127 protein-coding genes and 1 tRNA gene (1 of these 128 cut by a window edge) are annotated in these 106468 nt (G+C 62.1%); 34 read left to right on the top strand and 94 right to left on the bottom strand.

Going from position 1 to position 106468, the window contains the following annotated elements; all coding sequences use genetic code 11:
* On the bottom strand, window positions 1-729 hold a 729-nt coding region (locus AB7F41_RS00005; RefSeq protein WP_428406410.1), incomplete at its 3' end, for a ferredoxin reductase.
* Window positions 730-1081: 352 nt separating this feature from the next.
* Here AB7F41_RS00005 and AB7F41_RS00010 point away from each other — a divergent pair.
* Window positions 1082-2737: a SagB/ThcOx family dehydrogenase gene (locus tag AB7F41_RS00010; protein WP_428385622.1), complete on the top strand. Its 1656-nt coding sequence runs from the start codon at window positions 1082-1084 to the stop codon at window positions 2735-2737.
* Window positions 2738-2884: 147 nt separating this feature from the next.
* Here the strand turns inward: AB7F41_RS00010 and AB7F41_RS00015 are convergent, their stop codons facing one another.
* Genes AB7F41_RS00015 through AB7F41_RS00025 form a run of 3 tightly spaced genes read right to left on the bottom strand, consistent with a single transcriptional unit; the run spans window position 2885 to window position 3788 of the window.
* On the bottom strand, window positions 2885-3334 hold the full coding sequence (locus AB7F41_RS00015; RefSeq protein ID WP_428385621.1) for a hypothetical protein: 450 nt from the start codon (window positions 3332-3334) through the stop codon (window positions 2885-2887).
* Window positions 3331-3549 carry a type II toxin-antitoxin system HicB family antitoxin gene (locus AB7F41_RS00020; RefSeq protein WP_428385619.1) on the bottom strand — a complete coding sequence of 73 codons (219 nt, stop codon included), beginning with the start codon at window positions 3547-3549 and terminating at the stop codon, window positions 3331-3333. Before AB7F41_RS00020 ends, AB7F41_RS00015 begins: the two co-directional genes overlap by 4 nt.
* Complete coding sequence (locus AB7F41_RS00025) at window positions 3546-3788, bottom strand: hypothetical protein (protein WP_428385617.1); 243 nt, start codon at window positions 3786-3788, stop codon at window positions 3546-3548. The genes AB7F41_RS00020 and AB7F41_RS00025 overlap by 4 nt, the downstream gene beginning before the upstream one ends.
* A gap of 81 nt (window positions 3789-3869) precedes the next feature.
* Between AB7F41_RS00025 and AB7F41_RS00030 the strand changes: the two genes are divergently transcribed.
* From AB7F41_RS00030 to AB7F41_RS00045, 4 genes are all read left to right on the top strand, one after another.
* Window positions 3870-4202, top strand: a complete 333-nt coding sequence (locus AB7F41_RS00030; protein WP_428385616.1) for a Rieske 2Fe-2S domain-containing protein — start codon at window positions 3870-3872, stop codon at window positions 4200-4202.
* Between the two features lie 58 nt (window positions 4203-4260).
* Window positions 4261-4575, top strand: a complete 315-nt coding sequence (locus AB7F41_RS00035; RefSeq protein WP_428385614.1) for a hypothetical protein — start codon at window positions 4261-4263, stop codon at window positions 4573-4575.
* Window positions 4576-4655: 80 nt separating this feature from the next.
* Entirely contained in the window at window positions 4656-5525 is an 870-nt protein-coding gene (locus AB7F41_RS00040; protein WP_428385613.1) for a xanthine dehydrogenase, read from the top strand.
* A gap of 10 nt (window positions 5526-5535) precedes the next feature.
* On the top strand, window positions 5536-5961 hold the full coding sequence (locus AB7F41_RS00045; RefSeq protein ID WP_428385612.1) for a group II truncated hemoglobin: 426 nt from the start codon (window positions 5536-5538) through the stop codon (window positions 5959-5961).
* A 104-nt stretch (window positions 5962-6065) separates the two neighbouring features.
* Here AB7F41_RS00045 and AB7F41_RS00050 read toward each other — a convergent pair whose 3' ends face one another.
* The 11 genes from AB7F41_RS00050 to nifH (AB7F41_RS00100) all read right to left on the bottom strand — a co-directional run bounded on the left by AB7F41_RS00050 (window position 6066) and on the right by nifH (AB7F41_RS00100) (window position 14914).
* Window positions 6066-6683, bottom strand: coding sequence for a glutathione S-transferase family protein (locus AB7F41_RS00050; protein WP_428385609.1), 618 nt, complete (start codon window positions 6681-6683; stop codon window positions 6066-6068).
* 42 nt (window positions 6684-6725) lie between these two features.
* Window positions 6726-7022 (bottom strand): ferredoxin family protein, encoded by a 297-nt coding sequence (locus tag AB7F41_RS00055; RefSeq protein ID WP_428385607.1) that lies wholly within the window; start codon window positions 7020-7022, stop codon window positions 6726-6728.
* Between the two features lie 34 nt (window positions 7023-7056).
* Window positions 7057-8364, bottom strand: coding sequence for an FAD-dependent oxidoreductase (locus tag AB7F41_RS00060; protein ID WP_428385605.1), 1308 nt, complete (start codon window positions 8362-8364; stop codon window positions 7057-7059).
* Between the two features lie 12 nt (window positions 8365-8376).
* Window positions 8377-9480 carry an electron transfer flavoprotein subunit alpha/FixB family protein gene (locus tag AB7F41_RS00065; protein ID WP_428385603.1) on the bottom strand — a complete coding sequence of 368 codons (1104 nt, stop codon included), beginning with the start codon at window positions 9478-9480 and terminating at the stop codon, window positions 8377-8379.
* A 21-nt stretch (window positions 9481-9501) separates the two neighbouring features.
* The gene (locus tag AB7F41_RS00070) at window positions 9502-10344 is read right to left on the bottom strand and encodes an electron transfer flavoprotein subunit beta/FixA family protein (RefSeq protein ID WP_428385601.1); all 843 of its coding nucleotides are present in this window, start codon (window positions 10342-10344) and stop codon (window positions 9502-9504) included.
* 28 nt (window positions 10345-10372) lie between these two features.
* Window positions 10373-10699, bottom strand: a complete 327-nt coding sequence (gene nifW / locus AB7F41_RS00075; RefSeq protein ID WP_428385600.1) for a nitrogenase stabilizing/protective protein NifW — start codon at window positions 10697-10699, stop codon at window positions 10373-10375.
* An 11-nt stretch (window positions 10700-10710) separates the two neighbouring features.
* A complete protein-coding gene (gene cysE / locus AB7F41_RS00080; RefSeq protein ID WP_428385598.1) occupies window positions 10711-11487 on the bottom strand; it encodes a serine O-acetyltransferase in 777 nt (258 codons plus the stop codon).
* A 27-nt stretch (window positions 11488-11514) separates the two neighbouring features.
* Window positions 11515-12711 carry a homocitrate synthase gene (gene nifV, locus AB7F41_RS00085; RefSeq protein WP_428385596.1) on the bottom strand — a complete coding sequence of 399 codons (1197 nt, stop codon included), beginning with the start codon at window positions 12709-12711 and terminating at the stop codon, window positions 11515-11517.
* Between the two features lie 82 nt (window positions 12712-12793).
* Window positions 12794-13114 carry a HesB/IscA family protein gene (locus tag AB7F41_RS00090; RefSeq protein WP_428385594.1) on the bottom strand — a complete coding sequence of 107 codons (321 nt, stop codon included), beginning with the start codon at window positions 13112-13114 and terminating at the stop codon, window positions 12794-12796.
* A gap of 137 nt (window positions 13115-13251) precedes the next feature.
* Window positions 13252-13959, bottom strand: coding sequence for a nitrogen fixation protein NifQ (locus tag AB7F41_RS00095; protein ID WP_428385631.1), 708 nt, complete (start codon window positions 13957-13959; stop codon window positions 13252-13254).
* A 70-nt stretch (window positions 13960-14029) separates the two neighbouring features.
* Window positions 14030-14914, bottom strand: a complete 885-nt coding sequence (gene nifH / locus AB7F41_RS00100; protein WP_428406399.1) for a nitrogenase iron protein — start codon at window positions 14912-14914, stop codon at window positions 14030-14032.
* 386 nt (window positions 14915-15300) lie between these two features.
* Here nifH (AB7F41_RS00100) and AB7F41_RS00105 point away from each other — a divergent pair, with 386 nt between their 5' ends.
* The 3 genes from AB7F41_RS00105 to AB7F41_RS00115 all read left to right on the top strand — a co-directional run bounded on the left by AB7F41_RS00105 (window position 15301) and on the right by AB7F41_RS00115 (window position 16699).
* Window positions 15301-15732: a response regulator gene (locus AB7F41_RS00105; RefSeq protein WP_428385016.1), complete on the top strand. Its 432-nt coding sequence runs from the start codon at window positions 15301-15303 to the stop codon at window positions 15730-15732.
* 77 nt (window positions 15733-15809) lie between these two features.
* Window positions 15810-16262 (top strand): ankyrin repeat domain-containing protein, encoded by a 453-nt coding sequence (locus AB7F41_RS00110; RefSeq protein WP_428385018.1) that lies wholly within the window; start codon window positions 15810-15812, stop codon window positions 16260-16262.
* Complete coding sequence (locus tag AB7F41_RS00115) at window positions 16259-16699, top strand: SufE family protein (RefSeq protein WP_428385020.1); 441 nt, start codon at window positions 16259-16261, stop codon at window positions 16697-16699. Before AB7F41_RS00110 ends, AB7F41_RS00115 begins: the two co-directional genes overlap by 4 nt.
* 14 nt (window positions 16700-16713) lie before the next feature.
* Here the strand turns inward: AB7F41_RS00115 and AB7F41_RS00120 are convergent, their stop codons facing one another.
* Complete coding sequence (locus AB7F41_RS00120) at window positions 16714-17064, bottom strand: (2Fe-2S) ferredoxin domain-containing protein (protein WP_428385022.1); 351 nt, start codon at window positions 17062-17064, stop codon at window positions 16714-16716.
* 224 nt (window positions 17065-17288) lie between these two features.
* On the opposite strand from AB7F41_RS00120, the gene AB7F41_RS00125 reads away from it, so the two are divergent.
* On the top strand, window positions 17289-17657 hold the full coding sequence (locus AB7F41_RS00125) for an SUF system Fe-S cluster assembly protein (RefSeq protein ID WP_428385023.1): 369 nt from the start codon (window positions 17289-17291) through the stop codon (window positions 17655-17657).
* A 161-nt stretch (window positions 17658-17818) separates the two neighbouring features.
* Window positions 17819-18532, top strand: a complete 714-nt coding sequence (locus AB7F41_RS00130; RefSeq protein WP_428385025.1) for a dienelactone hydrolase family protein — start codon at window positions 17819-17821, stop codon at window positions 18530-18532.
* A gap of 254 nt (window positions 18533-18786) precedes the next feature.
* On the opposite strand, the gene AB7F41_RS00135 is transcribed toward AB7F41_RS00130, so the two are convergent.
* Window positions 18787-19215: a Rieske (2Fe-2S) protein gene (locus tag AB7F41_RS00135; protein ID WP_428385027.1), complete on the bottom strand. Its 429-nt coding sequence runs from the start codon at window positions 19213-19215 to the stop codon at window positions 18787-18789.
* 158 nt (window positions 19216-19373) lie between these two features.
* Here AB7F41_RS00135 and AB7F41_RS00140 point away from each other — a divergent pair, with 158 nt between their 5' ends.
* Window positions 19374-19697 carry a hypothetical protein gene (locus AB7F41_RS00140; RefSeq protein ID WP_428385029.1) on the top strand — a complete coding sequence of 108 codons (324 nt, stop codon included), beginning with the start codon at window positions 19374-19376 and terminating at the stop codon, window positions 19695-19697.
* Between the two features lie 66 nt (window positions 19698-19763).
* Here AB7F41_RS00140 and AB7F41_RS00145 read toward each other — a convergent pair whose 3' ends face one another.
* On the bottom strand, window positions 19764-20246 hold the full coding sequence (locus tag AB7F41_RS00145) for a hypothetical protein (RefSeq protein ID WP_428385031.1): 483 nt from the start codon (window positions 20244-20246) through the stop codon (window positions 19764-19766).
* A gap of 150 nt (window positions 20247-20396) precedes the next feature.
* Between AB7F41_RS00145 and AB7F41_RS00150 the strand changes: the two genes are divergently transcribed.
* The gene (locus tag AB7F41_RS00150) at window positions 20397-20639 is read left to right on the top strand and encodes a hypothetical protein (protein ID WP_428385033.1); all 243 of its coding nucleotides are present in this window, start codon (window positions 20397-20399) and stop codon (window positions 20637-20639) included.
* 24 nt (window positions 20640-20663) lie between these two features.
* Window positions 20664-20930 (top strand): hypothetical protein, encoded by a 267-nt coding sequence (locus AB7F41_RS00155; RefSeq protein ID WP_428385035.1) that lies wholly within the window; start codon window positions 20664-20666, stop codon window positions 20928-20930.
* 31 nt (window positions 20931-20961) lie between these two features.
* Here the strand turns inward: AB7F41_RS00155 and AB7F41_RS00160 are convergent, their stop codons facing one another.
* Both AB7F41_RS00160 and AB7F41_RS00165 read right to left on the bottom strand, forming a co-directional pair.
* Window positions 20962-21129 carry a hypothetical protein gene (locus AB7F41_RS00160; RefSeq protein ID WP_428385037.1) on the bottom strand — a complete coding sequence of 56 codons (168 nt, stop codon included), beginning with the start codon at window positions 21127-21129 and terminating at the stop codon, window positions 20962-20964.
* A gap of 35 nt (window positions 21130-21164) precedes the next feature.
* Window positions 21165-21605, bottom strand: a complete 441-nt coding sequence (locus AB7F41_RS00165; RefSeq protein ID WP_428385082.1) for a Rieske (2Fe-2S) protein — start codon at window positions 21603-21605, stop codon at window positions 21165-21167.
* A gap of 211 nt (window positions 21606-21816) precedes the next feature.
* Between AB7F41_RS00165 and AB7F41_RS00170 the strand changes: the two genes are divergently transcribed.
* Entirely contained in the window at window positions 21817-22092 is a 276-nt protein-coding gene (locus AB7F41_RS00170) for an aldehyde dehydrogenase (protein ID WP_428385084.1), read from the top strand.
* Between the two features lie 67 nt (window positions 22093-22159).
* Here AB7F41_RS00170 and AB7F41_RS00175 read toward each other — a convergent pair whose 3' ends face one another.
* The 12 genes from AB7F41_RS00175 to AB7F41_RS00230 all read right to left on the bottom strand — a co-directional run bounded on the left by AB7F41_RS00175 (window position 22160) and on the right by AB7F41_RS00230 (window position 28566).
* On the bottom strand, window positions 22160-22390 hold the full coding sequence (locus tag AB7F41_RS00175) for a hypothetical protein (protein WP_428385038.1): 231 nt from the start codon (window positions 22388-22390) through the stop codon (window positions 22160-22162).
* A 14-nt stretch (window positions 22391-22404) separates the two neighbouring features.
* Window positions 22405-22713, bottom strand: a complete 309-nt coding sequence (locus tag AB7F41_RS00180) for a 2Fe-2S iron-sulfur cluster-binding protein (RefSeq protein ID WP_428385040.1) — start codon at window positions 22711-22713, stop codon at window positions 22405-22407.
* 29 nt (window positions 22714-22742) lie between these two features.
* Window positions 22743-23954, bottom strand: coding sequence for a DegT/DnrJ/EryC1/StrS family aminotransferase (locus tag AB7F41_RS00185; RefSeq protein WP_428385041.1), 1212 nt, complete (start codon window positions 23952-23954; stop codon window positions 22743-22745).
* Window positions 23951-24214, bottom strand: coding sequence for a hypothetical protein (locus AB7F41_RS00190; protein WP_428385043.1), 264 nt, complete (start codon window positions 24212-24214; stop codon window positions 23951-23953). Before AB7F41_RS00190 ends, AB7F41_RS00185 begins: the two co-directional genes overlap by 4 nt.
* A gap of 25 nt (window positions 24215-24239) precedes the next feature.
* Entirely contained in the window at window positions 24240-24599 is a 360-nt protein-coding gene (locus AB7F41_RS00195) for a hypothetical protein (protein WP_428385045.1), read from the bottom strand.
* Window positions 24600-24616: 17 nt separating this feature from the next.
* The gene (locus AB7F41_RS00200; RefSeq protein ID WP_428385046.1) at window positions 24617-24856 is read right to left on the bottom strand and encodes a nitrogen fixation protein NifZ; all 240 of its coding nucleotides are present in this window, start codon (window positions 24854-24856) and stop codon (window positions 24617-24619) included.
* Window positions 24857-24867: 11 nt separating this feature from the next.
* Window positions 24868-25170: a nitrogen fixation protein NifZ gene (locus tag AB7F41_RS00205; RefSeq protein ID WP_428385048.1), complete on the bottom strand. Its 303-nt coding sequence runs from the start codon at window positions 25168-25170 to the stop codon at window positions 24868-24870.
* 384 nt (window positions 25171-25554) lie between these two features.
* Window positions 25555-26418 (bottom strand): SIR2 family NAD-dependent protein deacylase, encoded by an 864-nt coding sequence (locus AB7F41_RS00210; RefSeq protein ID WP_428385050.1) that lies wholly within the window; start codon window positions 26416-26418, stop codon window positions 25555-25557.
* A 5-nt stretch (window positions 26419-26423) separates the two neighbouring features.
* A complete protein-coding gene (gene nifT / locus AB7F41_RS00215; protein ID WP_428385052.1) occupies window positions 26424-26642 on the bottom strand; it encodes a putative nitrogen fixation protein NifT in 219 nt (72 codons plus the stop codon).
* A 37-nt stretch (window positions 26643-26679) separates the two neighbouring features.
* Window positions 26680-27867 (bottom strand): cysteine desulfurase NifS, encoded by a 1188-nt coding sequence (gene nifS, locus AB7F41_RS00220; RefSeq protein WP_428385053.1) that lies wholly within the window; start codon window positions 27865-27867, stop codon window positions 26680-26682.
* A gap of 14 nt (window positions 27868-27881) precedes the next feature.
* Window positions 27882-28181, bottom strand: coding sequence for a NifU family protein (locus tag AB7F41_RS00225; RefSeq protein WP_428385055.1), 300 nt, complete (start codon window positions 28179-28181; stop codon window positions 27882-27884).
* Window positions 28182-28245: 64 nt separating this feature from the next.
* Window positions 28246-28566 carry an iron-sulfur cluster assembly accessory protein gene (locus AB7F41_RS00230; RefSeq protein WP_428385056.1) on the bottom strand — a complete coding sequence of 107 codons (321 nt, stop codon included), beginning with the start codon at window positions 28564-28566 and terminating at the stop codon, window positions 28246-28248.
* A gap of 268 nt (window positions 28567-28834) precedes the next feature.
* Here AB7F41_RS00230 and AB7F41_RS00235 point away from each other — a divergent pair, with 268 nt between their 5' ends.
* Window positions 28835-29425, top strand: coding sequence for a hypothetical protein (locus AB7F41_RS00235; protein ID WP_428385058.1), 591 nt, complete (start codon window positions 28835-28837; stop codon window positions 29423-29425).
* A gap of 222 nt (window positions 29426-29647) precedes the next feature.
* On the opposite strand, the gene AB7F41_RS00240 is transcribed toward AB7F41_RS00235, so the two are convergent.
* Entirely contained in the window at window positions 29648-30103 is a 456-nt protein-coding gene (locus tag AB7F41_RS00240) for a Rieske (2Fe-2S) protein (RefSeq protein WP_428385059.1), read from the bottom strand.
* Complete coding sequence (locus AB7F41_RS00245; protein ID WP_428385061.1) at window positions 30100-31707, bottom strand: flavin monoamine oxidase family protein; 1608 nt, start codon at window positions 31705-31707, stop codon at window positions 30100-30102. The genes AB7F41_RS00240 and AB7F41_RS00245 overlap by 4 nt, the downstream gene beginning before the upstream one ends.
* 144 nt (window positions 31708-31851) lie before the next feature.
* Between AB7F41_RS00245 and AB7F41_RS00250 the strand changes: the two genes are divergently transcribed.
* From AB7F41_RS00250 to AB7F41_RS00265, 4 genes are read left to right on the top strand one after another with little or no spacing between them, the layout of a single operon-like run.
* Window positions 31852-32307: a hypothetical protein gene (locus tag AB7F41_RS00250; RefSeq protein ID WP_428385063.1), complete on the top strand. Its 456-nt coding sequence runs from the start codon at window positions 31852-31854 to the stop codon at window positions 32305-32307.
* Between the two features lie 49 nt (window positions 32308-32356).
* Window positions 32357-33214 carry a sulfurtransferase gene (locus AB7F41_RS00255; RefSeq protein ID WP_428385086.1) on the top strand — a complete coding sequence of 286 codons (858 nt, stop codon included), beginning with the start codon at window positions 32357-32359 and terminating at the stop codon, window positions 33212-33214.
* Between the two features lie 14 nt (window positions 33215-33228).
* Entirely contained in the window at window positions 33229-33483 is a 255-nt protein-coding gene (locus AB7F41_RS00260) for a hypothetical protein (protein ID WP_428385065.1), read from the top strand.
* 2 nt (window positions 33484-33485) lie between these two features.
* Window positions 33486-33800 carry a hypothetical protein gene (locus tag AB7F41_RS00265; RefSeq protein WP_428385066.1) on the top strand — a complete coding sequence of 105 codons (315 nt, stop codon included), beginning with the start codon at window positions 33486-33488 and terminating at the stop codon, window positions 33798-33800.
* 66 nt (window positions 33801-33866) lie between these two features.
* Here the strand turns inward: AB7F41_RS00265 and fdxB are convergent, their stop codons facing one another.
* From fdxB to AB7F41_RS00370, 21 genes are all read right to left on the bottom strand, one after another.
* Window positions 33867-34166 (bottom strand): ferredoxin III, nif-specific, encoded by a 300-nt coding sequence (gene fdxB / locus AB7F41_RS00270; protein WP_428385068.1) that lies wholly within the window; start codon window positions 34164-34166, stop codon window positions 33867-33869.
* 23 nt (window positions 34167-34189) lie between these two features.
* On the bottom strand, window positions 34190-34390 hold the full coding sequence (locus AB7F41_RS00275; protein WP_428385070.1) for a CCE_0567 family metalloprotein: 201 nt from the start codon (window positions 34388-34390) through the stop codon (window positions 34190-34192).
* 8 nt (window positions 34391-34398) lie between these two features.
* Window positions 34399-34869, bottom strand: a complete 471-nt coding sequence (locus AB7F41_RS00280) for a NifX-associated nitrogen fixation protein (RefSeq protein WP_428385072.1) — start codon at window positions 34867-34869, stop codon at window positions 34399-34401.
* 9 nt (window positions 34870-34878) lie between these two features.
* Window positions 34879-35274, bottom strand: a complete 396-nt coding sequence (gene nifX / locus AB7F41_RS00285; protein ID WP_428385073.1) for a nitrogen fixation protein NifX — start codon at window positions 35272-35274, stop codon at window positions 34879-34881.
* A 19-nt stretch (window positions 35275-35293) separates the two neighbouring features.
* Entirely contained in the window at window positions 35294-36670 is a 1377-nt protein-coding gene (nifN, locus tag AB7F41_RS00290) for a nitrogenase iron-molybdenum cofactor biosynthesis protein NifN (RefSeq protein WP_428385074.1), read from the bottom strand.
* A gap of 4 nt (window positions 36671-36674) precedes the next feature.
* Window positions 36675-38345, bottom strand: coding sequence for a nitrogenase iron-molybdenum cofactor biosynthesis protein NifE (gene nifE, locus AB7F41_RS00295; RefSeq protein WP_428385076.1), 1671 nt, complete (start codon window positions 38343-38345; stop codon window positions 36675-36677).
* Between the two features lie 81 nt (window positions 38346-38426).
* Window positions 38427-39986 carry a nitrogenase molybdenum-iron protein subunit beta gene (nifK, locus tag AB7F41_RS00300; protein WP_428385078.1) on the bottom strand — a complete coding sequence of 520 codons (1560 nt, stop codon included), beginning with the start codon at window positions 39984-39986 and terminating at the stop codon, window positions 38427-38429.
* Between the two features lie 64 nt (window positions 39987-40050).
* Window positions 40051-41553: a nitrogenase molybdenum-iron protein alpha chain gene (nifD, locus tag AB7F41_RS00305; RefSeq protein WP_428385079.1), complete on the bottom strand. Its 1503-nt coding sequence runs from the start codon at window positions 41551-41553 to the stop codon at window positions 40051-40053.
* 76 nt (window positions 41554-41629) lie between these two features.
* A complete protein-coding gene (gene nifH, locus AB7F41_RS00310; protein ID WP_428406399.1) occupies window positions 41630-42514 on the bottom strand; it encodes a nitrogenase iron protein in 885 nt (294 codons plus the stop codon).
* Between the two features lie 709 nt (window positions 42515-43223).
* Complete coding sequence (locus AB7F41_RS00315) at window positions 43224-43979, bottom strand: 4Fe4S-binding leucine-rich repeat protein (RefSeq protein ID WP_428385933.1); 756 nt, start codon at window positions 43977-43979, stop codon at window positions 43224-43226.
* Complete coding sequence (locus AB7F41_RS00320; RefSeq protein WP_428385929.1) at window positions 43969-44502, bottom strand: tetratricopeptide repeat protein; 534 nt, start codon at window positions 44500-44502, stop codon at window positions 43969-43971. The genes AB7F41_RS00315 and AB7F41_RS00320 overlap by 11 nt, the downstream gene beginning before the upstream one ends.
* A gap of 11 nt (window positions 44503-44513) precedes the next feature.
* Complete coding sequence (locus AB7F41_RS00325) at window positions 44514-44852, bottom strand: HesB/IscA family protein (protein ID WP_428385927.1); 339 nt, start codon at window positions 44850-44852, stop codon at window positions 44514-44516.
* A gap of 11 nt (window positions 44853-44863) precedes the next feature.
* On the bottom strand, window positions 44864-45088 hold the full coding sequence (locus tag AB7F41_RS00330; RefSeq protein ID WP_014892097.1) for a 4Fe-4S binding protein: 225 nt from the start codon (window positions 45086-45088) through the stop codon (window positions 44864-44866).
* Window positions 45089-45124: 36 nt separating this feature from the next.
* The gene (gene nifB / locus AB7F41_RS00335; protein ID WP_428385931.1) at window positions 45125-46636 is read right to left on the bottom strand and encodes a nitrogenase cofactor biosynthesis protein NifB; all 1512 of its coding nucleotides are present in this window, start codon (window positions 46634-46636) and stop codon (window positions 45125-45127) included.
* 665 nt (window positions 46637-47301) lie between these two features.
* A complete protein-coding gene (gene sufD / locus AB7F41_RS00340) occupies window positions 47302-48621 on the bottom strand; it encodes a Fe-S cluster assembly protein SufD (RefSeq protein WP_428385924.1) in 1320 nt (439 codons plus the stop codon).
* Between the two features lie 3 nt (window positions 48622-48624).
* Complete coding sequence (gene sufC, locus AB7F41_RS00345) at window positions 48625-49383, bottom strand: Fe-S cluster assembly ATPase SufC (RefSeq protein WP_428385922.1); 759 nt, start codon at window positions 49381-49383, stop codon at window positions 48625-48627.
* 26 nt (window positions 49384-49409) lie between these two features.
* Window positions 49410-50897: a Fe-S cluster assembly protein SufB gene (sufB, locus tag AB7F41_RS00350; protein ID WP_428385920.1), complete on the bottom strand. Its 1488-nt coding sequence runs from the start codon at window positions 50895-50897 to the stop codon at window positions 49410-49412.
* A 12-nt stretch (window positions 50898-50909) separates the two neighbouring features.
* Window positions 50910-51647 carry a 4Fe4S-binding leucine-rich repeat protein gene (locus AB7F41_RS00355; protein WP_428406400.1) on the bottom strand — a complete coding sequence of 246 codons (738 nt, stop codon included), beginning with the start codon at window positions 51645-51647 and terminating at the stop codon, window positions 50910-50912.
* A gap of 35 nt (window positions 51648-51682) precedes the next feature.
* Window positions 51683-51877 (bottom strand): 4Fe-4S binding protein, encoded by a 195-nt coding sequence (locus AB7F41_RS00360; RefSeq protein ID WP_123174894.1) that lies wholly within the window; start codon window positions 51875-51877, stop codon window positions 51683-51685.
* 264 nt (window positions 51878-52141) lie between these two features.
* Entirely contained in the window at window positions 52142-53926 is a 1785-nt protein-coding gene (gene nifA, locus AB7F41_RS00365) for a nif-specific transcriptional activator NifA (protein WP_428406401.1), read from the bottom strand.
* Between the two features lie 248 nt (window positions 53927-54174).
* Window positions 54175-54657, bottom strand: a complete 483-nt coding sequence (locus AB7F41_RS00370; RefSeq protein WP_428384266.1) for a hypothetical protein — start codon at window positions 54655-54657, stop codon at window positions 54175-54177.
* A gap of 452 nt (window positions 54658-55109) precedes the next feature.
* On the opposite strand from AB7F41_RS00370, the gene AB7F41_RS00375 reads away from it, so the two are divergent.
* The gene (locus AB7F41_RS00375; protein ID WP_428384264.1) at window positions 55110-55412 is read left to right on the top strand and encodes a hypothetical protein; all 303 of its coding nucleotides are present in this window, start codon (window positions 55110-55112) and stop codon (window positions 55410-55412) included.
* Between the two features lie 220 nt (window positions 55413-55632).
* Window positions 55633-55887, top strand: a complete 255-nt coding sequence (locus tag AB7F41_RS00380) for a hypothetical protein (RefSeq protein WP_428384273.1) — start codon at window positions 55633-55635, stop codon at window positions 55885-55887.
* 143 nt (window positions 55888-56030) lie between these two features.
* On the opposite strand, the gene AB7F41_RS00385 is transcribed toward AB7F41_RS00380, so the two are convergent.
* From AB7F41_RS00385 to AB7F41_RS00400, 4 genes are all read right to left on the bottom strand, one after another.
* Window positions 56031-56681, bottom strand: a complete 651-nt coding sequence (locus AB7F41_RS00385; protein ID WP_428384262.1) for a hypothetical protein — start codon at window positions 56679-56681, stop codon at window positions 56031-56033.
* Window positions 56682-56853: 172 nt separating this feature from the next.
* Window positions 56854-57957: an aminotransferase class III-fold pyridoxal phosphate-dependent enzyme gene (locus tag AB7F41_RS00390; protein ID WP_428384260.1), complete on the bottom strand. Its 1104-nt coding sequence runs from the start codon at window positions 57955-57957 to the stop codon at window positions 56854-56856.
* Window positions 57958-58080: 123 nt separating this feature from the next.
* Complete coding sequence (locus AB7F41_RS00395) at window positions 58081-58272, bottom strand: hypothetical protein (protein ID WP_428384258.1); 192 nt, start codon at window positions 58270-58272, stop codon at window positions 58081-58083.
* A gap of 126 nt (window positions 58273-58398) precedes the next feature.
* A complete protein-coding gene (locus AB7F41_RS00400; protein WP_428384256.1) occupies window positions 58399-58869 on the bottom strand; it encodes an SRPBCC family protein in 471 nt (156 codons plus the stop codon).
* A 170-nt stretch (window positions 58870-59039) separates the two neighbouring features.
* On the opposite strand from AB7F41_RS00400, the gene AB7F41_RS00405 reads away from it, so the two are divergent.
* Window positions 59040-59513 carry a J domain-containing protein gene (locus AB7F41_RS00405; RefSeq protein ID WP_428384254.1) on the top strand — a complete coding sequence of 158 codons (474 nt, stop codon included), beginning with the start codon at window positions 59040-59042 and terminating at the stop codon, window positions 59511-59513.
* A gap of 370 nt (window positions 59514-59883) precedes the next feature.
* Complete coding sequence (locus AB7F41_RS00410) at window positions 59884-60081, top strand: CsbD family protein (RefSeq protein ID WP_428384252.1); 198 nt, start codon at window positions 59884-59886, stop codon at window positions 60079-60081.
* A 611-nt stretch (window positions 60082-60692) separates the two neighbouring features.
* On the opposite strand, the gene AB7F41_RS00415 is transcribed toward AB7F41_RS00410, so the two are convergent.
* The 7 genes from AB7F41_RS00415 to AB7F41_RS00445 form a co-directional block, all read right to left on the bottom strand.
* Window positions 60693-60905: a NepR family anti-sigma factor gene (locus tag AB7F41_RS00415; RefSeq protein ID WP_428384250.1), complete on the bottom strand. Its 213-nt coding sequence runs from the start codon at window positions 60903-60905 to the stop codon at window positions 60693-60695.
* 180 nt (window positions 60906-61085) lie between these two features.
* The gene (locus tag AB7F41_RS00420; RefSeq protein WP_428384248.1) at window positions 61086-61874 is read right to left on the bottom strand and encodes an energy transducer TonB; all 789 of its coding nucleotides are present in this window, start codon (window positions 61872-61874) and stop codon (window positions 61086-61088) included.
* On the bottom strand, window positions 61871-62296 hold the full coding sequence (exbD, locus tag AB7F41_RS00425; protein ID WP_428384246.1) for a TonB system transport protein ExbD: 426 nt from the start codon (window positions 62294-62296) through the stop codon (window positions 61871-61873). Before exbD ends, AB7F41_RS00420 begins: the two co-directional genes overlap by 4 nt.
* Window positions 62297-62299: 3 nt before the next feature.
* Window positions 62300-63106 carry a tonB-system energizer ExbB gene (gene exbB, locus AB7F41_RS00430; RefSeq protein WP_428384244.1) on the bottom strand — a complete coding sequence of 269 codons (807 nt, stop codon included), beginning with the start codon at window positions 63104-63106 and terminating at the stop codon, window positions 62300-62302.
* Entirely contained in the window at window positions 63103-63786 is a 684-nt protein-coding gene (locus tag AB7F41_RS00435; protein ID WP_428384242.1) for a Fe2+-dependent dioxygenase, read from the bottom strand. The genes exbB and AB7F41_RS00435 overlap by 4 nt, the downstream gene beginning before the upstream one ends.
* 5 nt (window positions 63787-63791) lie before the next feature.
* Complete coding sequence (locus tag AB7F41_RS00440; protein ID WP_428384240.1) at window positions 63792-64475, bottom strand: Fe2+-dependent dioxygenase; 684 nt, start codon at window positions 64473-64475, stop codon at window positions 63792-63794.
* Between the two features lie 11 nt (window positions 64476-64486).
* A complete protein-coding gene (locus tag AB7F41_RS00445) occupies window positions 64487-67012 on the bottom strand; it encodes a TonB-dependent receptor (RefSeq protein WP_428384238.1) in 2526 nt (841 codons plus the stop codon).
* A 529-nt stretch (window positions 67013-67541) separates the two neighbouring features.
* Between AB7F41_RS00445 and AB7F41_RS00450 the strand changes: the two genes are divergently transcribed.
* Window positions 67542-67970, top strand: a complete 429-nt coding sequence (locus AB7F41_RS00450) for a response regulator (protein WP_428384236.1) — start codon at window positions 67542-67544, stop codon at window positions 67968-67970.
* Between the two features lie 27 nt (window positions 67971-67997).
* The gene (locus AB7F41_RS00455) at window positions 67998-68423 is read left to right on the top strand and encodes a group III truncated hemoglobin (RefSeq protein ID WP_428384234.1); all 426 of its coding nucleotides are present in this window, start codon (window positions 67998-68000) and stop codon (window positions 68421-68423) included.
* Between the two features lie 23 nt (window positions 68424-68446).
* On the opposite strand, the gene AB7F41_RS00460 is transcribed toward AB7F41_RS00455, so the two are convergent.
* Window positions 68447-68653, bottom strand: coding sequence for a TOBE domain-containing protein (locus AB7F41_RS00460; RefSeq protein WP_428384232.1), 207 nt, complete (start codon window positions 68651-68653; stop codon window positions 68447-68449).
* An 829-nt stretch (window positions 68654-69482) separates the two neighbouring features.
* On the opposite strand from AB7F41_RS00460, the gene nifA (AB7F41_RS00465) reads away from it, so the two are divergent.
* The gene (gene nifA / locus AB7F41_RS00465) at window positions 69483-71225 is read left to right on the top strand and encodes a nif-specific transcriptional activator NifA (protein WP_428384230.1); all 1743 of its coding nucleotides are present in this window, start codon (window positions 69483-69485) and stop codon (window positions 71223-71225) included.
* A gap of 99 nt (window positions 71226-71324) precedes the next feature.
* Here nifA (AB7F41_RS00465) and AB7F41_RS00470 read toward each other — a convergent pair whose 3' ends face one another.
* From AB7F41_RS00470 to AB7F41_RS00485, 4 genes are all read right to left on the bottom strand, one after another.
* Complete coding sequence (locus tag AB7F41_RS00470) at window positions 71325-71780, bottom strand: hypothetical protein (RefSeq protein ID WP_428384228.1); 456 nt, start codon at window positions 71778-71780, stop codon at window positions 71325-71327.
* 68 nt (window positions 71781-71848) lie between these two features.
* The gene (locus AB7F41_RS00475) at window positions 71849-72118 is read right to left on the bottom strand and encodes an usg protein (protein ID WP_428384226.1); all 270 of its coding nucleotides are present in this window, start codon (window positions 72116-72118) and stop codon (window positions 71849-71851) included.
* Window positions 72119-72408: 290 nt separating this feature from the next.
* Complete coding sequence (gene pqqA, locus AB7F41_RS00480; RefSeq protein ID WP_428384272.1) at window positions 72409-72486, bottom strand: pyrroloquinoline quinone precursor peptide PqqA; 78 nt, start codon at window positions 72484-72486, stop codon at window positions 72409-72411.
* Between the two features lie 143 nt (window positions 72487-72629).
* Window positions 72630-74012 carry a histidine kinase gene (locus AB7F41_RS00485; protein WP_428384224.1) on the bottom strand — a complete coding sequence of 461 codons (1383 nt, stop codon included), beginning with the start codon at window positions 74010-74012 and terminating at the stop codon, window positions 72630-72632.
* Between the two features lie 115 nt (window positions 74013-74127).
* Between AB7F41_RS00485 and AB7F41_RS00490 the strand changes: the two genes are divergently transcribed.
* A complete protein-coding gene (locus AB7F41_RS00490) occupies window positions 74128-74760 on the top strand; it encodes a response regulator transcription factor (RefSeq protein WP_428406402.1) in 633 nt (210 codons plus the stop codon).
* A 6-nt stretch (window positions 74761-74766) separates the two neighbouring features.
* Here the strand turns inward: AB7F41_RS00490 and AB7F41_RS00495 are convergent, their stop codons facing one another.
* The 12 genes from AB7F41_RS00495 to AB7F41_RS00550 form a co-directional block, all read right to left on the bottom strand.
* The gene (locus AB7F41_RS00495) at window positions 74767-75282 is read right to left on the bottom strand and encodes a hypothetical protein (protein ID WP_428384220.1); all 516 of its coding nucleotides are present in this window, start codon (window positions 75280-75282) and stop codon (window positions 74767-74769) included.
* A 9-nt stretch (window positions 75283-75291) separates the two neighbouring features.
* Window positions 75292-75816, bottom strand: a complete 525-nt coding sequence (locus tag AB7F41_RS00500; protein ID WP_428384218.1) for an SRPBCC family protein — start codon at window positions 75814-75816, stop codon at window positions 75292-75294.
* Complete coding sequence (locus AB7F41_RS00505; RefSeq protein WP_428384216.1) at window positions 75813-76820, bottom strand: vWA domain-containing protein; 1008 nt, start codon at window positions 76818-76820, stop codon at window positions 75813-75815. The genes AB7F41_RS00500 and AB7F41_RS00505 overlap by 4 nt, the downstream gene beginning before the upstream one ends.
* Window positions 76817-77425: an MxaK protein gene (locus tag AB7F41_RS00510; protein WP_428384214.1), complete on the bottom strand. Its 609-nt coding sequence runs from the start codon at window positions 77423-77425 to the stop codon at window positions 76817-76819. Before AB7F41_RS00510 ends, AB7F41_RS00505 begins: the two co-directional genes overlap by 4 nt.
* Entirely contained in the window at window positions 77422-78423 is a 1002-nt protein-coding gene (locus AB7F41_RS00515) for a vWA domain-containing protein (RefSeq protein ID WP_428384212.1), read from the bottom strand. The genes AB7F41_RS00510 and AB7F41_RS00515 overlap by 4 nt, the downstream gene beginning before the upstream one ends.
* Window positions 78420-79328: a nonribosomal peptide synthetase MxaA gene (locus tag AB7F41_RS00520; protein ID WP_428406403.1), complete on the bottom strand. Its 909-nt coding sequence runs from the start codon at window positions 79326-79328 to the stop codon at window positions 78420-78422. Before AB7F41_RS00520 ends, AB7F41_RS00515 begins: the two co-directional genes overlap by 4 nt.
* A complete protein-coding gene (locus AB7F41_RS00525; protein WP_428384209.1) occupies window positions 79325-80170 on the bottom strand; it encodes a DUF58 domain-containing protein in 846 nt (281 codons plus the stop codon). Before AB7F41_RS00525 ends, AB7F41_RS00520 begins: the two co-directional genes overlap by 4 nt.
* Entirely contained in the window at window positions 80167-81195 is a 1029-nt protein-coding gene (locus tag AB7F41_RS00530) for an AAA family ATPase (RefSeq protein WP_428384207.1), read from the bottom strand. Before AB7F41_RS00530 ends, AB7F41_RS00525 begins: the two co-directional genes overlap by 4 nt.
* 129 nt (window positions 81196-81324) lie before the next feature.
* Window positions 81325-81615: a methanol dehydrogenase [cytochrome c] subunit gene (locus AB7F41_RS00535; protein WP_428384206.1), complete on the bottom strand. Its 291-nt coding sequence runs from the start codon at window positions 81613-81615 to the stop codon at window positions 81325-81327.
* Between the two features lie 69 nt (window positions 81616-81684).
* Window positions 81685-82266, bottom strand: coding sequence for a cytochrome c(L), periplasmic (gene moxG / locus AB7F41_RS00540; RefSeq protein ID WP_428384204.1), 582 nt, complete (start codon window positions 82264-82266; stop codon window positions 81685-81687).
* A 41-nt stretch (window positions 82267-82307) separates the two neighbouring features.
* A complete protein-coding gene (gene moxJ, locus AB7F41_RS00545) occupies window positions 82308-83216 on the bottom strand; it encodes a methanol oxidation system protein MoxJ (RefSeq protein ID WP_428384202.1) in 909 nt (302 codons plus the stop codon).
* 112 nt (window positions 83217-83328) lie between these two features.
* Window positions 83329-85203, bottom strand: a complete 1875-nt coding sequence (locus AB7F41_RS00550; RefSeq protein ID WP_428406404.1) for a methanol/ethanol family PQQ-dependent dehydrogenase — start codon at window positions 85201-85203, stop codon at window positions 83329-83331.
* 325 nt (window positions 85204-85528) lie between these two features.
* Between AB7F41_RS00550 and AB7F41_RS00555 the strand changes: the two genes are divergently transcribed.
* Window positions 85529-86398 carry a trypsin-like serine peptidase gene (locus AB7F41_RS00555; RefSeq protein ID WP_428384198.1) on the top strand — a complete coding sequence of 290 codons (870 nt, stop codon included), beginning with the start codon at window positions 85529-85531 and terminating at the stop codon, window positions 86396-86398.
* A gap of 1 nt (window position 86399) precedes the next feature.
* Here AB7F41_RS00555 and AB7F41_RS00560 read toward each other — a convergent pair whose 3' ends face one another.
* Complete coding sequence (locus AB7F41_RS00560) at window positions 86400-87275, bottom strand: c-type cytochrome (protein WP_428384196.1); 876 nt, start codon at window positions 87273-87275, stop codon at window positions 86400-86402.
* A 117-nt stretch (window positions 87276-87392) separates the two neighbouring features.
* Entirely contained in the window at window positions 87393-88043 is a 651-nt protein-coding gene (locus AB7F41_RS00565; protein ID WP_428384195.1) for a pentapeptide repeat-containing protein, read from the bottom strand.
* A gap of 159 nt (window positions 88044-88202) precedes the next feature.
* Here AB7F41_RS00565 and AB7F41_RS00570 point away from each other — a divergent pair, with 159 nt between their 5' ends.
* Entirely contained in the window at window positions 88203-88616 is a 414-nt protein-coding gene (locus tag AB7F41_RS00570) for a DUF3617 domain-containing protein (protein ID WP_428384193.1), read from the top strand.
* 170 nt (window positions 88617-88786) lie between these two features.
* On the opposite strand, the gene AB7F41_RS00575 is transcribed toward AB7F41_RS00570, so the two are convergent.
* Complete coding sequence (locus AB7F41_RS00575; RefSeq protein WP_428384191.1) at window positions 88787-90157, bottom strand: sensor histidine kinase; 1371 nt, start codon at window positions 90155-90157, stop codon at window positions 88787-88789.
* Window positions 90154-90831, bottom strand: coding sequence for a response regulator transcription factor (locus AB7F41_RS00580; RefSeq protein WP_428384189.1), 678 nt, complete (start codon window positions 90829-90831; stop codon window positions 90154-90156). The genes AB7F41_RS00575 and AB7F41_RS00580 overlap by 4 nt, the downstream gene beginning before the upstream one ends.
* A gap of 724 nt (window positions 90832-91555) precedes the next feature.
* Between AB7F41_RS00580 and AB7F41_RS00585 the strand changes: the two genes are divergently transcribed.
* Genes AB7F41_RS00585 through AB7F41_RS00600 form a run of 4 tightly spaced genes read left to right on the top strand, consistent with a single transcriptional unit; the run spans window position 91556 to window position 97581 of the window.
* Window positions 91556-93910: a TonB-dependent siderophore receptor gene (locus AB7F41_RS00585; protein ID WP_428384187.1), complete on the top strand. Its 2355-nt coding sequence runs from the start codon at window positions 91556-91558 to the stop codon at window positions 93908-93910.
* Window positions 93911-93912: 2 nt separating this feature from the next.
* A complete protein-coding gene (locus AB7F41_RS00590) occupies window positions 93913-95136 on the top strand; it encodes a PepSY-associated TM helix domain-containing protein (RefSeq protein ID WP_428384185.1) in 1224 nt (407 codons plus the stop codon).
* Window positions 95137-95170: 34 nt separating this feature from the next.
* Window positions 95171-95491 (top strand): hypothetical protein, encoded by a 321-nt coding sequence (locus AB7F41_RS00595; protein WP_428386020.1) that lies wholly within the window; start codon window positions 95171-95173, stop codon window positions 95489-95491.
* Entirely contained in the window at window positions 95488-97581 is a 2094-nt protein-coding gene (locus AB7F41_RS00600) for a TonB-dependent receptor (protein WP_428386018.1), read from the top strand. Before AB7F41_RS00595 ends, AB7F41_RS00600 begins: the two co-directional genes overlap by 4 nt.
* A gap of 207 nt (window positions 97582-97788) precedes the next feature.
* On the opposite strand, the gene AB7F41_RS00605 is transcribed toward AB7F41_RS00600, so the two are convergent.
* From AB7F41_RS00605 to AB7F41_RS00620, 4 genes are all read right to left on the bottom strand, one after another.
* Entirely contained in the window at window positions 97789-98655 is an 867-nt protein-coding gene (locus AB7F41_RS00605) for a PAS domain-containing protein (protein ID WP_428386016.1), read from the bottom strand.
* Between the two features lie 224 nt (window positions 98656-98879).
* The gene (locus AB7F41_RS00610; protein ID WP_428406405.1) at window positions 98880-101324 is read right to left on the bottom strand and encodes an arylsulfatase; all 2445 of its coding nucleotides are present in this window, start codon (window positions 101322-101324) and stop codon (window positions 98880-98882) included.
* A gap of 575 nt (window positions 101325-101899) precedes the next feature.
* Window positions 101900-101975, bottom strand: a tRNA-Phe gene (locus AB7F41_RS00615).
* Between the two features lie 326 nt (window positions 101976-102301).
* The gene (locus AB7F41_RS00620; protein ID WP_428383467.1) at window positions 102302-103009 is read right to left on the bottom strand and encodes a hypothetical protein; all 708 of its coding nucleotides are present in this window, start codon (window positions 103007-103009) and stop codon (window positions 102302-102304) included.
* Window positions 103010-103877: 868 nt separating this feature from the next.
* Between AB7F41_RS00620 and AB7F41_RS00625 the strand changes: the two genes are divergently transcribed.
* Complete coding sequence (locus AB7F41_RS00625; protein WP_428406406.1) at window positions 103878-104231, top strand: RidA family protein; 354 nt, start codon at window positions 103878-103880, stop codon at window positions 104229-104231.
* 69 nt (window positions 104232-104300) lie between these two features.
* On the opposite strand, the gene AB7F41_RS00630 is transcribed toward AB7F41_RS00625, so the two are convergent.
* The 3 genes from AB7F41_RS00630 to AB7F41_RS00640 all read right to left on the bottom strand — a co-directional run.
* The gene (locus tag AB7F41_RS00630; protein WP_428383463.1) at window positions 104301-105077 is read right to left on the bottom strand and encodes a HesA/MoeB/ThiF family protein; all 777 of its coding nucleotides are present in this window, start codon (window positions 105075-105077) and stop codon (window positions 104301-104303) included.
* A 110-nt stretch (window positions 105078-105187) separates the two neighbouring features.
* On the bottom strand, window positions 105188-106288 hold the full coding sequence (locus tag AB7F41_RS00635; protein WP_428383461.1) for a glycosyltransferase family 4 protein: 1101 nt from the start codon (window positions 106286-106288) through the stop codon (window positions 105188-105190).
* Window positions 106288-106468: the 3' portion of a UDP-2,3-diacylglucosamine diphosphatase gene (locus AB7F41_RS00640; protein ID WP_428383472.1), read on the bottom strand. It continues 653 nt past the right edge of the window; 181 of the gene's 834 nt are visible here — the last part of the coding sequence; the start codon falls outside the window, past its right edge; its stop codon occupies window positions 106288-106290. Before AB7F41_RS00640 ends, AB7F41_RS00635 begins: the two co-directional genes overlap by 1 nt.

Consider the following 106468-nt stretch of genomic DNA (forward strand, 5'->3'; position numbering starts at 1 on the left):
GGTGCTGGCGATCTTGACTTCGAAAACCTTGTCGAGCGCCGCCGGCGGCACTTTCGCGGTGAATCGTTCGACGTGGATCCGCTCCTTCGACCAACCCTTCTGTTCCGCGAGGTTGATGATCGGATCCTGCCACCAATCAACGCCGCATATAAAGAGTTGCGTGTCTTCCGGCTGGTCCTCAAGGAGGGCCGCCGGATTGAGCAGCTGATTGAGTTCGCTCGCCTCGTAATAATACTTCGTGTCGTCGGCGAAGTTCGATTTCTCGATCATCTCGCCGAAGGACCCCGGCGACATGATTGCGTAGACGTAGTGCAATTCGAAAGGAATGCCTTCGCGCTTGAGATGATCAGCGATGCTCAGCACGGGCGTGACGCCGATGCCTCGCGCCAACAAAATCGCGCGTTTCGTTTGCCGCGGCACGCGAAAACGATTTCTCGGCAGACCCACTTTCAACGCGTCGCCAACATTCACCTCCGTGTGCAGCGCCTTGGAGCCGCCACGACTGTTGGCGTCATTCCAGACGCCAATGACGTAGCGATCGCGTTCCGTCGCGCTGTTGCACAAGGAATATTGGCGCACCAGGCCGCCTGGAAGAGTGACGTCGACATGCGCGCCCGGGGAGAAGGCGGGCAGTTCAGCGCCAGTGGGATCGACCAGTTCAAACGAGGCCATATTGTGCGCCTCGTCGGTCTTCTTAGCTACAATGACCTCACGCAGGGTGTCGTCCATCGCTCGTCCGATCAAGATGCAGAACTGAGCGCAGAAGGTAGCAAGAAGCATACCCCTAGGCCCGAAGCCGGCTAAGGCCAAGGATCGATCTCCCGACGCGGCGGCGACGCGCGCAAGGTTATCCTCCCGATCCTCGACGATGCGTTCCGGCTGCTCCAGCGCCGGCGACGATCGGCACGCGCGCCGAGAAAGCGCGTCAAGAGCTGGCGGGGAACCGACAATGTCGCCAATCGGCCAAACGCCTGACGTTTCCGTGCGCCGCATGTTGGCAGAAACAATTGATATTATTTGTATTTTTTTACCAGCGAATCTGGGCGCCCTTCTTGAATTAAACAGCCGACAAGGAGGCCGCATGGCTGAAGCCGAGATCAATACCGGGAGTCTGAAGGAGCGGTTGTTCGACGCCGACGCTCTGCCGCGCGACATCCACGGCTATCACAGGCGCACGAAACATGCGCCGACTCGCTATGCGCTCGGGCCGGCCTTTCTCGATTGGACCTCGCAGCCTTCCCCCTTCCGGCGCTTCGACGGCGCGCCGCGCGTCGAACTGCCGCTGCGCGATCACGACGAGACTGCGCCTTTTCCCGGCCCCGCGCCGCTCGCCGCCCCATTCGACCGCGCGGCGCTTGGCCTCTTTTTGGAGCTCGGCTTCGGGATCAGCGCGTGGAAAAGCTATGAAGGCTCGACGTGGGCGCTGCGCAACAATCCATCTTCCGGCAATCTGCATCCGACCGAAATCTATCTTCTGACCAACGCCGTCGAGGGTCTTGGCGCGCACGCCGCCCTTTATCATTACGCGCAGGAAGATCATGCGCTGGAGCGTCGCGCCGATTATGAGCCGCCGGTCGTTCTGCCCGAACGCGGCTTTGTGCTCGGATTGAGTTCAGTCCCATGGCGGGAGAGCTGGAAATATGGCGAACGCGCGTTTCGCTATTGTCAACTCGACGTCGGCCATGCGATCGGCGCCGCCGCTCAGGCTGCCGCGGCGCTTGGCTGGCGCGCGCATCTTCTGTGCGAACCTGGCGACTCGGACATTGCGGCGCTGCTTGGCCTCGATCGGCCCGACTCTGCGCATCGGCGCGAGGAAGAACATCCCGATGCGCTATTGTGGATCGCTGCGGATGAAAGCGCGCCGCCCGCCATTGACGTCTCGTCCCTTGCGCGCGCGCCGCGGACGTGGACGGGCGCCGCAAATCGCCTGAGCGAAGATCACGACGGCTGGCCGCTCGTCGACCTTGCAGCGCGGCTGTGCGTCAAGTCGCGCACGCCGACATTGGCGCGCGTGTCGCACATTGCGCCGAAGCCCACATTTCCTTTTCCGCTGCCTGACATCGGACGCGTGGTGCGGGGTCGGCGCAGCGCGCAGCGCATGGATGGAATCGCGCGCCTTTCGCGGGAAGCGTTTTGCGCGATGCTCACATCGACGCTTCCTGACGCCGAACCATGTCTGGCGCCCTTCGCCTGGCCGCCGCGCCTCAACCTTCTGCTCTTCGTGCATCGCGTCGACGGCGTGGAGCCGGGTCTCTATCTGCTGCAACGCGACGCCGAAAGCGTGGCGCGGCTGCGCGAAATGTCGGCGCTGGCGTTGCTTTGGACGCCGATCGACCTCGGCCCTCTCAAACTCTTTCGCCTGCGGTGCGGCTCCGTCGAACGCGAGGCGAGCATGAACGCCTGCCGCCAGGCGATCGCCGGCAAGGGTTGTTTCGCCGTTGCGATGATCGCCGATTTCGACCGCACGCTTCAGGAGGATGGCGGCTTCGGCTATCGCCGGCTGCATTGGGAGGCCGGCGCGATCGGCCAGGCGCTTTATCTTTGGGCCACCGCCATCGGTCTCTCCGGCACGGGCATCGGTTGCTTCTTCGATGACGAGATCCACGCGATGCTCGGCCTGCCGCCAGAGCAATACGCGTTTCAGGACGTCTACCACTTCACGGTCGGCGCCGCGCTGGAAGACGCGCGCATGTTGACGCTCCCCGCCTATCCGGAAGAGATGCGCGCGCGAACATGAATCGAAAACGGATGCTTGTCGAAGCGCCGGTCGCGCACGTTTCCTCGCATTCGGCTCTCTCTCCGAGCATCTGCGCTTAGGATCGGCGCCGTCGCTGAACCGCCGGCGAATCATCACCGCATGATGTTCGACGGCGCTGCGCCGTTATCAGTCGTCGAGGCCGCCGGACAGCCGCTCCCGCCAGCGTTCGCGAAAGGCGCTCGCCAGGCCCTCGCTCGCAAAGACGACCTCTATCGACCACTCGGTGGTGCGCGTATCGTCGGGCCACGCCCGCTCCGCGCTACGCCAAACGACATTCGGCCAATCGGGATTGCGCTGCGGTTTGCCGCTCTCCCGCGACGATGGCCGGCCGACGCGCGCAATCAGCCAATCCATGATTTCGGGTCGAAAGGCCGCGCCAAAAAACAACCCATGCCGACCCATGCGGTCGGGCGCGCGAAAGATGCGCTGGTTTAGCCAGGCGAAGGACGGCGGATCGGGATCGTTGTGGAAGCAACGCAGCGCCAACAGCCGAAATCCCATCGGAATGGGAAGCGCAGGGACAGCATTGACGCAGCCCGCAGATTCCTGCAGCGCCGCCGCGGCGTCCGTCCTCACGCGTTCTCTCTTCGCGGATCGGGCGGCGACCGATCGACGGCCTTCAGCGCATCGAGCACGGCGATCAGCGCGCGACGCCCGTCTTCCACCGCCTCCGCCTCAGTGTCGCCGACGCCAAGACAGCCGGGAATCTCCGGGTAAGACAGGACGAAATAGCCGCCCTCTTCCGCCGGCGCGCGGCCCAGTTCGGTCCGATAGGCGGGGCTGTCGCTCATTTGTCCAACTCGTCCATGAGGTCGATCATCGCGACGAAGGCCTTTACGTGAACGCTTCTCACCTTCGCCTTCATGGGAATGGCGACGCAATTCGGCACCGAAGGATGCGTGAACACGACATGCGTTCCCGTAACTTTGCGAAACTTGATCGCATATTGCGAGGCGGTGATTTCAAAATCTGCGGGCGTCCAATCCCCGCCCGGATCGTTGCGAAACGCCTCCAAGCGCTTGTTATGCACGACGACGCCTCCCGTCGGTAGCGGCTCGAATCTTGCTCGCCATCGATGCAAATTCGCAGCCAGCCTTACGGAGCGGCCCCGATGTTCGTTCGCGTTTGCAAGGAAGACACGCTCATGGAGGGCGGCATGCGCATTGTCATCGCCGACGCGCAACTCATCGTTCTCGCCTGGCCGGAGAATGGCGTCATCAAGGCGTTTCAGGGCGTCTGCCCGCACACCAACGTCCCCTTGGCGGACGCGGATTTCGACGGGACGACGCTCACCTGTCCGCTGCATTTCTGGTCCTGGGACATGAACAGCGGACACCCCACCCATCCGCATGCGACCTCGCTTGCGGAATATCCGGTCCGGATCGAAGACGGCGTCGTCTACATCGACGCCGAAGGCGTCGCGCCGATCTTTGCGGAACCTTGAGCGAGACTGTGGTCCGTATATTGCGATGCGGCGATTGCGTCAGGGAGGGTGGGCGAGCATGGCTGTGGATCTGAAGACGGATTGGACGAACGACGAACTCGCCAAGCTGATGGCTTCCGTCGAAGACGATCGCGACTGGCGGCTGGAAGTCAGCGCCGCAGGGGTCGCCGATCTGAGCGACAAGACCGCCAATCCCACCGGCCCGGAGTATGACGAGTCGCTGCATTGTTTCTTCGAAACATGGATGCAGGGAACTGATTTTGTCGGCGCATCGGCCGCCGCCGACAAGGCGCTCGTCGAAAAGATCGCAAACGCCCTGCGCGAAAATTATCCGGAGTGCAAGGCGGGCAAATTCGTTTACGTGGCTTTGTAGCGCGTTCTTGCGCCGGAAACGCCGCGCGCCGCTTCAGTTACTGGTGTGCTTTTTGCTTTTGCTGGGCGGGCAGGGGGACGATGGCACACCTAGGATTCCGTGAATTTTTGTCCAATCGAAGTGCGCCCTTCGTCATCATTCTGGGCGCGAATGAGATTGCTTCGGCGGTGGCTGCGCGTCTGGCGCGCGAGGGCTACCGCGTCGTGCTCAGTCACGACCCCTACCCGCCCGTCATTCGGCGCGGCATGTCGTTCCACGATGCGCTTTTCCAGGATCGCGCCGAAGTCGACGGCATTCAGGGCCTCCGCGGCGAGACTGCGCTGGAAATCGTGCGGGTGTTGTCGAGCCCGGGCGTCGTGGCGGTGACCTCGCTGCAACTGACCGATCTCATCGCCTTGCGCACCCCCGACGTCCTGGTCGACGCCCGCATGCAAAAGAGTCGTATGACGACCAATCTGCGCAACATCGCCAATCTCGCGATCGGCCTCGGTCCCCATTTCGCCGCCGGCGTGAACTGCGATGTCGCCATCGAGACGCATCCCGAACATGCCGGCGAACTGGTCAAAGCCGGCGAAACTCTGCCCAACGATCATATGCCGCGCTATCTTGGCGGCGTCGGCCGCGGCCGCTTCGTTTATTCGGCGCGCGCGGGCGTTTGGCGCACGCCGCTCGACGTTGGCGCGCGAATCTTCAAGGATTATCTCCTTGGCCTGCTGGACGGTCACCGCGTCCTTTCACCGATGGACGGCTTCCTGCGCGGCATTGCGCGTGACGGGGCAGTCGTGCCGGAAAACGTGAAGCTCGTCGAGGTTGACCCGCGCGGGCGCGCCGCCAGCTGGACCGGCGCCGACGAATATGGACGCGCCATAGCGGACGCCGCCTATTGCGTCATCGCCAAGACCGCTCACCCACGCTGTTGGGCGCGGCCCGTGACCGAAAGTTACCATTGAGGCTTGGACAGTGACGACGACGACACTCGACAATTCGGCATCGATATACGACCGCATCGGCGGCTTCGACACGGTCGACCGGCTAGTCGAAACCTTTTACCGCAATATGGACGAATTGCCGGAAGCGCGCGGCATACGCGCCGTGCACGCGGACGACCTCGGGCCGACGCGCGCCATTTTAAAGGTCTATCTGACCGAATGGCTCGGCGGCCCCAAGGAATATTCCGCGAAGAAGGGACATCCGCGTCTGCGCATGCGGCACGCGCATTTGCGCATTGGTCCGGCCGAGCGCGACGCCTGGATGCTGTGCATGAACGGCGCGCTCGATGCGACGATCGAGGACGTCGCCATACGCGAAGGCCTGCGCGAAAATCTGGCAAAGCTGGCCGATTGGATGCGCAATGACCCGGATAATGCGCATGACAAGCGCCATTAAGGCGCGAAGCAAGAATTTCGAAATGACGAAACGAGTGGTGTTCGAGTCCTGAGGCCGGACGCTTCCGCGCAAATGAGTGAGCCGCGCTTAGCGGCCGAATCGCATCAGCTGCGATAGCCTTCTTCGGCGAGCACCTGACGGACCGCAGGCCGTGTTTTCATGCGCTCGTAATGCGCCTGGCAATTCCGGGGCAACGTCATGCCGGTCTTGTCGGCCCAAAACTCCACATAGAAGAGCGCCGCGTCGGCGACCGAAAAGCCGCCGGCGACATAGTCTTTGCCCGCCAGTTCCGTATCGATCGCGATCAGCCCCGCTGCGACGATCTCCCGTCCTTCGGCCTTGATCGCCTCGACGTCCGGCTGCCGCCCGGCATAGCGTTCCGGCGTGAAGACGCGTCGAAAGCCTTCGCCGTGAATATGCTGAACGCAAAAATGCATGGCCGCCAGCGCCGCGTCGCGCCCATCGAGGCTCTCCGGCAGCAGCTTGCGGCGCGGATAGGCCTCCGCAAGCCAGACGGCGATCGAGTGAAAATCCGTCAGCGCGACGCCGTCGTCGCGCAACAGAGTCGGGATCGTCCCGTTCGGGTTGATCGCCAGATAGTCCGGTTTGAGGTGATCGCCTTTGACCAGATTGACGATATAGGCCTCAAAAACCAGCCCGACCTCTTCCAGCAGGATGTGTATGCCCGTGGAGCAGGATCCGGGCGTCATATAGAATTTCATTCCCGGCTCGTCTTGCGGGCGTCTGATCGGCGTTCAGCGATCTCAGCCGAATTTGAACAGCACGCCGTAACCGCCGCGCGGATAATTCCATTCGATGTCGCCGCTCGGCTCCGCGATGATCCGGCATGTGCCGCATTCGACGCAGCCGTCCGTCGTGATCTCGACCTGCCCGGCCGAGTTCATCTCATAGCAGTGCGCCGGACAGACGTTCAGCAGGCTGAGCAGCTGCGGCGAGGGCGTGCTGTGCGGACGCACCTTGATGTGGGCGCGGCCGGCGTCGACGAGATAGCGATTGAGGTATAGCTTGTCCTCTACCCGGACAGCTGCTTCTGCGCTCATTGTCCTTCTCCATTGCTAGAGGGTATCGCTCCGACTACCTCCACGCGCGCGCCAATCGAAACGCGTCGCCGACCAATCCGGTCAGCGAACGCGCCGCGAGGAAGGAACGGAACGTGGTCTTTTCTTTTTCCCGCTTCGGCGTGCCGTCGACGCGGAGGAAATTCGTCATGGCCTTGGAGACCAGCTGCGGATAGGTCAGGAAGAAGTTCTGCGCCTGAATGTGCAGCAGGTCCGGCATGTCCCGATACTTCTTCAGATCCTTCATGACGAAGGATTCATCGAGCATCTTCTTGTAGAGCGCGAGGTTTTCCTTGGTCATCGGATCGCGGCGCGACTTGATCTGGAAGATCGCCTCCGCGGCGATACGACCCGAGGTCATCGCCAGATTTGAGCCCTCGCGATGGATCGCATTGTTCAACTGCGCGGCGTCGCCGACGACCACCCAGCCATCGCCATAGAGCTGCGGGATCGCCTTGAATCCGCCTTCGGGGATCAGATGCGCGGCGTATTCCTTGACTTCCGAGCCGGCGATGAGCGCCGCCACCGACGGGTGCTGCTTGAACTTTTCCAAGAGGCCATAGGGCGTCTGCCCCGTCTTCTCGAAATCCGCCACCAGACAGCCGATGCCGAGCGAAATCGACTCCTTGTTGGTGTAGATGAAGCCCATGCCGGTCATCCCCTGGGAGATGGTGCCGACCGCCTCGATGACCGCGCCTTCGTCGCCGCGCAGATTGAAGCGGGCCTCGAGCGTCTCCTGCGGAAGGAAGTGCATTTCCTTCACCGCCAGCGCGACATTGTTCTTGTCGGGCGCCTTGCGCAGGCCGGCCCGCGTGCCGAGCAGCCCGCTGACGCCTTCCGCCAGAACGACGACGTCGGCGCCGACCTGGCCGTTCTTGCGGTCCGTGCGCACGCCGATGACTTTGCCATAGGCGTCCTGCAGCAGTTCCAGGACGGTGGTCTCGCACAGCACGACCGCGCCGGCCTCCTGAACCTTCTTGGAGAACCATTTGTCGAATTGCGCGCGGATGATCGTGTATCGGTTGGGACGCTCTTCGTTGAATTCGTCGGAGCGGTAATGGAGTCCCGTATGGGAATTGTCATCCATCATCCAAAAGCGCTGCTCGACGAGATGGCGCTCGAGAGGCGCGTCTTCGCGGAAGTCCGGGACAAGCTTTTCGAGCATGTCGGAATAGAGGATCGCGCCCTGCACGTTCTTGGAGCCGGAATATTCGCCGCGCTCCAGTTGCAGGACTTTGAGGCCCTTGCGCGCCAGCGTCAGAGCGGCGGCGTTGCCGGCCATGCCGGCGCCGACAACGATCGCATCGAATCTTTCTTCGATCATTCGCGTATCTCCTTAGCTCGCTAGGCGGTCGCGCTGGTGCGGAGACAATCGCTTCGAGAACGCTTCCGTAAGGGCAGGCAAAAGCCGTACCGCGTCGGTGACGATCCCAAGATGCGCGAAGTCGAAAATCGGCGCGTTTTTGTCGGTGTTGATCGCGACGATATAGTCCGCGCCCTCGACGCCGACGCGATGCTGGATCGCGCCGGAAATGCCTGCGGCGATATAGAGCTTGGGACGGATGGTTTTGCCGGTCTGGCCGATCTGCCGGTCGGAGCTGACCCATCCCTTTTGCACGAGTGGGCGCGAACAGCCGAATTCCGCGCCGATCGCGCTCGCCAGTTGACGGACAAGTTGGAAATTTTCCGGAGAGCCGAGGCCGAGTCCGCCCGCGACAACCACGTCGGCGAAAGCCAGATTGGATTTTGTCGAATCGCGGTCCGGCAGAAACGACAAAACTTTCGTGACAATGTCGTCTTCCACCATGCTGAGCGGATGTTCGATCACGCGGCCGATCGGCTTTTCGACCCGCTCCGGCATCGGCATCACGCGCGGGCGCACGGTCGCCATTTGCGGACGATAATTGAGCGTGAAGATCGTGCAGAGCAGAGAGCCGCCGAACGTCGGACGCGTCGCGGCGAGCGAGCCCTCGGCGTCGACGTCGAGTTCCGTACAATCGGCGGTGAGACCGGTCAGCAGAGTCGTCGCCACCGAACCGGCGAGATCGCGACCCAGGATCGTCGCGCCCAGCAGCAGGATTTCCGGCTGATAGGCGTTGACGAGATCGGTCATCGCCTTGGTGTAGCTCTCGTTGCGGTAATCCGTGAGGATGTCGTCCGCGACGAGATAGGCCAGGTCGGCGCCATAGTTGAAGCTTTCCCGCACGACGGCCTGCGTCGCCTCATTGCGCGTGCCGATGACGACGGCGGCGAGATTGACTCCAAGCTTATCGGCAAGAACGCGCCCGGCGCCCATCAGCTCCCAAGAGACGGGATGCGGCTGTCCACGCTCCTGCTCGATGAAGACCCAGACATGCTTGTAGGCCTTGAGATGTTCGGGCAGCTCTTTCTTCGCCGAGGCGCGCCCCGCCGGAGCAGGAGCCTTTGGTGTGTCATTCATGAGTCGCGCTCCTGTTCGAGATCAATAGCCGCGCGTTAATTGCCCGAGCTCGGCTTCGAGTTTCTGCCGCCGCTTGAACAATTCTTCGACGAAGGCGTCGCCCGGCTTGTCGCCGAGTTCGATGAATTCTGCCCGTTCCGCACGCGGCTTCGGCGCAAAAACGCGCTTGACGATCGTCGGCGAGCCACGCAGCCCGCATTTGGTGATGTCCTCGACGCCGGCGTCCTGCGCGCTCCATCTGACGATCGTCGCGCGCGCCGCCGCCAACGCGTCGCTCAGCGAGCCGATCCGGATCTCATTGACGCCTTCGAGGATGGAAATCAGGCAGGGCATTTTGCTGCGCAGCTTCTGCACGCCGCCTTCGCTGCGCCGTTCGACGTCGATCGTGCCGGCCGCGAGGTCGACATTGTCGATGTGCGAGACATAGGTGAGCTGCATCAGGCCGAGCCGTTTGGCGACGCCCGGCCCGACCTGCGCCGTGTCGCCGTCGATCGTCTGCTTGCCGGTGAAGACAATGTTGGGCGGGCCAAACTCGACCCCGATCTTGCGGATCGCCGTCGCCAGCGCGTAGGTCGTCGCCAGCGTGTCGGCGCCCGCGAAGAAACGGTCGGTCAAGAGCACGGCGCGATCAGCGCCAAAGCTCAGCGCCTTGCGGAGGCTGTCCTCGGCGGAAGGCGGCCCCATGGTGAGGATGGTGACCTCGCCGCCGAACTGCTGACGCAGCCGTAACGCCTCTTCGATCGCAAAGAGGTCATATGGGTTGATGATCGTCGGAACGCCCTGGCGCATGATCGTGTTGGTCACCGGGTGAACACGGATCTGCGCCGAGTCGGGCACTTGCTTCATGCAGACGACGATATGCATTGGAGTTGTCCCCGTTGATCCTATGCGTTCACTTCAGAACGTTGAGCTGAACCAGATTCGGCGCCGGCGCCGGCTTGACGGCGTCCTTATGGACTTTGAATAGACGCTCTTCGATCGGCGTCGACTCCAAAAAATCCTGATAGGCGCGCTCGAGGAAGTCCTTGCAGCGCTGGGTCACGGTAGCGTCGTCCAGGTCGCATAGATCCTCGCTGAAGAGATATTGCCCCATGCGCCGCAGGATATGGAGGCGCGCGACATTGACCACTTTCGGATCAAATTCGACGCCGAGCAGCGTGAAGAACTCTTCGGCGCAGGACGCCTTTTTCAATTGCTCCAGAATGACGGGCTCCGACATTTGGGTCTCCTTTATATGATTTCCGCCGGCTGCGTCTTTGGCGCGTCGCCGTCGCGCGCCTTGACGTTCCGTTCGCGCTCCCGCAGACGCCCCTGCAGATGCGACACCCGCGTCTCCAGGAACTCGACTCGATCAAGCAGGACAGAAAACGCCTCGCCGACCGGATCAGGCATCAGATGGTGATTGAGGTTGATGCGGCCATCAAACGTGCAGCGGCCCACGTCGCGATGCACGACCTTCGCCGGAATGCCAACCACCGTCGCGTCGCGCATCACGCTTTCGATCACGACGGAATTGGCGCCGACGCGCGCATTGCGGCCGATCGTGATGGGACCGAGGATCTTCGCGCCCGCGCCCACGATCACTTCGTCTTCAAGCGTCGGATGGCGCTTGCCCGGCGACCAGGACACGCCGCCGAGCGTCACGCCGTGATAGATCGTGACGTCGTCGCCGACGACCGCTGTCTCGCCAATGACGACGCCCGCGCCATGGTCGATGAAAAAGCGTCGGCCGATCGTCGCGCCGGGATGAATGTCCACATTGGTCAGAAAACGCGCCAGCCAGGAAAGGACGCGCGCGCCGAAGCGATGATCGTTGATCCACAGCCAATTGGCGAAGCGATGCCAGATGACGGCGTGCAGACCGGGATATGTGAGCAGCGTTTCGAAACGTCCGCGGGCGGCGGGATCCCGCGTCGCGACGCACGCCAGATCCTCTCGGATCAGTTGCAGGCGCGTCGGCTCCTTCGGCGCGGTGGACGCCTTGGCCTGCGCCGTCTCATTCGTCATTGTGGCGAGTCGTTCGAGCATGACGTCTTACATGCCTCTCGCATGACCGCTCGCGCAGACGCTGCGCCAGATCGACGTGAGCGCCTCGCCGCTCACCGGTCCCTTGTGATCAAGCGCATGGGCGCGCACGCAGGATACGATTTCGCCAAGCTCCTCGACATTGACCGACAAATTCAGCCGCTGCAGCATCGCGGTGACGGCCGCCGAGCCGGAATGTTTGCCGATCACGATTTCATGCGCGCGGCCGAGCACGCCCGGGTCGAAGGACTCATAGGTGCTCGGGTCCTTGAGAAGCCCGTCGACATGAATGCCGGATTCATGCGTGAAGACATGCTCGCCGACGATGGATTTGTTTAGCGGGATTGGCCGCCGCGCTGCAGCCGAGACGAGCGCCGCAACGTTGCGCAGCTCGGTGAGCACAATGCCGGTTTCGTATTTGTGCAGCTGCCGCGCCGCCACGGCGACTTCTTCCAGCGGCGCATTGCCGGCGCGCTCGCCCAGCCCGATCACGGTGACCGACGCATGCGTCGCGCCCGCTCGGATTCCCGCCAACGTGTTGGCGGTGGCGAGGCCCAAATCGTCGTGGCAGTGGATTTCGATTTCGAGGTCGCTCTCGGCGCGCAATTTGGCGATCAGATCGTATGCGGCGAAGGGATCGAGCACGCTCAACGTATCGGCGACCCGGAACCGGCGCGCGCCGGCGGCCTTCGCCGTCGCCATCGTCTCCATCAGGAAGTCCGGGTCGGCGCGCGAGGAATCTTCGCCGCCGACCGCCACGTCGAGGCCCTTGTCCCGCGCATAGGCGACCACGCGCCGCGTCATCTCCAGCGCCTGGGCGCGCCCGCCGCGCAATTTCGCGCCGATCTGCTTCTCGGAAACGGGCACCGACAGATTGACCATCGAGACCCCGGACGCGAGCGCCGCATCGACGTCCTCGACGCGCATCCGGCACCAGGCGATCGCCCGAAGCGGCAGCTCCGCCTCGACGATCGCGCGAATCATCGCGATCTCGACGGCGCCCATCGCCGGCGTTCCGGCTTCGAGCTCGGTGACGCCGGCGCGCGCCAGGGCCCGCGCGATCTCGAGCTTTTCATCGCAGGTGAACGCGACGCCCGGAGCCTGTTCGCCGTCCCGCAGCGTGGTGTCGTTCAACACGACATCCAGCCTCTGCGCCGGCGAAGCGACGGGAGCGAGCAGACTCTGTAAGGACCTATATGTCGTCATCGACTCATACGAGCGGCAAGGCGCCCGCTTTCCTGCCATCAAGGAACAACCGCAGAACCGCTCTGCGCATCCGGGAAACCCTTCAGCTGAAGGATTTTTGACAGCCGCAGGTGGATGATGCGTTGGGATTTTCAAAGGTGAAGGCGGACCCGGCGAGATCCTGACGAAAGCCGAGCGTCATGCCTTCGAGGCGTGGACGCGACGCCGGATCAATCAGCACGCGAATGCCGTCCGTCTCCACGACGATGTCATCGCTTCTCTGCTGCGGGTCGAGGTCGACGACATATTCATAGCCGGCGCAGCCGCCTTCCTTGACCAGGATGCGCAGACCACCCTCTCGTTGAGAGGCCCGCGCCATCGCATCCTTTACCGCGGCGACGGCTGCCTGCGAGACCGTGATCATACTGGAGCCTCCGAGATGAGCTTGTTTCCGCTTGTAACAAGCAAGCGACATGCCATCCCGTCACAGGCCAAAATTGGCCTGTTCAACCGCCGGCTTAGGCGATTGTCGAAAAGTCGACATAACTTGTTCGAATGAGCTTACACGGTCTGTCCGTCGGCGGGGGTCGCCGGCTGTTGCGCCGTCGATGCGACGCGGCTGCTTCCTGTTTCCGCGCCATAGCAGAGCTGATAATCGGCGCAATTCGAGCACACGGGCGTGCTGCACATGACGAAACCGTCGTCCTCGCACATCATGCGATAGATGAAACGCTTCCAGCGCATGTTCTTGTCATTGCGCAGCGCAAGCGGCGCGAAATGGCGCGCGATCAATCGCGTCAATTCAGATCGGTCGCGTAGCCCGAGGTCCTCCCAAAGGTGATTGGGCTCCATGGCGCGGCGCGCGATCATGGCGGCGAGCCAGCGGCCGCATTCACCCTCGCTGGAGCGATTCTCAAGAAGAAGCTCCCGCACCATTTCGATTTCGTCGGCGTCCACGACGCTCGCCTGCTGGTCACTGCAGGATTCGACGCCTCGCGCGGGAAAGCAGCGAGAAAAGAGATCGCCGAGGTCGGCTTCGGTCAGACCGGCTTGCGCCGCGAGATCGCTGCCCTCGCTTGAGGCCAAGGCGAGAATCGACGCCAGAACGTGACGGTCGAAGTCAGCATCACAGTCTATATTCGCCGCCTCTGGCCAAACCCCGGTCAGATAGCGATATGCGCTTGCAGCGTCACGAACGTTCGGTCCGCTCTCCGTCGCCGCAGACGCGAAGCCGCTTCTGCCCTCGATATCCGGAAAGGCGCGCACCATCACGTCACGCTCCGCTGAGAATATGACGTCGACCTCCCGTTGGGGAGGTCGACGCTTATGCATTGCCGGATTAGGCGATGGCCGCGAGGTCGGCGGCGGTCTTGCCGATCTGGCTCTCGTCGACCGCCTTCATGATGCCGTGCTCCATCAGCATGTCTTCGAGCTCGTCCATCGTGATCGGCGTCGGGATGATGCCGTTGCCCGCATTGGCGTGGACCTTGTTCGCCAGATTGCGGTAATGGCCAGCCTGCGTCGACTCCGGCGCATATTCGATCACCGTCATGCGGCGCAGCTCGGCGTGCTGAACGATATTGTCGCGCGGCACGAAGTAGATGAGCTGCGTGCCAAGCTTCGCCGCAAGCGCTTCCGCAAGCTCGAGCTCCTTGTCCGTCTGGCGCTCGTTGCAGACCAGGCCGCCCAGGCGCACGCCGCCGGAGTTGGCGTATTTCAGAATGCCCTTCGAGATGTTGTTGGCCGCATACATGGCCATCATCTCGCCGGACATGACGATGTAGATCTCCTGCGCCTTGTTCTCGCGGATCGGCATCGCAAAGCCGCCGCAGACAACGTCGCCCAGCACGTCGTAGGACACATAGTCGATGTCCTCGTAAGCGCCGTTCTCCTCGAGGAAGTTGATCGAGGTGATCACGCCGCGGCCCGCGCAGCCGACGCCAGGCTCAGGTCCGCCGGACTCGACGCAGCGGATGTTGAGATAACCGACCTTCATCACGTCTTCGATCTCGAGATCTTCGACGCTGCCGGCGTTCGCCGCAAGGCTCAGGATCGTGTCCTGCGCCTTGGCGTGAAGGATCAGGCGCGTCGAGTCAGCCTTCGGATCGCAGCCGACGATCAGAATCCGGTGACCCATCTCCGCAAGTGCGGCCAGTGTGTTCTGGGACGTCGTCGACTTGCCGATGCCCCCTTTGCCATAAAACGCGATTTGCCGTAGCGACATGTCTGTCTCCTCTTGAGCCCTTCGACACTACCCGGTGATATGCCGGGCAGTTCCTCTGCATCAGAAACTGGTCGCGGGTTACGGGAAGGAACACATCGCTCGGCGTAACGTAGGCGTGCGCTCAGCCCTCACTCGCGCTGGACTGGTAGCAACGGCCATGCCAATGCGGCAATTGTTGCTATTTGGTTGTTTTATAAAGGCTTGATCAATCGATGAGCGCGCCGCGCATCATTTGTCTTTGTGAGGGAAGCCGACAGTCTTGACATTGTTGCGAACAAAACATCGCACGCTGCGCATTGATCCAGGACACATTGAAGGAGCTTGGAATAAAGCTTGCTTCATATCTCTGGACGGCATTTGGCGGCATATGTTCGAAAGGAGCAGGGATGCAGATTGGCGTCGAAACCGCGAAGGCGGTCGATCAACGGCGGGTGTTCGTTCTCGACGAAGACGAAATCGTGCGCGCCGCGCTCCAGTTCATGCTGCATGATGAAATTGAAACGCACGAAATCGCCAGCATCCAGGAAGCCTATGATAAAGGCGCCGGCTGGCTGAAGCCGGATGTGATCCTGCTCGGCGCTTCTTTTCTAAAGAGCAATGGCGTGACGGTGCTCAAGGAATTGGCCGAGCGTTTCGCCGACGTGCGGATCCTGATCGTCTGCGACAAGGCTGACGAAGCGCTCGCGGTCGACGCCATGAAGCATGGCGCGCATGGCACGTTGGTGAAGCCGCTGACGATCGAAAATGTGCGACAGAAGGTCGACACGGTCCTCGGACGCGGCGGCGCCAAGCCGCTCGTGCAGTTGGGGCTACTTTAAGTCAATACGCGCCGCGTTCTCGGTCGGCGCTGCGATGGAGTGACGGCATTACCCCGCAGCTCGCGCAATGGCTGACGATGCAAGGCTTTCCAGCCGAGGCCGTGAACGCGGTCGGCGCCGACGGCCTGACGCCGCTTCTTCGCGCTGCTGCCGAGGCGAATGTCTCGGCCTTGCGCGAGATCATCGCTGAGGGCGGCGATCTCGGCGCCACGACGCGCGACGGCAACGACGCGGTTTGGTTGGCCTGCAAGCGGGACGGGGTGGAGGCCATCGAGGCGCTCGCCGCAGCCGGCGCCAATATTCACTATCGTAACCCCGACGGCTCGACGGCGCTGATCTACGCGGCGTCCGCGGGCAAGACCGCGGTCGTGACGCTGCTGCTCGCGCTCGGCGCCGATCCGCTGCAGGAGAACGTCGACGGATTTTCAGCGCTCGATCTCGCGGCGAATATCGAGTGTCTGCAATTGTTGCGCGCGGCGTCTCGCCGGCGCGGCGATCCGCTCAAATCTGAAGGAATGGTCGAAACATGATGACGATCGACGACATCATCGAGAACTTCTCCCTGCTTGACGATTGGGAGGATCGCTACCGCTATGTCATCGAACTCGGCAAAATGCTCGAGCCGCTGCCCGACGCGCTGAAGAACGACCAGAATAAGGTTTCGGGCTGCGCCAGCCAGGTCTGGCTGGCGACGACGATTTCCCGCGCAAACGGCGGCGAGCCGGCGTTGATGATCCGCGGCGACAGCGACGCGCATATCGTGCGCGGCCTCGTTGCGATCCTGCTGGCGCTCTGCTCCGGCAAGACCGGCGCGGAAATTCTGAAGGCGGATCCTGTCGCATTGTTCGAGCGTCTCGGCTTGCGCGACCATCTCACGCCGCAACGCTCCAACGGCTTCAAGTCGATGGTCGGGCGCATCCACGCGGAGGCGCGCGAGCTGCTCGCGGCCTCCAGCGCGGCGTCTTGAAGGTTTGATCTCCGTCAGCGCGACAGAATCATCACCAGGCGGTCAACGCGTTTGCCGCCTTTGAGATGCGAGTCGTAGATTTCGTCGATGTCTTCGGGCGTCGTCGGCCGGTACCAGACGCCTTCGGGATAAACCACCATCAATGGCCCTGCGGAGCAGAAGCCCATGCAGCCCGCGGAGGTGAAGCCGATTTCGCCGCCGCCGTCGGCTTCGACGCGCTTGCCCAGCCGCTCCCAGAGCGGCTGCGCGCCGAGAGCGCCGCAACTGCCCCGCGGATGGTTCGGCGGCCGTTGCGTGAAACAAGCAAAGACATGTCGCTTGTACAGCTGAGGCAGCTCAAATTCTTCTTCAGACGTTTCCGACATTCTGCACCGAGTCGTTGTGAGGATTGTAACACGGCGCCATGCGAGACATGCGCTTCGTAACGAAAGCGCTCAACCCTGACGCCGCGAACCGTGGACGTGGAATAATTGCAAATTTCAGTCCAGCCTCAGCAAAGCGGGCTGGCGCCTTCCTTGCTGGTTGAACCCGAACAGTCGAGAATTCCACTCGGGCTATGCAGGATACTCAGATGGAATCACAAAGCGACATGACAAAGCTTTCAGAGCCAAACAGTCGCGTCGGCCGCGCCGATAGCTCGCCGGAAGCGCAAGCGCTCTATGAAGAAGTCGTGGCGGCGCTGCGCACCGTATTCGACCCGGAAATTCCGGTGAACATATACGATCTCGGACTGATCTATCGCATCGACGTGATCGATCGACGCGACATCGACATCGACATGACGCTGACCGCTCCGGGCTGCCCCGTCGCCGGCGAAATGGTCGGGATGACAAAGAAGGCCGTCGATGCGGTCGACGGCGTCGCGAATGTGAAGATCACTCTCGTGTTCGATCCGCCGTGGCATCAGAGCATGATGAGCGACGAAGCCAAGCTCGAACTCGGATTTTTCGATTCCTGAGAGTGATCCGCTCGACGGTTGAAGACGTTCAAACGTCAAGACGTCGAACGATGCGTCTCACAAATACAGGCACGATATTCGCAACGAGATGTGCGGGCGTGAGATGACTCCGCCGTCTCTCTACGAGAGCTTCCGTAATCGTTCAGCACATCGAGGCTGTCATGATCGAACTTACTTCCGGAGACGGACGCAGTTTTTCCGCCTATCGCGCCGAACCCGCTGACGCGCCGAAAGGGGCCGTCGTCGTTCTCCCCGACGTCTATGGCGTCACGCCGCATCTGCAAAAGGAGGTCGACGGCTTCGCCGCGCAAGGTTACGTCGCGATCGCGCCGGCGCTTGCTGCGCAAGAGGGCGAGGGCGACGGCGCGTCCGTCACGACGGCGTTGCAGGACATTCAGGCCACGATCGACGCGGTGAAGAGCGTCGGCAAGGTGGCGCTCGTCGGCTATGACTGGGGCGGCTATCTCGCCTATGTTTCCGCCAACAGCCTCAACGACGTCGTCTGCGCGATCAGCTATTATCCCGCCGGGATTTCTGAGGAGCGCTGGGTCAAGCGGAAGATTCCGACGCTGCTGCACTTTCCAGAAAACGACCCGTCGCTGCCGATGGAAGAGATCACCCAATTCCGCGCCCAGCGGCCCGACGTCAGCGCCTTCTCCTATCCCGAGGCCCGCAACGGTTTCAATTTCGACGCCGCGGAAAGCTTCGACGCCGCCGCTGCGGAATCGGCCCGCGAGCGCACCTTGTTCTGGATATCGCAATATGTCGAAGGCCAGGCGCCGATTGCTCTGAAGAACTCCGGCGCCTATGCGCAGGCCAAGACCGACAAGAAAAAGAAGAAGAGCAACGACGACATGGGTCCGCCGGACGCGTAAGAACGCGTTTCGTCGCAAAGCGCCGCGCGCTTGCGGCGCCCATCCTCCAACCTGACGACGCCCAACGCGACATGCGGGCGTCCGCCGGCGGCAGGAGATCCGCCGATCGCCGGACGCGCGCATACGCGTTATTGCGCGGCTCATTCGAAACCCGCCCAGCAGCCGCGCATTGTCGTCGACATGACGCAGGAAGGCGACGCCCCTTCCCTACGGCCGCCTCCGTTCAAATTCCGACGCCGCCATGGGATCCTGACTCAGTCAGACGTGATCATGACTTCGGGCGCGTCGTCCGGCTCTTCGAGCCCCAAGCCATCTTCCTCTGCGAGCTGCACGCCGGCGAGACAGACGTCGCCATCGTCGATCACGATTTCGATGGATTTCAACTTTTCGCCCTGGCACGGACCTATGAAACAGTGCCCAGTGTCCAGATCGAACTGCGCCTGGTGGTGGCCGCAAGTCAGGAAATTCCCCTCTTCATCGAGAAATTGCCCCGGCTCCGCGTCGAGACGCTGGCCCTGATGCGGGCAGACGTTCTCAAAACCATAAAAATTGTTGCCCCTGCGCGTGATCAGGATCGGCCAGGGCTTTTTCTCGCCGGTCTCCTCGATCCGCATCAGCAGGAAGCCGGAGGCGTCGCCGTCCTCAATCTCGCCCGTCTGGCAAATGACAAAGAGTTCGATCATCCGCCGCCTCCGCGTTTGGCGCGTCCTTTGCAAAACCGGGTGGTCCAAGCGACGCATCCTCCCGGTGCAATTGACGAGCCATGCGTCGTGCGTCACGAAGCCAGGATTGAAGCCCACCGGACATTCCGACCAGAGATCGTCGACTAGGAGCAATGATCATGACCGTCATCGAACATGATTTTGGCATGACGAAACGCGAGACGGAGCGGCGCTTTGGCAAATTGTTGACGCTTGACGCGCTGCATGAGGCGAATATTCGCGCCAATCCGCTGCCTTATCTCGAACGCGCCAGCGAGCGCATCTTCCGCCTGCAGGCGGCAATTTTCGAGGCGATTCAGGCCGCCAAAACGCCTGCGCCGGACGCGGCGCCTGAAGGGGAGAGCGTCCTGATCGAAAAGGCGGAATATCAGCGTCTCAAGGCCTGCGTCGCTTTGCTGGAAAAGGCCTACGCCGAATACGGATCGCAAGACGAGGGCGCCTAGCGCGCGTCGAGAGAGGCGGAAGCGGCGCTCCGCGAGACGCACGCTCCCCCCGTTTGCAGCGATCGTTCAGGCCGCTTTGGCTTCGGCCGCCGGCTCCCATTTGTAGAGCTCCGCGCCGCCTTCCTCTTTCATCAACGAGAAGCCGCAACCTTTGAGTTCAGCTGCGAGCCCCTGGCTCTCGCCCGCTTTCACTTCGACGTAAACCGGCGCATTGCGCTTCAAGATCGCTTCGATCAGGACTTTGAATGCGCCGTTCTCACGATGGCTGGCCGACACCGTCGCCAGCGAGACGTTGATTGTCTCTGCGTTGCGCAGCCCCCAATCGAGTTCGTCGCGACGCGCCAACAAGGCGCCGACGACGTTGCGCTTCGCATCGAGAATGACCGGCGAAAATTCCGCCGTGCAGCACTTCATGAGTTCCGTCAGCGCGCGTTCCTGATCGCTCTCGCTTTCGATCGAACAGGGAATTTCGGCGGCCGTTTGCCGCATCAAGGTCCAAAGCTCCTTCATATCGTCGAGCGATGCATTTCTGTATGCGAGGTCAGCCACCTGCTCCTCCTTCGATTGCGCGCTGGGGGTGCTTTGCGCGCGAAACTTCCCTCGGCAAGCAAGTCTCGTTCCCCGCCGCAACACGCAAAACCATGGCAAGAAACTTGCTCTTCTCTCACGCAAGGATTCAACGCGTAAACGAGAGGGAACATGGCTGTCGAAGGCTATTTCATCGATTGGGACGGCAATGCGCGCAGCACGAGCGATCCGGGCGGCGGCTATTTATGCGAAGCCGACACCGTTGCGCGCTATGTGGCGATCATGACCAAGAGCGGCGCGCTCATGCATGAAGGCACCTACTACAAGACCCTGGCCGACATCGAAAAGGCCGGCATCAAAGCGTCGCTGGTTCCCGGTTCGCATCCCTGGGGCAGCAAGGCGGAAGGTTTTTGATCCAGTCAAACGGGAGCTGCTCTGATGCTGCCGACGACCATTCTGATCGACGAAAACCCGCGTTGCGTCGTACGCCCGACCGACAACAAGGATCTCAATCGATTCTTGCGCAACGGCAAGGCGTTCCTTCTGGCCGAAAAGCCGGCCGGAAAAGTCACGCATCGCACGGCGACGGAAGCGGAGCAAACACGATGGCGCGAGGCGTTCGCGCTGCATAAGGCATGGGGCGGCGACGACGAGGCGTTCTTCGGCATACCGCTGCATGGCGACGTCGCGCCGAGCCAGGATTGAAGCTCGGCGCGCGCCGCCTGCGTGCGACCAACTATTCCTCGAGGCTGGGCGCGAGGATGACTTCCGCCGGCGCGCCTGGCCCTTGACCCGCAATGAAATCCAGACCGCTCACGCGGGAAAGTCCGCCGTCGCTGTCGATCAGCACGACGGCCTCCTGCGGCAACTCCGCCAATTTCACGATCAATTCAGCCACGGTCATCGCGCGCCTCTCTCACTCGCCACTCCCTGTCGCGTTCAGCCGGGATGGATCATGATCTCCATCGTCTCGTCGAGATCGTCGTCGTCGTAAATCTCTTCCTCGGCGAGTTTGACCCCGCACAGGCACACGTCGCCGTCCATGACGACGAGCGCGACGGGCTCGATCAATTTATCGACGCACGGTCCCTTCACGCATAAACCCGTCTCCACGTCGAATTCGGATTTATGCCGGCCGCAGCGCAATCTCTGACCGTCCTCGCTGAAGAATTTGCCGTCGCCGATGTTGAGCCAGGAGCCTTGGTGCGGGCAGACGTTCACATAGCCCACGCACTGGTCCTTTTCCGTTCTGACGACGAAGATCGAAAAGGGGCGCGTTTCGCCTTCGTCGGTGACCCGCGACAGGCTGAACGGCGTCGCCTGGCCGCGCTCCAGGCTATCGAGCGCGCAAATGACATAGAGGTTCACGTCGCCCTGCATGCCAAAATCTCCGTCGGCCTCTGTTCGCTCCTCCACGCGCGCATCGCGCGCCGGAGTGAAATCTCTGCGTCCGATGGTGTCTGAAAGACAACAATCTTCCCTGCGCAGCGTCCGACGTGCGAACAAGCATTATTCTTGCCGATCGCCCGCCAAGCGCGATAATTGCTTGATCATGGACATCGTGAGCTTTCAGCGGAGGCGAAAAGTGGGCATGCTTCAGGTCGACGAACGCAATCAAGATGATCTTTCGCGTCTGGCCGGCTGTTATCTCTACGAAGGGACGCGCGTCAACGTCGAGGACGGCATCGTCCATTGCGCAGACGGCCCGGCGGTGATCTTTCCAGACGGCGTGGTGCGCTGGTATTTGCGCGGCAAGGAAGTCACCCGCGCCGTCAATACGCTGTTCTATGAAAACAAATGGCCGATCGCGAATGGTCTCGACACTGACGCAAAACGCGCCCGGTTCGCCGAAGTTTTCCTGACGTGACGCCTGGCGTCCCTTCCGCAAGAAATCCCCTGCGGAAGGGATGCGCCTTCAGGTGACGTCGCTCGGATCAGGCCGCCGCAGTCTTGGCGGCCATCCCCGCGCGGAGCTCCTCCAATATTGCGCGAGTAATGCGGAACACGCCGCGGCCGCCCGAAAGCGCCTGATAGGAATCCGGGGCGCTCAGACTGACCCAGTCGAACCATTCCTGCGCCGAATTCGGCGCCGGCCGTTCGCTGATTTCGACCACGCTGCCGTCTGGCGCAAAGCGGACATGAAGCATCACCATGTCGGAAGACATTTCTCCCTCCTACCTTAGAAGCCCGACGAGAAGCCGAGCAGTTCGACCTTGACGTTTTCGGTGCCGAGAATTTTCGCCTGGCAGGCCAATCGAGACTTCGAGCCGACGCCGACGATCGTGTCGAGCCTCTCGTTCTCTTCGCGCGCCACTTTCGAGAGGCCCTTGCGGCCTTCGTGCACGAAGATATGGCAAGAGCCGCATTCGGCCTTGCCGTCGCATTTGTGATTGATCTCCTCGCCGCTGGACATAATGATCTGCAGCAAGGTCGCGCCCTCGGCGGCGTCCACCGTCTTTCCCGCGGGCATGATGGTTACGGTCGGCATTTCTACACTCCTGTTTGCGATCTAGTTGATCAGTAAATGGCCGCCCCAGCGCCGACATTGATCGACGCTTCCTTCATCGTCTGCACGATGAATGCGATTTGGCGCTCCTGCAGATGGACGTGGAAGGGCATCGCGACGGCGCGGTCTGAAACCTTCTCGGAGACCAGAAAACTGCCGCGACGATATCCGTAGTCGAAATAGCGCCGTTGCGTATGCAAGGGATTGCTGTAGGCGGCGGCTTCGACCTTTTCGACGAGCAGATCCTCGACGATCGAGTCGCGGCTGGACTTGCTGAAGCGCGTGCCGAGGTGAACGACGTAGAGGAACCAGTGCACCTCGTCGACCTCGGGCGCGATGAAGGGATCCTTGATGCCTTCAAAGGATTTGACGTGCTTGAAGTAGTAGTGCTCGATGAGCTTGCGCTTCTCGAGGATTTCTTCGAGCCGGCGCAACTGCGCCAAGCCAAGCGCCGCGCTCACGTCGCTCATCGCCGCCTGATAGGGCGCGCTGGAGCCCACGACGACCGACGCTCTTTCGCTTGGCTTATGCGCGCGGAACCGCCGCATCGCCACCGCGACGTCAATGTCGTCGGTCACCACCATGCCGCCTTCGCCGCAGACCAGCGGACCCGGCTGCGAGAAATCGAAGACCGAAGCGTCGCCGAAGGTGCCGACAAGCGCTCCCTTGTATTTCGAGCCGATTGCTTCGGTCGAGTCTTCCAACAGAATGAGCCGATGCTTATTGGCGATTTCGCGCAGCTCCGCCCATTGCGCCGGATGGCCATTCGTGTTGGTCGCAACGATCGCGCGCGTCTTGTCGGTGATCAGCGCCTCGATCTTTCCACTCGCGATGACGCCCGACCAATAGTCGATATCGGCGAACACCGGCTTGGCGCCGGCAAGCGCGATCGCATGCACCGTTTCGCGGAAGGAATGCGGAGAGGCGATCACTTCATCGCCCGGACCGATCTCATATGCGGCGAGCGCGAGCAGCAGCCCCATCGTGCCGCTTGGCGCGGCCACGGCGTATTTACGGCCAAGATAGGCGGCGAAGGCGGCTTCGAATTCCTCCATCACCGGTCCGCTGGACAGGCGGCTGGAGCGCAGCACCGCTTCCACCGCGGCGATGTCGTCGAGCGTAATGTCGGGATCGGAGAGCGGAATGAGATCGCCGCCCGAGTCAGCGGCGGACGCCGGCGGCTCCGCTTCGAATTCCTCATCCAGTTCGACGCGCGCATTCATCGCAGACTCCCTCGAAAGGCGACGATGACGCCGGTCGCGCGCGCCGGATCGTCGGTGACCGTCACGCAATGATCGGCGCCGTCGAGCAAATGCAGGTCGCAGCTCGTAAAGCTGCGGAACGGCGACTCGATCACGTCCGACACATCGCAGCGCGTCCATGAGAGATGGGAGAATTTCGCGCGCAATTCCGACAGCTCGGGCGTTCGGTCGGCGCCAAGCAGTTTTTCGATCTCCGTCAATTCCACGTCGCTGATCGCCATCACCTATCCTCTTTCGAGATCGAACTCACTGCCAGAAACGCCGCTCGGCGTCCTCCTTGAGATGGTCCAGCAACTCCGCAAGGCGCGTAAACTCGCTGTCAAGCTCCCACACGCCGATTGCATGGTCCTTGCGAAGAAGGCGCCAATTGCCCTTGCGTTCGTCAAAGAGCAGCAACGCGATGTCGATCACCCCACCGTCCGGATCGACGTTGCGCGAACAACAGGGGCTCTGGATGCGATAGCCATTCGCAGTCCTGAGCACGAGCGGCGTGACATAGCGGTAGCGCCGCCTTTGCTCGAGCGCGCGCGTGATGCGCTTGTAGTCGAAATCGTTCGGCTGAGCCGATGCGACGCTGCTTTGCGTCTTGATGACCGTCCGTCGCATACTCGCCATCGCTCCTCTTACAAGGGCGCGATCTCTTCCTCGAGACAACCGATGACGCGGCCGTCGCTAAATTCGACGAGGTAGATCGGCGTATTCGAATCGGTGTGCGATCCGACCTGGACGATCTCGCCCAAGCCGCCATTGGCGACGAGCAGCGCTTCCGGCTGCGCGTCAGGAAAGCTCCCGTCATTGATCAGATCGACGAGCGTCTTGACTCGCTGACCCCATTGATATTTCGGCATGCGCGGTTCGAACACGTTCACACTCCTCAAGGCAGCGGGAGATCGACGTCTTCGCGCGGGTTGGCGGAATCGAGCTCCTTGCGCTTCATGCCGACCCGATTGCCGCTATCGACGAACTCGACGCCATAGATGTAAAATTGTTGGAGAAAAGTGCCGATGCTGACGACGTAGCCCTCTTCGCCTTTCTTGGCGAGGATCTCGCCGATCTCCTTGCCGGCGTAAGTCCCGTCGTTGCGGATCGTGCGTTTCGCCTTCACTTTCTCGCCGTAGGAAAAGACGGGCGGCGCAGTCAGTTCACAAACTTCACTGTCGCGGACGATGTTGCTCATCGCTGCCTTCTTCCATGATGCCTGCTTCTCAAGCCGCCAGGAATGGTCGCGGACTGACGCCGAGTCCGCGCGTCGAACAAACTGACGGAATTGAAAAGCCGTATTTCAGCTTTGCTTGATAGGAGGCAACATGCGTGCCACGCCGCGGCGGCGAAAGATAAACCGTTGAGCGATATAGGCTGTAGAATTGCGGACAAGCCGCGCGGCGCTTTCAGGATCGGATGTTACAAATGCCACAACCATCCAAACCCGCTGGTTGCGCTTTTTCGGCCGAACGCGCAATGGCGCGTTCAGCCCTTCACTCTTTTCAGTCGACGCGTGAATTCAATCGCTGGAGCCGACTCGCCCATTGCCAAGCTGAGCCGTGAATCGGCGTCAACCGATTCAGCGGATCAGGATCTCGGAGGCACGCTCGAGAGGCAGCGCGATCGGAATGATGCCCTGGATGGTCAGGAACTTGAGTTCGTTTTTCGTCAGCGCCGCGGGATCGACGATCGCGTGATGCACCGTCGTCGAGCGCTTCATGATCTGCCGGGCGTAAGTGCGCAACAGCTGATCGTGGAAGCGACAGCCGATAAACAGAAAGCTCCGCTCGGACCGGCGATTTTTCACTGCGTCGGGCAAGGGCGTCTGAATGTCGATTTCCGTCAGCACCTCGACGTAATCCGCGTCGGAGATCAGAAAATTCTTGGCCGGCGCGATGCCGCCATGCGGCTTGTAGAGGATCGTCTTCCAGGTCTCGGCTTTTTCCTTGGTGGATTCCGCGCCGTCAGCTTCGTAGAAGCGGTACCAGCGGTCCTCGCCGATGCCGGCGCGGGTAATGCCCTGGATCTCGCCCCAATCGCTGCGGCCTTCAAGCGCCGAGCGCATGGTCGCGTCGTACCAGGTGTCGACAATCATCGGCAGCTGCAGCGACGCGAGGTAATGGTGCAGCGGCGTCGGCGCGATGCTGTCGGTGAACGCCTGGGACATCAGAGCCGAGACGGTCGAGCGATGCTTCATGCTCTCGATGTGCTGCGCGCTGGCCCAGGCGTTGCCTTTGGCGCGCTTCGGCAGCGCCACCTTCGTCCCGAAGAATGCGGCAAGCGCTTCGGGCGTCATCGGCACCTCGGTGGGCGTAAGCTGCGTCAGCCCTGGACCGATGTAGGGAATAACGGCGCCCGTCTTCAGCTCGTCGGCGATCTTGCCGAGCGCGTCCTCGGCTTTCTGGCCTTCGAGGAGGGCGTAGCCATCAAATGGCGCGTTCATCGCTCTCACTCCCCGTCATCGCCGCGCTTGCGCGCATTGACCGTTATCGGAAGCGACGTGCCGGCCGCCATTTCGGGCAGATCGAGCACCCAGCCGTTCGCGATCTTGATCCAGCCGCCCCACAAGCTTTCGTGCTCGCTTTCGACGATCGGCTCTTCCAAGTCCTTTTTGGGGACGTAGATCGACAAGCCGGTCTCTGGCGAACGGCGGATCATAATCTTCATTACATCGACTCCTTTGGCGCGTTGATCGCGCCCTGCGCTAGTTCGTGAGCAGCTGCGCGTCCGTTTGACGCGACGCTCGCGCGATGTCCCTCAGCTTGGCGACGATGCCGGGCAGCGTCTCCAGGACTCCGTCGACCTCCTCGGCCGTGTTTTCTCGCGAGAAGGAAAAGCGTATCGCGCCGTGCAGCGCTTCTTCCGGCACATTCATCGCGCGCAGCACATGCGAAGGCTCGGTCGAGCCCGCCGTGCAGGCGGAGCCGGTCGAGGCGGCGATCCCGGCGCGATCCAAATGGGTCAGCACCGCTTCCCCCTCGATGTCGGAAAAGGCGATGTTGGATGTGTTGACGAGTCGATTGTCGACGTCGCCCGAGATCCGACACTGGCTGATCCGCTCCATGACGCCGCTTTCGAGCCTGTCGCGCAGGGCCGCGATATGGGCGGCGTCTTCCTGCAGGCGCTTGTGCGCCAGTTCGGCGGCGGCGCCCAATCCGACAATCCCGGGCGTATTCTCCGTCCCGCCCCGGCGCGCCCGCTCCTGATGGCCCCCGCGAATGAAAGGAGCGAATTTTGTTCCCTTGCGCACGTAAAGCGCGCCAATCCCCTTCGGGCCATGCAGCTTATGCCCGGAGAGCGACAGGAAATCGATCTGCGTGGCTTTCAGTTCGATCGGAATTTTGCCGACCGCCTGCACTGCGTCGGTGTGAAACAAGGCGCCCGCCTCATGGGCGAGCCGCGCCAGTTCCTCGACGGGAAACAGCGTGCCGGTTTCGTTGTTCGCCCACATCGCCGAAACGATCGCGGTCTTCGGCCCCAAGGCCGCGCGAAAGGCGTCGAGATCAATGCGCCCGCGCGCGTCGACGCCAATGAAATGCGCCGTGACGCCACGAGTCTTTTGCAAGGTTTCGACGAGAGACAGGATCGCCGGATGTTCGACGGCGGTAGTCACGATCTCGTCGCGGCCGTCCTGCGCGGCGAGCCCGGCCATGATCGCGGCATTGTCGGATTCGGTGCCGCCGGAGGTGAACACGATTTCGTGGTCATGCGCCGCGCCGAGGAGCGCCTGAACGCTGCGGCGCGCCTCTCGCACCGCCCCCGAAACCTCGACGCCGAAACCGTGCGATGAAGAAGCGTTGCCGAATTCCTGACTGAAAAACGGCAGCATCTTCGCCACGACTTCAGGATCGGTGCGCGTCGTCGCGTTATTGTCGAGATAAACGCGCCGCATCGACACTCTCTCGCTTAAAGACGCGCCGCCGCACCCGGCACAGGCACCAGCCGCACGAATTCGCCGAGCTCTTCAATCAGCTTGGCCTGAATGCCTTCCAGCGTAGCGCTGCTCAGCTTGCAGAGCACGCAGGCTCCCGTGAGTCGCACCATGATCTTGTTGCCGCAGATCTCGATGAGCTCGCAATCGCCGCCGTCACGGCGCAGATTCGGACGAATCTCGTCGATGACGGCGCGAATGACCTGCTCGCGCTCCGGCGACGGAGCCGCTTCGATCTGGCCAACCTCTTCGTTCTTCTGATTGTCGTGCAACATCGCCTGGTCCTTCCGCCGCGCCGTCCCGTGGACGCGCTCTCCTGGATTGTGAAGTCGGGCCGAATTATCCGAATGATTTGCCGCAGGAGCAGCTCGACTGCGCATTCGGATTGTCGAAGGTGAAGCCGGAGCCCTGCACGGCGACGACATAGTCGATGGTCGTGCCGGTCAGCAGTTCATGGCTGGTGTTGTCGATAAACACCTTGACGCCGCTGCGCTCGATAACCGTGTCGTCGGGACTGGCTTCGCGCACGAGACCCATTTTGTACTGATAGCCGGCGCATCCGCCGGCCTCCACCATGATCCTCAGCCCATCGACGGGGTCGGCGGCGCTGGCAATAGCTGTCTGCACTGCATTTATGGCGCTGTCGGTCAGGTTGATCATGTTGCTGGTCCAGTATCGAAATGCGGCTGCGGGGACCGAAGCAATTCATGTGCCGCAACGGTAACGGGCTGAACAGCGCGGAATTCCCTGGGAGATCGGCCGGCTTTTGTCTGGTTTCGCACATTGGGCCCCGCGACGTGTCGCTTCCGTCGCACGCTAGGCTTGGCCGACGCCCCGAAAATCCGGCGAAGTTCTTGCATATGGCGCGGCGTGACGAAGGATCACCCGCGCGGAGACTGCGTTCGGATTGCAAAGCGGAGAACTGTCTATGACTCAAATTGAGAAGACTGCCCTTGCTCGGTTGGAACGGGAGGGCCGCCTGCTCAACGCAGTGCTTAAAGGGCCAACCAGCAAGCCGGGCCGTTTCGGCTTTCGCGGCGACATCGCGCTGAAATTTCAGGCGCAGGTGGCCGACGAAAAACGGCCGCCGGAATTTTGCATCGAGCAGGTGCTGACCTTCGCGAACGAGGGCGAAGCGACGATCCCGATCCTCGCCGGCTATCTCCATAATTTCGCCTATCTTGAAACCGCCCACGAAGTCATCGGCGATCTTCTCTCGCCGACTGGCGCCTACTTCATGTTCTGCAACAATATCGACCTGCTCTCGAAATTCCGCGTCAAGCTCGGCGACATCACCTACAATGTGCTGCCCTGCGACGAATCCACCGTCTGGAAAGAGATGATGGATCTCGCCATGGTCGACAAGAACGACATCAAGAAGCTCGACACTGGCGGCAAGACCGATGTCCTTCTCGATACGGCGCTGAAATTCAACGATTCCTTCGAGACCATCGCCTATCAACAGGGCGTCGAGCGGATGGAGCCGGTCAAGAACCGCAACGAAAATCGACCAGTCTAACTCGGTCGCGCCAAGGAGCCGGCGGCCGCGTTTAGCGCCGCCCCGGCCGCCCTCCGCCTTTGTCCATTGCATGAGACCCGTCATTGACGGGGAGAGGCGCGATCGAGCGCGTAGAACACACGCGATGCGCGGGCGATCCGCAACATGAGCGCCTGCTCCGTCGCCCGCCTGCTCACGCTGGCTTTCGCTTGAACGACGGAAGCGGGCGGATTCACAGCGCGCTCAATCGCCGGCGCATTCCCCTTCCTCATCGTCTTCGTCCACATCCTCGGCCAGCTTGATTCCGACGACGCAGATGTCGTTGTCGACGACCACGAGATCCACAGGGTTGAGTGCGCGCCCCTTGCACGGGCCCTCGACGCACATGCCGGTGCCGAACTCGAACAGCGCGCCGTGCTTGCCACACATCAGGCGCAGCCCGTAATTGGGTTCAAGGAACGTATTTCGCTCCCAATCGAGATTGACGCCGTCGTGCGGGCATTTGTTCACATAGCCGAACACTTGCTTGCCCCAGCGCACGACGACGATCGGGAACGGCTTCTCTTCGCCGTTGTCGTCGACCCGCACGAGGTTGAAGCCGCGCGCCTTCTGGCTTGGAATGTCGCTCATCGCGCAAATGGCGTAGACGACCACGTCGGCCGCCGCGTCCTGTTCGATCGTCGTTTCCTGCTCGCTCATCGCGACGTCTCCTGCATCTGGGCCTTGTCCCGCTTCGCCAGCAATAGTCCGTTCGCCGCAAGCGAAAATTCCCGCCAGGCGGCGGCGATGTCCTGCATGATGACCTGAGTATAGTCCCGCGACAATTTATGTTCGCCCGGGAAATTTGAAAGGGCGCAGGACGTCTGGTTGAAGGCGACCACGTCATCCATGATCGACTGCAGCAAATCGCCAAAGGGCTTTTGTATGCTCGGCGTTAGCGCCGTGCGGCCGCGTTCGATGGCGACGTCGTCCATTTCGAAGGGCAGCGTCGCCAACACGCCCAGCGCCTGCTGGAATACTTCCTCCATCGCCCCAAGCACGGCGACCTGCGTGAGATTGTCGCGCTCTTGCGACGCCAGCGCGCGATTGAGCCGCCGGCGATAATTCTCGAACACCTCATCGGCGCGGGCGTCCACCCAAGCGGAGAAACGCGCCAGACTCGCCTCATTCATCGGCATATCGTCGAAGAGCGCGTCGCCGGAATTCGTCTTTTTCGCGTCAAGCGACGCCAAGGCGCGTTCGATGCGGCGCGCGGCGTCCAAAGCGCCTTCCAGATAGCCGGCGTTGCGCGCCGCTGTTTCCGAGCCGCCAAGAAAGAGCTTCTTGTCCCACAACGGCTGACGCAACAACGGATTCGCCACATCATGCGTGCCGTCGCCGCCCTGCTGCGCGCGATCCGCCGCGCTGCAGGTCAGTCGCTCGCTCGCCCAGTCCTGATAATGAATCTGCAGCGGTTCGACGTTAAGGCCAAACACATTGCAGATTTGGCTCTCGAGCAAGATCGGCAAACCCACGCCGAACGCCTTGCGCGTGTCGGCGTCCAGGGCGAGAAAGCCGCCGAGCGCGTGAAGGCCCGCCGACATGTCGCAGGCGTCGAAGATTTCGCCGATCACGGCCTGCTCATGCGTGACGAAAGCGGAGCCGGAGAGGCCCCGTTCGCGCCAGAAGGCGTCGCGAAACTCCATGCCAACCTTCGCCTGCGCCGCCATCCAGGTTTCGGTGCCAAGCATGGCCTGGTCCGTCGCATCGTCCAACGGCGGCGTGAAGCTGACGGTCTCACGCAGCAGGCGCGGCGGCAGCGACAGAACGACGCGGCGCGCGGCAATTTCCATGGGCTCTTCGCCCGTCTTGAATTCGAGCATCACATGGTCGCCGCAATCGCGCAGGCCAGCCAGCTCGTGACCGAGATGAACGGCGTCCGCCGGCAATGCGCGGACCAGAGCCTTCAGCAGGGTCGTCATTCCGCCATGCAAACGCCGAGCGTCATCGTACAGACGCTTGTCGTCGATGCGTTCGGCGCTTTTTTCGGCCTCGCGCAAATGCAATACGACGCCTTCGTCATGCTGCGGGAAATCCGGCAGCGCCAGTTCTTTGACAAGTTGCGCGATCAGCGGCTGCGTCTTCGGCCAGAACCAGCTGGGGCCGAGGTCGACGCCGCCGCCGCCGTCACGCGCCACAGTGAGAATGCGCCCGCCGAGGCGATCGCGCGCCTCGAAGATCGCAACCTCGTGACCGCGCAGGTGGAGCTTTCGCGCCAGCGCCACGCCGCATAAACCACCGCCGATGATCGCTACGTCCAGCATGTTGCGTCGTCCGCTTTCTGTTCGATGCGGTGAATAGCAATTAATGTGCAAGATTCGCGGCGGCGCGCGGACGCCTGAACGACCCGATCTTATGGCACGAAAATTGAACCTCCTCGGCAAAGTTCCATCGCTAAGGAGTCGAAGATGAATCTGGCCTCTGAATTCGCCAACTGCTCGCCCGACGAGTTGAAGGAATTGCTGAGCGGCGGCACATTGACCGTCTATTCGGTCGCGCGTCCCGCGACAGCGGATTTAGCGGTCGAGCGCAGTGGCGTGCTGGCGGTCTTCACCTTCGCCTCGCCGGCGTTTGGTCCTGCGACGGATGGCGTTGAGACGCCCTTGTTCGTCGCCGATTCCGTCCCGGCGGGCACGACGGGAACGCCGGGTTTCGCCCGCGCGCAGAAGGCCGACGGCACGGTGGTCGCGGATTTCTCCGCCGGCAGCGGCGACCGCGAAATCAAATTCGCCGAGGTCTCCTGCTCGCCCGGCGCGCCGGTCAAGGTCGCCAAATTCACCATCAAGCAGGGCGATTGGCCGGAGCGGCCCGACTATTACGGCACGCGTCCGCGCTCGGGCTATCCGCTTCCCGTCGCTCCGTGACGCTTGACGCGCGCAACTATTGTGAAATTGCAGACAAGAGGTCTGAATGATGGCTGAAACCCTGACCAGTCCAATCGTCAGCGCGGCATGGCTCGCAGAACATCTGAACGACGGCGACATTCGCATTCTGGACTGCACATGGCATCATCCGAGCACCAATCTCGACGGCCGCAATCAATATCGCGGCCGGCACCTGCCGGGCTCGGTCCATTTCGACGTCGATCATATCGCCGATCCGAATTCGGACCTGCCGCACATGCTGCCGAATGAAGCGGATTTCGCCAAGAAAGTCGGACTGCTCGGCGTCGGCGACGGCGATCGCGTGATCGTCTACGACCGGCTGTTCGGCGGCGCGGCCGCGGCGCGCGTGTGGTGGATGTTCCGCGTGTTCGGCTACGACAATGTCGCGATGCTCGACGGCGGATTCAACCAATGGGTCGCCGCAAAGCATCCAACCGAAATGTCGCCGGTGCGTCCGCAACCGAAGACCTTCACGGCGAACTTCAGACCGGAGCTCGTCTTCAGTTTCGACCAAATGAAGAGCGCTGTCGCAAGCGGCGACGAGCAGATCGTCGACGCGCGCGGGCCAGGCAAATTTGACGGTTCGCAGGCCGACGTGTTTCCCTTCAAGAAGCTCGGACATATCCCGGGCGCCGTGAACGTGCCCTGGGCTGATCTGGTCGACCCGCAGACAGGCGTACTGCTCGACGCTCAAGGCTTGCGCGCGCGATTTGAAGCGGCCGGCGTCGATCTCGGCAAACCGATCGTGACCATGTGCGCTTCGGGCATGATCTCCTGCATGGACGCATTGGCGCTCTATCTTCTCGGACGCGCCGACGTTCCCGTCTATGACGGATCCTGGGCCGAATGGGAACGCGCCGACGAAGCGGCGGCGGCCGCGGCTTAAGAGGAGTGGGGCGCGTGAGCGATCTCGCGGACAATCAGCTCGAATTGGGAGAGGAATATGCTCTGTCCGCCACGCCGGATCGAACATGCTTCACGCTCCACAACAAAGCCGAAAGCATGGTCGCCGAACTGCGCGACGATGACGCCGCGCGCTTTCGAAGGGATTATGACGAGTTGAAGATCCAATTCCCCGATTGGAATGCGGATAAGCTGCTTGCCCAACTTTGGGATCAGGGCGGCTACGGCTGGCTCGCGCAACAGGAAGAGTGACGATGACGACTCTCGTGAAGATCACCGAGGACGGACGAAGACTCGAAGTCAAGGGCTTTGCCCTCTATCTCGACGGCGTTCTTGAAGCCGTCGACCTCACCGAGGTGAAGATGCACCCGGCGAAGGGAAAAATCTGGTCGATCATGCCGGACGCCACCCATGTGGCCGGCCGGGTCGCGCTGAACGCGGCGGAGACGGAGATCGTCAAGAAGGCGCTCGGCGAAGCTCAGGCGATGATGCTCTCCGACCCGATCGCCATCGCTGAGCGATTCAGAATCGCCGCCATGTGGAAGGCGCGCGAGCAAGGCATCGAATAAGGAAATATCGAATAATATATTCGTGATGTTGTGTGCGAGCCTCCGAACGGAGGCTCGCATTGTTTTTCAGACCAGCGCGACGTCTTCCGCCGCATGCGTCTGGCAATTTGTCGGACACACGCGCGCACAGGCCCCGCAGCCGATGCAGGCGCCGATGTCGTTCATCACCATGATCTTCTTTTCGACCTCATCGTCCTCGTCGTCATCGAGCGCGACCAGATCGCCGTCCTCATTCATCCCTTTCAGGGTCATCACGTCGCGACCGCACACCTTGAAACAGCGTCCGCAGCCGATGCATTTTTCCGGATCGATCGCAACAAGGTATTCGGGACACCAATCGCGCCCATCGCGCGTCGCTTGTGACATGGCCGTAAGCTTTCTTTCTCGAGTTAGACTGTCTCCAGGGACTTCAGCTTTGCACGCTTCTCCTCCAGCTGGGCGAAAGCGTCATGCGCCTTTTGCGCCACCTGGGGGATCGTGGTCCAATTGATCGGCAGTTCCTCCGAAAGATCATGCAGATCCATTTTCGCCTGCATGGCCTTCGCCGAGAGCTTCTTGATTTCCGCCTTCAACTCGTCGATCTCGCTCATCGCTGACCTCAATATTTTGCGACGTCGGGGAATTTCTGGATCATCTCGACGCCGGACTGGACATATTTGTCGCCTTCCGCCGCGAGCTTCTCGAAACTGTCGAAGCCGAAGCGATGCACGTCGCGCAGCTGCTTGTTCACGACGATCAAACGTCCGCCGATCAGCACCATGCGGCCGAAACCTTCATGGCTCATCTTCAGCATCGGCGAAATCATGACGCCGGTGGCGCGTTCAACGGAGAGCGCGACGGCGTTGAAGAAGAGCTCCATGCGCCAGATCGTCTCGGGGTCGGGATCGCCGATGATCGGCAGCGCGCGACGCGCCTCCTTGTCGACGACATAGGGGCCCAGGAGATCGAGGTCGCTTTTCGACTCCCAGGTCCCGTGCGTGTCCTGGGCGCGCCAGATCTTGATGAGCTCCTTGATGAAAGGAAGCTCGGCAACCGAGGTTTTTTCCAGCACGGCGCTAGGTTCAGACATAGGGATTCCTCACTCTTCGAAATCGAGCACGCGCTCTTTGCCCTTGGTCAGAGCTTTGCGCAGCCATGGCGGCGGGACGCCTCTCAGCACTTCCTGGAGCTTGTCCAGGAGATCCGAGATGGCCTCCGGCTGATTGACTTTCATCGGATGGATGTTGTTGGCGACGACGCGCGCGGCGCCCGAGCCGCCGATCGCGGCGACATAGAGGATGGCGCAATCCTTGATCGCGTCGATCTTCGGCGCGAGCTTGTCCTCATTGCCGTCTTCCTTGAGATCGCCGTCGAATTCGATGGCCTCGAGGAATTCGTGCCCTTCCGGGCCGATTTCATAGATTGCGATGTTCTTGGCCCAGCCGAAGTGCGCGTCGACGCGTTTCAGATCCTGGGTTGCGAATGCGACTTTCATAGCGCCTCCGATTTCGCCCCTAGTGCGAGGTTGCGGCGTGCGACGAGCCGACGCCATCGCGCCAGCTGTCAGGCGTCGGCTCGTGGTTTTCTTCGTGATCGGCCATCAACAGATTGCTGATGTCAAAGATAAGATCACGCGCGCCGCGATAGCCGACCATCAGTTGATGTCCGCCGCCGAGGCGGTCGAACATCGGAATGCCCATGCGAAAGAAAGGGATCTTTAAGCGCGCGGCGGCCTGCCTTCCATGCGAATGGGTGACCATCAGATCGCAGTCCCTGGCCTTCGCCAGATTTTCGAGGTCTTCGAGATCGCCGATCAGCACCTCCTCGGTCGGCAGTCCTTCGAGCACCGGCGATTGCGTGGTCGTCACCGCGACGCGAAGTTGCGCGCCCATCTCCGTCAGCAGGCCGCCGATGTCATTGAGCAGGTCCGGCTCGGCGCCGACCGCGAGCTTGCGGCCGCCGATGTGGAAATGACCATCCAGCATCGCATCGACGAGCTGACCGCGCTGCCGGCGATATTTCATCGGCGCCGGACGGCCGCTGATCTCCGTCAGAAAGGCCATCAGCGCGTCATTGGCCTCAAGCCCGCACAGCCGCTCGAACAGCCGGAACGGAACGCCGGTCTTTTTCTGCATGGCTTCGGCGGCGCGCCGCATTTGTGCGCCGATCGCGATCGTCCAGCCGGCCTGGCCCATCGCGGAAATTTCTTCAACGCCGACGCCGCCTATGGTGGTCGGCGTGAAATCGTCGGGGATATGGCCGTCGAGCGAACCGGCGAGATCCGGCAAAAAGGTCGGCTCCAGCCCGAAGTCCTCGATGATCGTGCGCAGCTCATCGAGATCGCCGGGCGTCAGATGACAGCCGGGCAGCACATTGATCTTGGTTGGATCGCGGCGCGCGGCGCTCTTTGGCGCCTCGACCATCGTCTCGACGATGCGCGTCACCGTCTTCTCCCAGCCGTCCTGGAAGGCGTCCTTAAAGTCCGGCGTCGAGACATAGACGATCGGCAGATGCGCCACCACGGCGTTCTTCTCGCGGATGAGCTTGATGTAGCCGTCGACGTCGTCGCCCTTGGTCTCGGTGACGCCGGTCGAGCAGATGCCGATGATCTCCGGCTTGGTGCGGTTGTATATATTCAGCACCGCCTGCTCGACGTTTTCATAGCCGCCGAGGACCGTCGCGACTTCGCTCATCGCGGTGGTCTGCATCGGAATGGCTTCTTTGAAGTGCCGCGTGAACAGCACTAGGCCGAAGGACGTACAGCCCTGCGAGCCATGCAGCAGCGGCATGGCGCCGCGCAGCCCCATGAACGCGAGCGCGCCGCCGATCGGCTGACTCATCTTGAGCGGATTGACCGAGCAGGCCTTCTTGCTGACGGTGACGGTCGCCATCGCGCTACTCCGCTGCGATCGCGTGAGAGGTCGAGACCATTTGCTCGAGGATCTCTTCGATTCGCACCGCGCAGGCGCCGCAGCCGCCCGAAGCGTTCGTCGCCTCGCGCACGCCTTCCACGGTCGTGATGTGGTTCGCGAGGATCGCGTCCTCGATCACCCCGAGCTCGACACTCTTGCAATTGCAGATTTTCTTGGCGCGTCGCGCCTGTTCCGCCTTGACCGGATCGGCGGCCAGCGCCGCCGCCTCGGCTTCCGCCTGCGCCATCGCGCGGCTTTGCCAATTGTCGCCCGCTGTTTCCCAGGGCGCCGGCTTGCGCACCTGCGCCCAAACCGGATTGTACAGCGCCTTGTCGATCTCTTCGACGAGCTTTACCATACCGACATAGCCCATATAGGCGTGATGCCGCTCCTGGTTGATGTCGAGCCAGGGCATCGAGGCCTTCAGCGCGATGAACTGCGAGCGGCCGCCCGAGAGCATGATGTCGGCGCGCGCGTCCTTGAGCATCTTGTACATTTCGCGCGGCGTCATATCCTCGATCATATGGGCGTCCTGGCCCATCAGCTCCTTGATGCGCTCCTTGTCCTCTTTCGTCGATTTCTTGACCGACGTGCCGACGAGTTCGAGCCCTGCTTCCTGCAGCGCCGCGACGACCGACCAGGATTTGACGCCGCCGGTGATCAGCAGCACCTTCTTCCCTTCGAAGCGCGGCTTGTATTTAGCGATCGCCGCCCAGGCGTTGGCCTCTTCCCGCGCAATCAGCGCTTCGGTGCGCTCCATCAGTTCGGCGGGCGCGCCGCGCTCGATCAGCATGCGCGCGATCTCGCGCAGCGAGTCGCTGCTGTCCTCGATGCCGTAGAAGGAGCCTTCGAAGAAGGGGATGCCGTAGCGCTCCTCCATCTTGCGCGCGACGTTGATCATCGCCTTGGAGCAGACCATCATCGCCGCCTTGGCGCGATGCGACGAGGCGACTTCCTTATATTTTCCGTCGCCGGAGATGCAGGCCATGATGCGAATGCCGAGCTCGTCGAGCAGCGGCTTCACCTGCCATAATTCTCCGGACAGATTGTATTCGCCGATGATATTGAGGTCGTAGGGAGTCGTGTATTCCGGCTCCTCGGTGCCGATCACATGTTCGAGCAGCGCCTCGCCGGCGAGCTTATTGCCGAGATTCTTCGGTCCGACGAAGCCCGGCGAGTTGATCGGGATGACCGGTTTGCCGAATTTCTCGCGCGCCGCTTTGCAGACGGCGTCGATATCGTCGCCGATCATCGCCGGCACGCAGGTCTGATAGACGAAAACCGCGGGGGGATCGTATTTCTCGATGATCTCGCGAATGGATTTGAACAGACGCTTCTCGCCGCCGAAGACGACGTCGGTCTCGTTGATGTCGGTGGTGAAGCCGGTCCGCCACAGATTCGAGCCGGAGGATTTCGCGCCGCGATTGTCCCAGCTGTTGCCCTCGCACGCGATGGGTCCGTGCACCAAATGCGCAACGTCGGTGAGCGGCTGAAGCGCGATTTTGGCGCCGTCGAAGGCGCATCCGCCGGCGGCCCCGCCCGGCTGTAATTGCTTGGTGCAGCCTTTTTTGCGTTCGGCTTCTGACTTGTTCGCGTTTTTACCGCAGCCTGGCTCGTTGAAAACGTCCTGGATCGTGGCGGAAAGCGAACTCATGCATCTTCTCCTTCACGTTGCGAACGCATTCAGCCGACTGCAGTTGTCGGCTCCCGCCGCGAGGGCGGGAGCCGCATCGTCTTAGCGGATGATGTCGAAGCTATAGTCGCTCTTCGCCGGCACGTTGGTGGTGGCGTCGATCGATTCAAAGATACGATCGAGGATCCACACCAGAACGTTCATGCCGCCCTGATAGCCCCACACCGGATAGCGGTGGTGATGGTGGCGATCAAAGATCGGGAAGCCGATACGGATCAGCGGCGTGCCCGTGTCGCGCTCCAGATATTTCCCGTAGGTGTTGCCAATCAGGAAATCCACCGGCTCGGTGAAGAGCAGCGAACGCATGTGCCAGAGATCCTTGCCGGGATACACGTGGCAATTCTGACCGAAGGGCGAGGAGTCGAGCAGTTTCTGCACCTTCTCCGCCCAGGCCTTGCCGCCGTTGGTCGCAAGGATATGCGTCGGCTCGGCGCCGAGCTCCAGCAGGAAGCCGGCGAGCCCAAGGCAGAGATCCGGATCGCCGTAGATCGCGAATTTCTTGCCGTGAATATGGGCGCTCGAATCAGCCAAAGCGTCGACGAGACGACCGCGCTCGCGCGCCAGCTCTTCCGGAATCGGCTTGCCCGTGAGGTTCGACAAGGTCATGAGGAACTTGTCGGTCGCGGAGACGCCGATCGGATGATTGAAGGCTGCGACTTCCTGACCATGCGCGGCGATCACGGGCAGCGTCTTCTCGGTGCAATACTCCTGCATCGAGATCGTCGCCTTGGCGTGGATCGCATTCGCGGCGTCCTCCAGCGTGGTGCCGCCGTCATACATCCGGAACTCGCCGTCGGTGGGCGTGTCGAAGACTTCGCTGTTGTCGGCGAGGATCGTGTAGTCGATCCCCATCAGACCGAAGATGCGCTTCACTTCGCGCATGTTGCCGACCGTGTAGCCGTCAAAGCCGCCGATGAAGTTGATCTTTTCGTTCGGCTTGCGCTCGAGCTTGTCGACCGTGCCGGCCTTGCCGTCCCAGAAGTGCTCGACGATGCCCTTCAACGCATTGTCGTAGCCGGTGACATGGCTGCCGACGAAGGCGGGGGTGTGAGCGAAGGGAACATCATATTCCGCCGGCACCGAGCCCTTTTCCTTCGAGGTCTTGATGAAGGCGTTCAGATCGTCGCCGATGACTTCCGCCATGCAGGTGGTCGAGACGGCGATCATCTTCGGCTTATACATGTTGTAGGTGTTCGCCAGGCCGTCGATCATGTTGTTGAGGCCGCCGAACACCGCCGCGTCTTCCGTCATCGACGAGGACACGCAGGAGCTCGGCTCCTTGAAGTGTCTCGACAGATGGCTGCGATAGTAAGCGACGCAGCCCTGCGAGCCATGCACGAAGGGAATCGTCTGCTCGAAGCCGACGGCGGCGAACACCGCGCCAAGCGGCTGGCAGGCCTTGGCGGGATTGACCGTCAGGGCCTCGCGAGCGAAGTTCTTCTCGCGATATTCGGGCGTCTTGGCCCATTCCCGAACGCGCTCCACCTCAGCCGGATCGCGTGGGTTTTCGAACATCTTCTTCTTGTTCGCCAGCATCTGCTGGTACTCTGGACCCCTAAAGAGGTCGAAATGGTCTAATACGTGTTCTGCGGACTGCGGCATGGTCGAACCCTCGCGTCATGCATTGGGGGACCGGCGCGCGCTTTCGCAACGCGCCGGCGCTGTTTTATTCCGCGGCCTGAAGCAGCGGCTGTTCGTCGGCCTTCCACGGCGCCTTGGTCATTTTCCAGACCGGCGAGTTGATCGCCATGTCCATGTCGCGCGCAAAGATCGCGAAACCGTCATAGCCATGGTAGGGGCCCGAATAGTCCCAGCTGTGCATCTGGCGGAAAGGCACGCCCATCTTCTGGAAGACGTATTTTTCCTTGATGCCGGAGCCGACCAGATCGGGCTGGATCTTCTCGACGAATTTTTCGAATTCGTAGCCGGTCACGTCGTCATAGATCAGCGTGCCGTCCTTAACGTAATGCTGGGCGGTGCGCTGATAGTCGTCGTTATGGCCGAACTCGTAGCCCGTGCCGACGACCTCCATTCCGAGGTCTTCGTAGGCGCCGATCACGTGACGCGGGCGGAGGCCGCCGACGAACAGCATGACCGTCTTGCCTTCCAGGCGCGGACGATATTTGGCGATCACCGCGTCCATCAGGGGCTGATATTTGGCGATGACCCGCTCGGCGCCTTCCTTGATCTTGTCGTCGAAATAGCTGGCGATCTTGCGCAGCGACTCGGCGATCTTGCTCGGGCCGAAGAAGTTATATTCGCACCACGGAATACCGTACTTTTCTTCCATGTGGCGCGAAATATAGTTCATCGAACGGTAGCAATGCAGAACGTTGAGCTTCGCCTTCGGCGTCGCTTCCAGTTCGGCGAGGCTGCCGTCGCCCGACCACTGAGCAATCACGCGCAGACCCATTTCTTCGAGCAGGATGCGCGAGGACCAGGCGTCGCCGCCGATGTTGTAGTCGCCGATGATGGCGACGTCATAGGGGGTCGGCTCGAAGCGCGGCGCCGCTTCCGGGTCCATCTTGTCGAACACCCAGTCGCGGATCGCGTCGTTGGCGATGTGATGGCCGAGCGACTGAGAAACGCCGCGGAAGCCTTCGCAACGCACCGGAACGATGGTCTTACCGTCATATTCCTTCGACTTGACCTTCGACACCGCCTCGATGTCGTCGCCGATGAGGCCGATCGGGCATTCCGACTGCACGGTGATGCCGTTGTTCAGCGGGAACAGCTCCTGGATTTCGTCCATGATCTTGGCGAGCTTCTTGTCGCCGCCGAAGACGATGTCCTTTTCCTGGAAGTCGGACGTGAACTGCATCGTGACGAAGGTGTCGATGCCGGTCGTGCCGATGTAATAGTTGCGGCGAGCCGCCCAGGAATACTGGCCGCAGCCGACCGGGCCGTGGCTGATGTGGATCATGTCCTTGATCGGGCCCCAAACGACGCCCTTCGAGCCGGCGTAAGCGCAGCCGCGAATGGTCATCACGCCGGGAATCGACTTGATGTTCGACTTCACGCCGCAGTCAGGCTTGCCGTCCTGATGGACGTTGAGGTGCTTGGCGCGGCGCTTGGCGGTCTTCTCGGGATAGACCTTGAGAACCTCTTCGATGAGCGCCTTATTGCGCTCCTTGATCTCCGCGACGTTCAATGTGGGCGAAACACTCATTTGATGTCTCCTCTATGTTCCTGAATTTCCGGTCGACCTCCCTTTGTTGGGAGGTCGACGCTTATGCATTGGCGGATTAGGCGATGGCCGCGAGGTCGGCGGCGGTCTTGCCGATCTGGCTCTCGTCGACCGCCTTCATGATGCCGTGCTCCATCAGCATGTCTTCGAGCTCGTCCATCGTGATCGGCGTCGGGATGATGCCGTTGCCCGCATTGGCGTGGACCTTGTTCGCCAGATTGCGGTAATGGCCAGCCTGCGTCGACTCCGGCGCATATTCGATCACCGTCATGCGGCGCAGCTCGGCGTGCTGAACGATATTGTCGCGCGGCACGAAGTAGATGAGCTGCGTGCCAAGCTTCGCCGCAAGCGCTTCCGCAAGCTCGAGCTCCTTGTCCGTCTGGCGCTCGTTGCAGACCAGGCCGCCCAGGCGCACGCCGCCGGAGTTGGCGTATTTCAGAATGCCCTTCGAGATGTTGTTGGCCGCATACATGGCCATCATCTCGCCGGACATGACGATGTAGATCTCCTGCGCCTTGTTCTCGCGGATCGGCATCGCAAAGCCGCCGCAGACAACGTCGCCCAGCACGTCGTAGGACACATAGTCGATGTCCTCGTAAGCGCCGTTCTCCTCGAGGAAGTTGATCGAGGTGATCACGCCGCGGCCCGCGCAGCCGACGCCAGGCTCAGGTCCGCCGGACTCGACGCAGCGGATGTTGAGATAACCGACCTTCATCACGTCTTCGATCTCGAGATCTTCGACGCTGCCGGCGTTCGCCGCAAGGCTCAGGATCGTGTCCTGCGCCTTGGCGTGAAGGATCAGGCGCGTCGAGTCAGCCTTCGGATCGCAGCCGACGATCAGAATCCGGTGACCCATCTCCGCAAGTGCGGCCAGTGTGTTCTGGGACGTCGTCGACTTGCCGATGCCCCCTTTGCCATAAAACGCGATTTGCCGTAGCGACATGTCTGTCTCCTCTTGAGCCCTTACTCCAGCCGCGATTCCCTTGCGGCGCCTTGCGTTCGCTGCCGAGTTAGAGAAGGACTCCCCAGAAGAGGTTCTCTTCGACGGCCCTCGATTTCCGGTCGAGCCCGTCCTGCTTTCGCAATGTCCATGCCAGCGCTTTGCGGCCGTGACCGCCAAAAATTTATGTATTGGAATTCAAATACTTATAAAGTAGCGACGCGACGTTATCCGATGTCAAAAAGCTAACAACCATGTGCTGTGGGCGACAATGGCGTGGCTCCAGCGCGACCGAAGATTTGGCGCATTTTTCGCCGTGAGCGTCGTTGTGATGTCGGCTGAAATGCCGCCTCGGCCGGCGGCGATTCCCGAGCTCGCGTGGAAATGTGCGACGCCCGCGGCTTGAACGGCGAAACGCCAGCGCCGGCGCCCCGGGCGACGCTGCCGGAAACGACCTTGGCGCCGGGCTTACGTCGGGCGCGATCGAGGCGCGAAGCGGACCGACGCGACGGGCTTGCCGGCGCTCTACGGACCTTCGCCGGAAGGCCAGCGCCCGCGTGGGCGCGCTCAGCTCCGCATATCTGCGGCGCGCGGTCCGCGGAGCTACGCTGGTCTCACAGCTGTCGATCTCATGGAGAATCGGCCTGACGGCGGAATTTTCCGGCGGCGGCGTTCAACAGGCCGGCGTCAGCCGCCCGCGACGCGCAGGTCGTCACTTCAGCGCTTCGTTCGCGAGACGCTCGCGGGCCGCTTCCGCGACAAGCGGATCGCTGTCGTCAATCAGACCGCCGATTTCGTGCACGTTCAATCTGGTCGCCACGTAATGGCGCACGCGCCAATCGACATCTTCGCGCAAATCCAACAATTGCTCGGGCGTCATCCTTTGCGCCGTCTCAAGACGCACATCAGCGTTCGAATCTCGACACATGCGCCCCAACCATTGGATGTCAATCCGTTGCGCAACGATACGCCGGACTTCCACTTCCGGGTCATCGAGCATCATCACCAGCAAGGCCGGCGCAACCTTGCGGGCGATCACGATCCGCACGTAATAATCCTCGTCCTGCATCATCGGCAGAAGATCGGGATCATCGAGCAGAGTCGCGACGCGGATTCGAACTTCGCGATGCGGGTCGTTGCGCAATTCGCACTGATACCGCGCCGGCAATCGTCGCACCGCTTCCCAGCGCACGGTCTCGTCTGGATCCGACAACAAGCGGGGGAGCAGAAAAGGATTGGCGAATTTCGCCGCAATGGCGCGCACTTCGAAATGCGGATGCGAGAGGTAGCTGTCGGCGAGTTCGGGATGCCAGTTGAAGAAGCGATCGATACGCCGCGCATATCGATCGTGCACGCAGGCTTTGCGCAATTCGCATCGACCCGCCGCCAGCAGATCCTGATGCGCGCAGGTCGTACAATCGATATCCAACCCGCGCCAGTCGCGCGCCTCGTCGATCTCACGCGTCATCATCGAGTCCGATTCTGTCAAGCACGCCGAGAAGGACTTTTGCGCCGATCTTGTCGGTTGGATCGAGTTCGAGAAGCTTTGCGATGGCGATTCGGCTTTCTTCGATTTCGCCGAGGCGCATCTGCAAATAGGCGTAGCCCTTCAACGTAAAGAGGAAGAAGCGCGGCAGCATTTCTTCATAGCTGTCGAAAACCGCATCCTGCGCTGAAGCGCGTCGCCAGTCCCGCGGCATGTTATTTTCGCGCGTCGCCTTTTCGAGACAGCGATTCGCGATCTCCAACGCTTCGCGCAATCTGCCTTTGTAGAAGTAAAAGCGATAGAAGCCGATCAACACGGCCGCGTGATCGGGCGCCCATTGCTGGGCCTGGCGCAAATAACGCTCCGCCGTTTCAGAATCGGCGTAGGTTTCGCTGGCAAGATGAAGAAATTCTTCGGCTTCGGGCGGTAAGCCCTCGCCAAGCAGCGCCCCGGCGAGAAGCTCCTTCTCGTCGGGGCCTAAAGCGGCTTGCTCGCCAATCGGCATCGCCTGCGCCTTTAATGCACATGCTCCGTGACAGGCGCGGCCGAGCTCTTGCACGAGCCGGTGTTCTTTGGATCGTGAAAGACCAGCCCCCCGCCCGAAGCGGAATCGGTGAAGTCGATGGCGACCCCGTCGAGCAGCAGGCGGCTTTCAGCCGGCAGGAAGAACTTCACGCCCTCGACGGTGAATTCCTTGTCGCCGTCACGCGGCGCGGCTTCCACGTCAAACACCGCGCTGAGTCCCGAGCAACCGCCTGGAGTCACCATCAAGCGAAAGCCGCCGCCTGGATTGGCGCTAAACTGGATCATGCGCCGGATAAATTTCTGGGCGGCGGGCGTAAGCGTAAAATTCATTGCAGGCCTCCTCAAGCCGGCGCTTGATAACGCGGATAGGCGTTATCGATCACACACGTATTGTCGACCGGACAGACCGCCGCACATTGCGGCGCGTCGAAATGGCCGATGCACTCCGTGCATTTCTTCGGATCAATGACGAACGTGCCGTTCTTTTCAGTGATCGCCACGTTCGGGCATTCCGGCTCGCAGGCGGAACAACTCGTGCACTGCGAGGCGATGATCTTCAGCGTCATATCTTGCTCCTAGCTTGGTTCCTCTCGACGCACGCCTCAGGCCGCGTTGATGAGCGCGCCCTGACGGATCTCGGCGTCGCCGCGCTCCTGATGTTCGATCTCGCCGCTGTTCACCTTGTCGAGATAGGCCTTGAACCAAGCGATCGCCGACTTCTCGATGAACTCATGCGCATATTGATCGACGGGTTCGATGCCGGCCTTGATCAGGTCGTTCTTCGGACAACCGCCGATCTTGGCGACGAACACCGCATGGCAGTCGTTGATCGCGCGGATAACCGTCTCGAGGCTGTCCTCGTCGCCATATCCGCCTTGACAGTAGAGATCGACGCGACGATGTCCGACGAATTTGGCGCCTGACGTCGAGAGTTCGTAAACCTGGAACTCCTTGGCGTGACCGAAATGTTCGTTGATCAGACCCGAACCCTTGGTCGCCACCGCGATCAGCAGTTTGATGTCGCTAGCCGCGCCGGCCAGCGTCGCCAACTCTTCCTGCTTTGCGGCGACCTTGGCGACGCGCTCTTCTTCGACCTTCTCCTGATAGGCCTTGCGCGACTCGAGATCGTAATCAACTTCCATCGCCATGATTTTTTCGGTGGTGAACTCTGCGCTGCGATCCTCGCCGAGCAGGCCGACCGCGTCGGCGCGGCACTGGCGGCAATGGCGCATCATGTTCATCTCGCCTTCACAGCTGTCCTGCAGCGCCTTCAGCTCCTGGGCCGACGGACCACGCTGGCCATTGAGGCCGAACACCGTTCCGTGCTCCGGCGCGGAGATCAGCGGCATGATGTTGTGCAGGAACGCGCCGCGCGATTTGACGGCCTTGTTCACTTCGACGAGATGCTTGTCGTTGATCCCGGGGATCATCACCGAATTCACCTTGCACAGAATGCCGCGCTCGGTGAGCATTTCGAGGCCTTGCAGCTGCCTGTCGGTGAGGAGCTTCGCCGCTTCGACTCCGGTGTAGCGCTTATGCTTCCAGAACACCCACGGATAGATCTTCGCGCCGACCTCGGGATCGACCATGTTGATGGTGATCGTGACGTGATCGACGTTATAGCCGGCGATCGTGTCAACGTGATCCGGCAGCGCCAGACCGTTGGTCGACAGGCAGAGCTTGATATCGGGCGCCGTGCGCGAAATCAGGTCGAACGTCTTGAAGGTCTTTTCCGGATTGGCGAGCGGATCGCCCGGGCCGGCGATGCCCAGAACCGTCATCTGCGGAATGGTCGAGGCGACGGCCAAAACTTTCTTCGCGGCCTGCTCCGGGGTCAGCTTCTCGCTGACGACGCCGGGACGCGATTCATTGGCGCAATCATATTTGCGATTGCAATAGTTGCACTGGATGTTGCAGGCCGGCGCGACCGCGACATGCATACGCGCATAATGGTGGTGCGCTTCTTCGCTGTAGCAGGGATGGTTCTTGACCTTCTCCCAAATCTCGGTCGGAAGGTCGCCCTGTCCGGCGCCCGACCCGCAGCTCGCTTTTCCGCTTCCGCCCGACGTGCCGCACCCCTTGTGCTCGGCAATCTTCTGCATCACGTCGTCCATCGCGACTGCCGCGTTCACCCCTTCAGCTGCGTCCGCCGTTCCAACATCCAGAGACGTCATGGCTGTGCTTCCTTCTCTCGCTGCAAAGTCGCCTGGGCCGACGTTCGGCTGAGACGGAGCGATGCATCAGTTTGTGGAACGGTTAGCAACAACCATGCCAGCGCTATATCAAAAAATTTTCTAGGTAATTCAATTAGTTATTCTGATAAAGCAATGTAAATATCCCAACACGTCACGACATTCCACGGCACGACACTTGTTACAGATTCAACATCGTCCTTCGTATTCCGGCGCCCGGCGGTCCATGGATCAGACGAGGGTCGGATGGGCCTTCTCTAAAATCTCTCGGCGCAGAGCCGCGTCGGTCCTGCATTGCCCCGCGCGAACGACGCCCGGCCGTTGGCGGCGTCGGCGATGCGATTCGACAACGGCTTGGCGGGGTTGGTCCTCGCCTGGACGGCGATTCCCGTTCAATCGACGATCATCGGATCGCGCCCGGACGCGCGCGTTCCAATCGGCAAAAAGGCGACGCAGGGTTTTACGCCGCCGCGCCGGCCAAATCGGCGGGCGGCGGCCCGTGGACGTCACGTCCGACGTCGGAACGTCCCTGACGGCCCGCGACGTCAGCTAACAGCTCATGACGCGCGCAGGCCTTGGGATCATTGTCACCTTCTCAGACGTTCGGAAACCAGCGTGGTCAGCGCCTCGCGCGCGCTGCGATTCTCCACGGCGTCGATCACTTCGCCGATGAAGGCTTCCGTGAGCAGCGATTCAGCTTCCGCCCGGCAGATCCCGCGCGCCATCAGATAGAAGACCAAGTTCTCGTCCAGCGCGCCGACGGTCGAGCCATGCGCGCATTGAACGTCGTCGGCGAAGATTTCCAACTCCGGCTTGCAATTGGCCTGCGCGCCATCGGACAGCAGGAGCGCTCGCGCCATCATGCGCGCGTCGGTCTTTTGCGCGCCGGGCCGAACCAGGATTTTTCCCTGAAAGACCGCCTGCGACGAGTCGTTCAGCACCGATTTGAACAGCGCCTTGCTTTCCGCGCGCTCCGCCGCGTGGTCGAGGAACAAGGTGGCGTCGGCGTGTTCCTTGTCCTTCAAGATGTTGGCGCCGCGCAGCGCGGCATGGGCGTTATGCCCGTTGAGGTTGATGAAGGACTGGTTGCGCAACACCGCGCCGCCGAGATTGAGCCCTAGATCGTTGAGCTGGCTATCGGCGGCGAGCGCGGCGACGAAGGTCGAGACATGCATCGCGGCGGCGCCCTCGCGGCTGATCTTCAGCCGTTCAAGCGACGCGCCTTCCTCCAATACGACCTCGGTCGCGGCGTTGACGTGATATTCTTCGCTTGTCGCGCCCTCGAAGGTCTCGATCAGCGTCGCCCGCGCGCCTTTCTCGACAATGACCAGCGAGCGCAGAAAATAGGTCGCCGGCTGAGCGCCCGCGACGAACACCAATTGTATCGGCCGATCGACGCAGGCGTCGGCGGCGACCCGGATCACGACGCCTTCGCCCATGAGCGCCGTGTTGAGCGCGAAGGCCGGATCATCGACCTTGCCCGCCTTCCCGAGTTGCGCGGTCGTCGCGGCGTCGCCCTTGGCCAAGGCCTCGGACAGCGACATGACGCTGAGCCCTTTTTCCAGATCGGCGAGATCGGAAAGCGCCGGAACGAAATAGCCGCCGACGAAGACGATGCGGCGCGCGCCGACGCCTTCAAGAACCGCCGCGTCCTGCGCGCTTTGTTTGGCGCTGTCCTCCGGCGGCGAGGCCAGGGGCTTCACGTCGCGCAGCAGGGAGCGCAGATCGGTGTATTTCCAGGCCTCGTCGCGTCGGTTGGGAAGCCCTGTCTTGGAGAAGGCGTCGAACGCGGCGGTGCGCATCTGGGCGAGTTGCGTGGCGCCGTCGCTCGGCTGGGCGGCGAATATTTCCGCCAGCCGGACCTCGGCGTCAGTGAGCTTGCGCGGCGTGGTCGGTGCGTTGTCCATGACTCAAGCCGCCTCGCTCTGGTAGCTCGCGTAGCCTGTTTCTTCGAGCTCCAGCGCGAGCTCCTTCCCGCCGGTCCGCACGATGCGGCCGGCCGATTGCACATGCACGACGTCCGGCGTGATGTAATCGAGCAGACGCTGATAATGGGTGATCACAACGATCCCCCGGTCCTTCGAGCGCAACTGATTGACGCCGTTGGAGACGACTTTCAGCGCGTCGATGTCGAGCCCGGAGTCGGTCTCGTCGAGAATGCACACCTTAGGCTCGAGTAGCATCATCTGCAGCGTCTCGGCGCGTTTCTTCTCGCCGCCGGAGAAACCGACGTTCACCGGACGCCGCAGCATGTCCATGTCCATGTCCAGGATCTTGGCGAGCTCCTTGACGCGCTTGATCAGATCGGGCGAGGACATTTCCTCCTCGCCACGCTTCTTGCGTTGCGCGTTGAGCGCGGCGCGCAGGAACGTCATGGTCGCGACGCCCGGAACCTCCAGCGGATACTGAAACGCGAGGAACAGACCGGCCGCGGCGCGTTCGTCGACGGTCATCTCCGAGAGATCAGCGCCGTCGAGCAGCGCCTGCCCTTCGGTGATGTTGTAGCCGGGGCGGCCGGAAAGCACATAGGACAGCGTCGATTTGCCGGAGCCGTTCGGCCCCATGATCGCATGCACCTCGCCCGCCTTCACGGTGAGATCATAGCCGTTCAGAATCTGCTTGCCGGCAATTTCCGCCTTGAGGTTGCGAATTTCCAGTAGCGCCGTCATCCCACCACTCCCAATCTGTTGAGGCGTCAGCCGACGCTGCCTTCGAGACTTACCGAGATCAGCTTTTGCGCTTCAACCGCGAATTCCATCGGCAGTTGCTGCAACACGTCGCGCACGAAGCCGTTGACCACCAGCGCGGTCGCATCTTCCTGCGATAATCCGCGCTGCATGCAGTAGAACAAAACGTCCTCCGAGATCTTCGAGGTCGTCGCCTCGTGCTCGAACACGCAGGACGGGTTCTTCGCTTCGATGTAGGGGATTGTGTGCGCGCTGCAGGCGTCGCCGATGAGCAGCGAGTCGCAATTGGTGAAATTGCGGGCGCCTTCCGCCTTGCGATGCGCCGACACGAGCCCCCGATAGGCGTTTGACGAATGGCCGGCCGAGATGCCTTTCGAAATGATGCGGCTCGTCGTGCCCTTGCCAAGATGAATCATCTTGGTGCCGGAGTCGACCTGCTGGCGACCGTTTGAGATCGCGATCGAATAGAATTCGCCGCGAGAATTGTCGCCGCGCAGCACGCAGCTCGGATATTTCCAGGTGATCGCCGAGCCGGTCTCGACCTGCGTCCAGCTGATCTTCGAATTGGCGCCGCGGCAGTCGCCGCGCTTCGTGACGAAATTATAGATTCCGCCTTTGCCGTTTTCGTCGCCCGGATACCAGTTCTGCACCGTCGAATATTTGATCTCGGCGTCGTCGAGCGCCACGAGTTCGACCACCGCCGCATGCAGCTGGTTCTCATCGCGCTTGGGCGCGGTGCAGCCTTCGAGATAGCTGACGTAGGCCCCGCGGTCGGCGATGATGAGCGTACGCTCGAATTGCCCGGTGTTCTTTTCGTTGATGCGGAAATACGTCGACAATTCCATCGGGCAGCGCACGCCCGGCGGGATATAGACGAACGATCCGTCCGAAAACACCGCGCTGTTCAGCGTCGCAAAATAATTGTCGGAGGTCGGCACCACCGTTCCGAGATATTTGCGCACCAGTTCGGGATGCTCGCGCAGCGCTTCCGAGATCGGGCAGAAGATCACGCCCGCCTTCTTCAACTCTTCCTTGAAGGTCGTCGCGACGGAGACCGAGTCGAACACCGCGTCGACGGCGACGCGCGGACGCTCTTCGCCCTCCGGCCGCTCGACGCCGGCGAGAATTTCGCGCTCATGCAGCGGAATGCCGAGCTTCTCGTATGTCCGCAGCAGTTCCGGATCCACTTCGTCGAGCGATTTCGGACCCGCCGTCGATTTCGGCGCGGCGTAATAATAGAGATCCTGATAGTCGATCGCCGGATAATCGACGCGCGCCCATTTCGGCTCGGTCATCGTCAGCCAGCGGCGATAGGCCTCCAGCCGCCATTCGAGCATCCATTCCGGCTCGCTCTTCTTCGCAGAAATGAAGCGAATCACCTCTTCGGAGAGACCCTTGGGAGCGAGATCCGATTCAATGTCGGTGACGAAACCATATTTGTATTGATCGGCGCCAATCCGGCGAACTTGATCAACTGTCTCTTGCACCGCCGCCATTTCGGCCTCCGTTCACTGTTGCGCTTCGTCCAGGCGCGCCTGGACAAGGCGCCTCACTTCCGGATCAGGATCGTCGCGCAGATGCGCCAGCAATTCCGTCCCACATCGCTCCGCCACCAGGAAGCGGACTCGTAAGTCTTCGTCGGCGACAAGCAGTCCCAGCTGCGCCGGCGCCAATCGCTCTGCAATAATCATGCGCACGCGCGGTTCGGGATCGCGCGCCATGGCCGGAAGCCTGTCGAGAGCGATCCGGCGCGCCGCTTCGCATCGCACCTGAGCGTCGTCGTCGGTCGTTGCGCCGGCGAGGATGTCGGGCGACGCGCGACGCGCGGCGATCAGACGCACGCCGCAGTCTTCATCGAAGAGCAGCTTGACGAGATTCGCGCCCTCGACTCGCTGGGCCATGGCCATGCGCACCTTGCGGTCGCTGTCGCCGATCAATTTTTCCGCAAGCCGCAGCGGCAGACGCTGCGCCACCATCGCTCTGACGTCAGGCTCCTCGTCATCGATCAGCGCGCGCAACTGAAAGACGCTCGCATATTTCACTGCGCCGACGCGCAGCTCGAAATAGGGATGATCGAGATATTTCGCGGACTCCTGCGGACTGGCCGCGAAGAACCTGTCTATGCGGCGGGCCCTTCGGTCGCGCACGCAAATCTGCCCGAGATCGCAGAGACCTTTCTCGCGAATCTCCACATGCGGACAATCGCGGCAGGACAGGAAATTTCCGAGCCAGTCGACGGCGTCCATGCGATGCGTCGTCCCGTCAGGCGGCGCGTCTGGAGCTATGCCGGCACGCACGTGTTTTCGACGGGGCAGACGACGGCGCATTGCGGGGCGTCGAAATGCCCCTCGCACTCGGTGCATTTCTTGGGGTCGATGATGTACATGTCATTCTTGAGGCGGATCGCCGCATTCGGACATTCGAATTCGCAAGCCCCGCACACCGTGCATTGTGAGGCTATGATTTTGTACGCCATGTCGCGATTCCTCATCCATTTCATGCAAGCTTTTCGACTCCCTTCAAATCGCATGCCAGTCACGAACCGCGCCTGTCGGCCCCCTTGGCGCCCCCCGGAATCGCTAGAAGACGACGGCATTCAAGCCTGCAGGCTTACGGCGCAAGGGCGGTTTTGACGCGCCCGCTCCAGGCTCGGATGTTCGGCCTGCCCCGGCCTCACGATGCGGGCCACGCGGCGCATGAATTGGACAAATGTCCTAAATACGACAATCGTCCGAAGCGCTCAGATGCGCTTTATTTCGATGTTGTATTTCTTGAGCGCGTAATTGACCTGGCGCAGCGACAGTCCGAGCAGGCGCGCAGCTTTAGCCTGGACCCAGGCGGCCTTCTCCATCCCTTCGATGAGCCGCTCACGATCAATCATCTTGCGGGAGGACCCGAAACCGTCGGCCTCCTCCGCCCCGGCCATGTCGCGTCGCGACGCGGACTCGGTCGGGAAAGCCGGGCCAGATTCAGTCGCGCCGCGGCTCGCCGGCGCGATCCCGGGAGGCGGAACCGCGACGCCCATGCCGGCGGTTTCGGGGCGCGCGTGATAATATGCGCCGCTGGCGCTGCTGGTCCACAGCAAGGCCGACAGGCATTTGCCGGACGCGCAAGCGAAATCATGATCGACGATGGTTTCGTCGCGCGCCAACGTCGCCGTGCGGCGCACGCAGTTCTCCAATTCGCGCACATTGCCGGGGAAGTAGCAGCGTTGCAGCGTCGCGATCGCGCTCTCCGAGAGTTCGCGCTTTTGATCGTTTTCCCTGTTGAAGTTCTCGATGAAATTGTGCGCCAGCAGGGAAACGTCGCCAGGCCTTTCGCGCAGCGGCGGCAGAAACACCGGCACGACGCTGATGCGATAATAGAGATCGGCGCGGAACTCGCCTTTTTCGACGGCTTCCTCCAGATTTTTGTTGGTCGCGAAGACGAAGCGGACATTGACCTTCAGGGTCTTGGACCCGCCGACCCGCTCGAATTCGCCTTCCTGCAGCACGCGCAGCAGCTTCGCCTGGAACGCCGGCGAGATTTCGCCGATTTCGTCGAGCAGTAGCGTGCCGCCATTCGCCAATTCGAAGCGGCCGGCGCGCTGCGCGACGGCGCCTGTGAAGGCGCCGCGTTCATGACCGAACAGTTCCGATTCGAGAACGCTTTCCGGCAGCGCGGCGCAGTTCAGCTTGACGAAGGGTTTGGCGCTGCGGCGCGACAGATCGTGCACCGCGCGCGCAAACAGCTCCTTGCCCGTGCCGCTCTCGCCGCGCAGCAGCACGGTCGAATTGGACTTCGCGACGACGGCGATGGTGTCGAGCACCTCCATGATCGACGGGCTCTCGCCGATAATGCCGGCGACGTCGGGCCGCTCTCTATGGGTCTCCTTCGGCAGGCAGGAGTCCAGCGCCTTTTCCAGGGTGCTGCATTCGTTCAACAGCCGCTGCCGGTCGGCCGAAAACATGCGGTGCAGCTTCACCGTCTGGCCGATCAGATTGGCGATCATCGTCAGCAGGCGCAGATCGGCTTCGAAAGCGCAGGAGATCAACTCTTCCGATGTCCGGTTGATCGACAACGTCCCGACGACGCGACTGTCGCTCTTGATCGCAACCGCAAGGAAGGAAACCTTCTTGCCGATCGTCCGGGTGATCAACTCCGCCGCGGGCGCAAACATCGCGTCGCGGCTGACGTCCTCGACGATGACGGGCATCGCGGTCGCGACGAGCCGGTCGATCACCTTGGGCGGCAGCGTGTCGATCGGCTTGCCGTCGTCGCGGCTGACCCAGCCGGAGCTCGCGACGATCTCCGGATTGCCGTGCTGATCGAGAATCGTGATCATCCCCAATCTCATGTCGAGAAAGGAGCTGAGCGCGGCGATCACGCTGCCGAGCGTCTGCTCGAGCCGGGACGGCGCGGTCAGGATTTTCGAGATTTCATAGATGCCGAGCAACGCCGTATCGGCGGACGGCGTTCTCGGCCGCGGCGGTTTTACGGCCGCGCCCCCAGTGAGCGTGGAGCGTGAAGCGGCTACGTCGTCCATGGCCGTCCTTCTCGAACATCCACCGTCAGCCGCGAGCCGCGGTTTCCGTTCGCACATGCGAGGATCGGTTTCGATCGTCTCCCACAGTCCATGATCCGGTTCATGCAAAAACCACGCACTACCGTTGGATGTCGGTCAAACCCCGTGCGCCCTGTCGGTTTTACGACAAGTCTGTCGCGACCCCGATCGAAGCGCGACATTCGTGCGAGGTTTTGTTGCGGTTACGACATTGATCAGCGCGCCTGCGTCTATTGCACGCTGCCTTGGGCCAATTCCTCGATCACCTTCCAGCCGACGCTGCCCTGCGGATCGGCGCGGGAGAGGATATCGAGATATTCCTTTGTCCTTTCGCTGTGGCCGCGCTTCAATTCGATGAAGCTCAGCGCCTTCAGCGTATAGAGGGCGAAACGCGCCGGCCCGTCCTGCACGTCGGTAAGCGCCGGCCACGCCTTGGGATCGCTTGGCCAACCCGCCTGCCGCGTGGCCTCCTTCATGCCTTCCGTGGCGACGTCGGCGGCGTAGTCGAGACTGCCCATGTAGGTGTGGATTTTGTAGAGGCAGTAGTAGGGCGCCAGCTCCTGCGGGGTCAGCGCCAACGCCTGCTTGAACAGGCTGTCGGCCTTCTCGCGGTCAGTCCGATAGGCGACGACGCCCTGTTGCAGGAGTTCGTTGGTCTTGGGGTCGAGTTCGCCAAAATTCACGACGTCGACGTCGGCGCGCTGAGCGTTCATAACCCGCTTGAAGCAATCGCCGAGCCAGTGAAGGAAAGACGTCAAAACATACAAGCGTCGTCGACGCTCGATGTCGCAAGCGCCGTCGATCCGCGGCGCGAAGGGCTTCGCCAGCAAGGTCGACCCGCGCCAAAAGAGCGCATCGCGATTTGCGAGACCGAGTCGCGCACATCATCATTGGCGCGATATCCGCGTCGTCCGCGACGGCCTTTGTTTTCTGATGCGCCGGGCGTCCGGCGTCGGTCTTCCTGGGCGAGGCGGCCTGGCTTTTTCCGCCTCTCAAGCGCTATTTGCCTCTTTCAACAGCAATTCCGGCGCTTCTTCGTACAAAACGCAGAGTCGCGACGCTCAAATGGCACGCAGTTTGCGTGCGCGCCGGGCACGCGGGAGTCGCCCGAACGAAGGCGCGCAATCGCGGACCGGACCGAGGACAACGAGAAAAAGGGCCAGGAATGATACGCGAATTCCGCTACAAGGGAGAGACCTTCCGGGTGAACGCGCATGGCGCGGCCGGCCATGAGGAAGTGTTCATCATCCATTTGGTCGACGATGAGGAGATGGGCGAGATCTCGATCGACCGTATGACCGAGGAAAACGATAGAAGCGCGCCGATCGACGCCATTTGCGTCATGCTCTGCGACAAGCTGATCATCGAACAGGACATCGCATGCGCCGACCCCGCCGGAGCGTTCGTCTGGGTGGAAGGCAAGCGCATCCGCGACGTGCTCCCGAGCAACGAAGTCGCCCCGCATTGAGCGACGCGCGGCGCATGCAAGCCGATCAAGGCGCGATCTAGCGCCGCGCGACGAATCCTTCACGCGAAGCGTTTCGGCGCGGTGGCGAGCGACGACAATCCGTCGCGCGCCGCGCTGGCGGCGTTGTGCGTCGCCGCGAACGGATACTCGCTGAAGCCTTTATCTGGTCTGGAACTTGCTCACTCGCGATACGCGCAATGCGAGATGCAGGGTGAGCTTCATGCCGATGAAGGAAGAAAGCATTCTGCCCGGGAAGTGCTATCGGACCAAGGGCGGCGAAGCGAACTCGGAAAAATACACGGTGATCAGCATCACGCGCGGGATCGTCACTTATCAGAGCTGGACATCCGATCCCAATCGCCTATCGCTGCGCACGAACACCGGCCTGAAGGCCTTCGCCGAAGTTCTTTTCAAGGAAATTCCCTGCCCGAACAGAGACCCGGGCCAGAAGATCGACTATTTCGATCCGTCATAGCGCTGCAGTCTCTCCTAGGGACTCAATCCATCGCGCAGAACGCGATACGACGTCGAGACGCGCGGGATTTCGTCAGACCCAAATCACCGCAGTTCCAAATCAGCCCAGACAACAGTGATGACGCGAGCGCTATGAGCGCCGCCTCAATCCCGAATTTCGCTCTGAATTGAGAAGATATCGTAGGGCGGCGCGCTGTCCGCATTTGCGTAACCCGCTATCGGCGCGCCCAGACTTCCGTCCGAGGCGCCGGATCGGCGCGTGAGCCGGCTGATGTCGCCCCCATAGACGTGGAACATGATGGATGGTCGATCATCCAGCGCATTGCAAAGTTCGACGGCCTCCCCGCTCCCGGACGCCCAGACATCCAACGTCTTCGCCTGCAACAGGCGGGACGCGCCGGCTTGCGCGCCATTCTCCGGACAACCGTCAAGGCGCCGGCGGTTGACGGCCCCGCGCAAGACGCCCGCGATCTCCCAAATAGCAGGCTGAGAAATCGTCGCGCAGGCTCCACCCGCCAGAACTGTGCTCACGACGGAAAAGCGCTCAAGCCCGCCGCGAAAGATCTGAAACTGCTGGCCTGCGGCGGGACTCGAGCCGGTGAAGACCGTTGGCAGCCAGTCGTCGGTCGCGAGGAGCCGCGTCAGCAGATCACGGCCGATCAGCAGAATCTCCCGCTCGCTTTCGGCGAGTTCGACCATGGACTGAATGTCCCAGATGAATCGCCTCAGCGCGGGAGGAACGGGATCTCGCTCGATCACCCGAACATCCGAGTCGGCTGTATTCGCCGCGATCATGAAATGTGTCCGCCGATCATCGGTTCCGCACAATGAGTCTGGCGGAAATCCGCCGCCGCGCTGGCGTTCAGAAATAGCAAGCCTTGCGCCACGCCATCGCGCAATGGATGCAGAGCGACCACGAAAGCCGCCCGTGACATCGCAAAAAGCAGACAGCTTTCCCGCATTGATATTACGGGGCGCAAATCATATCGATCGCGGACACCGCCGCATCGATTTCGCTTTCCTCGACGGTGAGCTGAGGAAAGAGACCAAGAACCGATCCCATTGCATGCGTGAGGAGACCGCGCTGCGCCAGCATTGCGCGCATCGGCTCAGCGTCGCCCACGAGCGACAATCCCTGCATCAGGCCAAGGCCGTTGAGCGCCGTAAAAGCCGCGCGACGCCGATAAAACAATGCGGACAGCTGGTCTTCGAAATGCCAGCTTCGACTCTGCACGCGCTCCAGCACGCCTGGCGTCGATAGAGCGTCCACAAGGGCGTGCCCGGCCAGAAGCGCGGCCTCGTCAATGAATGGCGGGCAGACCGGCGCTCCGCGCGCGATCCTTTGCGTCACGACAAGCGCGGCCAGCCGTGGGGCGTCTGCAGGCGTATGACTGGCGATCATCAGGTCCGGCGTGACGCCGGTCCATTCGTGCGCCCAAACCATGCCTGAGCGCCCGAAACCGCAAAAGGTTTCGTCGAAGCCGAGTATGAGCCCATATTCGTCCGCCATCTCGCGCAGTCGGGCGAGCAGGCTTCCGGAGACGATTTCAAAACCGGCGCGCGTCCGCACCGGCGCGATCAGAATTCCTGCGGCCCGCGCATCGATTTCCGCCTGCAGCGCCGCGTGATCATCGCTTTGGAGAACGACAATCTCGTCATCGCCCTCGAGACCGAGCGGCGGGCTCCCGCTTCCATCCGACGCGCCAACGCAGACGATGAATCGTCGGCGCTTCGGACGCCCGACGATCTTGTGGTAACGCCGAACCGTTTCGACGGCGAACCGCCACGCGTCGCCCTCGGAGTGAAGCAAGAACACGCGGTCGCCGAACGAGACGGGCGCAATCCTGGCGCATAGAGCTTCGGCGAGAGCCGCCGGCGCCGGCGCGGATTGCGGCGCGCCGTCCTGCGCGTTCGCCTGCGGCGCCGATTCCGTAGCCTTCGCCGGAGAGAGAAGGAATGAACCCGAAAAGTCGAGCAGCCCGCCAGCGACGGACGCGTCGGCGGTCGCGGACGCGTCGACAGGGCCGTCAGGCTCGTTCGACGCATCCGACGATTTTGGCTGAGACGTCACTCTGAACGGAGGCTCTCTGAGATCCTGCGACGCTGGCCGCCCCGCCGCCGCGCCGCGCACATCCGAACATGCGCAATGCGCGCCACCAACATCGGCTGTCCGGAGTCCAACATCCCCGCGCCGCTATTTCTGATATTTGCGGAGCATCATTTCGATCGCCGTCACCGACTCCGAAACGTTGAGCCAGTTTTCGGCTTGTTCGTCGTTCTTAAATTCGCGGCCGAGATTAACCGGCTCGTCGCGACCGACAATATGTAAGAAACAGGCCCATTTGCCGTTGGGCAGCTGCTCAACCGTAACTTTATGATCAGACATATCTTTCCACCCTCGATACCGGCGCTTTTCCGCGACCGTCTAAAGGCGCGCGCCTTCATCGCCGGCCATCAGAGCAAAAAACTCGCCATCGAAGGCGGCTCTCATGCGTTCAGGCAAGGGCGCGTTTCAGGCGCCGTGTTCAATGAGATCAGGGAGTCTTTTGGCGAGAGAGTTCAAAACGCTCTGCGAGCCCTTGAGCATGACGTCATAGACCCCGTCCGCCGTTGGAGCTGCGTCGATTCCATCCTGGACAAAGACAAAATGCGTGCCGCCGTTCGGGAGCTCCGAGACCGTCCACGTCACCGTCGTGTCGATATATCGGCCAAATCCCTTGAGCTCCTCATGACCGCCCGACCAGCTGAAACGCAACATGCGTCCGGGCTCGACAGCGAGAACCTGGCACTTGAACTCCCCATCCCAACGTTCGATCGGACGGCTCCAGATCGTGAACTTATGTCCCGCCACCGGCTCAATATCGTTTGGGAAGAACCAAACCGCGAGCCATTCAGAGTCGGTCATGGCGCGCCAAACCGCCTCGATCGGATGTTCGAGATCTCTCTCCGTTGTGAGACTTCGCGTCGCTGAAGCGTCAAGCACCGTCCTACTCCTGTCGCCGAAACAAGCAAGGCTCAAGCCAAGCGCGGCCGCTCTCTGCGCTCTGCGGCCCGTCTTTGGCTCCGAACATGCATGCGCTCATGGTCCGACTCTCGCGCCCGCATCTGCACAGACCGCGAAGCGCGGGGTCGGCGAATGCGCGAGCGCTCCGTATGACAGACAAGCAGGAATGGGTCGTCTGGAACGGCTCGCTGGGCATATTGGACATGGTGATGATCGGCGACGTCCACCATGGCGACAGCGGCAGGGAGGCGTGTCTGGCGCCGCCCTATGATGTGGTTGGTCCGTTCAGTCTTGACGAGCTCGAAACGCTCGGCCGGATCGCCTTTGGCGAATGTCTCGTCATGTCGCGCCAGAGATGGCAGGACGATCAGGTCGCTCTGCGTCTCGAGGCGCGGGAAAAGCGCCGGACGCTGTTCGTTCAGGCGATTATTGGCGACGACCGCGAACATCGCGAAATCCTGGACCTGCCAATCGAGAGCCAACTCGATCTGTCGGACATCAACGCCGCCTTCCGGCGCCTGGCGAAGACCGCGCATCCCGATGCAGGCGGCAGCGACGAACATTACCGTCGAATCGTCGACGCGCGCGACGCGCTGCTCGAAAGATTCAAGGCGTTGGGCTGAGCCGATTGACAGGTCAACCTTGGATGGAACGCGCGCCACATCGAAGATGCGCTGGGGTCGCGACAGCTCTACTGATCATCATCCACTGACGATTGGCTGTCGCCCTTTCGATCCATAAGGCCCGCGTTTCGCGCGCGCAGCGCCTGACGCGCGCTCTGAATCAGACACAGGCGCAACCAAAGAATTTCGGCGCACGGCCGGCGCGCAGATGGCTGTTCAGGCGCGGGCTCGGCCGCGAATTTCCTCCAGATCGCCCATCGATATGGAACATCTGCGCGCGCGAAAGGTTTATGGACCGTGAAAGCCAGGCCCGGGCTCGCTTTCCAAGGCGTATGCCGCTATCGCGGCCGTTCCTGACAAGGAGGAATCCATGAACTGGGACACGATCGAAGGCAACTGGAAGAAGTTCACCGGCAATGTGAAGGAGCAGTGGGGCAAGCTCACTGACGATGACATCACGCGCATCAATGGCAACCGCGAGCAGCTCGAGGGCATGATCCAGGAGCGCTACGGCATGGCCAAGGACAAGGCCAAACAGCAGGTCGACGAGTGGATGTCGCGTCACTAGTTCCAGCGTATCTGTGCGAAGCGCCGGCGAGTCGATCTCGTCGGCGCTTTCGCTTTGCTGTCCCTACTGCACAGAACGCAATTGTTTCGGTATTTCGCTTCCAATGATCGAAGCGCCGGAACATTCGTCACGGCGCCGAGGTTTGGTTACTGCGGCGACCTCAAGATGAAGGTCAATAATGAAAAGAGTCATGCGCCCGTTCGTCGTGGAATATCGTTCGAAACGTGGCAGATCCCATATGGCGCGCAGCGGCGCGGCGTTTCGTATCGCCGACCCATCCGCCGAACGGAGCTGTTCGTATTCGAGCAAAGACCCGCGCGCAGAGCTCGCCGCTTGGCGTTCGCTGTTCAAACAGGAGGCGCGTTCGCCGTGATCGCCGCGACGACAGCCGCGCCGTGATCGCCGATTTGCGAGGATGATCGCGCGCCAAGACTCGCGCGCCAAGTCAAGAAAGCGGTGGATTGGGCGATCAATGTGAGAGGCGTCGGAACGCGGCTTTCGCGCCTCTATGTCGATGAGATTATGAGGCCTGCGCCCAGCGCCCTTAAAGACCTCTACCTCAAATTAAAAAATCTTTCGCAAAGGACGCGCTGACTAGCGACGGCGTCCTCTCAATCTCCGTCAACCTCCGCGCATCCTGCTTCGAGTTCGTCGAGCAGTGCGCGCATATCGTCGGGCAGCGGCTCAGAGGCGACTTCGCAAAACTGTCGTCGAAGCTGCTCGCCGAGCAATCTGACGCTCGCCTCCAGCGCGCGCGGGTCGCGCGCCGATCGAGTCCCTAGCGTCGGCTCTTTCCATATCGCGAGATTGTCCTGTGGCGACACCGCAGCTCTCCAGACAGTGTTTAAAAGCCTGCTTCGACCATGCTCTTAATTTTTTAATGAATGGAAAAGCTTGGCCGCAGAATGCATTGTGGAGAACTTGAGCGCCCCACGATTTTTTACTGCGACCGGCTCCGCTGATTCTGTTCAGACCTCCCGTCGCGTCAGATCCGACGCGACGGCTCACTTCTTTCCTGCGCGAAATTGAACGGGCACTTCGAACGTCAGCCCTTCGTCGGCAATCACCGGCGGCGGCGGCGGAACGGGATCGGCGCGCTTCATCATCGCCAGCGCGGCGTCGTCGAACGCCGGATGGCCGGCCGAGCGTTTGATGGTGTAGCTGACGACATGCCCGCGCCGATCCAGCGTGAAGGAGACGCTCGCCTCCGCCGATCGACGCCCGCCGGCGCTCGGATAGCGCTTGTGTCGGTTGAGATGCGACAGCAGAGCCTTTTGCCAAGTCAGCTTGACCGCGTTGACGGCCGCGTCGTTCCCCTGCACAGGCGCGACCGGCTTGTCAGACTGCCGCTCCACTTCGGACTTCGGCGGCGCTGTCGCTTCCGACGCGGCGGATTCTGAAGAGACGACCGGCTGCGCCTGATGCGTCTTCTCCTCCTCGACCGGCTTTTCCGGACTGACGTTATGGGTGAGTTCGGCGTCCTCCGACTCGGTGCGGGTGATGCGCTCCTCGTTCGTCTCCTTCGCCTCGGATGCGGCGACGGACGGCGCCGCCGCGGCGGCTTCGTCAGCGAGCGGCCCAGGCGGCAGATCTGCGGCCTCGGCGTCCTTCGGCGCAGCGGGCTCGAGAGATATTTCGATCGCCGGCGCGCCGGAGGCTTCCTCGTCGTCGCCCTGCAAATTCAGCAAGGCGGCCACGGCGCCGCAGACGTGCAGAAGCACGGCGAGGCCGACCGCGACGCCCCAAAGCTTGCGGTTCAAATGTGGATTCTGGAGAGCGGCGGCGGCGCTCATTGGGCCTCCGGCTGCTTGCCGCCGGCGTCAAGTGCAACGAGCGCCACGCGCAGATAGCCGCCCGCGCGCAGACGCTCGAGGATCGCCATCATCTCGCCATAGGGCACGCTGGCGTCGGCGCGCAGAAAGATGCGCTTCGACTTATCGCCGAGATGCGCGTCAAGCGCGGAGACGAGATCGTTGCGCTTGACCGGCGTTTCGCCCAAAGCGAGCGCCAGGTCGCTCTGAATCGTCACATAGACGGGCTTATCGGGCTTCTCATGCGGCGCGGCGTTGGAGGCCGGCAGATCGACCGGCAGATCGACGGTGGCGAGCGGCGCCGCGACCATGAAGATGATGAGCAGCACGAGCATCACGTCGATGAACGGCGTGACGTTGATTTCGTGCGTCTCCTGAAGATCGCTTTTGAGCTGGACGGCCATGGGCTACTCCGCCGCGTGAATTTTCGTCGCGGCATGACGCGTGCGATCGAGATCGCGCGACACGATGCGCAACAGCTCGCCGGCGAGGTTGGAGACGAGTTCAAGATAGGACGTCGCCTGACGCGCGAGATGATTGTAGATGAGCACCGCGGGAATGGCGGCGAACAATCCGATCGCCGTCGCCAGCAGCGCTTCGGCGATGCCGGGCGCGACCACGGCCAGATTGGTCGTCTGCGCTTTCGAGATGCCGATGAAGCTGTTCATAATGCCCCAGACGGTTCCGAAGAGACCGATGAAGGGCGCCGTCGATCCGACAGAGGCGAGCAGTCCGGTGCCGCGCTTGATCGACAGCGCTTCGGCGCGCTCGATTTCCGAGAAGCAACCGGCGATGCGCTCCTTGACGCCCGGCGCAGCGAGAATGTCGGACGAGAGTTTCATTTCGCGCGTCGCTTCGGCGAGAAGCGCCTGCGTGAGGCGATCGCCGCCGCCGAGCGCCAGCCGCGCCTCGGCGAGCCCGCGCGCTTCCGAGAGTCGGCCAATCGCCGACAAAACGCGGGCGCGCGCCCGTTTCAACTCGATTGTCTTGGCCATCAGGATGGTCCATGTCGCAATCGAGGCCAGCAACAGGCCGATCATCACGATCTTCACGACGATGTCGGCGTTGACGAACATCGTCCACACCGAGAGATCGTGAGGCTTGGTCGCCGCAATCGCTGCGTCGAGCGCCTGCGTTCCTTGGGCGGCTGCGCCGCTCTGCGCCATGAGAAGCGCGGTGATGGAGGTCGCGAGAAATTGCAAGAGACTCTTCATGCTTCAGCCCATGTCCGGATCAGATTGTGATAGACGCCCGTCAGTTTGACGCAGGCGGGATCCCCCGCGCCAAGCCGCGCCGTCAACGATTGAATCGCTTGGTCAAGATCGAAGAGCAAAGCGCGCGCCACATTGTCACGAACCATGCTCTGCAGCCACAGAAACGAGGCGATGCGCTCGCCGCGCGTGACGGCTCTGACGAGGTGGAGGCTTGTGGACGGATAGAGCACCAGATCGCCTGCAGGAAGCTTCACTTCCTGTTGCCCGACCCGATCTTCGATCACAAGTTCTCCGCCGTCATACTCATCGGCTTCCGAAAGAAACAGCGTGCACGAAAGATCCGTGCGAATGCGCAGCGGCGTGCCGGGGATGCCGCGGATCGCGTTGTCGACATGCAGCCCGAAATTTTGCCCGACGCGGTAACGATTGAAGAGGGGCGGGAAAATCTTGTGCGGCAGCGCCGCCGAGACGAACATGGACGATTGCGCAAGCGCCTCGAGCACATGTTCGCCGAGTTCGCGCGCGACTTCGCCGTCCTGCGGCAGTTGAAGATTGTTCTTCACGAGAGAGGACTGCGAACCCGCCGTGACTCGGCCGTCCTCCCACGACGCCTTGTCCATGGCCGCGCGAAAAAAAGCCACCTGCTGTTTGGAAAGAACTTCGGGAATGCAAACAAGCATCTGCGCTATGCGTCTCCCCAATAACGGATAAGGTTGTGGTAGACCGTGACGAGCTTGCGCAGATCCGGATCTTCCGAACCGACGCGCGGCGCGAGCTCCTGTATCGATTCGTCCAGATCGCAAACGAGGCTGCGCGCTTCATCAGCGCGGATCATGCTTTGCAGCCACAAGAATGAGGCGAGACGTTGTCCGCTTGTGACAGGCGTCACCATATGGAGACTGCCGGCCGAATAGAGGATGAGATCGCCCGCCGGCGGCTTGAAGCGTCGCGATCCGTAGACGTCTTCAACGATCAGTTCGCCGCCTTCATATTCCTGCGGATCGGAGAGAAGCACGGTTGCGGCGAGGTCCACGCGAATGCGCTCGCCTGTCATGGCGTCGCCGCGAATGGCGTTGTCGACATGCGGATCGAAATGGTCGCCGACGCCGTAGCGATTGAACAGCGGCGGATAGAAGCGCAATGGGACCGCGGTCGAAACGAAGGCGGCATTGGCGAGAAGCGACGAGAGCAGCCGTTTGCCAAGCGCGCGCGAGAGTTCGGAGTCCGGCGGGAGTTGCTGGTTGCGCTTCGCTTCGCCGGCGTTTGCGCCGGCGGTCGAAGCGCCGTCCTCCCATCGGGCCTGCGCCATCGCCTGGCGGAGAACGTCGATCTCCGTTCTTTCGAGCGCGCCTCTAATGTGAGCAAGCACCTGTCCGGCTCCTAGAAGAGGACGCGCGTTTCGAAATAGACGGCGCGGCCGGGCGACATTTGCGCAAATGGCGCGGCGGTCTGATAGAAGGCGTCGTAGATCGTGCGATCGAACAGATTGTTGACGGAGAGCTTCATGGTGATGTTGTCGCCAATCTTGCCTTCCGCGAAAATATCGAAGCGCCAGTAGGACGGCAGGATCGTCGGGACGTTCAAGAGATTCGACGTGGTCAGGTTCGGCAAGCCGAACGCGTTGAACGATGTGCCGCCGTTGGCGACGAGATTGTTGCCGCCATAGATCCTGGAGCGATAGATCGCCTGCCCGCCGAGTTCGAGCACGTCCGGCGCGAGGCCGAGCAGTTCGCCAGCCTTATATTTCGACAGTAGGCTGAACGACTCATGCGCGATATTTGCGAGTTGAAGTCCGATGTTCGTTCGAGCGTATGAACTCGTCACCCGCGAGTCCATCAGCACAAGGCCGCCGAGGATCATCCATTTGTCGGTGATATTGCCCGCCGCCTCGAGATCGACGCCCTGGACGTAATACGCCGCATTGCCGGTGGTGACGCCGGAATTGACTTCCCGTGCGCCGGTGACGTCAGTCTTGAAGAAGGCGGCTGTCGCGAGAAGATGCCTGTCGAACAGCTCCCATTTAAGGCCAACCTCCGCCGCCTTATTGATCTGCGGCGGGAAGATCTGAGCCGCCGTATTCAGGCCGCCGTAGTTCGCCGCGCCGCCGTCGAGCTCCGCGCCGACGGGCGTCGCCGAGGTGGCGTAGGCGGCGTAGGCGCTGACATTCGGCAGCGGTTTGAAGACGACGCCGGCGTTCCAGTTGAAGAGGCCGGAATGATTTGAGGCGAACGTCGAGAGCGTCTCGGTGCGGCTGGTAATGTTGTAATCATCAAAGCGCGCGCCGCCGTTGACGAGCACGACGTCCTGATAGTTCGCGGTCTCGATCAAATAACCGGATTTGGTGTCAACGGCGATTCGTGTCGGATTCGGATTGCGATAGGGCGTGTTCGGAAACGGCAGATAGGTGCACGGCAGATATATGTTGCAGGTGATGGAGTTGCCGACAAAAGGCGTGCTGCCGTTCAACTCGGACGTGAGCCCCTGATAATTGGCGCGCGTCACGCCTTCCCGCGCGAATTCGACGCCGGCGACAAGCGCGTGTTTGACAGGTCCGGTCTCGACTTTGAGCGTCGCTTCCGTCTGGTTGTCCAGCGTGTTCACCACCTGATAGCGGCTTTGCGCGCCAATTCTGACGGTGCCCGCAAAGAGGTCGCCGCCTTGCGCCAACGAACCGATGTAATCCAGAACCGAGCGGCTCTGCCGGAACCGATTGTCGAAGACGAGATTGTCGTTGTAGCGATAGTGGGCGGTGAAGGTGCCGAAATTCTGCAGCGCGACCTGGAAGTCGCGGTTGACGAAACCATACCAGGTGTAGCGAGGCGTGACGCCTTCCGGGAACGGCCGATTCCAGATGCGGTTATATGGCACGCCGAAGTCCGGGAGGCCGTTTTGATAGACGTGCGTATACTGACCGGTGAGCGTCAGATCCGGGAGCGGCTTGAACACCACCGAACCGGCGACGCCGTCGCGATAGTCGGTGATAAAGCTGCGGCCCGCGACATTCGAGTCGTGATAGAGCGCATTGACGCGCACCGCCAGGATCGGACTGATCGACTTATTGACGTCGAGCGTCACGCGCTTCATGTGGTCAGAAAATCCGCCGATCGCTTTCAAATCATAGAAATCGCGGTCGGTCGCCTGTTTCGTGACGATGTTGATCGCGCCGCCCGCCGTTCCGCGGCCGGCGAAGCTTGATCCCGGCCCGCGCAGAATTTCGACCTGCTCGGTATAGAAGTTCTCGCGAATGCTGACGCCGGGATCGCGAACGCCATCGACGAAAATATCGTTGCGAACGTCGAAGCCGCGAATGAAGAAGCGATCGCCAAAGGCGTTGCCGCCTTCGCCGGTGCCCAGCGTCACGCCCGCCACGCTGCGGCCGATATCGCGCAGGGTGAAGGCGTTCTTGTCGTCGAGCACTTCCTTGGTCAACACCGTGATCGTGCGCGGCGTATTGAGCACAGGCTCGGTGAATTTCGTCGAAGACAGGCGGTCGACCTTATAAGGCGCGACCGGATCCGCATAAGGATTGGCGTTCGGCGCCGTGGCCAGGATCGGCAGGCCGCCGGTTCCCGCGCCCTGCCCGCCGCCGCCGGAAGCGCCCGGAGCGCCGCGATGCTGTCCCGCGGCATGCGTGGCGGCGGGCGCATGATGCGCCGGACGCGACGGAGCGGCGGCGATGGGTTTTGGCTTCACCGGCGTCGCCGCCCGAGGCTTCTCCTTCGGCGCGTCGACCTTGACCGGCGGAAGCGTGGTCGAAGCCGATTGCGCGAGCGCCGAGGCGCTGACGCTCGACGCGAGCGCCGCGGCGACGCTGAGCGCCTTTACCGACGTCAGATCCCCCGCGCGAGTCCGTGGCAGCGACCGGGACAATTTTCTAAGAGAGATGGGAGATTTTACGTCGCTCATCGGGAACCGCCAGGGAGGGTCGTGCGTTGTCTTACTTCGCGCTTGCGAAGAGTTGACTGAAGCTAAATTTGGCGATGGCGGCGGTCAATCGAGGAAATAGCTGAATGGAAGTATTGTAATCTGTATAGTTTCAGACAGATATGTTGTAATTTTGGATGATTGTTACTTTTATGTCACAACAGCTAGTTTGGAAACGTTTTAATTCCAAAGTAAGCAGTTTATCCGCGATTACGAAGGGCATCGACACGCGCTTCGCTCGGCGCAGGAAGAAAATGCCCGCCTCCTAGATTTTCCTTAGAGATCTTCGCCCAGGCGCGCTGAACGCGTCGAGGCGCGCTGAGCGCGGCCGGGGACGCCCATGCTCATGCTGCAGCGCAAAAACGGACAGCCCTCAAAAGGAGATTTTGGGTCGAGGCGACCGCCTCAACCGCTTCGGGCGGCCTGCCGGCGCGCGCTCCACGGGTTCTTGGCCCAAAAACGGCACGCGCCTTGCTTGGTTTGACCTTCCGTCAACGTAAGCGAGGCTTCCGTGCAACGCGTCTTGGAGACGGCAGAAGTCGTTGAAAGTAAGCGAGTTTTCGTCGTCGATGGCAGTGATGAAGCGCCTGCGGCGATCGAACGTATGCTTTGCGACACCTATGAGGCGCATAAGTTGGAGAGCGCAACCGGCGCGCTCAAAAAGGTCAAACAGGTGCAGCCGGACCTCCTGGTCCTCGCCGAAGGCGTTATTCGCACGAATGGCGTGGATCTTATCCAGGAATTTCTGGCGCGTATTCCCGAAGCCAAAATTCTGGTCATCGTTGATCAGATTTCTAGCGGTTTTGGCCAGCATTGCGTCGCGGCCGGCGCGCACGGCTTTCTTGCGATGCCGATGCAAGCGGAACGCCTTCGCGACAAGGTCAGCGCATTGCTGAGGGCGAAGACCTATGACCGTCAGCGGGCGCGGCGCAGAAGGTAATCGCTGTTCATTTCAGGAGAGGACGCTATGGAGCCTACGATTGCGCCGATCGAGGATGCGGCTGAACGCGCGAAGCTGGAGGTCGCGATCAATGATTGCGTGCGCCGGTTTTACGCCAAGGGCGCCGAAGACCCGCTCTTGGGGCCGATATTTACGGCGATACCCGGCCTGGACGAGCATATGGGGATCGTCGCGAATTTCTGGTCGCGGACGCTGCTCGGCACGGACCGTTACCAGGGTCATCCCTTCGCCGCACACATCAATTTGCCGATTGAGCCCGCCCATTTTACGCGCTGGCTCGAACTGTTTCGCGAAACCGCCAGTGAAACTTTGCCGGAGACGCAGGCCGAGCAGGCGATCGCCAAAGCCGCCCACATGACCCAATGTTTCCAGTCGGGCCTTTTTCCCTTCACCGGGGCCGACGGAAAGCCGTCGCGCGTTCCTGCACAGTAGCTTCCATCGGCCGCCTGCGGCCGCTAGTCGACGGCGATCATGACGTCCGACGACTTGATGACGGCGTTCACCTTGGCCCCCTCGCGGAGCCCGAGTTCGTCGACGGATTCGTTGGTGATCGCGGCTGTGACCGTCAATCCGTTGACGTCGATCGTCACATGCGCCGTGGTCGCGCCCTTCTGGATATGCTTGACCGTTCCGGGAAGGCAATTGCGCGCGGAAATCTTCATGCCGTCGGCTCCTAAGAGTTGGTGTCGGTTATGCCTCCCCACCCGACGACGCCAGACGTCCTGCGGCGGCGGCGCAATCGCCGCGCCGCCCGCTTTCCTTCGATGAAATGGGACTGCACGATCCCGCCTATATCACCCGCGACGGGCGGCGCATACCAATAGGCCTTCCGCAAAACGACCAAGATTTGCCCAGACTGACGAAACTCCGGGCAATCGCGAACTCCCCGTCAAATCCGGCCTTTGCCGCGCGTCAGCCGCAACAGCATTGAACCCGGATCGCCGGCGACCCGACGCGCGACCACGCGGATCGCGCGGGTCGGCGTCTCGCAGCGTCGACGAACTCCAGTCGGCTCCGGCGTCCGCGAGAAGGTCGAACGTGAATTTGCGTGGCTCTCTTGTTCGGAGCTTGCGGACGAACGCCCGGGTCGCGATCAAATTTGAAGTTAGGAAGCGCGCTGGGAGAATTGCGCGCGACAACCGCGCCGCGGCGGCGAAATGCCGCATAAGACACTGAAACGCCTGTAATTCAGCCCTCGGCTTGCTATGTTGTGCATGGCGCTGGCGCAGCGCGGGCCGTCGCGGGCGTCGTCGGAGAGCGCCTTTTGGATTTCAGCCAAAGCTCGGCTATCGCGCGCCGCCATTCGACCGGGCGGCGGCGCCGGAGGAGACGGCAGAAGGCGCAAGAACTGATCAAGGACACGCGTCAACGGCAATGTCGTTTAAGCCGTAGACCTTTGTTTTTATGGCATCAACGACTTAAGGACCGCATGGCACAATGCTTGCGTCAAAAAATTCGAAAACACCCACGCATGTCGTGAGGCTAAAACGTATGGGTTTGCAGCTGGCAGGCGGCGCGTGCGCGCCGAAGGCGCGCGAATTCGACGTGAGAGACACCGCTCTCGTCGGCATCTACGAAATATCGAAGCTCCTGGCGTCGCCAAATCGTTTGGAACACACGCTCGCAGGCGTGCTGGCGCTGCTCTCGAGCTTTCTGGATATGCGACACGGCTTGATCGCGCTGCTCGGCGCGGACGGCGAACCTGAGGTCGTGGTCGGCTCCGGCTGGAGCGAAGATTCGGCCAAGCGTTTCTTCGACCGGCTGCCGGAACGCGCCGTGGGGCAGATCGTCGCGACGAAAATGCCGCTCGTCGTGGAGAATGTCGCGGCTTCGCCGCTCTTCCAAGGCTCCGACTTTTCCGAATGGGGGCCGACCGACGGCCGGCCGTTCTCGCTGATCGGCGTCCCCATCAAGGAGGGCGACGCCGTCGTCGGCACGCTGACGGTGGATCGCGTCTACGACGACCGTTCGGTGACTCTGTTCGATCATGACGTGCGGTTCCTGACGATGATCGCCAATCTCGTCGGACAGACCTTGCGATTGCACAAGCTCATCGCCCGCGACCGCGAGCGTTTGATGCAGGAGAAGGCGTGGCTCGAGAAAGGCGACCGCCTTCCGCATATCGAGACCAAGATCAGCGGCATTAACGGCGTCGTCGGCAACAGCCCGGCGCTGCGGGCGGTGATCGAAAAAATCCGCGTCGTCGCCAAGGCTAAGTCCACCGTGCTTCTGCGCGGCGAGTCCGGCACGGGCAAGGAGTTGTTCGCGGCGGCGATCCACAATCTCTCGCCGCGCCGCGCCAAACCCTTCGTCAAGCTCAATTGCGCGGCGCTCCCGGAGAGCGTGCTGGAATCGGAGCTCTTTGGCCACGAGCGCGGCGCCTTCACCGGCGCGGTGAATATGCGCAAAGGCCGTTTCGAGCTGGCCGACGGCGGCACATTGTTCCTGGACGAGATCGGCGAAATCACGCCGGCCTTCCAGGCAAAGCTGCTGCGCGTGTTGCAGGAGGGAGAATTCGAGCGGGTGGGCGGCACGCGCACCCAGAAGGTCGACGTTCGACTCGTCTGCGCGACCAACAAAAACCTCGAAGAGGCGGTCAAGCGCAACGAATTTCGCGCCGATCTGTATTATCGCATCAGCGTCGTCCCCATCTTCCTGCCGCCTTTGCGCGACCGCAGGGGCGACCTAGAGCCCCTCGCCAATGAGTTTCTGCGCCGCTTCAACGCCGAACAAGGCGGAAGGCTCAGCTTCTCGGAGTCGGCTCTGCATGTTCTCAACGCCTGCGCCTTCCCCGGCAATATCCGAGAGCTCGAGAACTGCGTGTTCCGCACCGCGACTCTGGCGCAGGGGAGCGTCATCACCGACAGGGACTTCTCCTGTCGCAACGACGGTTGCCTCTCTTCAGTGCTTTGGAGCGGTTCGCTGGAGCGTTCGCCCCTTCCCGCTCCCGTCGCGAGCCTGCCGAGCATCGCGCCGCCGCGCGACCGTCCGCCTGCGCCACCCGTCGTTCCGACGAGTGAGCGCCCTCCCGTCGAGTCTGCGCCCGAACCCTGTCCCGGCGCCGAAAATTGCGGCGTCGCCGAGCGCGACTCGCGTTCGGACCGAGACCGTCTGATCGACGCCATGGAGCGCGCGGGCTGGGTCAAAGCCAAGGCCGCGCGGCTGCTTGGGTTGACCCCGCGCCAGATCGGCTATGCGCTGCAAAAGCATGGCGTCGAAGTCAAGAAATTCTGAACTTCGCGTCAGCGGCTGGATTCCCCAGGAGGAATGGACACAAGGGGCGCACAAGGCCTGAGCCTTGGCGCGCGCCCTGGACGCGACTGCGCCGCCTTCTCAGCACTCGCCCGCGTCGATTGAAACGTCTGCGATCGTTTCGCCCTTATTGTCCTTCAGAGAATATCTGATGATCGTGCCGCTGGTGCGATGCTGCGGCATTGTCAGACACACGCGCTCCTGCAGCTGGGCCTTCAATTCGGTGAGCTTCTTTTCGTTGCCGACGAGGGTTCGAGCCGCCTCGTCGTCGACGACCGTATAGCTGTAATTGAAGATATTGCCCGGCCCCGCCGTCGTCTTGTCCAGGCGAACGCCGTCACTCACCATTTCGGGAAGCGTCGCATTCACTTCCGCCGCTTCCTGCTCCAATGTCAGCGACAGCGGCGCCAGATCCTCATCGTCGGAAAGGCTCTCCCGATATTGCCTGGCGAATAGGAACGCCGCCACCACGACGGCTACCGCCGCGGCCGCTTCCAGAATATCCGTCCAAGACTTCTTGTCCCCCTCGTCCCTCACAGCCTGCCTCGCTTTGAACCTCCGGCGATTTTGTCTCGTCGAAGCGCCTTTCGCAAGGCGGCCCAAAGTCAGCGCACTTTGAACTCGCCATTCGTGAGCTTCATCTCGGCGGGCTTAATGAGGTTCGAATGCGCGACAATGACGGAATGGAGCGGACCGTCGAGACTGCGCATCCAGAAATCGAGGAATTTGCGAAGCTCCGGAAAATCTGGATGGAGATCGTATTCCTGCCAGACGTATGACTGGATGATCTTGGGGTAGTCCGGCAGGCGATAAAGAATATTTGCCGTCGTCAGGCCATAGCCTTCGAGCTGCAGACGGAAGCCGCTTGACGCCATGCCCATCTCCTCGCGCTTCGATTTGCTCCAGATTAGAAGCAAATTTTTCGAGAGCAAGCGCCTTGGAAGATAAAGGCTTTCAAAAACAAAGTGCTAGCAACATGGATGGGCGAGTGACAAGCCTCTGAGGCGTTCCGCCGCCGGACGCAGGTCGATCAGAACATGAAAAGCGGCGCCGCCATGTTGACGGCGCCGGCTTCCGCGCACCGGATTTCTCGCGCGATTCCGCTGCGCCTCGGTTCTCGACGATGCGCACTCAACGCCGAGTTGGCGCCGCCGAGAAAATCAGGTCAGATCTCAGCAGATTCGTAGCTGGTGATTTCCATACCGACGCAGATTTCGACGATTGTGGGTTGCGTCCAAGCCATGACGTTGCTCCTCCAATTTGCATCCGCCGACAGAGCGGCTTCGATTGAGCATATTCAGCGATCCGCAGCCTTTCACCTTCAAACTTTCGTCATTTGGCCTTCCGAAATTTCCCGACGTCGACGAGCGCCCGGAGGTCGCCGACTCACTCGCCAAAGTCACGCAGCGGAATTGACGCGACGATCCGCGTGCCGCCGGACGTCGGCCGTTCGATGCGTTGCGCCCCGCCGAGCGCGCGCACGCGCTCGCTCATGCCGAGCAGCCCCATGCCTGGCGCAAAAGACTCAGGAATTCCGACGCCATTGTCCTCGATCGTGATCTCGAGTTGCGGCGGCGTTTCGGAATCCTGCTCATGCGCGCCGGCGTCCAGACCGAATTCCAGCGTGACCGCGCCCCTCGTCGCGCCGGAATGCCGAAAGATGTTGGTGACGCCCTCCTGCACGACGCGATAGGCGGCGAGCGCGGTCTCCTCGTCGAGCGAAGACAGGTCGTGGCGGACGACGAGACGCAAATCGACCTCGGGATGAGTCAACGCCCAGGACGCGAAGAGAGCCTTGAGCGCCGACTCCAGACCAAGCTCTTCGAGGCCCTTTGGCCTCAACCGGCCAAGCAGATCTCTAAAGAGCGACTGCAGCGACTCGCTCGCCTTGTCGATCGTTGCGCTCAACTGCCTCAGTTGGCCGATGTCGGCCGACGGATGCGACAAAAGCTCCTGGAGCGCCGCCGACGTGGCGCGTATGGAAAACAGACAGGGCCCCGCCTCATCATGCAGATCGCGCGCGATCTCCTTGCGTTCGTCCTCTTGCACCTGAATCAGCCTGTCGACGAGTTTGCGATTTTCCTGCTTGACGCGATCGAGCGTGGCGCCGAGCGAATTCAGCGCGGCCGCGATCGATCTGAATTCCGTCGCCCCGACGGGCGAGAGACGCACGCCGCTCTCTCCCGCCTCCAATTGCGCAAGGCCGGACTTCAACGCATCAAAAGGCGCAAGCGAGTGGCGCAGAAACAGAAGCACCAGAGTCAGGAAGACGATCGTGACCGCGAGGCTGATGGCCGCAAGCCACACCATGTCCGACCAGATCTCGCCGAGTTCATCGAAGGGGTTCGAGATCACCACAATATTGCTGTAAGCGCGGCCGCCGATAATGACGGGGATCGTCATCACCCTCGGCGCGGCGCCGACCAGCCTCACAAACCATTCCGGAACGTCGCGATCGGAATGACGGATCTTTTCCAGCCAGTCTCTGGGCGCGGTTTCATTCGGAGCAAGGATCTCCACATCCGCATGGCGCAGGTTGCCCAGAGAGGCATAGAGACGCCGCAGAGAAGGACTGGGATCTTCGTTTTGGGGAAGATTGGCTATCGTCGCCAGGACAACTTCCCGCATCAATCTGAGATTGCTTCCCGCTTCCGCGCGCACGCGCGGACCGGCGTGAAGAAGCTGAATCGCAAGATTGCTCAGCAATGTCGCGACAAGCACGACGCCGATCAACCCGCCCAAGCTCGCTTTAAGCGAAAAACCGCGCATGATGAGCGCCCTTGTTCGCCGTGCAACGCTTTACCGTTGACGTTTCGCACGCATTCGATGACAAGACGAATGGTTCGCACAACATAAGTTCTAGCTCTCAAACAAGCGAAAAAGGATGCGCGTTCTTATCGTCGACGACCACCCTATGGTGATCGAGGGCTGCCGCGGCATGCTGTCGGGACAAAAGGACATCGAGGTGCTCGAGGCGCGCAACGCCGACGAAGCTCTCGAAGCCTGTGCGTCAGTCATGCCCGATGTCGTGGTGCTCGACATCAATCTGCCCGGCGTCTCGGGCTTCGAACTGCTGCGCCGGATCCTGAAGCGGGACGCGAACGCCAGGATCATCGTCTTCACAATGAATGACGACCCGGTCTTCGCGGCGCGCGCGATCGAGGGCGGCGCACGCGGCTATGTCGCGAAAAGCGAGGATCCGCGGATCTTCATCAAGGCGATCCGGGCGGTGGCGGCGGGCGAGCGCTACCTTTCGAACACGCTCGCGTTGAAGCTCGCTTTCGCGGACCAGGCCCGCGCGAGCAATCCTCTCGACGCGCTGAACGGCCGCGAGATCGAGATCCTGCGCAACCTCGCCGACGGCAAGGACATGACGGAGATCGCGCATATCCTCAAAGTCTCCTACAAGACCGTCGCCAACAATTGCATTCTCCTGATACGCAAGCTCGGGGCGCGATCGAAGGCGGATTTGTTGCGTATCGCCGTCGAGAACAAGGTCGCGATGAAGCTCGTCTAGACATCGCTATCTGAATTGCTTTTGCGTCCGATAGCGCGCGGCGAGCATGCGCAGCGCGTCGTCGCGCGCCGCGCCGCTGTGGCGCAGATTGTAATAGTGCTGGCATAGCTCGCCATAAGTCTGCTTTTGACCTGCCGCCGCCGCAACCTCGACGAGCGCATTGATCAACTGCGCAAAATCCTCGGCATGGCCGTCCGCCGCAAGCATCTGCCCGATTTGCGCGGTGCGATTGGCGAGCATGCGGTCGGTTTCCAGAAAATGCGCGCGCGCCGACAGCAAGGCTGAGCGGATGCGCTCCACCGCGGCGTCGCGCTCGTGAACCGCAGCGCCGGCCTCGCGCTGCGCGAGCCAGAGCGCAGGCTCCGTGTGATCGGTCGCCCGCAACCAGACGTCAGCCTTGTTGCGCGCGTCGACCTCGATCGCGTCATCCTGTTCGGCGCTGCGCCGCTCCTCGCCGCAAGAGGCGACGAGCGCGCAGACGCCTGCAAGGATGACCGCCGTTCGAAGGCGTCCAGAACGCATCGCGCACCGCTATTTCCCTTCGACCTTCTTCTTCAGGCCTTGAAGGCCATCGTGCAGGTAGCTCGTCATCGCTTCGCGCGCAGCGTCGTCATTCAGGTTTTCCGGCGGCTCGTTGCTCGTATCGCCGCGATAGAGTCGGCCATACCACTTTACCAAACTTCCGCCCGCCGCCGCTGGCTCGACCGTGAATGTGACGGTGTAGGAACTGACAGGCATGGCGTCGAGATTGGGATCCGACATGCGCCAGGACATTTTGAACGCCGCAGGATCATATTCGTCGAGCCCTTCCTTCAAAATGCCGCCCTTCTTGAAGGTCACTTCGCGTTCGGCGCCGGCGGCGTCGCCGCCTTGGGCCTTGACGCTCTGAACGTAGGGATGCCAGTTGGCGAGGCCGTCGAATTTCCCGGCCACGGCCCATATGGCCTGGGGATCGGCGGCGATGACGATCGACTCATCGACCTTGATCGGCGTCGGTCCATGCGCGAGCGCAGGCGCGCAGATCAACAGCGCGAAAAGTCCCAGCAGCGTTCTCATTTGGATCTCCCTTGTTGCGGATGGCGGTTGGATGAAACGGCGCGGCGCGCTTGAGCGAACGCCTGCGCGAGCAAGGTCGCCGCGGCGGCGAAGAAGGAAAAGATGGCGGCCGCGACGCCAAAGAACGGACGCAGATCAAGCGCCGCTTCGCGCGGCCGGACAGAGGCGACGGCGGCGTAGTCCGTCCACAATCGCTTGCCGTTCTCGAGATGCGCGTAGGTCAGGCCCGTTTTTTCGGCGAACGACCGCAGGTAGTCTTCCCTGACGGACGACAGGTGCTCGACGCCGACCGCCGCCGTCGCGCCGAAGGGCGCGTTGCGCGCATTGTAGCCGTCGCGCCGTTCTGCGCCTTCCGGCGGCAAGCCGAAGCGGCTCTCGTGCGGAACGTCGGCGACGCCGAGAAACCCGATTTCCCGGCCTCTGTCGTCAAATTTCGGGATGGGCGAAAGCTCGTAGCCGCCGACGCCAATGAGAAGGCCGCGCACTTCTCCCGCCCGCCCTTCAAACGTCGGCGCGCCGCGCGCGGGAAGCGGCGGCGCCTCTTGACCGTCGGTGAAAAACAAGAGATCGCTCTTCACATCGCGCGCCATGGCGATTGCGCGGAAATAGCCCGCTGAAATCCGACTGTCGCCTTCCCACGCCATGCGCCAGTCGAGCGAATCGATCGACGTCTGCAGCGGCGTGAAATCGGCGCAGACGTCGATCGGATCGAAGAGGAGAAACGGCCTGCGTTCGCTGAAAACGGCGAGAGCGACATGCGACGGACAGGGCAATTCCGCGATCATGACGCGCAGCGCCGTTTTCACCGCCTCGAGTCGGCTGACCGGCCGGCCGGACGCCGCGTAGTCACGGACATTCATGCTGCCGGTGATGTCGACGACGGCGAGGAAATCGAATGACGGGCGCCGGACCATGATGCGCGGCGCCAGCAAGGCGACGATGAGCGACAGCGTCGCCAAGACAAGTAGAACGAGTCGGGGATCGCGCACATCCGGGCGGATCATGGCAGGCCCTTCGGCTTGCCGGGGATATCGGTCCAGAGCTTTTTCGGATCGGCGCTCAGTTCATCGCCGCTCTTTCTCTCGAAATCCGGAAAATCGCGGACAAGCCGCGCCGCGACGTCGAGATTGAATTTCGCGTCCCAATAGTCGGGCGCAAGCTGCAGCGCGCGGCGATATTCGCGCTTGGCGAGATTGACGAAGGGATTCGCCGCTTCGAGTTCGGAGCGCTGGATCTGGTCGAAGGCCTTGCGCAGCAGCGCGTTCCCCAAGAGATAATGTCCCCGCGCGCGAATCCCGTCGCCGCCGCTGCGATCGAGCGCCTCCACTGAAGCGCGCGCGTGATCGACGTCATTGCGCGCCGCGAGAAAGGCGATGCGGGCGAGAAGCGCTTCGGGCCTGGCGTTCGCGTCCACGGCGATGTCGCGCCCCTCGTCCAGCGCCTCGATCGCGTCATTGGCGGCGACGGCGTTGCGCCATTCGGTGAGAAAGGCGGCGGCCGCCAGGACGAGCACAAGACAGAGCGCGACCAGAAGCGATGATCGCGCGTCGCGCCAGAGGGCGTGCGCCTTGTCGCGAAGGATCACGATCCACGTCGCGAAAACCGTCATCGCGCGCGGCCTCCGACGCCCAGTCGAACTTCGGCGAGCTTTGCGGCGAGCAGCAGCGCGGTGGCGGCGAGCGCGAGCGCGAAGGCCCAGGCGCTCAGATCCGTGCGCGGCAATGTCTCGACGTAGCGGACGGGATGGCGCTCGAGCCGGTCGATTTGCTTTAGCGCCTGCGCCGTCGCCTCGGGACTTTCAGCCTCGAAGGCCCGGTAAGCGACTCCAAGTGATTTGAAGAAGAGATCGAGATGACGCTCCGGCGCGGCTTGCGGCGATTCGTCTTCCCCCGACGACTGGTCGGCGATGCCCCTGCTGCCCTCCGTGCGCAGAAACAGCCAATAGAGACCGACATTGGTTTTTCTGAATTCGGCCCTGAGGTCGTCACGCAGCTTCGGATCGATGACGCCGGCGCCGTCCGAGATGAGCAGGATCGCCCGCGACAGATCCGCCTCGCTCGTCTTGAACATCGACAGCGCCATCGCAAGGCCGCGCGCGATATTCGTGTAATCGAGGCCGGGACGGTCGATTGCGTCAATGGCGGCTTCGGTCGCGCCGATATGAGCGGAGATCGGCGTCACCAGCATCGGCGCCGTAGAAAACGCCGCGACGCCGACGAGGTCGTGTCGGCGCGCTTCAACGAACCGCTTGAGAATGCGTTTCGCCGCCGCCGCCTTCGATTCTTCGTCGCCGGACGGCGTTCGGCCCGCGAAGGTTTCGTTCATGCTGCCGCTGCGGTCGATCAGCATGACGATCTGCGCGCCTTCGGCGAAGCGCTCCACCGCCGCGCCCGCCGCATATGGCCCTGCCGCGCCGACGAGGCTTGCGGCGATCGCGACGACGCCGCCGATCGTCAGAACGCCGCTGACGAAAGCGGAACCCGTGTCGGCGGGCGCTGCAAGGAGCGAAGAAATCGTCGCGCCGCGCAGAACCGTCCGCAGCAAGGGAAGCAATGCGAGCGGCGCCAGAAACAGCGGCTCAACATGGTCGAAGCCGAAACCGCTCACGCCGAGCGCTCCTGCTTCGCGAGCGCGCGCACGAATTGCGCGAGCTGCGCGGCCTGAAAATCGCCGTCAGACGCCTGCCCGCCGAAGAAGCGCCGCTGCGAGGCTGCAAAAAACCGCTCGAGATCCGCTCTCAGCGGCGCAAATTCCGGATGCTTGCGCAGGAAGTCGGAAATATCTCCCGAAAGCAGCGATCCGCCATTGGCGGTATCGAGCGCGCGATGCACCGATTGGATCGCTTCACCGAAATCGTGGCCGCCGGACTCAACACGCCAACGGGAAAATTCGTTGGCGAGCGCGGAGAAGACCCGCGTCTTGCGACGCCGGAAGGGCGGCCAGGCGCGATCGCGCGCAACGAGAGCAAGCGCCAGCAGAGCGGCGCCGCCTGCGCCGATGGCAAGATTTCGCGGCGCGGCTTCGTCGATGAAAGCCGTCGAACCGTCGGGCCGCAGATAGTCCTCAGCGCGCTCCTGCTTCTTCGGCGCAATCTCCCTGAGGGGAGAGACGCCGACGCTCCACGCGGGAACTTTGACGGTCTCAGCGCCTGTGGCCGTCGTGATGGAAATTTCGAATCCGGGGATTTCAATGTCGCGCGCGTCGAGCGCGACGTAGAAATTCTGATACGTGAGCTCCAGACGCCACAAGCGCTGACCCTCTCCTGACGATTCGCGCAGCGAGACGTCGCGGAGATCGAGCGAACCCGTCAGCGGGCCCGGGTGCGGCAGCGAGGCGCGAGAAAGCGTGGCGCCGGCCGGCGCCGAAACGTCGACGCGCGCGCGGATGAGGTCGCCCACGAAATAGCCGAACGGCCGCGCCGAGCGGATTCGCGCCGTCGTCTCCTGCGCGACCGCCGGAAGAGTCGTCGCGAGCAGGAGAGCGACGCAGGCGAAGCGCATCGCCGACCTCACGCCGCCGTCAGCCGAGCGCTGAGATCGTCCGGATCGAAGCCGTCCACGATAAAAATCGGCGCGCGACTGCGCAGCGTCGAGAGACGGGCGAGACTGCGCCGGCGGGCGTTCTCCACGTCGATCCAACGCCGTTGCAGCGTCGGTCGCATCAACAGGAACCGACGACGGCCGCTCTCGCTGTCCCAAAGCTCCAGCGTTCCCCATTTTGGCGGCGCGGTTTCCAGCGAATCGATCAGCACGAGCGGCGCGACATCGTGCAGCGCAAGCGCGTCGAACGTCTGTTCGATGAGCCGCTCGGGCCAACGGAAGTCGGAGATCAGCAACACGAGCTTGCGCGCGACGCCGAGCGCCGCCGCCGCGGCGAGCACGCCTTCGGCGCCCGATCCGCGCGGCGCCTCTTGACGCAGCCTCGCGACGGCGGCGAGCGCCGCGCGTCTCGACCGCGTCGCGGAAAGCGTCGCCCGATCGACCACCGCCTGATTGCAGGCGACCAGGCCAAAGCGATCGCCGATGCGCGTCGCCGAATAGGCGAACGCTGCGCAAAGATCGACGGCCACATCAAATCGGCTGACGGCGCCGACGAAACCCATCGACGCGGAAAGATCCACCAGCGCATAGACGTCGATGGCGGCCATTTGCTCGAAGCGGCGCACATAGGTTGCGCCGAACGGATCGCGCAGCGTTGCGCGGACGTCGATTCGGCGCGCGTCAGGATAGCGCATGAACGGCGCCTGGTCGCGAAAAACGCCGAAACCGCCGACCTCGCTCGACGTATGCGCGCCGACGTGATTGGCGGCATAGCGCCCGCGCGGCCGATAGAGGATGTCGACGACGCCGTTCATGGCACCGGCGTCGCGTCGAACGCCGCGTGACACAGGCGCTTGACGATGTCGTCGCCGCGCAGCGCATGGATCGGATTGACGAAGATGCGATGCGCCATGACTTCGATGAATATGTCGCGCACGTCTTCGGGAATGAGATAATCGCGCGCCTCGAGCCAGGCGCGCACGCGCGCCGCCCGCACCAGCGCCGCCAGACCGCGTGGACTCGCGCCGCCCTTCACGAGGCTGTCGACATCGACGTCCGGCAGCGACACGCCGGCCGAACCGGGCTCTACGAGAGCCTGCCAGAGCTTGAGCACATAGCGTTCCAGCGCCGCGCTGGACCGCACATGTCTCTGTATCGCGCGCGCGACGGCGGGGATCTCGCGATAGTCGAAAGCCGCCGAACCCACGCATTCGATCAGCGTCTCCATATCATGGAACGCCGGATCGAAGACCAGTCTGCGGCGCGCCTCTTCATCGGCGGGCGCAGCCATAGGAATCTCCATAAAAAATCTGTCGCGCGCGGCCGCGGGTAATTCGAACGTCTCCTCGCGCTCCACCATGTTTCGATCGGCGAAGACGCTGAGATAGGGGAAATGATGCACGCGGTTGAACGCCGACACGCTTCGCTCGGCCATGAGCCGAAGCAGCAGCGAGTGAACCTGGGGACGCGCACGGTTGATCTCATTGAAGAAGAACACCGGCAGCGTCTCGGCCAGGCGCAGCAGCTCCGAGGGATCAACTCGCGGGCGACCGTCCGCGCCAATGTAGGTATGATAGAGAATGTCGCTCGGCATCATGTCGACCGTGCCCTCGACGCGAGCGAAGTCGCCGCCAAGCGCGCGCGACACTGAACGCAACAGCGTCGTCTTGCCGACGCCGACGTCGCCTTCGATCAGCACGTGGCCGCGCGCAAAAATGCAGATTGTCGTCAGCCGGACGACGCGCGGCTGACCGATAACCGCCTTCTGGATTTGCCCTTCGAACGCAAGGGCGCGCTCGCGCCATTCCGAAAGCTTCAGGAGGTGCAGCGTTTCGTTCAAGACCCGACCTCAGCGCGCCCAAAATCAAAAATGCGACCACGATCTCGGGAATGGGCCGACGCGCTATTGTCGAATACGCCGGCTCCAGATCGTGGCCGCTGGAATCATCGCGCTTTGTCGCGATGAAGCTTATTGAGCGATCTTGCTTACGTCATATTCCCAGCTGCCGGTCTTCTTGAAGTTCGCGACCCGCTTCTTGTTGCGCTCTTCCATGCCCTGAATCGACGCCTGCTGTTTGGCGAGCTCCTTCGGATCGTGCTTCGGGTCATACTTCGAACCCTCGACCTTTTCCGGGAATCCGGGTTTGGGCTCCCAGCAATTGCCAGCCGCCTTGCATTTGGTGCCGTCATAGGCCAGCGCGCCGCCCGCGCCGAACAAAATGCCGACGGTGAGCGCCGCGGCGAAATGCATCTTACGCATCCGTGTTTCCTCCGTTGATTTGAGGCTTGCGCCTCAGTGCTTGCGCCCCCGGCGACGGCGGCGTGAAACCTACTTCGCTTTTGGTGGGCACTTGCCCGGCGGATTGTCCGGCAGCGTCTCGTGGCCCGCATAGGGCTTGAAAGCCTTGCGCTGATCGTCCGTCAGCCAGGTCGCTTTCTGCGGATCGTCCTTGAAGAGATGCCTCACCCAGGCCATGACCTGCAGCATCTCGTCGAGCGTCAGGTTCTGATACTGTGGGCCCATCGACGCCTGCGCGCCGCCATAGATCGTCGAAAAGAACCCTTCGTCGGTTTCATTCTGCGGATAGGTCCAGTAATCGTCGTTGAGGCCGGGGCCGATCTTTCCTTCGCCGAGATGCCCGTGACACCCTGAGCACGCGGAAAGAAACAGCTGTTCGCCCTGCTTCAGGCAGCTTGCATCCTCGTTGTAGGGATTTTTGCCCGTCGCCATGAATTGCTTGACGCCTTCCGTGTCTTTTCCCTCGGGCAACGCGTCGTCGAAGTTCAGCACTTCGCCGGTGATCGTATTGCGGAACGTAATTCCTGCGGTTTGCGCGATGGCGCCGAGCGCGATGAGCGAAGCCGCAGCGCCGACGAGAGACAGGGACAGTCCTTTGTTGCGTTTCAACACTTAATTTTCGTCCTGTTTGTTGGCATGCGCGCGCGGCGCATTCATTGACCGACGGGAAGAAGGGGAACGCCTTCCGCCTTGAGAATTTCATCGATTTTCGGACGGGCGGCGACGAGCGCCTTGTCGACTTCCGCCAACAAGGCTTTGTCGTCGCGCCGCACCGCGATCGACTGGTCGAACCGCTGCGGCACGTTTTCGCCGCTGCTCTTCACCGCGTCGTCTTCGATCAGCGTCATGCGCAAGGGAGTCGCCGACCCCTTGACATAGCGCGCGACGTCAGGCGCGAAACCGACCGCAATGTCGGCGGCGCCGCTGATCACCTCGCCGACCATGCGGCCGGGATCAATCTGCGTGTACTGATTGCGCGGCGATTTGAAATTCACCAGCGAATAGAGATAGGCCATGTTGTCTTCATACTGGCCCATATCTTTGAGCAGCGTTTCGCCGGGAGAACCGAACGCCACGACGATGTGGCCAAGCTTTTTCAAGCGCGGATCGGACCAGGATGCGATGTCAAGGCCGCGATCGGCGCGGCTGACGAAGACATAGCCGGTCCGATAATAGGGCTTCGATGTCGCCACGCGCGGATCGCCGGCGTCGAGGCCGATGATGACGTCGCAGAGATTCTTGTCGAGAGAATCGCGCACGAGATAGATCGCCGGCCGTTGCGACCAGACGAATTGCGCCTTGCGTTTCATCGCGTCGGCGAGCGCCACGCCGATCCTGTTCTCAAGACCGGAGCCGTCTTCCATTGACAGCGGCGGCTGATTCTTCGCCGCGCAGATGCGAAGCGTATTGGGATCGGGCGGCGGAGCCTGTTCGGCCGTGGGCGCGGCGTTCGATCCGGCGTCGCTGGAGCCGCCAAAGGAGGCGCCCTGCGCGCCGACGGTCGCGAAAGCGACGAGGAGCGCGCCGCCAAAGCCGAGGGACAAGCGAGTGATGCGCGACATGATTCTATTTTCCGTGATCAATTCGATCGCCTGCTCGGACGCACGGGGGCGCATCCGAGCAGGCTTCTCACAACCCTCTTGAGGGTGGAGCGATCGATGGAGCGGCCGGCGATCAGTTCGCCTTGTATTCGCCGAGACTCAGATCGTCGTAGGGACCCTTGCCGTTAAGCGAGAACACCATCACGCCGCCGCCCATCTGGGTATAGTTGGCGAGTTGCTTGAAGGCGCCGACCGCGCCGAGACCCGCCGTCGGATCCTGGAGGTCGAACACGAGGCCGACTCCCGGCCAACCGCCGACGCCATACATGATGGCGACATATTCAACGCCATTGTGCTGGTAGACGATCGGGTGGCCGATGACTCCCGACGGCAGCTTGAACTTCCACAGCAGTTCGCCGGTGTCGCTGTGACGGGCCTTGATGAAGCCGTCGAGCGTTCCGTAGAAGACGACGTTGCCGGCCGTGGCGGCGGTGCCGCCCCACACGGCGAAGCGCTCCATCTTCTCCCATTTGAACTTGCCGGTGATGGCGTTGTAGGCCTTGATCTGGCCGAGGCCTTCACCCTTCTGACGATCGCCCTTCGGACCCGGATACATGTTCAGCGTCGCGCCGACGAAGAACTGACCCGCGCGATAGGGAAGCATGAAGGGCTCCCAGTCCATGCAGATGTGGTTCACGCCGAGGAAGAACAGCTCCTTGGTCGGATCGTAGGAGTCGAGGCCCTGGTTGTGATAGCCCATCGCCGACGGGCAGACGTCCTTGGCGAGATGGTCCATGCGCGTGCCATATTCCGGATCGCGCACCGGCAGGCCGCTCTTCAGATCGACCTTCTTGAAGACATTGACCGTGTCGTCGATCTTGTCGGCGGAGATCAGCGTGCCGTCGGTGCGATCGAGCGTGTAGACGATGCCGTTGCGGTCGGGATGGGTCAGCAGCTTGCGCGGCTTGCCGTCCTTGTCCTTCTGCTCGCTGAGCATCATGAAGTTGATGCCCGCATAGTCCCATTCGTCATGCGGCGTCTTTTGATAGCCGAACTTCGCCTCGCCCGTATTGAGGTCGCGGCCCCAGATGGTCATCGTCCATTTGTTGTCGCCCGGCCGCATGGTCTCGTTCCACGGGGCGGGATTGCCGCTGCCGTAATAGACGAGATTTGTGCCCGGATCATAAGCGAACCAGCCCCAGTTGGTGCCGCCGCCGATCTTCCAGGCGTCGCCTTCCCAGGTCGCGGTGCCGAGACCCTTCTGACCATAATGCGGATTGGCCTTGTTGAAGTCGTCGCCGATCAGCACGTCCGAATCGGGACCCGTCGCATAGGCGCGCCACTTCTGTTCGCCGGTGCGCACGTCATAGGCTGTCATATAGCCACGCACGCCGAGTTCGGCGCCCGAGCTGCCGATGAGCACGATGTCCTTGTAGATGTGCGGAGCGACGGTCAGCGTCGAGCCGACCTTGAAGTCGGAGTTTTCGATTTTCCAATATTCCGCGCCGGTGTCGGCGTTCAGCGCGACGACATGGCCGTCAAGCAGCGTCTTGACGACGAGCGACGGCGTCTTTCCGTCGCCGGGCCAATACGCAAGGCCGCGATTGACGATGTCGCAGCAGGCGACGGCGCGCGCGGCGGCGTTCTGCTTCGGCTTATGCTGCCAGAGAATGCGGGTCGGATCGTCAAGATTGAGGGCGAAGGTGTTGTTGGGGAAGGACGTATGAACATACATCTTGCCGTCGATGACGATCGGCGACCCTTCGTGGCCGCTCAGCAGGCCGGTCGAGAACGACCATGCGACCTTCAGATTCTTGACATTGTCGGCGTTGACCTGGTTCAGCGCGCTGTAGTGATTGGCGCTGTAGTTCTTTCCCTGCATGGCCCAGTTGTTTTCGCTCTTCGTCAGAGCTTCGAGCTTGTCCTCGGCGACCGCGGCGGACATCGTCACCACCGGCGCCGCGATCAGCACGGACAACAAGGACACGGAATTCAGCAGTTTCCTCATGGACGAGTCCTCCTGCAACGTCGCCCGGACGCCTTCACGGCTTCTTGGACGGCGACGTCGCCTCGCAGATAGACGGCCAAAATGCAGCCGTCATGGGTTATCGACGGTCGCTTAGTCCCGCTGCGCATCGGCGCAAATTCGGGATGACGATCCGCGGGCATATAAGTTTATGCGCTCGGCCGAGTCTTCACGATTTATCGGTAATGTGTCTCGGGAATGATCGGCATATACGTTCCCGATGCTTCCCGGCGCCTTGGCGCTTGACGAAGATTCGCGCACGGATTTTGTTGACGGAATCGCCTTCGCTGCATTTAGAGAACAAATCTTGGACGCTCTTACGCCGAGCAATTCGCCTGCATCCCCAACGCGCGCCTTTCCGCTCACGCTGCGCCGGTCTGGAATTCGTCGCGGCACGGTCGCCGTCATGCTGATTCTCGCCGTCGCAATGGCGGCCCGCGTCGGCGCAAGAACAGCGCAGGCGGCGCTATATCCGCGCGACGGCCGTCAGGCGATGACAGAGGCGGACATGGCTCGCTTCGCCGGCGCCGGCGTTCTCATGTGCTATTCCGAATTCGGAACGCTGGAGCGCGCCGCCGCCGCATGGCTGATCGGCGCACATGATCTCGTCGTGATGAATGCGCATAATTTCGTCGACCGGCGTCTCGCGCCGACGCATCCGGTGACGAATTGTTTCTTCAGGATTGCAGGCGGCGACTATTATTTCGATGAAGACAGCCTGCGCATCGGCGCCGCCGTCGAGTCGAAAGGTCTGCACATCACCGACGACTGGGCGTTGCTGCAGCTGCTGCAGTCGACGCCCGAGGCGGTCAAACCCCAGCCGGCGCCGGACGTGAGCGACATCGTCACCGGCGCGCGTTTCAAAGTCGTGATGGTCTCTCCGGCCGGACATTCAAATACGCGTCTCGCCGCGACGACCGAGTCCTGCGACGTCTATCGCGTCGATGAGCCGACCGAGGGCCACGTTCGTCGCGTGCGTCACGACTGCAACGACGGCTATGGCGGTTCCGGCTCCGGCCTCTTCACCGAAGACGGACGTCTGATCGCCATGCACAGCGCCTCGCTCGATATGAATCAGAAGCGGCCGTTTGACGTTGAGACGCATTACGGATCTGCGATGCTGTTCGAAGGCGAACTCGCCAAGGCGATCCGCGACGCGGCGTCAAAACCGCGATAGCTCATTCCTTCGGCGGAAGGGTTCGAATCCAGGCGACGAGCGCGTCGAGATCGTCACGCGACATCTTCGAGAAATGCGCTTTCGCGAGCGTCGACATCGGCGGCCTGAGCGGCGCGCCGTCGCGCGACAGTCCTTGTGTGATTGCGCGTTTCAGCGCCTCATCCGACCACGCGCCGACGCCCTTCGCCGGATGGGACGTGATGTTGGAGGCGACGACGACGCCGGCGGCGTTGTGGAAGATTTTGCCGCCCGCGCCGAGACGATTGCGATAATCTGGCGCGCCGTCGACCTCGGCGCTGTGACACGACATGCAACGCGCGAGTGAGGCGACATAGAGTCCCCGCGTCTGTTTGTCCGCGAGCGACGTTTCGTCGAAGGGCGCCGCCGCTCCCGGCATCGGGTGAGGCGCCCATTCGCCATTGCGCTGCTGCGGCGCCTGAAGCGGCGCGCGCACCGGCGCGGCGGCGCGCAGAAAGCCGATAATCGCGTCGAGATCGCGCGTCGTCAGCGGCTTGTAGGAGTCGGACGGCATGACCGGCGCAAGACGATTGTCCCGACCGACTCCGTCGACGATGGCGGCGCGCAATTCTTTGTCCGTCCAGGCGCCGACGCCGGTCTCAACGTCCGGCGAGATGTTCGAACCCCGCACGACATAGGTCGCCTGGGAGAATGTCTGCGCGCCGCCGGAAAAACGACGGGAAAGATCATAGCCAGAGGGTCCGCGCGGCGTATGGCAATTGTCGCACGCCGTCAGCGCTCCGACGAGATAGCGGCCGCGTTCGAGATCCGCCGCCGCATTCGCAGGCGGGCTGATCGGCCAGAACGCAAGCAGAGCGACCGACATGGCGAAATGCGAGGAGAGACGATCGATGCGCATGTTCAAGACGCGTCGGCGAGAGATTCGGCGCTCTTAACCCAGGTCGCGCGCCGGGTCTTGCGGAAAAAATCCTGATCGTTTCAGGAATGCTCGGCAGAGCGGCCTCGCAAGCCTGCGTCAACGGCCGAGAGAGAGGTTCGAGCCGTCCAGCACCGCATAGTCGAAACGCGCGCCGGTCACGATTGCGCCGGTGAAACTCGCGCCCGTGAGAACCGCATGCGTGAGATTGGCGCGCGTCAGGTCGGCGCCGTCGAAATTGGCCTCCGGCAGTTCGGCGCGCACCGGCACCATGCCCTGATTGGCGGGATCGGCGCCAAGGTCCGCGTTGATAAGCTTCGCGTTGCAAAACTTCACGCCCCTTCCGCCGCCGATGATTCGCGAATCGGACAGGTCGGCGCGCTCGAAATTGGCGCCGTCGAGAAGCGCGGCGTAAAGCGACGCGCCTTTCATCCGGGCGTCGGAAAAGACCGCATTCTGCAATTCGGCGCGGGTGAAATTGGCTCCCGACAGATCGGCCTTCGACAAATTTGCGCCCGCGAGCCTGGCCGAGAAGAAATCCGCGCCGTGCAAATCCAGGCCGGACAGATCGAGGCCCGAGAGATCGCGGTCTCCGAGATCGACCGGTCCGCCATGCGAATCGGCGATTTTTTGTTCGATCTGCGCGCGCGACAGTTCTGCGGCGCAGACGCCTTGAACAGGCGCAGCGACAAACAGAGACGCTCCAGCGAAAAGCGCAAGACCGATCAGCGTCCCGTTCAATCGTCTCATCCGTCGAACCTCGTCAACTCGCGGCGCATGAAGCCTATGTTCGACGCAACGGAGGACGCAACAGGACAATCTCTTGCGAAATTCGGGAAACACTCCAAGCCTGTCTTCCGGCGAATGCCCGCCATGGATCGAACGTCGTTTTCGCGATAGTCAACAGCGATGACACTCTGGCGCTTCATATGCTTCGCCGTCGCACTGTCGCTGTTCGCCCAGGCGCATTTGCCTGCATTCGCTGCGGACGCCGACCTGCCGAAACGCCGCCCCGGCGTATGGCGCATTTCAACGATTTCGCCGGAGGTCGGCCTTCAAACCAACGACGTCTGCATCGAAGAAGGCGACAGCATCGTCGGCGCTCTGGACGAAAGTTGCGCGACGCCTGCCGTGACGCGCGCAAAGGATCAGATCATCGTCACTTTCGAATGCGGCCCGCAGGAGTCGCGCGAGGTCACCAGCCTGTTGTTCACCGGCGATTTTGAGAACTGGTATCGCGCGCAATCGAGGCAGACGGCGAAAGGACGTCGTTCGGGCTTTACGGTCGACGCAAAGTTTCTGTCCGAACGCTGCGCCAGATAGACGCACTGAACGCCCCGAGCCTGAAATCGGATAGAATTGCCTTCGCCACATTGTAGTCGGGCGTCATGGAGACGCCGGCGCTTGCATGGCGCCGGCGCGCCGATCGACCCATCTCGCTTCGGAACTGGCCGCGAGCGCCCGCCAACGCATCGCCTTGGCCGGAGGCGCGATCAAGACATCTCCACCACAGGGAAAGACACGTTGAATGTCGCGCCGCCGCCAGGCGTGTCCTCGACCCAGATGCCGCCACGATGCGCATCGATGAGCTCTTTGGCGATGGCCAATCCCAAGCCCGTGCCTGGAATAGAGTCATTCTTGCGCCAGAAGGGCTCGAAGATCAGATCGCGGTCCAACTGCTCGACGCCGCATCCATGATCGATCACCTTCAGCGTTCCATCGTCGGCGACGCGAACGTGAACCGTGCCGCCTTCAGGCTCGGCGCGAAGAGCGTTGTCAATGACATTCGCGATAACCGATTCGAGCGCCGGCCGATTGCCCTTAATGAGCACAGGCGCGCTGGGCGCGTCGAGAACGATCTGGCGCCGCGCCTTCAGCGCCAGAAGCGCGGCGTCCGCAATCATCGTTCGCGTCAACGCGACGAGGTCGATCGTTTCATCGAGCGTCGTCGATTGTTCGCCGAGCCGCGCGGAAGCGAGCAGCTGCTCGACGATGTTGCGTATGCGACGATGATCGCGTTTCAGATCATTCTTGAAGGTCGGCTCCTCGGGCGCGTCAAGCCGCACGCCCAGCACATTGATGGGCGTGCGGAGCTCATGCGCGGCATTTGCCGTAAAACGCTTTTGGCGGGCGACGCCGGCGTCGAGCCGCGCCAACGCGTCGTTGACCGCGTCGACGAGGGGTCCAACTTCGCTCGATACGTCATTTGCGTCGAGACGTTGGTCGAGGCAGTTCATGTCAATCCGGGACGCCTGCTCCGCCACGCGTCTGAGCGGCCTTAGTCCCCAGCGCACGGCGAACCAGCCTGCGCCGGCCGACATGACGATCGCCATGACGAGGTAGGCGGTCAACCAGCGCATTTCCTCTATGGCGGCGTCGACGATGTCGCTGGCGCGGAATTTCTGTCCGTATACGGCGACATGAAGGCGGCCGAACGGAGTCGATGACGGCTCCATAAGGCCTGCGCGAATGGCGCTCGGATCGCCTGGCAACACAAAATGCACATGGGTCGGACTGATCTCGATAAGCGGCCGCAGCATCGCGACGAGCTCAGGCGACGACCCCGCAACGGGCTCACGGCTTAGCTTCCTAAACGCCGCGAACTTCATGCCGGGCGCGCGCTTTAGATCTTCAAGCAGGCCTGGCGTCGGCCTGATCTCCAGCATTTTCTCATCGTTCAGCGTCAACGAGGCGATAACCTGCTTTTTCGCGCGAATGGCCGACAGCTCATCGAGCGAGGTCGCGAAAATTTCGACGCCTGTGAGGCCAAGGCCCACCGTCACCAGCCAGGCGATGGTGAAGGCGATGATCTGTGCAAGAAATAGACAGCCGACGATGCGCCATACGAGCGAGTGTCGTCTCAATCAAGCAACTCCGTCGTGATGTAACCGACGCCGCGAACGGTGTGAATGGCGACGCCGGCGTCCAACGCCACGAGCCGTCGACGCAGACGCGACACAGCCATGTCGAGCGTATTGTCCTGGACATCTTCGTTTGGAGAAAACACATCATTGAGAAGCGTCTCACGCGAAACGACGCGATTGACTCGTCGCAACAGAGATTCGAGCAGGACTAACTCGCGCCGATGCAAAATGACCGGCTTGCCCGCGATCCGGACATCGCGCGTCGCGAGATCAAAATATAGCGCGCCCACCGCAATCGGCTTCGGCGCGCCGCTTCCCGGACGTCGAACGCAGGCGCGTATTCTCGCAACCAGCTCCTCTCCTTGAAACGGTTTCGTAACGTAGTCGTCCGCGCCCAGATCGAAGCTCGACACCTTCTCTCCCGTGTCGTCCATCGCTGTCAGCATCATGACGCGGATGCCCGGCTGCAACTCCCGCGCCAGCGGCATCAGCGAGAGGCCGTCACCATCAGGAAGACGACGATCGAGAAGCAGAAGATCGTAATTTGATCGCGTCACCGCGTCGCGCGCCGCGCTCAGACTGTGAGCTTGATCCACGTCGAATCCGGCCTGAGAGATCAACGACGCGGTGAGACGCGCCGCATCCAGCTCGTCTTCAACAAGTAAAAGTCGCATATGGGCGCCGCTCCCGTTCTGTCTCGCCGATTATCGATTTCAGTCGCCGAATGCGCAAGACGCCGGCGCGAAAGGGCCAGCTGTTGCCCTAAAGACACAGCGCCTCGGATTTCGCGCCAAAATCGCTCATGTCAGGTTCTTGTCAGGCGTGTCAGCTTCGCTTTGGCTATTTTCAGTCGCACAAGACGAAGACGGCGATGATGCGGGCGATCCTAAACCATACGGCAAAGACGAGCGAGAACGCTCACAGATGCTTGAAAGGCGTCCGTGCGGTTCTGTTCGGCTTGGTCGTATTCGTCATGGCGGTCCAGGGCGTCGCCCTCGCATTGTCCCGGGCGCAAGCCGCGTCACATGAAGGCGTTGCCGGCGTCTCGACCGCGGCTTCCGTCGATTGCGCGCGAGAGGATTCGCGCGCGCCGTCGAACGACGGGCGCGCCCATCAATGCTCTCTGGCGGGGCTTTGTTGTTTGGCGAGCTGCGAGCGGCAGACGTCCTTTGGCCTCGCGGGAACGGCGTTTAGCGCTGCGGCCTTCAGCCGGTCGGCGACTGACCGGGTCGAGCCGTCGGCGCCCGTGAGGCGCCGCGTCAGACCCGCCGGCTGGGCAAGCGCCTGGTCTTCGCGCGCGCCGCCGCAGACGGCCTGATTCGCGAATCGCGTCCCTCACAGATCAACCTGCCCCATCTCGTCGCTCGAGCGTTCTCGCAATCGCTCTGGAGTCCATCAATGAACTCGTCCGTCCTCCTGCGCGGCGTTTCCGCCTGCGCGCTGCTGTTCGCCTTGGCGCCTGAATGCGCCCACGCCCAGCAAGCATTGCCAACAATCAGCATCGGCGGGCGTCAGCGCGCGCCATCGACGCAGATTTCGGGTTCGCCAACAGGAGAGTCGGCCACATCCGGCTCCGGTCCGTCGTCAAATTTTCCGAGCGAGCCGAAGACGCCCGCCGAAGGCTATGTGGCGAATGACGCGACCACAGGCACAAAGACCGACACGCCGCTCAGAGAAACGCCAGCGTCGGTGAATGTGGTCCCCAAGCAAGTGATGCAAGACCAGAACGATACGAGCGTTCAGGAAGCCCTGGAAAACGTTCCCGGCGTTCGCTCGAACAACAACGACCTTGAAGGATATAATTTCAAGATCCGGGGCTTCGACAGTCTCTATATCTATCGCAACAATCTCGCGATTCCCGCTGGCGAATCCAATCCCAGCGGCTTCGACACCGCCAATCTGGAGCGAATCGAAGTCTTGAAGGGCCCTGCGTCAGTCCTCTACGGACGCGCGGAACCGGGCGGATTGATCAATCTCATCACCAAGCAACCGCTCGACCGCGCCCGCTACGTTGTCGATCAACAGTTTGGATCGTTCAACTGGTATCGCACTCAGTGGGATTTTACCTCGCCCATTGCTGAGGCTCCGGGTCTCGCCTACCGCTTCACCGGCGCCTATCAGACCAACGGCTCGTTCCGGCGCTTCCAGGGCGGCGAGCGCATGCTCCTGGCGCCCGTCGTGAGTTACCGTCCGACCGCCTGGACCGAGTTCACGGCCGAGGGCCAATTTCTTGCGCAGAAGGCTCAAAGCGACATCGGCGTCCCGGCCTACGGATCGACGCCGGCGCCGATACCGCTCAGCCGCTCGTTTCAGGAGGCGAACGATCCGCGCGACCGGATCGACAGTTTTAACGTCGGCTATAAATTTCGGCAGAACATCACCGAAGATTGGAAGGTCACGAATCGCTTTCTCTATTCCGCGACGACGAATTTCCAGAAACCGAACGTTTCATTGTTTTGCACCACGCCCTATTGCGTGGATCCGGATATGCGAACGCTGCAACGCATCGTCCAATACCAATCTTTGACGGGCGGCACATTTTCGACGAACGTCGACCTGGAAGGAAAGTTCTGGGCGCTCGGCGGCAAGCATGACTTTCTCATGGGCCTCGACTATCTGAACGGCCTTTACGACTACTATTTCGGCGACGGCGGCGCTCTTTATCCGATCGACATTTTCTCTCCGGTCTACGGAACCGTGCCTTCCTTCGCCTATTGGAGCGCGCAAGCCGGCACAGGATACAAGAGCCATTCGTCTGTTCTCACCAGACAGAAGGGACTGTACGTTCAAGATCAGGTCACCTGGTTCGAACGTCTGCATTTGCTGGTCGGAGCGCGATTTGATGTCGCCGACGTCACTAGGGGCCGCTCCAGATCCTCTGGCGGCGACTACAGCGCGAACAAATATTTGGCGATTGACAATCGACTGGCCGCACAGACGCGCGTCGATCGGGCCTTGACCCCGCGCGCCGGAGTCGTTTTCGACGTCGTGCCCGAATTGAGCGTTTATGGCAGCTATTCGCGTTCGTTTGGCGTCAATAACGGCTTCGACGCCAACGGACAATCATTGGGCCCGCAGCGCGGCCAGCAATGGGAGGTCGGCCTCAAGGCGGAGCCCAGACCTGGCCTTTCCGCAACGCTCGCCTTCTTTCAAATCACAAAAACAGGCGTGCCGACCCGAGATTTCGCGTCGTTAGATCCTTCCGCCGTGACGCTCGCCGGCCTTCAACGCAGTCGAGGCATCGAATTGGATGTCTTGGGGCGATTGACCGAGCGATGGAGCCTCACGGGCAATTTCGCTTATATCGACGCCAAAGTTATTGCCGACAATTTCGTAAATCGGCTCAATCCTTTCGGATTGCTGGACCCTGCGATTTTCGGGGAACAGGGCGGCCTGCTTGGCAATCATCTCGACAATGTTCCCCGCCATTCGGGCAAAGTTTTCCTTGTGTATGATTTCGGCGACAACGGCTTGGGGCTGCGCATCGGCGGCGGCGTCACGGCTTCCACCCATGCCTGGGGCGACATCCAGAATACGTTTCTCATCCCGGGCTGGGCGCGGCTTGACGCCTTCGCGAGCTACGCGACGCTCGTCGACGGTCATAAACTGACGGCGCAACTCAATCTCAAGAACATCAACAATGCGCAATATTATACCGGCGTCGACAACTTCTTCAATTATTACACCCCGCCTCTGCCTTCGTTTCCCGCGAAGCCGTTTACGGCGACGGGGCAGCTAAGAGTCGAGTTCTAGCGATGGCCCGCGGACTTTTCGTGCGGCTGCATCGCTGGGCGGGACTTGCGATCGCGGGCTTTCTCATTCTCGTCGGTCTGACGGGAAGCCTGCTCGCCTTCTGGCTTGAGATCAACGCTTGGCTGACGCCCGAACTCTATTCCGGCCCACGCGCCGGCATAGAACTCGGCGCGGCGACGCTTGCGCAACGCGCAGAATCCATCGTTCCGCAGGCGCGAGCGACGACAGTTTATCAAGGTTATCCCGGCTCCGCGATGATCGGCATGAAGGCGCGCGACGGCGCGACGCCGCTCGACTTCGAATACATCCATCTCGATCCGATCGATGGCCAGGAGCGCGGCCGCGTGTCGTGGCATGGTCTGCCAAGGCGCAAAGCCGACATCATGCCGTTCGTCTACGGCCTGCATATGTATCTCGCGATGAGCGGGATCGGCGAATGGATTCTCGGCGCGGTGGCGCTTCTCTGGACGCTCGATTGTTTCGTCGGCTTCTATCTGACGCTGCCCATGCGCGGCGAGCGCTCAAAGAAGAGCTTCTTTGCGCGTTGGAGGCCGTCATGGCTGGTGAAGCTCAAGAGCTCCTTCTATCGCGTCAATTTCGATCTGCATCGCGCCGCCGGCCTGTGGCTCTGGGCGATGCTGCTCGTCTACGCCTGGTCGAGCGTGTTGTTCACGCTGCCGAACTTCTATACGCGCGTGACGCAGCTCGTTCTCGATTACGAAACGCCGGTCTGGGCGCAGCGGGGAGCGCCGCAGACCGACGGGCGCGCGCCGATGGAATGGGAAGAAGCGCAAGCGACCGGCGAGCGGCTGATGGCCGAACTGGCGCGCCGGCACGGCTTCGCGATCGAACGCCCGCTGGCGCTCTATCATCTTCGTGACAAGGGCCTTTACGAATATCGCGTGCGCTCGTCGCGCGACATCGGCGACAAGGCGGGGTCGACCTCGATTCTGTTCGACTCACGCTCGGGCGAACTGAAGACGCTGAGCCTGCCGACGGGCCATCGCAGCGGAACGACGCTGACCACCTGGCTCGTCGAACTGCATATGGCCAATCTCTTCGGCCTTCCCTACCGCATCTTCGTCTGCCTTTTCGGGCTCGTCATCGCGATGCTTTCCGCAACCGGCGTTTACATCTGGTGGAAGAAGCGTTCGGCGCGGGTCGCGCATGCGCGGGGAACAGTTGCGCGGCCGGCGCCGGCCGCGCGATCGCCCGCGCGATTTTGATGTGGATGCGGCGTTGATAGTGATGGAGCGAGACATGGATTTCGATCGAATCAAAGGCGGTCATTTCATCCAGAATCTGCGTCGCGCGCTGCCTTTGCCGGCGCATGCGAGACCGGCGCTCATCGCTTTTCTGCGCGAACGCGGCGTCATCGCGCGCGGCGCGCCGCGACTGATCATTCTCGATGTCTTCGACGCCGGCGCGGCGGGCGGACTGATGTGCCGCTTCTCCATCGCCGATGGCGCCGAGGCTTCGAGCTTTATCGCGCCGCTCGCGCAGGTCGCGCTCGAGCGCAAACATCCGGAGCGTCCGCGCCTCCTGCGCCGCCGGCAGGCGCCGCCGTCCGGCGCGGCATGAGGGCGACGCTCGTCGCGCTCATATGTGTCTGCGTCGGCGCCGCCCAGACGTTCGCCGAGGAAGTGCAGGAAAAGGAACGCAAGGAGAAACTGCAAAGCGCAGGCAAGCAGCGCGGCATGGACGAGACCGACGATAAGGCGCCGAGCAAGGCGCGGAACAGGGAACGCAGCCAGATCGAACGGCGCAACGTTGCGGCGCCCAATGCGCAGACTCTGGGGCGCGATCAGAGCGGCGTCTATGTCAACGCTCCCGCGACCAACTCCGCCTTTTCGCCCGAATTCGTCATGCGCGGCTTTCCGGCGGGAGTGACGCTGTTCGACGGCGCTTCGCATGGCTTCACCGCCCAGAACGTCGATCTCTCGACCGTCGATCATGTCGAGTTCTACAAGGGCCCGAGCGCCATGCTGTTCGGCAAGGCGCTCGGCGGCTATGGCGGCGCCGCCGACTACATCCGCAAGGCGCCGGTCGAGGCGACCTTCGCCCGCGGCGCCGCGACCAAGGCCAGTTTTGCCGTCACCCGTCTCACCGCCGACGTCAACGCCCCGCTCAACGACGACAAGAGCCTGCTGTTCCGCATGACCGGCTCGGCGCAGAGCCTGGGCGGCTTCGTCAATTTCACGCGCACGCGCAGTTTCGACATTGCGCCGATGCTGGCCTTCGCCGCAGACAATGGCGATCGTGTCAGCCTGCGCGCCGAACACAATGGCGGGCGGCTCGTCTACCGTGACGGCGTCCCTGCCGATCCGGTGTTTCTGCATGTCCCGCGCGAGTTTTACGCGGGTCTGCCGGCCAATGAACATGAGACGCCCTTCTTCGACGATGTCACGCTGCGCTATGAGCACGCCTTCGACGCCGATTGGAAACTCGCCGCGGTCGTCGATTATTTTTTCTACGCCAATCGCTGGGGGTGGTTCACGGGCTGGGGCTATGACGGCTTTCAGTCCGTCGTCTTCGGCAATCCGGTTCGCGCCCGCACCGCCAACCGCAGCTTCGACGCGCAATTGCGCCTGAACGGCCGCTTCGACACAGGCTTTCTCTCCCACGCCGTCTTTCTCGGCCTCGAACAGTGGGACTTCTATTTCGGCTACAACAATGACGTCGCCCGCTATGAAGCGGCGCCGCTCAATATCTTGGCTCCCTTCTATTCGCCGGGCGTCAGCTACGCGGGCGCCTATTGGTCGAATGGCGTCGCGCGCGCGATCAGCCGCTCGATCTATGGCCAGGATCTGATCGATCTGAACGAGAACTGGCGCATCTTGATCGGCGGACGCTACGATCTTCTGGCGCAGCGCGAACGCGTCTTCGATCCCTTCGGCGCGCTGACCGGCGACCCGACCGCGAGTCTGAGCAAAGGGACCAAAGGCTATTTCAACCCGCGCGCCGGCGTTCTCTACCGGCCGGACGAGGAGACGCAGCTCTTCGCCGCCTATGGCAAATCGCTGATCCCCAACACCGGCGTGCGCATTCAAAGCGGCGAAGCGCCGCCGCCGCAGCAGGACACACAATATGAGCTGGGCATGCGCCACGAATTCCTGGACCGCAAGATGCGTTTCGAGGTCGGCCTCTTCGACATCACCCGCGACAATGTCGCGATCCCCAATCCGGCCAATCCGAGCGGCTTCTATTCCGTCGTCACCGGCCAGCAGCACAGTCACGGCATCGAGGTCAATCTCGGCGCCGAGATCCTGCCAAACCTCAAGATCAACGCCGTCGCCACCTTCCTGCACGCGCTTGTCTCGAAGGACGACAATATCCCGTCGCAGCAGGGCAGCGATCTCCTGGGCGCGCCGCGGCGCGTCTATAATTTCAACGCCAGCTACGCCTTCGACTCGGGAGACTTCAAAGGACTCGAACTCGGCGTGAGCTATTATTACGCCAGCCGCCTCGAGGCGACGCTGCCCAACACCTATGGCTTCACCCTTGCCCCGCAACAGATGCTCGGCGCGACGCTCGCCTACACCATCAACGACACTCTCAAATTCGAACTTGTCGCCGCAAATCTGACGAACCAATCCAACTGGACGTCGAACGGCGCCCTCTATCACGGGGAACCGCGTTCAATCGCCGCAAGCGTCAGCTGTCGATATTAAGGAATCCGGCGTCCGCAGACTCCATCGCCCGCGTCGTCATGATTGCCATTTTCCATTGCCATTTTCCATGGCGGCGTTCGGAAAGTTCGTCATGGCGTCGGCGCCCGTCACGCGACTGTCGGCGTTTGGGACCAGCGGTCCTCCCATCGGTCACAGCGGCGGCGAGGCCGGAGCGACCCGCCGAACGTCCGACTCCAGGCGTACGCGCTAAGCGTCCCCTTGGCCGTCCCTCGCCTCTCGACAGGAGACGTTCTCCAATATGTCGAGAAGCGCTTCAAACCCGATCGGTTTGGTCAGCAGACCATCGAAACCGGCGTCTTTCCATAGACTGCCGGAACGCTCCACGCGCGTGGCGCTGAGAGCGATGAGGAAAGTCTTGCGGGTTTCCGGCGTCTCACGGATGCGACGCAGCGTCTCGACGACGTCGATATAGGGGATGGCGACGTCGATAAACACGAGTTGCGGAATGAATTCGTTCAGCGCGCCCACGCCGTCGGCGCCGTTGTAGGCGAGTCGCACACATGCCCCGACCGTTCCAAGAAGCAGCGCGAGACGATCCGCAGCGGCGCGATTAAGGTCGATCACGAGGGTCTTGAGCGGCGCTAAAGTCGCGACCGCGGCCGCAGGCGCCGGCTCCAGTCCATGCCTGTCGCGCTGCGCCGTAACATCATGCGCGACCCCGATGATCCGGAGCGGCCGCCCGAGTTGGTCTCGCTCGACGATTCCGAGTTCGCGGAACCAGGTCACTGCGCCATCTGGACTGAGCACCCGGATCTCGGTTTCAAACACCTCGGTCTCGCCGCGCAGCGCCGCTTCAATGTCGTCGCAAAACCTCTCTCTGTCGTCTGGATGAACGGCGTCCCGCACGGCGGCGAAACGGGTGATCATGCCTGTGCTTTGCGAAAGCTCGGACTCAAACGGATCGAAACGCCGCACGATGTCCCGCACGATGTCCCACTCAAAGCTGATCATCGGAACCGTGCGCAGCGCCAGACGGAGCGCCAGTTCATTCCGCCGCGCGCGTTCCATGCGCGCCCCATGTCCGAAATTCAATTGCCGCCTAAGGTGCGTCATCGCAGCGTCGCCGTGGTGTCTTTTTGGTGATTGTCGCCGATTCCGCCCGGGCAATCCAATGGAATATTAAGGCAATATCAACCTGTTGGCCAGCATAGGCGCGCGCCGGCGGTCTGCTGGCGCGCGAACGCATTTGACCAACGCAAGCTGTTGCTCCTACGAGGATTCAACGCTCGCGCGAAGGCGGCGCCGCAGCGCGGGAGACGGCGCCGCAGCGCGAACCTTCAGTCGCGCATCAGCGCCCGTTGAGCCTCCTTCTCGAGGTCGGGATAGGACGCCTTCTCGACCGTAACGCCGACGCCCTGGATCGTTCCGCCGTGGAATTTGCCCGGCGTCGTGTATTCGTGGCTGACGGCGTCGCCGCTGTCATAGCCGACGCACAGGCCGTCCCCGCTCAGCGTGAACTTGCCGGCCTGCGTCTTCATCGGACCCTCGGCGACAACCTTGTCGTTCACATACAGCTTCATGCTGCCAGTGGATTCGCCATGCGGACCGGCGCCCTCCCTCGTGAACTCCATGCCCAGCGTATATTTGCCCGGCTTCAACTCCTCGCTGGACACGAAGCGCTGCTCCGGCGGGATGCCCAGGAAGTTGTACACATAGTTCAGCTTGCGATCCTTGATGAACAGCGCGTGCCCGCCGAAGCGCGAGCCATGGGCGAAGATCACGCCCGCCGCGTCGGGATCGACGATCTCGACATTGGCCAGGATTTTGTACGAACGATTGCGGACGTTCACGGCGACGCCTTCCGGCACCGGGGCGGTGTCCGGGTAATAAACATAGCGGTCGCGCGGCGGCTCCTCGCTCGGACGCGGAATCCCAAGCTGCTCCACCGCCGTGCGGTCGTCGAGCGGCAGCACCAGATTCTTGCGCGCTTCCTCGTTCCAGGCGGCGATGAGCGACTGCAGCTTCTTGGGGTGCTTCTTCGCCAAGTCCTCAGACTCGGCCCGATCGACGTCCACGTGATAGAGCTGCCACTGATCCTGGTCGAAATGGCCCTTGCCGGTGAGCGGCGCATGAAGGGCGCTGGCGAACCACCCGTCCTCCCAGATGCCCCGGGTGCCGAGCATCGCGTAATATTGGCGATGCTTGCGCGTCGCCGCGTCCGGGGCGGCGTCGAAGGTGTATTTCATCGAGACGCCCGAGAGGGGGAACTGCTGCACGCCGCGATAGTCCTTCGGCATTTCAAGCCCGACGATTTCGAGGATCGTGGGCACGATGTCGACCGAATGGTGGTACTGGTTGCGGACCTCGCCATGCGCCTTGATGCCCTTGGGCCAGCTGATCACCAGCGGATCGGCGGTGCCGCCGGAATATTCCGAATAGCGCTTGAACATCTGGAACGGCGTCGAAAAGGCCACCGCCCAGCCGGTCGGGAAGTGCTCGTAGGTGTCTGGCCCGCCGAGCTTGTCGTAGAGCTTCATGTTCTCGGCGATTTCGTCCGGGTAGCCGTTGAAGAATTTGTTCTCGTTGACCGACCCGTTCGGGGTGCCTTCGCCCGACGTGCCATTGTCGGCGGCGTAGAAGATCACCGTATTGTCGTACTGCCCGGTCTGCTTGAGATATTCGACGATGCGGCCGATCTGGACGTCGGTATATTCAGAGAAGCCCGCCCAGACCTCGGCGAGACGGGCGAAGAGCTTCTTCTCGTCGGGCGACAGTGAATTCCACGGGCGGACGGCGTCGGCCTTGTTCGCCACCGATTCCGGCAGCGGGTTGACCGGCGTCAGCTTCGTGTCCTTCGGCAGGACGCCTTTTTCGATCATGCGCGCCAGCGCCCAGTCACGATAGGCGTCGTAGCCGTCGTCGAACTTGCCCTTGTATTTGGCGATGTAATCCTGCGGCGCGTGATGCGGCGCATGATTGGCCCCCGGATTGAACCACATGAACCAGGGCTTGGACGGATTGGTCGCCTTCTGATCGCGGATCAGAGAGATGGCGTGGTCCGCGAGATCTTTCGAGAGATGGTAGCCCTTCTCCGGGCCATAGGGCTGATCGATGAAACGATTGTCTTCGACCAGATCCGGATACCACTGATTGGTCTCTCCCCCCAGGAATCCGTAAAAGCGGTCGAAGCCGAGGGACAGAGGCCACAGCTTGCGGCTCGCGCCGGAGGCGACATCCTGCTCGGGGACGTTGTGCTCCTTGCCGAGCCAAAAGGTGCTGTAGCCGTTGTCCTGCAGGATCTGCCCGATTGTCGCCGCCTGCGGCGGAATGCGGCCGCTCGCGCCGGGGAATCCGTTCGCGCCCTCAGTGATGGCGGCCATGCCGTTCAAGTGGTGATTGCGGCCGGTCAGGATGGTCGAGCGCGTCGGCGAGCACAGGGCCGTCGTATGCCACTGGGTGTAGCGCAGCCCCTGGTCGGCGAGCTGCTGCAGCGTGGGCATGTTGATCCGACCGCCGAAGGGCGACCACGCCGCAAGACCGGTGTCGTCGTACAGAATGAACAAGATGTTCGGCGCGCCCTGCGGCGCCTTTTTCGGCAGGAACGGCTTCCAGTCCGCGACCGAATCGCGCACGTCGAGCTTTATGACGCCCTTGAAATCCTTGTAGGGGCCAACGGGCTGCGACGGCTGTTCAGCCGCAGGCGCGGCGCCGGCGAGCGACGTCAGCGCCAGCGCCAATGAGATCGCCGTCACCAGCCGGCGACGTCTCTTCAACCCGTTCATCGTGCCTCCTTTGCCGGGGATTGCTCCCTCTTGGCCTGTTAAGCGTTGGGCGCCCGGTTCAATTCTCAAGATAGAGCAATCTGGCAAATCAGCATGCCCGCGCAGCAATCACCATGGCAAGCTGAATGGCACCAACCGCCGCCCTTGCCCAGCCGCATGGCCTTGCGCCGATAGGGAAATCCGGAAGGCGTTCAGGCGGTTGGGCGAGATTCGCGAAATCGAACTTCATAAACGAACGCCGGCGCAAGGGCGTGCGACGCGGCGTCCGATCCAGCCGACGCGATCTCCCCGGACCTGTGAGCAACGCTCCGGAAACAGCCCGCGCGGCGCGTCTGAGCGCGAAAGAAGGTTCAACGTCGCGTTTGCGAAAATTCAAAAAAGGCGCTGGAGCAGGCGCTTAAGAAGGGGAGCGTCATCCAGCCCGGACTGACGCCTCCGGGACTGCGTCACGCTCTCGGCGCGAGACTCGGAGATTTCGGCGACGACGACCGAACGATCGGGGAGATATTGTCCGGAAATCAGTCTCGCCGGCGCGACGCTCTCGCGAGAACGCCATACCCGCCAATGCGAGCGAATGGTGCCCAGGGGCGGAATCGAACCACCGACACTGCGATTTTCAGTCGCATGCTCTACCAACTGAGCTACCTGGGCTCGCGCGGACGCGATGTGTCGGGGCTTATAGAAAGCGCGCCGCGACTTGTCCAGACCCGCAATGCTTGGGACCGGCAAAACTGTAGCGCGACAAATCACCTGGCCTCCCGCGACAGATCAAATGGCCGCACCCCTGAAGCGCGGCGGGGACCCTCCCTGGAAGGCTCCCGCTCGGCAAAGAAAATCTGACGAATGCGGCTCCTGACCCAGAGCGGCCAGTTCGGGTCGAAAATTTGCTTGGCAGCGGAGCAGCCACTCTGTCCAGAGCGCGGGTGCCAGCTATCGATCGTTGACGTTCTTTCCGCCGTGGACCACTACGACGCCGCTTAGTTACCAACGACCGGGGTTTCTGGCCGAAAGGCAAAGCGTCTCATACCGGCGTTCGTATCATGGGAAACATCCACGAGGTGCCCCTGCGGTCCTGCGATCTTCAGCACCGCCCGGAATTCGCCCTCCCTTGGCCTTTCGAACTCTTCGAGCGTGATCAGTTTGCCTAAACCCGTCTGGGATGCCTCGAAATGCGCAACAATCTGTTCGCTTCTCCAGTGAGGGTGGCTGACGACAAGTCCCTGCAGCTCATGGATATAGTTGCTCACGTAGCCACGCAGAACGCTTTCGGTGTCGACCGGCGGCTTAGCCGGCAGCGCTTCAATGCACTTAAACAACTCACCATACCGCTCTGCCAGCCGGTCGTCGAATTCGCCGGTTGCAAGCAAGGCGATCTCTCCCGCAACGGCTTTTTTCTTGCCACCTTCATTTAGCGCGTAGCGGTGGCCTTCATACGATGGCAGGTAGTGCTCAAGCGCGCCGCCCCCCAGAAGAAAGATGTGCTTAGTCTGGAGCGCCGCCTGAACCTGGCGCAATCTTCCTTCGATGTTTGCGATCAGCTGGCGAGTCAAAACCGGCAGCAGACCGTCGCGGTTCGCCGCTATCTCCACGAGCACGGCCACACGTTGCCGCGGGAGTTTCTTGGCGTCCTCAACTAGCGTTCCAAAGTAAGTCTGAAGCGCCCCGACGGTGCCCTGCGCATCCACAGCGGTTTCGATGGCCCGAACTGCCGTGGTCAGCTCGCGGTCAAGCGCGCCACAATAGCGGGTGAAGTCGGCACCGAGCCCCAGTTCCGCAAGAAATTCGGCGATGCTCCCGTCCTCGCGAAGACACTGACGAAGACTGCCAAGGAAGAGACTGTCAAGATCGAAGAGGAAGTACGCCTGCTTACCAAAGTGGCGGCATAGCTCAACATATTTCGTTACTTCCTCGCAGCCACCAACATCGATCAGGCAACTACCGGCCGCAGTGATTGACGCCTTGCGCCGCTCCTGAATCTTTCCAAGGTTGCGGTGGAAGTTGCAGCTGCCTAAAGAATCCCCACTGTCCGATTTATGCAGCCCCAGCTTCGTCGGAATTCAAATCGACCGACGACCGCCCTTAAAAACCCCATTCCAGTTCCTAGTTTACAACTACGCTAGACTATTCCAGACTGGGCGCTCTCCTTAGATGTTTGGACCTTTCAGCCTCTTTGATGCTCACACTCTCCAACGGCCCTGACTTCCGAGTTCGCGCGCCAAGCCAAACTCTAATTCCCGCTTTTCAGGCCTTTTTCGATTTTCGAGGCGCCGCGCCGCACGAGATTTTAGGCCATTTGATCTGTCGCGGCGCATGCCGCTATCAAAGCCCTGCGGAACGCGCCATCGCCCGCTTTTCCGGGCCATGTGACCACTCAATCCCGCGCAATCTCGCCTAAATCCGCGTAGGCCATCTGATCTGTCGCGTTACAAAAACCCGCTGTCGCGCGCGCCGGAGCATCGCGCAGCCGGCGCAACGCGGAGGGCGGCCGCCCTTGCGCGCCGCTTGCCCGCGCGCCGACCTTCGCCTAAACCGGCCTTCGACTTCGGAGGCGAGATGAGCAACATCAAAAGGATCGGCGCAGGACCCCGCATGAGCCAGGCGGTCGTTCGCGGCAACGCCGTCTATACCGCCGGCCAGGTGGCGGACAAGACGAAGGGCGGATCGGTCGCCGATCAGACCCGTGAAATTCTCGCGCAGATCGACGCGCTTCTCGCCGAAGCCGGCAGCGCCAAAGCGAACATCCTGTCGACGACGATCTATCTCGCCGACATCGCGACCTTCGCCGAGATGAACAGCGTCTGGGACGAATGGGTCGACAAGGCCAATCCGCCCGCGCGCGCCACCGTCGAAGCGAAGCTGGTCGCGCCCGCCTATAAGGTAGAGATCGCCGTCATCGCGGCGCTCTAGCGCATTTTTGCGCGAAAGCGGACGCAAGTCCGGCGTTGAACATGTGCGCTTAAAAACGGCGCGCTGTCATCAACGCGCGCCGACGCCGCTCAGCGGATTTTCCGGATCATAGCCGTAGCGCACGGTCTCGAAACGCATGCCGTGCGCGTCGATGAGCAGCAGGCGGCCCACCAGTCCCTCGCCGAAGCCGACGATCTCGCGCACGACCTCAAGCGCCATCATGGCGCCGACGGTTCCGGCGAGCGCGCCGAGAACGCCGGCTTCCGCGCAGGTCGGGATTTCGCCCGGCTGCGGCGGGATCGGAAACAGGCAACGATAGGTCGGGTTCGGCCCATCGGCGCCCTGCTCGAATGGCCGCAGAGTCGTCAGCGACGCGTCGAAGCCGCCGAGCGCGGCGGTGACGAGCGGCTTTCTTTCGTAAAAGCACGCGTCCGAGACGAGATAGCGCGTCGCGAAATTATCCGTGCCGTCGGCCACGATATCATAGCGCGCGATCAGCGCGCGCGCATTCGCCGCGTCGAGCCGCAGCGCATGCGGCTCGACGGCCACATGCGGATTGATGCGCGCGACGGCGTCTTGCGCGCTGTCGACCTTGGCGCGGCCGACGTCCTGCGTCGCGTGAATCACCTGACGCTGCAGATTCGACAGCGAAACGGCGTCGTCGTCGACGACGCCGAGCGCGCCGACGCCGGCCGCGGCGAGATATTGCAGCAAGGGCGCGCCGAGCCCTCCCGCGCCGACGACGAGAACGCGCGCCGCCTTGAGTTTGCTTTGCCCGGGCCCGCCGATGTCGCGCAGCACGAGATGCCGGGCGTAGCGTTCGATCTCTTCAGGCGAAAGGCTCAACGGGCGCTCCAGCGCCGCAGGGTCGCGGCGCGGGGACCATAGCGGCTTCGCCCGCGCGCCTCCAGCGCCGGCGATGCAAGCGCCGCGATGAGAAGCCGCTCAGACCGGGATCAGGGCTGGACAGGCTGGCGCTTTTTCGCCGCGCGACGCTCGCCGTTCGAATCCTGGCCCGCAGCGCGCAACGCTTCGATCCCGACGCCGCCGAGCGCCGCCGCGCCGCGGGCGTAGGCGATGTTGTCGAGAAACTGTCGCGCGCAATTTTCCCAGGTGAAGGTCAGCGCATGGGCGCGTGCCGCCTCGCGGCGAATGTCGAGCGCGGTCAGCGCGGCCGCCCGAAGATCTTCGTTCATCGCGCCGGCGCCGCTCGCGCCGATCACGTCGAGCGGGCCCATCACGGGATAGGCCGCGACCGGCAGGCCGCAGGCCATGGCCTCCAACAGCACCATGCCGAATGTATCGGTGCGGCTCGGAAAGACGAACACGTCCGAAGAGGCGTAGAGCGCCGCGAGTTCGACGCTGGTCTTGACGCCGAGGAACTTCGCTTGCGGAAATTTGGCTTCGAGCCCGGCGCGCGCCGGACCGTCGCCGGCCAGGATCTTCGTCCCCGGCAGATCGAGCGACAGGAAGGCCTCGATGTTTTTTTCGACGGCGAGCCGGCCGGCGTAAAGGAAGATCGGCCGCTCGTACGGCAGCGGCGTCGACGCATCGGGCGTAAACAGCGCGTGATCGACGCCGCGCGACCAGCGCAGCAGCCGGCGGAATCCGCGCTCGGACAATTCGCGCGAGAGGCTCGGCGTCGACACCATCACGCCGGCGCCGGCGTTGTGGAAGCGGCGCAGCGCCGCATAGGCCACGCCGACCGGCAGTCCGAAACGCGCCTGGATATATTCGGGGAAACGCGTGTGAAAGCTCGTGGTGAAGCAGCGCCCGGCCCGCAGCATCACGGCCCGGGTCACGAGGCCGATCGGCCCCTCCGTCGCGATATGGACGTGATCATAGCCGTCTTCGAGCCGCCGGCGAACGGCGCGCGGCGAGGCGAGCGCCAGCGCGATTTCCGGATAGGTGGGCATCGGCAGCGAATTGAAGTCGCGCGGCGTCAGAAAGTCGATCTCGGCGCCAAGCGCACGCGCCGACTGCGCCATAGTCTCGAGCGATCTGACGACGCCATTGACCTGCGGACGCCAGGCGTCCGTCGCAAGCAATATCCGCATTAAGCCGCCGCCGCTCTCTCATCCGGCAAAGCGCGCGAGCGTTCAAAGGCCTCCGAGGCCCCGCGTTCGGCCGCCGTGTTGTGCCAGCGCAAAATCTCAAAGGCGCCGTCGTCATGTTCGGCGATCGCGGTGCAGCTTTCGACAAAATCGCCGGTATTGACGTAGAGCTTGCCGGCGATC

The organism is Methylocystis sp. (genome assembly GCF_050251305.1).
GTDB lineage: Bacteria > Pseudomonadota > Alphaproteobacteria > Rhizobiales > Beijerinckiaceae > Methylocystis.

Excerpts from the sequence above, each read along its gene's own strand:
- AB7F41_RS00185 (WP_428385041.1), bottom strand. The coding sequence starts at position 23,954 with ATGAATGCGCGCGTCGAACTGGATGAGGAATTCGAAGCGGAGCCGCCG.
- nifE (WP_428385076.1), bottom strand. The coding sequence starts at position 38,345 with ATGAGTTCGCTTTCCGCCACGATCCAGGACGTTTTCAACGAGCCAGGC.
- AB7F41_RS00210 (WP_428385050.1), bottom strand. The coding sequence starts at position 26,418 with ATGAACGCGCCATTTGATGGCTACGCCCTCCTCGAAGGCCAGAAAGCC.
- nifA (WP_428406401.1), bottom strand. The coding sequence starts at position 53,926 with ATGGACGACGTAGCCGCTTCACGCTCCACGCTCACTGGGGGCGCGGCC.
- AB7F41_RS00590 (WP_428384185.1), top strand. The coding sequence starts at position 93,913 with ATGGCCCGCGGACTTTTCGTGCGGCTGCATCGCTGGGCGGGACTTGCG.
- AB7F41_RS00255 (WP_428385086.1), top strand. The coding sequence starts at position 32,357 with ATGGCTGAAACCCTGACCAGTCCAATCGTCAGCGCGGCATGGCTCGCA.
- AB7F41_RS00050 (WP_428385609.1), bottom strand. The coding sequence starts at position 6,683 with ATGAAATTCTATATGACGCCCGGATCCTGCTCCACGGGCATACACATC.
- AB7F41_RS00570 (WP_428384193.1), top strand. The coding sequence starts at position 88,203 with ATGACACTCTGGCGCTTCATATGCTTCGCCGTCGCACTGTCGCTGTTC.
- nifS (WP_428385053.1), bottom strand. The coding sequence starts at position 27,867 with ATGCGGCGCGTTTATCTCGACAATAACGCGACGACGCGCACCGATCCT.
- AB7F41_RS00505 (WP_428384216.1), bottom strand. The coding sequence starts at position 76,820 with ATGATCCGCCCGGATGTGCGCGATCCCCGACTCGTTCTACTTGTCTTG.
- AB7F41_RS00235 (WP_428385058.1), top strand. The coding sequence starts at position 28,835 with ATGACTCAAATTGAGAAGACTGCCCTTGCTCGGTTGGAACGGGAGGGC.
- sufC (WP_428385922.1), bottom strand. The coding sequence starts at position 49,383 with ATGACGGCGCTACTGGAAATTCGCAACCTCAAGGCGGAAATTGCCGGC.
- AB7F41_RS00525 (WP_428384209.1), bottom strand. The coding sequence starts at position 80,170 with ATGAACGGCGTCGTCGACATCCTCTATCGGCCGCGCGGGCGCTATGCC.
- AB7F41_RS00485 (WP_428384224.1), bottom strand. The coding sequence starts at position 74,012 with ATGCGCGGTTTTTCGCTTAAAGCGAGCTTGGGCGGGTTGATCGGCGTC.
- moxJ (WP_428384202.1), bottom strand. The coding sequence starts at position 83,216 with ATGTCGCGCATCACTCGCTTGTCCCTCGGCTTTGGCGGCGCGCTCCTC.
- AB7F41_RS00010 (WP_428385622.1), top strand. The coding sequence starts at position 1,082 with ATGGCTGAAGCCGAGATCAATACCGGGAGTCTGAAGGAGCGGTTGTTC.
- AB7F41_RS00230 (WP_428385056.1), bottom strand. The coding sequence starts at position 28,566 with ATGATCAACCTGACCGACAGCGCCATAAATGCAGTGCAGACAGCTATT.
- nifN (WP_428385074.1), bottom strand. The coding sequence starts at position 36,670 with ATGGCGACCGTCACCGTCAGCAAGAAGGCCTGCTCGGTCAATCCGCTC.
- AB7F41_RS00205 (WP_428385048.1), bottom strand. The coding sequence starts at position 25,170 with ATGAGCAACATCGTCCGCGACAGTGAAGTTTGTGAACTGACTGCGCCG.
- AB7F41_RS00460 (WP_428384232.1), bottom strand. The coding sequence starts at position 68,653 with ATGAAGATTTCCGCGCGCAATTGCCTTCCCGGAACGGTCAAGCATATC.
- AB7F41_RS00605 (WP_428386016.1), bottom strand. The coding sequence starts at position 98,655 with ATGACGCACCTTAGGCGGCAATTGAATTTCGGACATGGGGCGCGCATG.
- AB7F41_RS00020 (WP_428385619.1), bottom strand. The coding sequence starts at position 3,549 with ATGAGCGACAGCCCCGCCTATCGGACCGAACTGGGCCGCGCGCCGGCG.
- AB7F41_RS00150 (WP_428385033.1), top strand. The coding sequence starts at position 20,397 with ATGGCTGTCGAAGGCTATTTCATCGATTGGGACGGCAATGCGCGCAGC.
- AB7F41_RS00360 (WP_123174894.1), bottom strand. The coding sequence starts at position 51,877 with ATGGCGTACAAAATCATAGCCTCACAATGCACGGTGTGCGGGGCTTGC.
- AB7F41_RS00265 (WP_428385066.1), top strand. The coding sequence starts at position 33,486 with ATGACGACTCTCGTGAAGATCACCGAGGACGGACGAAGACTCGAAGTC.
- AB7F41_RS00070 (WP_428385601.1), bottom strand. The coding sequence starts at position 10,344 with ATGCATATCGTCGTCTGCATGAAGCAAGTGCCCGACTCGGCGCAGATC.
- AB7F41_RS00405 (WP_428384254.1), top strand. The coding sequence starts at position 59,040 with ATGACAGACAAGCAGGAATGGGTCGTCTGGAACGGCTCGCTGGGCATA.
- AB7F41_RS00115 (WP_428385020.1), top strand. The coding sequence starts at position 16,259 with ATGATGACGATCGACGACATCATCGAGAACTTCTCCCTGCTTGACGAT.
- nifT (WP_428385052.1), bottom strand. The coding sequence starts at position 26,642 with ATGAAGATTATGATCCGCCGTTCGCCAGAGACCGGCTTGTCGATCTAC.
- AB7F41_RS00535 (WP_428384206.1), bottom strand. The coding sequence starts at position 81,615 with ATGCGTAAGATGCATTTCGCCGCGGCGCTCACCGTCGGCATTTTGTTC.
- AB7F41_RS00170 (WP_428385084.1), top strand. The coding sequence starts at position 21,817 with ATGCTTCAGGTCGACGAACGCAATCAAGATGATCTTTCGCGTCTGGCC.
- AB7F41_RS00035 (WP_428385614.1), top strand. The coding sequence starts at position 4,261 with ATGGCTGTGGATCTGAAGACGGATTGGACGAACGACGAACTCGCCAAG.
- AB7F41_RS00565 (WP_428384195.1), bottom strand. The coding sequence starts at position 88,043 with ATGAGACGATTGAACGGGACGCTGATCGGTCTTGCGCTTTTCGCTGGA.
- AB7F41_RS00250 (WP_428385063.1), top strand. The coding sequence starts at position 31,852 with ATGAATCTGGCCTCTGAATTCGCCAACTGCTCGCCCGACGAGTTGAAG.
- AB7F41_RS00445 (WP_428384238.1), bottom strand. The coding sequence starts at position 67,012 with ATGAGCGACGTAAAATCTCCCATCTCTCTTAGAAAATTGTCCCGGTCG.
- AB7F41_RS00225 (WP_428385055.1), bottom strand. The coding sequence starts at position 28,181 with ATGTTGCACGACAATCAGAAGAACGAAGAGGTTGGCCAGATCGAAGCG.
- AB7F41_RS00125 (WP_428385023.1), top strand. The coding sequence starts at position 17,289 with ATGACAAAGCTTTCAGAGCCAAACAGTCGCGTCGGCCGCGCCGATAGC.
- AB7F41_RS00120 (WP_428385022.1), bottom strand. The coding sequence starts at position 17,064 with ATGTCGGAAACGTCTGAAGAAGAATTTGAGCTGCCTCAGCTGTACAAG.
- AB7F41_RS00135 (WP_428385027.1), bottom strand. The coding sequence starts at position 19,215 with ATGATCGAACTCTTTGTCATTTGCCAGACGGGCGAGATTGAGGACGGC.
- AB7F41_RS00190 (WP_428385043.1), bottom strand. The coding sequence starts at position 24,214 with ATGGCGATCAGCGACGTGGAATTGACGGAGATCGAAAAACTGCTTGGC.
- AB7F41_RS00330 (WP_014892097.1), bottom strand. The coding sequence starts at position 45,088 with ATGACGCTGAAGATCATCGCCTCGCAGTGCACGAGTTGTTCCGCCTGC.
- AB7F41_RS00095 (WP_428385631.1), bottom strand. The coding sequence starts at position 13,959 with ATGGTGCGCGCCTTTCCGGATATCGAGGGCAGAAGCGGCTTCGCGTCT.
- AB7F41_RS00495 (WP_428384220.1), bottom strand. The coding sequence starts at position 75,282 with ATGCGTTCTGGACGCCTTCGAACGGCGGTCATCCTTGCAGGCGTCTGC.
- AB7F41_RS00500 (WP_428384218.1), bottom strand. The coding sequence starts at position 75,816 with ATGAGAACGCTGCTGGGACTTTTCGCGCTGTTGATCTGCGCGCCTGCG.
- AB7F41_RS00030 (WP_428385616.1), top strand. The coding sequence starts at position 3,870 with ATGTTCGTTCGCGTTTGCAAGGAAGACACGCTCATGGAGGGCGGCATG.
- AB7F41_RS00280 (WP_428385072.1), bottom strand. The coding sequence starts at position 34,869 with ATGTCTGAACCTAGCGCCGTGCTGGAAAAAACCTCGGTTGCCGAGCTT.
- AB7F41_RS00420 (WP_428384248.1), bottom strand. The coding sequence starts at position 61,874 with ATGAGCGCCGCCGCCGCTCTCCAGAATCCACATTTGAACCGCAAGCTT.
- AB7F41_RS00165 (WP_428385082.1), bottom strand. The coding sequence starts at position 21,605 with ATGCAGGGCGACGTGAACCTCTATGTCATTTGCGCGCTCGATAGCCTG.
- AB7F41_RS00385 (WP_428384262.1), bottom strand. The coding sequence starts at position 56,681 with ATGATCGCGGCGAATACAGCCGACTCGGATGTTCGGGTGATCGAGCGA.
- fdxB (WP_428385068.1), bottom strand. The coding sequence starts at position 34,166 with ATGTCACAAGCGACGCGCGATGGGCGCGATTGGTGTCCCGAATACCTT.
- AB7F41_RS00585 (WP_428384187.1), top strand. The coding sequence starts at position 91,556 with ATGAACTCGTCCGTCCTCCTGCGCGGCGTTTCCGCCTGCGCGCTGCTG.
- nifA (WP_428384230.1), top strand. The coding sequence starts at position 69,483 with ATGGGTTTGCAGCTGGCAGGCGGCGCGTGCGCGCCGAAGGCGCGCGAA.
- cysE (WP_428385598.1), bottom strand. The coding sequence starts at position 11,487 with ATGACGAATGAGACGGCGCAGGCCAAGGCGTCCACCGCGCCGAAGGAG.
- AB7F41_RS00060 (WP_428385605.1), bottom strand. The coding sequence starts at position 8,364 with ATGATCGAAGAAAGATTCGATGCGATCGTTGTCGGCGCCGGCATGGCC.
- AB7F41_RS00455 (WP_428384234.1), top strand. The coding sequence starts at position 67,998 with ATGGAGCCTACGATTGCGCCGATCGAGGATGCGGCTGAACGCGCGAAG.
- AB7F41_RS00560 (WP_428384196.1), bottom strand. The coding sequence starts at position 87,275 with ATGCGCATCGATCGTCTCTCCTCGCATTTCGCCATGTCGGTCGCTCTG.
- AB7F41_RS00195 (WP_428385045.1), bottom strand. The coding sequence starts at position 24,599 with ATGCGACGGACGGTCATCAAGACGCAAAGCAGCGTCGCATCGGCTCAG.
- AB7F41_RS00275 (WP_428385070.1), bottom strand. The coding sequence starts at position 34,390 with ATGAGCGAGATCGACGAGTTGAAGGCGGAAATCAAGAAGCTCTCGGCG.
- AB7F41_RS00610 (WP_428406405.1), bottom strand. The coding sequence starts at position 101,324 with ATGAACGGGTTGAAGAGACGTCGCCGGCTGGTGACGGCGATCTCATTG.
- AB7F41_RS00395 (WP_428384258.1), bottom strand. The coding sequence starts at position 58,272 with ATGTCTGATCATAAAGTTACGGTTGAGCAGCTGCCCAACGGCAAATGG.
- exbB (WP_428384244.1), bottom strand. The coding sequence starts at position 63,106 with ATGAAGAGTCTCTTGCAATTTCTCGCGACCTCCATCACCGCGCTTCTC.
- AB7F41_RS00380 (WP_428384273.1), top strand. The coding sequence starts at position 55,633 with ATGCCGATGAAGGAAGAAAGCATTCTGCCCGGGAAGTGCTATCGGACC.
- AB7F41_RS00315 (WP_428385933.1), bottom strand. The coding sequence starts at position 43,979 with ATGACGCGTGAGATCGACGAGGCGCGCGACTGGCGCGGGTTGGATATC.
- nifX (WP_428385073.1), bottom strand. The coding sequence starts at position 35,274 with ATGAAAGTCGCATTCGCAACCCAGGATCTGAAACGCGTCGACGCGCAC.
- nifD (WP_428385079.1), bottom strand. The coding sequence starts at position 41,553 with ATGAGTGTTTCGCCCACATTGAACGTCGCGGAGATCAAGGAGCGCAAT.
- AB7F41_RS00065 (WP_428385603.1), bottom strand. The coding sequence starts at position 9,480 with ATGAATGACACACCAAAGGCTCCTGCTCCGGCGGGGCGCGCCTCGGCG.
- AB7F41_RS00130 (WP_428385025.1), top strand. The coding sequence starts at position 17,819 with ATGATCGAACTTACTTCCGGAGACGGACGCAGTTTTTCCGCCTATCGC.
- AB7F41_RS00595 (WP_428386020.1), top strand. The coding sequence starts at position 95,171 with ATGGATTTCGATCGAATCAAAGGCGGTCATTTCATCCAGAATCTGCGT.
- exbD (WP_428384246.1), bottom strand. The coding sequence starts at position 62,296 with ATGGCCGTCCAGCTCAAAAGCGATCTTCAGGAGACGCACGAAATCAAC.
- sufB (WP_428385920.1), bottom strand. The coding sequence starts at position 50,897 with ATGGCGGCGGTGCAAGAGACAGTTGATCAAGTTCGCCGGATTGGCGCC.
- AB7F41_RS00175 (WP_428385038.1), bottom strand. The coding sequence starts at position 22,390 with ATGTCTTCCGACATGGTGATGCTTCATGTCCGCTTTGCGCCAGACGGC.
- sufD (WP_428385924.1), bottom strand. The coding sequence starts at position 48,621 with ATGGACAACGCACCGACCACGCCGCGCAAGCTCACTGACGCCGAGGTC.
- nifV (WP_428385596.1), bottom strand. The coding sequence starts at position 12,711 with ATGACGACATATAGGTCCTTACAGAGTCTGCTCGCTCCCGTCGCTTCG.
- nifH (WP_428406399.1), bottom strand. The coding sequence starts at position 14,914 with ATGTCGCTACGGCAAATCGCGTTTTATGGCAAAGGGGGCATCGGCAAG.
- AB7F41_RS00580 (WP_428384189.1), bottom strand. The coding sequence starts at position 90,831 with ATGCGACTTTTACTTGTTGAAGACGAGCTGGATGCGGCGCGTCTCACC.
- AB7F41_RS00160 (WP_428385037.1), bottom strand. The coding sequence starts at position 21,129 with ATGACCGTGGCTGAATTGATCGTGAAATTGGCGGAGTTGCCGCAGGAG.
- AB7F41_RS00635 (WP_428383461.1), bottom strand. The coding sequence starts at position 106,288 with ATGCGGATATTGCTTGCGACGGACGCCTGGCGTCCGCAGGTCAATGGC.
- AB7F41_RS00435 (WP_428384242.1), bottom strand. The coding sequence starts at position 63,786 with ATGCTTGTTTGCATTCCCGAAGTTCTTTCCAAACAGCAGGTGGCTTTT.
- AB7F41_RS00320 (WP_428385929.1), bottom strand. The coding sequence starts at position 44,502 with ATGCCGATTGGCGAGCAAGCCGCTTTAGGCCCCGACGAGAAGGAGCTT.
- AB7F41_RS00475 (WP_428384226.1), bottom strand. The coding sequence starts at position 72,118 with ATGGCGTCAAGCGGCTTCCGTCTGCAGCTCGAAGGCTATGGCCTGACG.
- AB7F41_RS00355 (WP_428406400.1), bottom strand. The coding sequence starts at position 51,647 with ATGGACGCCGTCGACTGGCTCGGAAATTTCCTGTCCTGCCGCGATTGT.
- AB7F41_RS00325 (WP_428385927.1), bottom strand. The coding sequence starts at position 44,852 with ATGAATTTTACGCTTACGCCCGCCGCCCAGAAATTTATCCGGCGCATG.
- AB7F41_RS00140 (WP_428385029.1), top strand. The coding sequence starts at position 19,374 with ATGACCGTCATCGAACATGATTTTGGCATGACGAAACGCGAGACGGAG.
- AB7F41_RS00105 (WP_428385016.1), top strand. The coding sequence starts at position 15,301 with ATGCAGATTGGCGTCGAAACCGCGAAGGCGGTCGATCAACGGCGGGTG.
- nifK (WP_428385078.1), bottom strand. The coding sequence starts at position 39,986 with ATGCCGCAGTCCGCAGAACACGTATTAGACCATTTCGACCTCTTTAGG.
- AB7F41_RS00055 (WP_428385607.1), bottom strand. The coding sequence starts at position 7,022 with ATGAGCGCAGAAGCAGCTGTCCGGGTAGAGGACAAGCTATACCTCAAT.
- AB7F41_RS00370 (WP_428384266.1), bottom strand. The coding sequence starts at position 54,657 with ATGAACGCTCAGCGCGCCGACGTCGACGTCGTGAATTTTGGCGAACTC.
- AB7F41_RS00510 (WP_428384214.1), bottom strand. The coding sequence starts at position 77,425 with ATGACGGTTTTCGCGACGTGGATCGTGATCCTTCGCGACAAGGCGCAC.
- AB7F41_RS00240 (WP_428385059.1), bottom strand. The coding sequence starts at position 30,103 with ATGAGCGAGCAGGAAACGACGATCGAACAGGACGCGGCGGCCGACGTG.
- nifH (WP_428406399.1), bottom strand. The coding sequence starts at position 42,514 with ATGTCGCTACGGCAAATCGCGTTTTATGGCAAAGGGGGCATCGGCAAG.
- AB7F41_RS00090 (WP_428385594.1), bottom strand. The coding sequence starts at position 13,114 with ATGATCACGGTCTCGCAGGCAGCCGTCGCCGCGGTAAAGGATGCGATG.
- pqqA (WP_428384272.1), bottom strand. The coding sequence starts at position 72,486 with ATGGCTTGGACGCAACCCACAATCGTCGAAATCTGCGTCGGTATGGAA.
- AB7F41_RS00375 (WP_428384264.1), top strand. The coding sequence starts at position 55,110 with ATGATACGCGAATTCCGCTACAAGGGAGAGACCTTCCGGGTGAACGCG.
- AB7F41_RS00410 (WP_428384252.1), top strand. The coding sequence starts at position 59,884 with ATGAACTGGGACACGATCGAAGGCAACTGGAAGAAGTTCACCGGCAAT.
- AB7F41_RS00245 (WP_428385061.1), bottom strand. The coding sequence starts at position 31,707 with ATGCTGGACGTAGCGATCATCGGCGGTGGTTTATGCGGCGTGGCGCTG.
- AB7F41_RS00040 (WP_428385613.1), top strand. The coding sequence starts at position 4,656 with ATGGCACACCTAGGATTCCGTGAATTTTTGTCCAATCGAAGTGCGCCC.
- AB7F41_RS00600 (WP_428386018.1), top strand. The coding sequence starts at position 95,488 with ATGAGGGCGACGCTCGTCGCGCTCATATGTGTCTGCGTCGGCGCCGCC.
- AB7F41_RS00180 (WP_428385040.1), bottom strand. The coding sequence starts at position 22,713 with ATGCCGACCGTAACCATCATGCCCGCGGGAAAGACGGTGGACGCCGCC.
- AB7F41_RS00490 (WP_428406402.1), top strand. The coding sequence starts at position 74,128 with ATGCGCGTTCTTATCGTCGACGACCACCCTATGGTGATCGAGGGCTGC.
- nifW (WP_428385600.1), bottom strand. The coding sequence starts at position 10,699 with ATGTCGGAGCCCGTCATTCTGGAGCAATTGAAAAAGGCGTCCTGCGCC.
- AB7F41_RS00625 (WP_428406406.1), top strand. The coding sequence starts at position 103,878 with ATGAGCAACATCAAAAGGATCGGCGCAGGACCCCGCATGAGCCAGGCG.
- AB7F41_RS00110 (WP_428385018.1), top strand. The coding sequence starts at position 15,810 with ATGCAAGGCTTTCCAGCCGAGGCCGTGAACGCGGTCGGCGCCGACGGC.
- nifB (WP_428385931.1), bottom strand. The coding sequence starts at position 46,636 with ATGGACGACGTGATGCAGAAGATTGCCGAGCACAAGGGGTGCGGCACG.
- AB7F41_RS00155 (WP_428385035.1), top strand. The coding sequence starts at position 20,664 with ATGCTGCCGACGACCATTCTGATCGACGAAAACCCGCGTTGCGTCGTA.
- AB7F41_RS00550 (WP_428406404.1), bottom strand. The coding sequence starts at position 85,203 with ATGAGGAAACTGCTGAATTCCGTGTCCTTGTTGTCCGTGCTGATCGCG.